Here is a 114626-nt window from a genome sequence, read left to right as displayed (position 1 = left end):
GCGTAGAAGGCGTCCATGTCCACGTGCATGATCGCCGGCGAGCCGGATCGGGCGGTACTCATCCGGCACCGCCCGTCCCAGGGCCCCGACCGGCGTGGCGGTCAGCCCGCCGGCCTGCTCGCGAGCAGGTGCAGTTGGGTGGCCAGGGCGCGGTACTCGGGCTGTTCGGCCGCGGCCCGCTCCAGGTCCAGCAGCGCGTCGAACGAATTCGGGTCGTCGACCAGGACGCCCGGGACCAGGTCGGCGAAGACCCGGATCGCGTGCACGGGACCGGCCTCCAGGCCGGCCTTGGCGACCAGCTCGACGAGGTCGGCGACGGTGAACCGGCGCGGCAGCGGATCGGCCGGGCCGTAGCGCCCCTCGGGGTCGGCGAGCAGGTCGCGGGCCTGGTCGAAGTGCCCGGCGAGGGCACGGGCCAGGACCGCACCGGTGCGGTTGGCCGCGAGCAGGCTGAGCGTGCCGCCGGAGCGCAGGGCGCGGACGATGTGCGCGAGGTCGGCCGAGGGGTCGTCGACCACCTCCAGCACGCCGTGGCACAGCACCACGTCGGCGGCGTCCGGCTCGACCACGTCGAACAGGCCGTGCGTGTCGCCCTGGTAGGCCCGGACCAGGTCGGTGACGCCGGCCTCGGCGGCCCGGCGTTCGAACGCGGCGAGCGCGTCCGGGCTGGGATCGACGACGGTGACCCGGTGGCCGAGTCGGGCAATGGGCACGGCCAGGTTGCCGGTGCCGCCGCCGGCATCGAGCACGTCGAGCACGCTCCGCCCGGCCGCCTCGACCCGTCGGTCCAACGCCTCGCGCAGCACCTGCCACACGACGGCCGTACGCATCGAGCTGCGCCTGCGCGTCTGGTCGGACACGGACACCCTCCTCCGGAACTGGTCGGGTTCCACCTTAGGGCGTTGCCGGGAGTCATCCTGCGCTCCCGGGGCCGGCGTGCCAGAGCTTGCGCGGAGGCTGCTTGGTGGGGCCGCCGGCCGGGCGCAGGTCGGCGTACGGGGAGATCTTGAAGCCGCTCGCGTGCACCAGGACCCGGCGCGTGGCGGGTGCGGGCGCGGGCGCGGCGGGGCCGGCCGCGGCCATCAGTTCGTGTACGGCCGGGATGCCGCCGGTGCTCCACGCGTCGTACAGGCCGCCCAGCTCCCAGCACCCGGTGGCCCGCAGCGACACGCCGCGCGGGCCGGTGCGCCGCAGCACGCCGCGCACCACGAGCAGCCAGGAGTGGAACAGAGTGGCCGCGTACGGGTCCTGGGCGTCCTCGAAGAAGGTGGTGTCCACCGGTCCGGTGGCGTCGTCCAGGGTCAGGAAGATCACCCGGCGGCCGGTGCGGATCGGCGGGGTCTGGGTGGCCACCTTGACGCCGGCCACGAGCAGTTCGGCGCGGTTGCGCCGGTTCAGCAGGTCGCGGGCGCGGGTGATGCCCAGGTCGGCCAGGAACGGCGCGTAGAAGTCGAGCACGTGTTGGCCGGCGTCCAGGCCGAGGATGTCGAGTTCGGCGCGGATCCGCTCGACGGCGGTGAACTCGGGCAGCCCGGTGGGCGGCGGCGTTTCGGTGGCCGGCCAGAGGTCGAGCTCGGCGCCGCCCCGGTGCCGCCCGGCGCGGCCGAGCCGGTCCAGGTCGGCGAGGTGCAGCAGCAGGTCGCGGCGCGTGCTGGGGGCCGGGTGCACGGTGTCGAACGCGCCGACGGTGATCAGTCGTTCGGTGGTCGGGCGGGACGCCCCGGCACGGGCCTTGAAGTCGACCAGGGACGCGTACGGGCGGTGGGCCAGCACGTGGGCCATCTCGTCGGCGCCGATGCCCTTGATCTCGGCCAGCGGGATCCGGAGGCCGGGGGTGCCGTCGGCGCTGGGCTCGACCCGGTACACGTCGTCCGAGCGGTTGACGTCGACGCCCAGGATGGGCACGCCGAACTGGCGCGCGTCGTCCAGGATCAGCCGTTTGGGGTACATCCCCGGGTCGTGGGTGAGCACGCCGGCCAGGAACGCGGCGGTGTGGTGCGCCTTGAGCCACGCGGACTGGTAGGTGGGCACCGCGAATGCGGCGGCGTGCGCCTTGCAGAAGCCGAACGACGCGAAGGCCTCCAGCACATCCCAGATCTTGTCGATCACGGGAGCGGTGTAGCCGCGCGCCGCGGCCCGCTCGTACAGCCAGTCGCGGACCACCGGTTTTCGCTCGTGGCTGCCCAGCGCGCGCCGGGCCGCGTCGCCGCGGGCGAGATCGCAGCCGGTCGCGATGTGGATGATCCGGATCACCTGTTCGTGGAAGACCACGACGCCGCAGGTCTCCGCGAGCGCCTCGCGGAAGTCTTCGTGGATGTAGTACGGCTCGGCCCAGCCCTGACGGGCGGCCAGGAACGGGGTGACCATGTCGCTCTTGACCGGGCCGGGCCGGAACAGCGAGATGTCCACGATGATGTCCTCGAACGTCTCCGGGGCGAACTTGCCGATCAACTCGCGCTGACCGGGCGATTCGATCTGGAAGCAGCCCAGGGTGCGCTTGGAGCGGATCAGCTCGAAGGTCGCGGGATCGTCCCGCGCAACCGCGTCCAGGTCGGGGGCAACGCCGTCGACGCGTTCGATCTCGGCCACCGCGTGGGCCATCGCGGACTGCATCCGCACGCCGAGCACGTCCAGCTTGAGCAGCCCGAGGTGTTCGACGTCCTCCTTGTCGAACTGGCTCATCGGGAAGCCCTGCGCGGAGGTCTCGACGGGAGTGCGGTCCAGCAGGGTGGGGTTGGAGAGCAGTACGCCGCACGGGTGCAGCGCGAGGTGTCGGGGCAGCCCGTCCAGCCGGGCGGCGAGGGCGAACAGGCCGTCCAGGCCGCCGTCCCGGGCGAGTCGGTTGGCGCGCAGTTCGGGCAGGTCGCGCCGGGCCGCGTCGAGGTCGCGGGCCCGGATGTGCGGGAACGCCTTGGCCAGTTCGTCGATCTCGCCGGCGGCCAGGCCGAGCGCGGCGCCGACGCCGCGGATGGCGTGTCGGGCGCGGTAGGTCTCGGTCATCGACACGCACGCGCAGCGCTCGGGGCCGAAGACCTCCATGATCCGCCGGTACACGTCGGTGCGGCGGGCGGACTCCACGTCGACGTCGATGTCGGGCAGGGCGGCACGCCGGTCCGAGACGAACCGCTCCATCAGCAGACCGTGCCGCAGCGGGTTCACCCCGGAGATGCCGAGCAGGTGGTTGACCAGGCTGCCCGCACCGGAGCCGCGGGCCGCACAGCGCACGCCCATCTCCCGGATCAGGTCGACCACGCCGGCCACGGTCAGGAAGTAGGACGGCAGGCCGAGCCGGCCGATCAGCGCGAGTTCGTCGTCCAGGCGGGTGCGCGCCTCGGGTGTGGGGGCGATCCCGCGCAGGCCCAGGCCCGCCTCGCAGCGGGCGCGCAGTTCGGCGGCGGCTCGGCTCGCCGGGACGCCGAGCACCTCCGGCTCGGGATAAAACACGCTGCCGATGCCGAGATCCTCGGCCGGGTCCAGGACCAGGCCGTCGGCGAGCGCGCGGGTGGCGTCGAGCAGTGCGGCGGCGGTGCCGCGGCCGGCCAGGCAGGTGATCTCGGCGGCGACGGCGACCATGTCGAGGGTGGGTTTGAGGTATTCCTCGGAGCCGGTGCGGGTGAGGTGGTGTCGGCCGAGCGGGACCAGTCGGCGGGCCGCGTCGAGCACGTCGGCGACCACCGCGTCGTCCCGGTCGGCGTAGCGCACCGCGTTGGTGAGCACGGCGGGCACCCGGTGGGCGTCGGCCAGGAGCGACATCCGGGCCGCGTGGGCGGCCGAGCGGGCCCGGCCGAGCGACGCCAGGTGGCACACCAGTTCGACGAAGAAGGCGTCCGGGGCCAGCGCGGCCCGGGCACGGGTGAGCAGCCGCTCGGCGCGCGCGCACTCGTCGGCGGCGACCGCCCGCCCGATCTCCGAGTCGGGTCCGGCCAGCACCACCACGGCGCCGTCGGTCGCGGCGAGCGCGTCCCACGTGGTCACCGGGTTGGCCCGGTCGCGCCGGTGCGCGTCGCTGATCAGCCGGCACAGCGCGCCCCAGCCGGCCCGGCCCCGGGCGAGCACGGTGACCCGGGGATGCCCGGGGTCGGTGAACGCGCCGCCGCGCGCGGGGGTGCGTCGACGCCGATTCGCCTCGGCGGCGGCCGGTTCGGCGGGCAGCACCGCGAGCTCGGCGCCCAGGATCGGCCGGATGCCCGCCTCGACACACCCGCGTGCGAACGCGACGGCGCCGTACACCCCGTCCCGGTCGGTCAGCGCGAGCGTGTCCAGGCCGTGTTCGACCGCGCGCTCGATCAGCGTGTGCGGATGCGAGACGCCGTAGCGCATCGAATGCCCGGACGCGACGTGCAGGTGGGCGAACGGACGGTTCGATCGGCTCGGTCGGTTCATGGGTGGTGCGTTCAATCGATAGGAGGGGGTGGGGCCGGGATCGGGGGCAGTGCGAGCAGTCGCACCACCAGGCGGAAGAAGGTCTCCACGTCGCGGATCAGGTCGTCCGCCTCGCGGCCGGTGACCGCGCCGGGCAGTCCCGCCTCGGCGGCGGCACGCTTGCGGGCGCCGGATGCGAAGAAGGCCGCCCACTCGGTCAGCTCGGGCGCCACCTTCGGCAGCAGTTCCCAGGCACTGCGCGGGGCCCGCCTGCGGCGATTCGAGCGCTCGTCGTCGGCCTGCGCCCGGGCGGCGAGCACGGCCGCCGCCACCCGCAATGCGGCCAGGTGGGCGGTGGCGTACCGTTCCGCGGCGTCGCGGTTGACGGCGGCCTCGGTGAGCCCGCGCCGGGCCTGGGTCAGCAGATCGAGCGCCCCGCGCGGGGCGGACGACCAGCGCACCGGCGCCCGTCGGATCGGCGGCGGCTCGGGTATGTGGGCGGACTGGTTCCAACTCGCGCTCGGGCTCGCACTCGCGCTCACACGGTCACCTCCTCAATCGGCGGTCCGCGCCAGCGTCCAGGTCCCGGCGCCGGCGTCCAGGCTGAGGTCGTACACACCCAACGGCGCGCTGCGGCCGGCTCCGGCCTCCACGCGCCACACCTCGCGCTCCCCCGTCGCCACGACGGCGGTCCGCGAGCGCGCGTGCTGCCACCACTCGCCGGTCTCCACCCAGTGACCGAGCACCTCCCGGACCACGTAGAGCCGGTCGTGCCACAGGAACCGCGCGGGGTCCCCACCACTGCGCAGCACCTCCACCGGATCGGTGTGCAGACGCGTCATACAGCTCCTCCTCTGCCGAGGCCGGGAGCCGCGATGCGCTTCCCCACGCACCGCAACCCCAGGCTGCCCATCCGCTTGCCCCGTGCCGTTCGAGTCGAACTTTTTCTCGAACAAAAGTTCGATCTCGTTTGCCAGTAAAGCTCTCTCTCCCACCCACGTCAACGTCATTGCCGCAGTCCCGGGCGAACCGTCGTGTTCGAGTGATGTTCGAGCATGTTCGAGTCGGCCGGCTCGGTCGTCGGGAGCGGTCGCTCCCCACGTGCTTCCACCGTGACAGGCGACACCGACACCATCGCGGGACCAACCGGACGTGCCACCCTTGTCCGGTGCGCCCACGTCTGCCCTCACCGCTGCACGAGCTGTGCGATCCCCGGCTGGCCGCCCTCGGCCTGCGCCTGTCGCTCAAGCGGGACGACCTGATCCACCCCGAGGTGTCGGGCAACAAGTGGCGCAAGCTGAAGTACAACCTGACGGCGGCCCGCGAACAGGGGCAGCACACGCTGTTGACCTTCGGCGGCGCGTACTCCAACCACCTGCGGGCCACCGCCGCGGCCGGTCACGCAATCGGGTCGGCCACGGTGGGCGTGGTGCGCGGCGAGGAGCTCGCCGACCGCCCGCTCAACCCGTCGCTCGCCTTCGCCGTCGAACACGGCATGCGGCTGGTGTTCGTGGACCGCGCGACCTACCGCGCCAAGCACACGCCGCGGGTGCTCGATCGGCTGCTCGCCGCGCACGGGCCCGCCTACGTGCTTCCGGAGGGCGGCAGCAACGAGGCCGCCGTGCGCGGCTGCGCGGAACTGCCCGCCGAACTCGGCGACGACTTCGACGTGGTCTGCGTCGCCGTGGGCACCGGCGGCACGCTGGCCGGCATCGCGGCGGGCCTGCCGCCGGGGCGGCGCGCGATCGGCTTCGCGGCGCTCAAGGGCGGCTTCCTCGCCGACGAGGTGGCCGAGCTCCAGCGGCGCACCTACGGCGCGCCCACCGACAACTGGCACGTGGAGCACGACTTCCACCACGGCGGCTACGCCCGCCGCGGCCCGGAGCTGGACACGTTCCTCGCCGACTTCGCGGCCCGGCACGACTTCGCGCCCGAACCGATCTACGTCGGCAAGATGTTGTTCGGCCTGTTCGCCCTCGCCGAGCGCGGCACGTTCGCCCCGGGCACCCGACTGATCGCGGTGGTCACCGGCTGACGGCGGTCGTCGCGGGCCGATGGCGGTGGTCGCCGGCCGATGGGTCGCCGGCCGATCCGACCTCCGCGGGTCGTCGGCCCGGCTCGACCCGATCTCGGCGGGTCGTCGGCCGCCCCCGTACCGAAGGCGCCGGCTCCGCCGTCCCATCGGCAGAGCCGGCCCCGAACGACCCGCCGCCCCCCGGCCGGCCGGTCGTCCCATCGGGACCGGCGCCCCCCGCGCCGATCCCGATGCCGTCACGCCCCGCCGTTCCCCCCGAACGGCGCTCCCCCGAGACTTCCGTGGGCGCTTCCCCGTGCCGACCACTCTGCCGGTCGGGCCAAGGGGCGAACATCCGTACAGGTACTCAGAACAGGTACTCAGAAGCGGGCCCGGGTATCGCCGCCCATATCCGTGTTCATCACGATTTCCGACCCGGGTCGCATTCGATGAAAAGAAATTTTCCTCGCGCGTACAACCCTCTGCCCGGGTCGCGAGTCTTATCAATCGTGACCCGCTGGGGGGTGGGCCCGTGGACCGTGGGGAGCGGTCGCGGGAAGGTGCGGGGGATCAGGCCCGGGGGGCGGGCCTGATCCCCCTCACCTGCATATACGCTGTTTCACCGTGGCTCGCATCGTGGTTGTCGGCGCAGGTATGGGTGGATTGGCGGTGGCCGCTCGGCTGGCCACGCTTCGGCACGAGGTGACGATCTGCGAACGGTCCTCCTCGACCGGCGGGGCGTCCGGGTCGATCGTCCGGGACGGCTTCACCTTCACCACCGGCCCGGGGCTGCTCACCCTGCCGGCCGTCTACCGCGACCTCTTCCTCAAGACCGGCGCCGCGATCGAGGACGTCGTGGACCTGGTCCCGATCGCCACTCCCACCCGGGAGTCCTTCGCCGCCGCGGGCGGGCCGCGCACCGTCGTCGACATCCCCAACGCTTCCCGGTCCGGGACGCACGACGCGTTCGAGTCCGGCTTCGGGCCCGGGGCGGGCGACGACTGGCAGCGGCTGCTGCACCGTGCCGGCGAGATGTGGGGCATCACCCGCAAGACCTTCTTCGAGGCACCGCTCCTGGCCGACCCGGCCGGGCGGGCCGAACGGCTGCGCAGTGCGGGTGGCCGGGCCGACCTGCGTACCACCGCGCCCTGGCGCTCGCTGCGCTCGCTCGGCCGGGCCCACCTGAGCGACCCCCGGCTGCGTGCCCACCTCGAACGCTTCGCCGTCGAGGCCGGCTGTCACCCCGGCAAGGCGCCCGCGACGCTGGCCACGCTGCCGTACCTGGAGGAGACCTTCGGGGTGTGGTGGGTACGCGGTGGCCTGCACCGGATGACCGAGGCGCTGCACGCACGCTGTGTGCAGCGGAAGGTGAAGGTGCGCACCGACACCGAGGTGAGCACGATCGAACGCGCGGGCGGGCGGGTGTCCGGGGTGCTGCTCGCCGACGGCGGCCGGCTCGATGCCGACATCGTGATCACCGACCTGCCGGTCGATCCCGGGACCGCCGGGCTGCTGCCGGGCCCGGGCCCGAAGGCTCCCGGGGCGGGGCGGGTGCCGGCCTCCTCGGCGACGCTCGAACTGCATCTCGCGCTGCGCGGTCGCACCCCCGGGACGCCGCACCGCACCTACCTGTTCGCGGACGACCCCGGGCGCGAGCCGGACGCGCTGTTCGCCGACCACGCGACGCCGCCGACCGATCCCACGCTGTGCGTACTGGCTCCCGACGACGAGACGACGGCCCCCGAGGGGCACAGCGCGTGGACGGTACAGCTGCGCGTGCCCCGACAGGGCCCGGTGGACTGGGACTCGGCCGCCGTCCGGGACGGCTACTCGGCGACCGTGCTCGACCTGCTGGCCCGCCGCGGTCTGGACGTGCGCGAGCGGGTGCTGTGGTCGATCCTGCGCACCCCCGCCGACCTGGCCGGGCAGACCGGTGCCCCGGGCGGCGCGGTGCCGGGCGCGGGTGCCGACGGTCGGCGCAACGCGCCGCGTCGGGTGCCGAACCGGTCGGCCGTACCGGGCCTGTTCTCGGTCGGCGCGAGCGCCCACCCGGGCGGCGGCCTGACCCGGGTCGGCATGTCCGCGGCACTGGTGGCGGAGCTGATCGGGCGCGCGTAGGGCTGGTCCGGCGGATCCTGGTGGGCCGCGCCGAAGAACGGCCGAAGGACGGCCCGGCGGCCCGGGTCCGATCCGGGGGCGTCCTCAGCGGGCCTTGGCCCGGCGGCCCTTCGGGCGACGGCCGCTGACCGTCCAGCCGTGGTGGAAGCCCTTGCGCACGTAGCGCGTGGTCAGGAACTGGCCGACCGCGAAGCAGAACACGCCGATGCCGACCAGCACCGGGTTCTTGATGCCCACGCCCACGGCCACGCCGACGAAGCCGACGAAGGCGAGCACGCGGTAGCGAAACGGCGCGCCGTGCTGCCACAGCGCCTCGGTCAGCAACCACAGCCCGATCGGCACGAACAGGATGTAGAGCACCACCAGGCCGATCTGCACGGGTCGATCCCTTCGTTACCGGCGCGTTGCCTCACCCTAGAGGGTGAACCGGTCGTCGGGGGTGTGCCGGATCAGCCGGCTCGACCCCATCCCTCGCCCGCAGCCGCGCCCGAGCCGTCGCCCGAGTCCGGGCCCGATCGTTCGTGCAGTCCGAGGTTCTGGTAGATCTCGGTGGTCGCGGTGGACCGGTTGAGGGTGATGAAGTGCAGCCCCGGCGCCCCCTCGGCGAGCAGCCGCTCGGACATCCGGGTCGCGAACTCCACCCCGATCGCGCGCACCGCCGCCCGGTCGTCCCCGGCCGCCTCGACCGCCGCCGCCAGGTCTGCCGGTACCGAGCAGCCGCTCAGCTCGTCCGCCCGCACCAGCGTGGTCGGGCTGGTGACCGGCATCACCTCGGGGATGATCGGGATGTCGCACCCGGCCGCCGCGACCCGGTCGCGCAGCCGCAGGTAGTCCTCGACCCGGAAGAACATCTGGGTGATCGCGTAGTCGGCACCCGCGCGGCACTTGGCCACGAAGTGCCGGATGTCCTCGTCCCAGCCGGTCGAGCGCGGGTGCATCTCCGGGAACGCGGCGACGCCGACGCAGAAGTCACCGGACGCGCGCAGCAGTTCGACCAACTCGACCGCGTACGTGAAGCCGTCCGGGTGGGCGACCCACTCGCCCTTCACATCGCCCGGCGGGTCGCCGCGCAGCGCGAGTACGTTGCGCACGCCCGCGTCGGCGTACTGCCCGATGATGTTGCGCAGCTCGGCGCGCGAGTGCCCGACCGCGGTGAGGTGCCCCACCGGGGTGAGCGTGGTCTCGGTGGCGATCCGCTCGGTGGTGTCCACGGTCAGGCCCCGGCTGGAGCCGCCCGCGCCGTAGGTGACCGAGACGAAGGTCGGCGCCAGCGCCTCGACCCGACGGATGGCGTCCCACAGCGTGCGGGTGCCCTGCTCCGTCCGGGGTGGCATGAACTCGAACGAGAACGACCGGCTGCCGTTCGCGAGCAGATCGCGAATGGCCGGGGTTCGACTGATGCGAGTGGATGCGGCACCGAGAGACATGCAGGCAGGTTATCGGGCGGTCGCGCCCGCGAGAACGACTTCCCACAGGGCGAGACGGCCGGGCTGCTCGGGATGGCCGCGCGGGTCGCAAGTTAGGCTTCCCCGTATTTCCTCATCGTTTCATCGCCCTCGACGGAAGACTCCATGGCTGCCGATTCCTTCCCCGTACACCCCCTGGACCGGGACGGCCTGCGGCAGCGCGTCAATGCCGCGCTCGGCGAGTTCATGGACCGTCAGGCCGAGGTGCTCGCCGAGGTGGGTGAGGGCATGGTCCCGGTCACCGAGGCGCTGAACGACTTCGTGCTCGACGGCGGCAAGCGGCTGCGGCCGGGCTTTTGCTACTGGGGATGGCGTGGCATCGCGGGTCCGACGGCACCGGACGAGGCGATCGTGCGGGCGGCCACCGCGCTGGAACTGCTCCAGGCCAGCGCCCTGATCCACGACGACCTGATGGACAGCAGCGACACCCGGCGCGGCAAGCCCGCCGTGCACCGGCGGTTCGAGGGCCTGCACGGGACGAACGGCTGGGTCGGTTCGGGCGAGTCGTTCGGCTCCGCGGCGGCGATCCTGCTCGGCGACCTGTGTCTGTCCTGGTGTGACGAGATGTTCGGCGCGAGCGGCGTGGACGATCGGGCGCTGCGGGCGGCCAAGCCGTTGTTCGACGTGATGCGCACCGAGGTGATGGCGGGCCAGTACCTCGACGTGCTGGAACAGGCGATGGGCGGCGGCTCGGTCGAGCGCTCACGGCGCGTGATGCGGTTCAAGTCCGCCAAGTACACGATCGAGCGCCCCCTGCACGTGGGTGCCGCGCTGGCCGGCGCCGACGAGGCCGCGCTGGCCGCCTACTCCGCCTACGGGCTGCCGCTCGGTGAGGCGTTCCAGCTGCGTGACGACGTGCTCGGGGTCTTCGGCGATCCCGAACGGACCGGCAAGCCGGCCGGGGACGACCTGCGGGAGGGCAAGCGCACCGTACTGCTCGCGCTCGCCGGCGAGCGGGCCTCGCGCGGCCAGGCCGAGGTGCTGGACACGCTGCTCGGGGATCCCGGACTGAGCGACATCGGCGTCAAGGAACTGCGCGTGGTGATCGAGGACACCGGCGCGCTCGCCGACGTCGAGACGATGATCACCGAGCTGACCGAGCGGGCCCTCGCGGCCCTGGCCGTCGCGCCGATCGCCGAGGACGCGCGCGAAGTGCTGCGCGAGTTGGTCGACGCCGCCACCGTGCGCAGCGTCTAGGGTCGCCGGCGGGTCGGCGACGGTGAACGGCGCGGCCGGCACGGACCGGGGGCGCTCCGACTCGGCCACCCGGCCCGGGGCGGGACGGGGGCCGTGCGTCGGGTCGGCGTGCAGCAGCGCCTGGGGCGGATTGCGGCCGAGCAGGTAGATCCCGCCGATCATCGCGGCGAGCACGAGCAGCGGGAACAGCAGCGCAACGCCGCCGTCCGGCGTCGGGCTCGTACGCCCGGGTCGAGGCACCGGGTGTTCGGCGGCGGCGAGCCGGGGGCCGGGGATCAGCGGCTCCGTCGCGGGGTGCGGCAGGTCGTGGTCGCGGGCATCCTCTGCGGACCCCGGACGGAGGCGAACGTCGGGTGTGTCCATCTCGGCAGTCTGGCCGCTCGCTCCGCCCGGTTCGGCCGGAAAGCGCCGTCCGCGAGGCCAACCACCCGATCGGCCCACCGGCGGCGACACCCGCCTCGTCGCCCGGCGGATCGTGGTCGGCCGCCAGAACACCGCCGTCGACGACCGGGCCCCGACCGACGTGCCCGACCGGCCGGCGCGGGCGTCGTTTCGCCCGAACGGGACGCTCCGACCACGATCGACACCTGCCGAGACCTTGGCCGGCCCGCCCCGGCGGCCGGCGCGCGACACCGCGGTCGCGCGGACCCGACGCCCGGCTTCCGGCCGATCGCCGGAGACCGGTTCAGCGTGCGGCGAGTCGCCGGACGAATTCCGCCGTCGCCTCGGCCGGGTCCGCGGCCTCGGTGATCGCGCGCACGACCACCACCCGCTCCGCGCCCGCGGCCAGCACCTCGTCGAGGTTGCCGAGGTCGATGCCGCCGATCGCGAACCACGGCCGGATCGGGCGCAGCGCGGCGGTGTACCGGACCAGGTCCAGGCCCGGTGCGGGTCGGCCCGGCTTGGTCGGGGTCGGCCAGACCGGTCCGGTGCAGAAGTAGTCCACGCCGGGTTCGACGATCGCCGCGTCCACCTCGGCCTCGGCGTGCGTGGACCGGCCGATCAGCACGTCGCCGCCGACGATCGCGCGCGCCGCCGGGACCGGCAGGTCGTCCTGGCCCAGGTGCAGCACGTCGGGGCCGATCGTGTGCGCGACGTCCGCGCGGTCGTTGACCGCGAGCAGCGTGCCGTGCCGGCGGCAGGCGTCCGCGAAAACCTCCAGGTAGGCGAGTTCGGGGCGGGCCTCCAGGCCCTTCTGCCGCAACTGCACGATGTCCACGCCCGCGCCCAGCACCGCGTCCAGGAACGCGGGCAGGTCGCCCTGGCGCTCCCGGGCGTCGGTGCACAGGTACAGACGGGCGGCGGCCAACCGTTCCTGACGGCTCGTCATCCGCGCGGCCTCAGATCGCCAGGGCCTGGGCGCGGCGACGCACCTCGGTCATCCGGTTCTCCTGCAGTGCCTGCACCGGCGTGCCCGGAAGCGTGTCGTCCGGAGTGAACAGCCACTCCAGCGCCTCCTCGTCGGTGAAGCCGGAGTCCGCGAGCAGGGTCAGCGTGCCGACCAGGCCCTTGACGATGTTGCCGTCCTGGAAGAAGTCGGCGGGCACCTGGAGGGCCCGGTGCTCGCCGCGGCGCACGGCCAGGAACTTGCGCTCCTTGAGCTGCTGGCGGACCTTCAGGATGTCCACGCCGAGGATCTCGGCGATGTCGGGGAGTGTCACCCAGGCGGGGACGAGGGCTTCTGTTTTGGCGTCGATCTCGCTCACCCGGCCAAGTTTAGGTTCCGCACCCGGTCCCGACCGCCGGCGCCCGGCGGTCGGCCGGGCGCCGGGCCGTCACAGCGCGACCGACTTGAGCGGGTTCTCCGGGTCGGCGAACCGCTCCCGGTCCACCGGGGTGCCCAGTTGTACGAGCTTGCGGCCCTGGGCCAGGTCGCGCGGTCGGGCGACGGCGAGCAGCGCCACCAGCCGGTCGCCGGCGAACCAGCCCGCGGTCCACTTGCCGTCCTCGTCCGCGCCCCGGAAGACCAGTTCGTCGCTCGCGCCGTGCCGGCCGACGTACTGGACCATGCGGCCGAACTGGTCGGACCAGAAGTAGGGGACCGGGTCGTACGCCTGGTCGCCGCCGAGCAGGTTGGCCACCAGCACGCGCGGCGCCTGGAGCGCGTTGTCCCAGTGCTCGACGTTCATTCGGGTGCCGTACCGGGCGGAAGGGAAGTCCACGCAGTCGCCGACGGCGTACACCCCGGGCATCGAGGTGGCCAGGTGGTCGTCCACCTCGACGAAGCCGCGCTCGTTGCGGACCACGCCGGAGTCGGCCAGCCACTCGGTGGCCGGGCGCACCCCGATGCCGACCACGATCGCGTCGGCGCGCAGTCGGCGGCCGTCGGTCAGGTGCACCGCGCCCGCCTCCAGGCGGTCCACCCGCGCGTCCAGCAGCAGTTCCACGCCCGCCTCGGCGTACCACGGCACGAACCGCTCGCCGATGGCGTCCGGGAAGGGGCCGGCGAGCGGGGTGTGCAGGGCCTCGACCACGGTGGTCGGGCAACCGGCGGCGGCCGCGGCGGTGGCCACCTCGGCGCCGATCCAGCCCGCACCGACGATCACCACGTGGGCGCCGGGCACGAGTGCGGCGCGCAGTGCGCGGGCGTCGTCGATGGTGCGCAGCACGTGCACGCCGGGTACCTCGGCCGCGCCCGGCAGGTTCAGCACCCGCGAGCCGGTCGCGATCACCAGGCGGTCGAAGGCGATCGGCCCGGCGTCGGTGTCCACCGCGCCCGGGCGCAGTCCGGTCGCGGTCCGGCCGAACAGCACGTCGGTCTCCAGCGCGGCCCAGTCCGCCTCGAAGGACGTGTCGTCGGTCTTGCCGCCGAGCACCTCCTTCGACAGCGGCGGGCGGTCGTATGGCGCGTGCGCCTCGGCCCCGAGCAGGGTGACGCGACCGGTGTACCCCTGGTCCCGCAGCGCCACCACGGTTTGCAGGCCGGCCATGCCGGCACCCACGACGAGCACGTTGTCCATGCAGGGCACCCTATGACGCGGGCCGGCGCCGCCGACGAGCAGGGTCTTGACTCAGTCAAGGACATCTTCGGCGCACCCTCGGGCACCCCCGGGCATCCGAAACCGGTGTCGTAGTGTGGAGAGGTCACGGGAGCCCGGTGAGACCGGGCTGAGAGGGGGGCTGCGAGCCCCCGACCGTCCGAACCTGATCCGGGTCATACCGGCGAAGGGAGTTCCCCTCACCATGTCGAGCCCCACCATGTCCGAGCACCCCACCGACGTCGTCGTGGTCGGCGCGGGCGTCGTCGGACTGTCCGTCGCGTGGCGTGCGCGCACCCGGTACGGCCTCGCCGTCACCGTGGTCGATCCGGCCCCGGGCAGGGGTGCCTCGCACGCCGCGGCCGGCATGCTCACCCCCGTCTCCGAACTCCAGTACGGCGAGGAGAGCCTGCTCCGGCTGAGCATCGAATCGGCCCGGCGCTACCCCGAGTTCGCCGCCGAACTGGCCGAGGCCGCGGACCTGCCCTCGGGCTACCGCGCCTGCGGCACGATCGCGGTCGCGCTGGATGCGGACGACCGGGCCGTGCTCAAGGACCTGCATGCCCACCAGCAGCGGCTGGGCCTGCAGTCGTCCTGGCTGACCAGCCGCGAGTGCCGTCGGCTCGAACCGATGTTGTCCCCGGCGATCACCGGCGGCCTGCACGTCGAGGACGACCACCAGATCGACAACCGCCGACTGGTCGCGGCGCTGCTCGCGGCCTGCGCGCGGGCCGGCGTCGTCTTCGTGCGCGAGAGCGTCGAGCGCGTCCTGGTCGCCGCCGAGCGCGCGTACGGCGTGCGAACGGCCGGCGGACGCGACCTGATCGCCGACCAGGTGTTGCTCGCGGCCGGCTGTCGCTCGGCGCTGATCCCGGGTCTGCCGCCCGAGGTGGTCCCGCCGGTGCGGCCGGTCAAGGGGGAGATCCTGCGGCTGAAGGTGCCGCCGGCGCTGCTTCCGCTGCTGTCCCGCAACGTCCGGGGCGTGGTCAAGGGCGGCAGCATGTACCTGGTCCCGCGGGCGGACGGCGAACTGGTGATCGGTGCGACCGAGCACGAACTCGGCCACGACACCGAGGTGACGGCGGGCGGCGTGTACGAACTCCTGCGCGACGCACACGAACTCGTCCCCGGCATCACCGAACTGCCCTTGGTGGAGACGCTCGCCGGGCTGCGCCCCGGCAGCCCGGACAACGCGCCGATCCTGGGTCGCTCGGCGCTGCCCGGCCTGGTGGTGGCGACCGGCCACTACCGGCACGGCATCCTGCTCACCCCGATCACCGCGGACACCGTGGCCGAGGTCCTCGCGCAGGGCACCACCCCCGAACTCGTCGCGCCCTTCGGGCCCGACCGGTTCGCGACCGCCGCCCGGAAGGTGATGGCATGAACGACATCGAGGTCTCCGTCAACGGCGACCGGCGCCGGGTCGCGACCGGTACCACCGTCGCCGAACTGGTGGCCACGCTGACCACCGCCGCCAAGGGCGTCGCGGTCGCGGTGGACGAGTCGGTGGTGCCGCGCGGGGCGTGGGCCGAGACCGTGCTCGACGCGGGCAGCCGCGTCGAGGTGCTGACCGCCGTCCAGGGAGGTTGAGGGCATGGCCGACGACAAGCTGGTGATCGCCGGCGAGTCCTTCACCTCGCGGCTGATCACCGGGACCGGCGGCGCGCCGAGCCTGGAGATCCTGGAGCAGGCGCTGATCGCGTCGGGCACCGAGATCACCACAGTGGCGATGCGCCGGGTGGACCCCGGGACCGCGGGCTCGGTGCTGGACGTGCTGCGCCGATTGGGCATCCGGGTGTTGCCGAACACCGCCGGGTGCTTCACCTCGGGCGAGGCGGTGCTGACCGCGCGGTTGGCCCGCGAGGCGCTGGAGACCGACTGGATCAAGCTCGAAGTGGTGGCCGACGAACGCACGTTGTTGCCCGACGGGGTCGAACTCGTGGACGCCGCCGAACGGCTGGTCGACGACGGCTTCCGGGTGTTGGCCTACACCAACGACGACCCGGTGCTCGCCCGCCGGCTCGAACAGGTGGGCTGCGCGGCGGTGATGCCGCTCGGTTCGCCGATCGGGTCGGGCCTGGGCATCCGCAACCCGCACAACATCCGGCTGATCACCGAGCAGGCCAAGGTCCCGGTGGTGCTGGACGCGGGTCTGGGCACCGCCTCCGACGCGGCGCTGGCGATGGAGCTGGGCTGCGATGCGGTGATGCTGGCGACGGCGGTCACCCGCGCGCAGTCGCCGCGGTTGATGGCCGAGGCGATGCGGCACGCGGTGGACGGCGGGCGACTGGCGTACCGCGCCGGGCGGATCCCGATGCGCCACCACGCACACGCGTCGTCACCGATGGCCGGCATGCTGGAGGCCGGCCCCGAGCACCCCGCCTTCTGAGCCGTACACAGGCCGGCCGGCGGGGAACCGTGGGGAAGACCGTCGGCGTCCACAAGGCAGTGGACCCTACACTCCAGAACATGGACACGACCTTGAACGATCCGCTCGTCGGGCGGCTGCTCGACGGTCGATACCGGGTCGATGCCCGAGTTGCCGCGGGTGGCATGGCCACGGTGTACCGGGCTCTCGACACCCGACTCGACCGCACCGTCGCCCTCAAGGTGATGCATGCCGGGCTCGCCCAGGACCCCGAGTTCACCCGCCGCTTCATCCTGGAGGCGAAGGCTGCGGCGCGGTTGTCGCATCCCAACGTGGTCAACGTCTTCGACCAGGGCACCGACGGCTCCGTCGCGTACCTGGCGATGGAGTACGTCGAGGGCCGCACGCTGCGCGAGCTGCTCCAGGACCTGGGCAACATGACCCCGCGCGAGGCGTTCGGGGTGTTGGAGCCGATGCTGGCCGCGCTCTCCGCCGCGCACCGGGCGGGGTTCGTGCACCGTGACGTCAAGCCGGAGAACGTGCTGATCTCCGACGACGGCGGGATCAAGCTGGGCGACTTCGGTCTCGCCCGCGCGACCACCACGACCGCCACCGCCGCGACCGGCAAGGTCCTGGTCGGCACGGTCGCCTACCTCGCCCCCGAACAGGTCGAGCGCGGCGAGTCCACGCCACGCTCGGACGTGTACGCGGCGGGCGTGGTGCTCTACGAGATGCTCACCGGCCGGCAGCCGCATCACGGCGCGACCGCGGTCGAGGTGATCTACAAGCACGTGCACGCGGACGTACCGTCGCCCTCGCTGGCGGTGCCGGGTCTGTCGCACTCGCTGGACACGCTGGTGCGCGCGGCCACCGTGCGCGACCCGGAGCACCGGCCGAACGACGCCGAGACGCTGCTCACCCTGGTCCGCCGGACCCGGCACGCGATGCCGGATGCGGAGCTGGACTTCGGCGCGGCGCTGCGACTGCCGCCGCCGCCCGAGCCGATCCACGACAACGCCACGAGCGTGTTCCGGGCCGGCGAGGTCCTGCTGCCGCCGCACCTGGCGCCGCTGGGGCTGAGCGTGGACTCGACCGAGGACGAACAGGCGCGCTACGGCGGCGGGGCGTACGAGTATCCGGCGCAGCACCACGAGTACGCGCCGGCCGCCGAGGCGCCCCCGGCGGGCACCACCGGCGGCGGCTATCCGCAGCAGCCCGGGCTGCCGGGCCGGCGGCGCCGACGCGGGCCCTCGCGCGGGATGATCGTGCTCGCCATCGTGCTGCTGGTCGCCGCGGCGATCGGCGGCGGCGCGTGGTGGTACGGCTCGGGTCGCTACTCCGACGTGCCCGGCGTGCTGAACATGACCCAGGCCGAGGCGGAGAAGCGGCTCAAGGCGGCCGACCTCAAGGTCTCCTACGTCGGTGACGGAGAGTTCAGCGAGACGATCGCCAAGGGCTCGGTCATGTCCACCGACCCGGCTCCCGGCAAGAACGTGCTCAGCGGCTCGACGGTGAAGGTCAAGCTGTCCAAGGGTCCCGAGCGGCACGTGGTGCCCGCGCTGGTGAACCTCAAGCTGGAGGACGCCAAGAAGGCGCTGTCCGACGCGGCGTTGAAGCCGGGCACGGAGACGCGGGTGGCGAGCCCCAAGCCGCCCGGCACCGTGGTGGGCAGCCAACCCGCGGTCGGCGAGCAGCTCCAGCGGGACAGCGTGGTCTCGCTCGTGGTCAGCCGAGGCCCGGACACGGTGGTGCCGGACCTGACCGGGCTGGAGATCAACGAGGCCAAGGCCAGGTTCCTGCCCGCGACCGGGGTGACCGTCGAGGCGGATCCGACCCCGCAGTTCTCGGACACCGTGCCGCCCGGCCGGATCATGTCGTCCACTCCGGGCACCAACGCGACCGTGCCCTTCGGCACCAGGATCACCGTGGTGCTGTCCAAGGGCCCGGACTTGGTCCAGGTTCCGCCGGTGACCGGGATGAACCCGGACGACGCGGGCCGCGCGCTACAGGCCGCCGGACTGCGGGTGAACAACCGGATGATCCCGCTGATCCCGGCCAACGTCGGCAAGCAGGACCCGCCGGCGGGCTCGATGGTCAAGCGCAACAGCGAGGTGTTCATCTCGAACTTCTAGGCACGCGTTCCACTCCGGCGCGGCACATGCGAAGGCCCCACTCCGATTCGCTCGGGTGGGGCCTTCGTACGTGCCGGGGGCGGGGTGTCCGGTGCGGCGGCTCAGGTCAGCGCCGGCCCCTCGCCGCTCTCCTCCTGGTACGAGTAGCGCTGCTCCTGCCACGGGTCACCGATGTTGTGGTAGCCCCGCTCCTCCCAGAAGCCGCGCTTGTCGGCCACCATGTACTCGATCCCGCGCACCCACTTGGGGCCCTTCCAGGCGTACAGGTGCGGCACGATCAACCGGACCGGGAACCCGTGCTCGGCGGTCAGCGGCTCGCCGTTGTGGTGGGTGGCCAGGATGGTCTGATCGTTCGCGAAGTCGAACATCCGCAGGTTCGAACTGAAGCCGTACTCCGCCCACACCATCGCGTGGGTGACCTCGGGGGCGGGCGGGGCGATCTCCATCAACTTGGCGACGGTCAGCCCGCTCCACTCGTTGCCGAGCATGCTGAACTTGGTCACGCAGTGGAAGTCGGCGATCACGGTGTCGTGCGGCAGCGCCGAGAACTCGTCGTAGTTCCAGCAGTGCTTGTCCCCCGAGGCGGTCGCGCCGAAGACGCGAAAGTCCCATATCTCGGGCTTGAACCGCGGGACCGGTCCATAGTGCAGCACGGGCCATCCGCGCTGGATGCGCTGGCCCGGCGGAAGTCGCGGATCGCGGTCCGGAGCCTCGGTCCCACCTTGTGCCGCTTCCGTATGCCCCATACCTCACATGGTCCCAGACGCCCCGGCCAACTCACGACCGCCCCTGTCGCACCCCCCACCGCCGACGGTCACCGTGCGTGTTCCCCGTGCCGCCGAGCGAGAAGGTCGGCGGCGGGACGGGACATGTTCGACATTGCAAGGCAAGGCTGCCCTTCGTGGCGGAAGCGCTACCAAAAGTGACAGGATTCGTGGGAAAACTCCTGCCTCATGCGCGCTCGGAGTTCCCCTGTGTCCCACCCACATCGGAAGGTGCGTCGCGATGCACAGTGACCCGCAGATCATCGAGCTCCTGAACGAACAGCTCACGGCGGAGCTCACCGCGATCAACCAGTACTTCCTGCACGCGAAGATGCAGGAGCACCGCGGCTACATCAAGCTCGCGGCCTGGACCCGCCATGAATCCATCGACGAGATGAAGCACGCGGAGCGGCTGACCGACCGCATCCTGATGCTGGAGGGTCTGCCGAACTACCAGCGGCTGAACGCGCTGCGGATCGGCCAGAACCTGGAGGAGATGTTCCGCGCCGACCTGGCGGTCGAGATGGAGGCCGTCGAGCGGCTGCGGCGCGGCATCCCGTTGATGCGCGAGAAGGGCGACGTGACGTCGGCCAACATCTTCGAGGAGATCCTGGCCGACGAGGAAGAGCACGTCGACTACCTGGAGACGCAGCTCGCCCTGCTCTCCGAGGTCGGCGAGCAGCTCTACATCGCGGGCCTGCTCAAGCAGCCGAACGAGAGCTGACCGGCGACTCGGGACACCCCCGGGACGGACCCGGCGGGACGCTGCGGACACCGCGACCCGGGCCCGGACAACCGGCCGGATTGTGTCACCGATCACCCGGTATTCCCCCCGGCGAGCGCTGAGGTTACCCTTACCTAAGTAACCTCGCCGCTGGGGGGAAATCTCCGTGTACGTCTGCATGTGTTTCGGTGTCACCGACAAACAGGTGAACGACCGGATAGCCGATGGCGCGCGCACCATGCGTGAGATAGCCCAGTCCTGCGGCGGCGCCGGCACCGACTGCGGGCGCTGCGTCAAGAGCATCACCGCGATGTTGCCGCGCGACGAGTCGCGCCGCCGGCGTCGCGAGTTGTGCGGCGAGACCGAGACCTGCGCGACCGCGTGCGCCGGCACCCCTGCCGCCGCCGAGCCGGTCGCCCTGCCGACGCCCACGGTCACCGCCGCGGCCTCGGCCTCGGCCGTGCCGGACAACGTGATCCCGCTGCGCCGGCACAGCGCCGCCTGAGCTTCGAGGCCGAGCCCACCGCCGACCGACCCCCGCCGCGCGATCGGCCCCTCGCCCGGTCCTTGCCTCAGCCCTTCGCCGCCTGCGCGATCGCCGTCGCCGCGCGCACGCACCCGGCCGCGTCCACATCCATGTGCGTGACCAGCCGGATCAGCCGAGACCCGAACGCCGACACCAGCACCCCCTCCGCCCGGCAGCGCTCCACCACCGCGGCCGCGTCCGGCTGCCCCTCGCCCAGCTCGACCAGCACGATGTTGGTCTCCGGGTCGACCACCGCGAAGCCCGCGTCGCGCAGCAGGTCGGCCAACTTCCGCGCATGCTCGTGGTCCTCGGCCAGCCGCTCGATGTGGTGCTCCAGCGCGTACAGCCCGCCCGCCGCCAGGATGCCCGCCTGGCGCAGCCCGCCGCCCATCCGGTGCCGCATCCGGCGCGCCTCGGCCTCGTACTCGGCGGGCAGCAGCACCACCGAGCCGGCCGGCGCCCCCAGTCCCTTGGACAGACACACGCCGAGCGTGTCGAACAGCGCCCCGTAGACCCGCAGCGGCGTGCCGGTGGCCACGTGCGCGTTCCAGATCCGCGCGCCGTCACAGTGCAGCGGCAGGTCGTGCCCGTGCACGAGGTCGCGAATCGCGGTGAGTTGCTCCAGCGGGTAGACCGAGCCGCCACCGCGGTTGTGCGTCTGCTCGACCGCCACCATCCGCGTGCCCACGGTGTACGGGTTGTCCGCCCGGATCAGCCGGGCCAGGTCGGCGACCTCCAGCAGGCCGCGCGGGCTGAGCGTGGTCCGGGTCTGGACGCCGCCGTGCCAGGCCGCCGCGGCGTCCTCGTGCGCGACGATGTGCGCGTCGGCGTCCAGGACCAGTTCACCGCCCGCCGGCACGGACAGCCGCACGGCGAGTTGATTGGCCATCACCCCGGTCGGCGCGAACAGTGCGAACGAGTGCCCGAACAGGTCGGCGACGTACTCCTCCAGCGCCCGCACGGTCGGGTCCTCGGCATACACGTCGTCACCGACCTCGGCGTTCGCCATCGCCGCGCGCATCGCGGGGCCGGGCTTGGTGACGGTGTCGCTGCGCAGGTCGGTGAAGGTCATGTCGGCAGCATTCCAGACGCGCCGAAGGGCGGACCCGGGCAGGGTCCGCCCTTCGGCGATCGGGGCCGACGCCCGGTCAGCTCTTCCGGTACATCTCCGCGACCAGGAACGCGAGGTCGAGCGACTGGCTGCGGTTCAGCCGCGGGTCGCACGCCGTCTCGTAGCGCTGGTGCAGGTCGTCGACGAAGATCTCGTCGCCGCCGCCCACGCACTCGGTGACGTCGTCGCCGGTGAGTTCGACGTGGATGCCGCCCGGGTGGGTACCGAGCGCGCGGTGCACCTCGAAGAAGCCCTTGACCTCGTCCAGCACATCGTCGAAGCGGCGGGTCTTGTGCCCGCTGGACGCCTCGAACGTGTTGCCGTGCATCGGGTCGGAGACCCACACCGGCTGCGCGCCGGCCGCGGCCACCTTCTCCACCAGCGCCGGGAGGTTGTCCCGGACCTTGCCCGCGCCCATCCGCACGATGAAGGTCAACCGGCCCGGATCGCGGTTCGGGTCCAGCTTGTCGATCAGCGCGAGCGCGTCCTCGGGCGTGGTGGTCGGGCCGAGCTTGACGCCGATCGGGTTGCGGATCCGGGACGCGAACTCCACGTGCGCGCCGTCCAGCTGCCGGGTGCGTTCGCCGATCCACACCATGTGGCCGGACACGTCGTACAGGTCGCCGGTGCGCGAGTCCACCCGGGTCAGCGCGTCCTCGTAGTCCAGGATCAGCGCCTCGTGGCTGGCGTAGAACTCCACGGTGCGGAATTCCTCGGGGTCGGTCCCGCACGCGTGCATGAAGCGCATCGCGCCGTCGATCTCGGCCGCGAGCCGCTCGTAGCGCTCGCCCGAGGGCGACAGCGCGACGAAGTCCTGGTTCCAGGCATGCACCTGGCGCAGGTCCGCGTAGCCGCCCGTGGTGAACGCGCGAACCAGGTTCAGCGTCGCGGAGGACGAGTGGTACATGCGCTTGAGCCGCTCGGGGTCCGGCGTGCGCGCGGCCTCGGTGAAGGCCAGCTCGTTGACCGCGTCGCCCCGGTAGGACGGCAGGGTCACCCCGTCGCGCGTCTCCATGCCGCTGGAGCGCGGCTTGGAGTACTGCCCGGCCATCCGACCGACCTTGACCACCGGCACGGAGGCCGCGTAGGTCAGCACGACGGCCATCTGGAGCAGCGTCTTGAGCTTGTTCTTGATCGCGTCGGCGGTGTTGCCGGCAAAGGTCTCCGCGCAGTCGCCACCCTGGAGCAGGAAAGCTTCACCCTTCGCCACCGAAGCGAGCCGACCACGAAGCTGGTCGCACTCACCGGCGAAGACGAGCGGCGGATAGGAACGGAGGTCCGCGAGGGCGGAGCCCAGGGCCTCGTTGTCCGGCCACTCGGGCTGTTGGGCCGCCGGGAGGGTACGCCAGGATTCGATGTCGTTCAGGGTCACCGCTCAAGACTAAGCGGAGTGGCAACCCGTTTGGGTCCACCGCCCGGAGAACGAGACGCCGACTCGGCCCGCCCGATAGACTCCGGCCGTGATCGCGATCGATTTCCATCGGAGTTCCTGGTGGCCCGTCCCTGCGGCGGCCCGCTGACTTCGCGATCACCTTGACGATCCGACGGCCGCCCGGCAGGGCGGCCCTTTGTTTTTCCCGGACCGGGCGGACCTCCTCCCCGGACGAGACGGACAACCGGCGGATCGCCCGGTCGGGAGGGCGTCTCTTCCCGACCGAGGAGCACCCATGCGCACCGCCGACGCCCTGTCCCCGCTGTTCTCCGACGCACCGCCGCCGTTCGCGCTGATCCGCCGCGAGCACTCGTCCGAGGTCGAGCTGCTCACCGGCGAGATCGTCGACGTGCGCGACCTCGCCGACCTCCCGCTGCCCGCCGCCGGCGGCGGCCCCGGCCACGAATTGCTCGCCCTGGTGCCGTACGCGCAGATCCGCGAGCGCGGCTTCGAGTGCCGCGAGGACGGCACTCCGCTGCGCTGCCTGAAGGTCACCGCACAACGGCGCCTGCCGCTGGACGAGGTGCTCGCCGCGCTGCCGCAGGTGCCGGTCGAGCTGCGCGGCGGCGGCTTCGACGTGGACGACGAGACCTACGCCACCATCGTCAAGCGGGTGATCGAGGACGAGATCGGCACCGGCGAGGGCGCCAACTTCGTCATCCGGCGTGACTACCGCGATCACATCGAGGGCTACACGCCGGCCTCGGCGGGCACCCTGCTGCGCCGGCTGCTGACCCGGGAGAGCGGCGCCTACTGGACGTATCTGATCCACACCGGCGACCTCACCCTGGTCGGCGCCAGCCCGGAGCGGCACGTCAGCTCGGTGGGCGGCGAGGTGGTGATGAACCCGATCAGCGGGACCTACCGGCATCCGGCCCAGGGCCCCTCGCGCGAGGGGCTGCTGGCCTTCCTGCGCGACCCCAAGGAGATCGACGAGCTGTTCATGGTCGTCGACGAGGAACTCAAGATGATGAGCGAGGTGTGCGACCTCGGCGGCGCGGTCGAGGGTCCCTTCCTCAAGCCGATGGGCCACCTCACCCACACCGAGTACCTGCTGCGCGGGATCACCTCGCACGACGTCGCCGCGGTGCTGCGCGGCACCATGTTCGCGCCGACCGTGACCGGGAGTCCGCTGGAGAACGCGTGCCGGGTGATCCGCCGGCACGAGCCGACCGGGCGCGGCTACTACTCCGGCGTGCTCGCCCTGATCGGGCGCGACGACCTGGGCCGGCGCACGCTGGACGCGCCGATCCTGATCCGGACCGCGTACATCACGCCCGACGGCGGTCTGCGGGTGCCCGCGGGCGCCACCCTGGTCCGGCACTCCACGCCCGAGGACGAGGTGGCCGAGACGCACGCGAAGGCGGCCGGGGTGCTGGCCGCGCTCGGTGTGGTGCCCGCCGCCGGGCAGGGCACGAGCGCGACGCTCGCCGCCGACCCCGAGGTGGCCGCGCTGTTGGCCGCGCGCAACTCCGCACTCGCCCCGTTCTGGCTCCGGCCGCGGGACGAGAACGCGCTGCGCGCCCCGGAGCTGGCGGGCCGGCAGGTGCTCGTGGTGGACGGCGAGGACACCTTCACCGCGATGCTCGCGCACGTGCTGCGCACGCTCGGGCTGCACGTGGAGGTCCGCAGTTACGACGACGTGACCTCGCGGCGGGTGCGCACCGCCGAACTGGTCGTGCTCGGCCCGGGGCCGGGCGACCCCCGGGACTCGGCGCACCGCAAGATCCGGCTGATGGGCGCACTGCTGCGGACCCGCCTGGACGCGAGCGGGCCGCTGCTCGCGGTCTGCCTGGGACACCAGCTGCTGGCCCGTGAACTGGGCCTGGACCTGATCCGCAAGGCGCGGCCGTATCAGGGCAAGCAGGTCGGCATCGACTTCTTCGGCCGGCCGGAGCAGGTCGGCTTCTACAACGCGTTCGCGGCGGTGCGGCCGGCCGCCGGGGTGCCCAACGTCGATTTCGCCGCGGACCCGGCAAGCGGCCAGGTGCACGCGCTGCGGTCGAGCCGGATGCGGCTCGCGGGTGTGCAGTTCCATCCGGAGTCGGTGCTCACCCACAACGGCCTGGGCATCGTCCGGGAGCTGCTCGCCGGCCTGTGAGGTCCGCTCCCGAAGCTCGGCGGCGCCCGGTCCGAAACGGCCGGGCGCACCGCCGGCCGCGACGCTCGGAACCGGCCCGCCGATCGGCCGGGACCTGCCCCGGCGTCGCACCGGCGTGCGACCATAATCGCGTTGCTCGCCACGGTGCGACGGAGGATGCTCGACCCCGTTCGTTGACCGGTTCCAGTGGAGGGGGTTCCCGTGGGCTCCGATTGTCCGCCGCACGACCCCGTCGACTGGAGCGGTCGCAAACGTTGCCGCAAGTGCGGAGTGACCTTCGGCGGGCCGCGCCCGCTGCCACCGTCACCACCGGAAGCCGATGGCTGATTCGCCGCTCCCGCCGCCGCACTTCCATACGGCGCCGCGCATCCTCTGGGACGAACTGCCCACGGACGCGCGCGCCGCGGTCGAACGGTGTGCGGGACGGGTGCTGGCCGTCGCCACGGTGTGGGCCGGATTCAACTGCGAGTTCGCCGCCATCGTGACCACCGAACGATCCCGCTACTTCGTCAAGGGTGTCCCGCGCGATCACCCGGCGGTCCCGCAACAGCGGGTGGAGGCCCGGGTCGCCCCGCACGTGGGCACCGTGTCGCCGCGGCTGCGCTGGGAGGTGCGGCTGGACGACTGGGTGCTCCTGGGCTTCGACCACATCGTCGGCCGGCATGCCGACTTCGCGCCCGGGACCGCGGATCTGCCGCTGGTCGCGGACGCGCTGCGCCGACTGGGCCGGGTCCCCGTCCGCGATCTGCCGCTCCCGCGGATCGAGGAGCGCTGGCGCTCGCTGTTGACCAGCCGGCAGCTGGAACTCCTGCGCGGCGAGAGCCTGTTGCACACCGATCTGCATCCGCACAACGTGCTGATCGGCGATCGGGGCCTCCGGGCCTACCTGGTCGACTGGGCCCAGCCCGCCCGGGGCCCGGCCTGGATCGAGGTGACGCTCGTGGCCAGCCGGTTGATGGACGAGGGACACACCGCCGAGCAGGCGGCCTCGTGGGCGGACCGGTTCGCCTGCTGGCGGACGGTCTCCGGAGAGGCGATGGAGACCTTCGTGTTCGCCGCCACCAACCAGTGCGCTCGCGGCATCGGCGCCACCCATGCGGCCCCCTGGAACGCCCGCCTGACCGCGCTGGCCGAGGCACGCGCGGCCCGATCGCACCGCCGCGCGTGTTCCTCCCGGCCTGCCCGATCGACCGGCCGATCGACACTAGGGTGAATCGGATCACCCCCCGATCCACTCCGGAGGCACGGATGTCCGAGCTCGACGCAACGCCCAGTCCGAGCAAGTGGGTTGCCGACCAGGCCAGGCTCTACGAGGAGTCCGGCGGCACCAAGGGCATCACCATGCAGGGCTCGCCGTGTCTGCTCCTGGACACCCTGGGCCGCAAGAGCGGCATCTGGCACCGCACCGTGCTGATCTATGGACGCGACGGTGAGGACTACCTCATCGTGGCCTCGCTCGGCGGCTCGGACCATCATCCGCTGTGGTACCTGAACCTGACCGCCAACCCGCAGGTGCGGCTGCGCGTGGAGACCGAGCGGTTCGCCGCGGTCGCCGAGACGCTCTCCCCCGACGAGAAGGCGCGGGTGTGGCCGCACCTGGTCGAGGTGTACCCGCCCTACGAGAGCTACCAGCAGAAGACCGAGCGGGACATCCCGGTGATCCGCCTGCGCCGCGCGGGCGATCGGCACGGCTCCTGAGCAGCGAAACCGGTGGCCGGCCCGCACCCGTATATGGGTGGGGGCCGGCGCGTACCGCCCGGTAGGCTCCGGCCGTTCGCACCGACGGTCGAGCACGCTCCTTCCTACGACGGGTACCCCGCATGCGCCTGCGCCGCTGTCTCGCCTCGACGGCCTTCCTCGTGCTGCTCGGCTCGCCGCTCGCGACCGCCGCGCCGGTTCCCGAACCCTCCGCCGACCGGGCGCCGGCCGAGGTCCAACCGGTCGAACTGACCGGATTGCCGGACCGGATCAGGCCGGCCACCCCCGTCGAGGTCACCGCGAAGCTGCGCAACACGGAGCCGGTCGCGTTGTCCCTGACCCCGATGGTGTCGATCACCGGGGATCGCCGGATCACCCCGGACCAGGCCCGGGTGGAGGTGCTCGACCCGACCCTGGGCACCTGGGTACTCACCCCCCTGGACGCGGACTCGCGGGCGCCGCTGCCGTTTCCCGGCGGGCGCGGCGAGACCTCGGGTCTGCTGGCACCGGGCGCCTCGGTCGAGTTCCGGGTGCGGTTCTCCATCGCGGCGAACGTCCCGGCGCAGTTCGTGAGCGTCGGCGTGGGTCCCGGGCGCGCGGCTCCCTCCACCGACGGCGAGCCGCGTTTCACCAACGGCATCCTTGTCGAGGCGATGCTGCTGGGACCGGACGGCGGCCTGCCCACCCGCCCGCCGAAGCCCGGCGAGAGCCGCGCCCCGTCCGTGCCGGACGCCGGGCCGGACCGGATGGGCGGTAGCGCAAAGGTGTTGCCGACCGAACGACGCGGCGCCGGCGCGACGTTCGCGCTCACCGGCGTGCCCGGCTGGCTGCGGGCGGGTGGTGGCGCCGCCGAGTTCCGGCTCACTCTCTCCAACGACACCGACCGGATCATCCCCGGGGTGCGGCCGGAGTTGATATTCACCACCGGACAGTCACCGATCACACCCGGCCAACTCCTGGTCGAGGTCTACGACACCTACCAACCCGGTTGGAACCCGGTCGAGCTCACGGTGCTCACCGACCCGGCGAACGGCCGCAGCGCTCACCTGTCCGGAGCGCTGGCACCCAAGCCCTGGGACGAGCAACGCCCGTTGCCGCCCGGCGAGTTGGTCACCATCGCGATCCGGGTGTCGATCCCGACCGGCTCCCCGGTGGCGGGCGGCGACCTGGCGGTGCTGGCCGGCGGCGGCCCCCCGGGGCAGGTGCCGGCCCGGCTCGCCTCCCGCAGTGACTTCCAGGTGTTCCACGTGCCCAACCCCGGCGCGCCGACCGGCACGCCCAAGCTGCGGCCCGAACTGCCGCCGACCGCGTCGGACTCGGCGGCCGGACAGCGCAGGGAGGACGACGACGACCCGTTCACCCTCGCCACCATCGCGGTCTGGGTCGCGCTGGCCGGCATCGGCGGGACGGTCGTCTACTTCGCGCGCAAGAACCGCCGGGAGAGCGTCGGGACCGTGCCCGGGCCCGACGCCTGACCCGGCGTCATCCGTGCTCGCGAATCAGCCGAACAACACCTTCGCCTCGTCGTACAGGGCGGCCGGCACGGTCTTGAGCTCGCGGGTCGCCGCCTCCAGCGGCACGGTCACCACGTCGGTACCGCGCAGCGCGACCATCTTGCCCCAGTCGCCCGCGTTGACCGCGTCGATCGCGTGGAAGCCGAACCGGGTGGCCAGCCACCGGTCGAACGCGGTGGGCGTGCCGCCGCGCTGCACGTGGCCGAGCACGGTGGTGCGCGCCTCGTGGCCGGTGCGCTTCTCGATCTCCGAGGCCAGCCAGTCGCCGATGCCGGACAGCTTGACGTGGCCGAACGCGTCCAGCGTGCGGTCCTTGGTGACCATCTGGCCGGCCAGCGGGATCGCGCCCTCGGCGACCACGATGATCGGCGCGTAGTTGGTCCGGAAGCGGCTGTCCACCCAACCGCAGACCTCTTCGACGTCGAAGTTCTGCTCGGGGATCAGGATCACGTTCGCGCCGCCGGCCATCCCGGAGTGGATCGCGATCCAGCCCGCATGCCGGCCCATCACCTCGACGATCAGCACCCGGCGGTGCGACTCGGCGGTGGTGTGCAGTCGGTCGATCGCCTCGGTGGCGATGTTGACCGCGGTGTCGAAACCGAAGGTGTAGTCGGTCGCGTTGAGGTCGTTGTCGATGGTCTTGGGCACACCGACGACCTTGACGTCGTGCTCGTGCAGGCGGGTCGCCACGCCGAGGGTGTCCTCGCCGCCGATCGCCACGAGCGCGTCCACCTCGAACTTGGCCAGGTTCTCCCGGATCCGCTCGATGCCGCGATCGACCTTGATCGGGTTGGTCCGGGACGAGCCCAGGATGGTTCCGCCGCGCGGCAGGATGCCGCGCACGGCCTTGATGTCCAGCGGCATGGTGTCGCCCTCGAGCGGGCCGCGCCAGCCGTCCCGAAAGCCGATGAAGTCGTACCCGTAGTCCTGGACGCCCTTGCGGACGACCGCCCGGATCACCGCGTTCAGGCCCGGGCAGTCGCCGCCGCCGGTCAGTACTCCGACACGCATCGAAATCTCCGATTTCTTCCGTCCGGCACGATTCGCGGCCCACGCTACCGGTGCGAGAAGCCACCTCGACTCTTCCCACCACCCGTTCGAGGTACCCGACTTGATCGGATCGATCGAGGCGGATCCGGGCCCGACGAATGCGCACGCGCCCGGGCCCTGTCCGGCGGACCGGACAGGGCCCGGGCGCCATCCGGATCAGTCGTCCAGACCCTTCTCGATGGCATAGCGCACGAGTTCCACCCGATTGTGCAGTTGCAGCTTGTTCAGGGTGTTCTGTACGTGGTTCTGCACCGTGCGGTGGGACAGGAACAACCGCTGGGCGATCTGCTTGTAGGACAGGCCCTTGGCGACCATCCGCAGCACCTCGGTCTCCCGGTCGGTCAGCCGCGGTGCGGCCGGGCCCCTGTCCGCGTCCTTGCGCGGCGGGTCGGTGGCCATCCGGCGGAACTCGCCGAGCACCAGTCCGGCCAGCCCGGGGGTGAACACCGGATCCCCGACCGCGGTGCGGCCCACCGCGTCGACCAGTTCCTCGCGGCTCGCGGACTTGACCAGGTATCCGGTCGCGCCCGCCTTGACCGCCTCCAGCACGTCCTCCTGCTCGCCGCTGGCGGACAACACCAGGATCCGTACCGACCGGTCGTGCCGGACCAGTTCGCGCGCCACCTCGACGCCCGGCAGCTTGGGCAGGTGCAGGTCCAGGATCACCACGTCCGGCGAGGTGGCCCGGGCCCGGCGTACCGCCTCGGGGCCGTCCCCGGCGGTGGCGACCACGTCGTAGCCCGCCGCCGCGAGGTCGCGGGCCACCGCCTCGCGCCACATCGGATGGTCGTCGACGACCAGGACCTTGAGCGGCGTCGGAGCCGGTTCGGCCGTCGGTGTGGGTGTATTCGTGTCGCTCATCCGCTCCCCTGCCTCGGCACCCGGAACTCCAACTCGGTGCCTTCTCCCGTCACCGACGACCACACCACGCTGCCGCCGAGGTCGCGCACCCGGCCCTCGATCGACTGGGCCACGCCCAACCGGCCCTGGGCCCGGGCCGCCTCCAGCCGCCCGGGGGCCATCCCCGGGCCGTCGTCCCGGACGCTGATCACGATCTCGTCCGGTTCGTCCTCCACCAGGATCCACGCGTTGGCCTGTTCGCCGGCATGCCGACGCACGTTGTCCAGGGCCGCCGCCACCGCCGCGGTCACCTCGCGCGCCGCCGGCGTCGGCAGCAATACCGGCGTGCCCGGCGAGGACACGGTCACCCGGGCACCGGCGAAGGCGCCCAGCAGCACCCGCAGATCCTGTCGGGCCGGGTCGCCGTCCTCGCCGGATCCGGGCAGGTCGGCCGATTCGACCCGGGCGGGCGTCGCCGAGATCAACTGCCGCAGCGCCACCTCCTGCTCGCCGGCCAGCCTGCCCAGGCCGGCCGCGTCACCGCCGATCTCGGCCCCGCGGCGCTGGACCAGGGCGAGCACCTGGAGCACGCTGTCGTGGATGTCCCGGGCCAACCGCTCCCGCTCGCGGGTGGCCGCCTCCAGTTGCAGCGCGCGGGCCAGCGCCTGCTCGCTGACCCGGGCGATCTGCACCACGTAGCCCACCGCACCGCCGGCGAGCAGCAACAGCACGGTGTTGTGCTGGTTGTCGGCGGTGAGCGCGCCGCGTTCGGCCACGTTGGAGGCGCCGATCGCCAGCGCGGCCAGTGCACCGGTCCGCCAGCCGCCCTTGATCGCGCAGGCCAGCACCGGCGCCGAGGCCCAGACGGTGGGCAGCGTCATGGTGCCCTGGGCGACCCGCTCCGGATCGTCCAGCCAGCGGGTGGCCAAGACGCAGCTGACCGCCACGCACACGTCGATGATCAGCAGCGGCGGTGCGCGGAACGTGGGGCTGCGGAAGCCGTACGCGGTCGCCGCCGTCCAGATGGTGAGCAGCGCCATGATGGCCCACCCGCCGACCGGATAGCGGTACTCGTCCGCGACCTGGGCGAAGCGCACGATCGCATAGCCCAGCGCGAGCACCCGAAAGACCGTGAGTGCCCGCCAGAGCGACTGTTCGACCCCCACGTGAACCCCCAGGATGTGCCGAGTGCGCCCGGTCAGGCGGCGGGTCGGCCGGAGCCGCCCGATTCGTCGGTCGGGGTGGGCGCGGCGTCCGGGTCGACGGCGTCCGCCGTCTTGTCGGCCGCCTTGGCCGCCTGCTTGCGGGCCTCGTCCATCCGCTTCTTGGCGTCGGCCGCGTACACGTCGACGTACTCCTGGCCGGACAACTCCATCAGCGCGTACATGATCTCGTCGGTGATCGCGCGCAGGATGAAGCGGTCGTCCTCCATGCCCTCGTAGCGGGAGAAGTCCAGCGGCTCGCCGACCTTGATCCCCACCCGCATCACCTTGGGCACGATCTTGCCGGGCGGCTGGATCTTCTCGGTGTCGATCATCGCCACCGGGATCACCGGCGCGTGCGACTCCAGCGCCAGCCGGGCGATCCCGGTCTTGCCCCGGTACAGCCGGCCGTCCGGCGAGCGGGTGCCCTCGGGATAGATGCCGAACAGGTGCTCCTCGCGCAGCACCTTGAGGCCGGCGTTCAGCGCGGCCTCACTGGCCCGTCCGCCGGTGCGGTCCACGGGGAGTTGGCCCACGCCCTTGAAGAACGCGGCGGTGAGCCGGCCCTTGACGCCGCGTCCGGTGAAGTAGTCCGACTTCGCCAGGAAGGTGATCCGCCGCGGGACCACGACGGGCAGGAAGAACGAGTCCGAGAACGAGAGATGGTTGCTCGCCAGAATCGCCGGGCCCCGGTCCGGGATGTGCTCCTCACCCTCCACCCAGGGGCGGAAGAAGAGCCTCAATATGGGGCCGACGATCATCTTCATCAGCCGGTAGAACAACCCTGACCTCCTCCTCGGGACAGGACGAACCCTAGAGCATCCCTTCCGGCCCGGACCCCGTATGGCCTCGTCGGGCCGACCCGCGCGACCGGCCGCGAGAACGGTCCGCCCGGCTCGCGACCCCGGTCGGGGGCGGGGATCCCGGGGCGGGTGGGACCCGCCTCGCGCCGCTGTACGCATCGCGCACCCCCGTGGGACGATTCCGGAGCGCCCAGGTGTTGGGAGTAGCAGGCGGAACCACTCGCCTGTCGACCCCGTTATGGAACCTGTATCGCCGTCGTCCGCCGGCCACCACACCTTCGTGGCGGCCACCGGTCGGCTCGTCCCGCCAAGCCCGTCACCCGAAGGAGCCCGTTGGTGTCGATCCTGCCCGGTGCCGAGCCCCACCACCACGACGGCGGGCCCGTGGGCGTCCTGCTGTGCCACGGCTTCACCGGCACGCCGCAGTCGCTGCGGCCGTGGGCCCGATACCTCGCCGCGGCCGACCTGTCCGTCTCGCTGCCGCTGCTGCCCGGTCACGGCACCCGCTGGCAGGACATGAACCTGACCACGTGGCAGGACTGGTACGCCACCGTGGACCGCGCGTTCGAGCGGTTGCGCGAGCGCTGCGACACGGTGTTCGTGATGGGTCTGTCGATGGGCGGCGGACTGGCCCTGCGACTGGCCCAGCAGCACGGCGACAAGGTGGCCGGTCTCGTGCTGGTCAACCCCTCCGTGCAGGCCGACGACCCCAAGGTTCGGCTGCTGCCGGTGCTGCGCCACGTCATACCGTCGGTGGCCGGCATCGCGTCGGACATCCGCAAGGAGGGCTCGGTCGAGCTGGCCTACCCGCGCACGCCGGTCAAGGCGGCCTATTCGCTGTCCCGCCTGTGGCGCGTGGTCTCCGCCGACCTGCCGCAGGTCACCCAGCCGGTGCTGCTTCTGCACAGTCCGCACGATCACGTGGTCTCGCCGGCCAACTCCGAGACGGTGCTGGCCCGAATCTCCTCCACGGACGTCACCGACGTCCTGCTGAACGACAGCTATCACGTGGCGACGCTCGATCACGACGCGGAACGGATCTTCGCATCCAGTCTGGAGTTCGTACGCCGGCTCGCGCCGGACGCACGGACCCCGGAGACGGCCGAGAGGGACTGAACGAACGGTGCGCGGACGTGGCAACGGACTCGACGCGGAGTCCTTCAAGCCCCTGACCGACCTCGATCCCGAGGCGGCGGACGTGATGCTGGTCGCCCTGCGGGACGCGGGGGTCGCGGCATACGTCTCGACGTTGGAGCCCCGGGATCCGGACGAGGAACCCGAGCAGATCGAACGCCTGTGGGTGGACGCGGCGGCGACGTCGCGGGCCCGGGCGATCCTGCGCTCGCTGACCGAGCCGTCCTCGCCCCGCTCCCGGGCCAAGGAGGCGGCGGCCGGACCCGCCGACATCCCCAAGGTGGATCCGCTGCGCGCGGAAGGTGCCGATCGGGCGGAACGCGCGGAGCGGGCCGAACCCGAGTCGCCCGCCGAACGGCCGGGCGACGACGAGGTGTGGGCGCAGATCGTCGCGTCCTTCGACAACGACGTGACCGACCCGGTCCCGCGCTGGCCGGTCGCCGAGGACCTGGGCGGCGATCGCCCGGAGCGCGACGAGCCGCCGACCGACGGGTCGTTCAAGGTCGGGGTGCCCGCCGCGGGACCGCGCGACTACTCGCTCGCGCCCCCGGGACCGCCGGTGATAAACGAGTTGGAGGAGGACCCGGAGGAACACTTCGTACCTCCTCCGCCGCCCCCGCTGCCCAAGACCGACGCGGCCACCAAGATCGCCTGGATCGCACTGGTCGGCGGTCCGCTCTACCTGCTCGTGTCGGTGCTGCTCGGTCGCACGGTCGGGCCGTGGACCTCGTTCGCCGCGTTCGCCGCGTTCACCGGCGGATTCGTCGCGCTGGTGGCACGGATGCGGCGAGATCGGGACGAGGACGACCCGGACGACGGCGCGGTGGTCTGACTCGCCGTCATCCGGTCGGCTCACGGCAGGTTTCGACGGGACGTCATGCCGCATTGCGGGTCCGGGTCCGGGTACCTTCCTTGCGTGGACGCGGATAACGAGGGACGCCTGATCGGCGGGCGCTACCTGCTCGCCGAACGACTCGGGCGAGGCGGCATGGGTGCGGTCTGGCGGGCTCGGGACCAGGTCCTGGGCCGCGAGGTCGCGGTGAAGGAGATGTTGCCGCAGCCGGGGGCGGACGACGCCGAGCGAGCCCGGCTGCGCGAGCGCGCGGCCCGGGAGGCCCGCGCCGCCGCCCGGCTGAGCCACCCCTCGGTGGTCCGCGTCTACGACGTGGTCGAAGAGGACGATCGGCCGTGGATCGTCATGGAGTTGGTCCCGTCGCGCTCGCTGGCCGAGGTGATCCGCGGGGACGGCCCGATGACCGCCGATCGGGTCGCCGAGATCGGCCTGACCATGATCGACGCGCTGCGCACCGCGCATGCGGCCGGCATCCTGCACCGCGACGTCAAGCCGGGCAACGTGCTGATCACGCTCGACGACCGGGCCGTGCTCAGCGACTTCGGCATCGCGGTGGTCGAGGGCGACTCGTCGGTCACCCAGTCGGGCGTGGTGCTCGGCGCGCCGGCGTACATCCCGCCGGAACGGGCCAAGGGCCTGAATCCGACGGCGGCTTCGGATCTGTGGTCGCTCGGGGCGACGCTGTACGCGGCGGTCGAGGGCAAGGCCCCGTTCGAGCGCTCGTCGCCGCTGGCCACACTGACCGCGATCGTCAGCGAGGACCCGGCGCCGGCCAAGCACGCCGGTGCGCTCGACCCGGTGTTGCGCGCGCTGTTGGCCCGGGATCCGCAGGAGCGGCCGGACGCGGCGGAGGCCGAGGCCATGCTGCGCGACGCGCTGCGCGAGATCCGGGTGGAGAACGCGGCCACCCGCGCGGTGCCGGTACCGGTGCCGCTGCCGCCCCTGCCCGCGCCCGAGGCGGAGTCCATACCCGCGGCGACACCCCCGGTGCGTTCCGTCGAACCGGACTCCGACGAAATACCCCGGGACGCCGAGGAGATGGCATCGCCCCTCGTCCCGCCACCCCGGAAACCCGCCGAACCGGTCCGGGAGGACCGCCCGGCCCGCACCTTCCCGTGGTTGCCGTGGCCCGCCGCGATCGCCGCGCTGGTGGTCTTCGGAGTCGTGGTCGGCCTGATCCTCTTCCTGATCGCCCCCGGGGACGACAAGAAACCCACCGCGAAGGGCACCGGCAACAGCAACTCGCCTGCCCCGCAAGCCTCTTCTCCGGCCTCGCCGAGCACCGCCGGGACGGCCCCGGCCGCGGGCCAACTCACCCAGCCGCCGCCGAGCACGGGCCAGGCGCAGAACAGCCCGAGCGACCCGCCCGCGCAGACCACGGCGCAGACCCAACCGCCTGCGACCGGCTCGAACGACGCGAACGGCCTGCCGGCGGGCTGGACTTTGTACAAGGGTGACACCACCGGCTACCGGATCGGCCTGCCCCCGGGGTGGACCAAGGTCAACACCGTGGACTCGCAGGAGTTCTTCGCCAACGCGGACCGCACGCTCAAGCTCAACGTGGACACCGTGGCCAGTTCACCGACCGATCCGGTGGAGGACTGGAAGGAGCTGGAACCGCAGGTGCGCGGCAGTTTCAGCAACTACAAGAAGCTGACCATCGAGAAGGCCACCTACCGCGACTACCCCGCCGCGGCCTGGCACTTCACCTACGGCAGCGGCACCAAGCACCACGTGCTCAACCTCGGCTTCACGGTCCCGTCCGGGCGGGGCTACTCGCTGTACATGGACACCCCGGAGGCGGTCTGGAACGACCCGGCCACACAGGAGTTGCTGGCCGGCTTCAAGGCGAGCTTCCAGCCGTGATCCGACCCGGCCGGCCCGGGGTGCTCCGGCTCCGGATGATCCGGGCGACCCTCCCGACCCGCCGTCAGGCGCCGGGCACCCGCAGGGTGGCCAGCACCGGGCGGTGGTCGGAGGCGGCGGTGTAGTCGGCGTCCGTGACGTCGTCGGGCACACCGCACGCGAGCATCTCGATGCCCCGCGACGCGAACACGCCGTCCAGCCGTCGGCCGGGATCCCGACGCGGCGAGGTGAACTCCGAGCCCCAGGGCGCGACCGCGTAACCGTCCTGCATCTCCCCGGCCAGCCGGTCCCACGCCGGACGCCCGGCCGATTCGTTGAAGTCCCCGGCCAGCACCCGGTGTTCGACGCCGAGCCCGGCCAGCCGGCGAAGCACCAGCTCGGCCTGCGCCGACCGCTCCGCGGCGTCCAGGCTCAAGTGTGTGCTGGCCACCGCGAATTCGGCGCCGTCGACCTCGACCACGGCGGCGGCCATGCCACGTTGGTGCAGCCCGGGCGTACGCGGCAACAACACGTCGTGCGCCCGGCGCACCCGCACCCGCAGGTCACCCAGCAGCAACGGACCGGACGCGGTGCCCCCGCCGGTGATCACCACCAGGCCGCACTCGCGGGCGAATCGGGCCACCGAGTGCCGCCAACGCAGGAACCGCGGCGCCTCCTGGACGCAGAGCAGATCGGGTGCGCAGTGGCGGACGATGCGGACGAGGGCTTCCCGGTCGTCGCGCAACGAGCGCACGTTGTACGACATGACCCGGATCTCACCGGTACCGACGGTCACTGGAGCCCCCTTGCCCGGTTCGGACCGGCAGGCCCCAACCACGATCGACCAGCTGTGCAGCCGCCCGTTCCACGAGCGGCGGTTGTCCGTGCGCCCGTCCCACGGGCGGTGGTTGCCTGTGCCCCTGATTCACGGGCGGCGGTTGCCCGTGCACCCGGCCCACAGGCGGTAGTTGTCTGTGCATCCGGCCCACAGGCAGTGGTTGTCCGTTGTCCTTGCACCGTTCCACGAGCGGTGGTTGTCCGCGCGAAGTCGCGGTACGGGTCAGTGCCGGGCCAGGTCCGCCGCGCCGACCAGTCCCGCGTCGCTGCCCAGGGTCGCCACCACGACCTCGGCACCGAGCCGGTGGCCCCGGCGCAGCACACTGCGGTAGGTCTCCAGGGCGGGGACCAGCAGCAGGTCGCCCGCGTCCGAGACGCCGCCGCCGATCACGAACGCGGCGGGGTCCAGCACGGCCGACAGGTCGGCCAGGCCCTGGCCGAGCCACGTACCGAGTTCGCGGAAGGCGGCGAGCGCGACCGGGTCGCCGAGCAGGGCGGCCTGGGTGACGTGCGGGCCCTGGATGCCGGCGGGCGTGCCGTTGCCGAGCGCGAGCAGCTTCTCCGCCGCCTCGGGCATCCCGGCCGCGCGGTCGCGGGCGTAGCGGGTCAGCGCGCTGCCGCTGGCGTACTGCTCCCAGCAGCCGTAGTTGCCGCACGGGCAGGCGATGCCGTTGGGGACCACCCGCATGTGTCCGGGCTCACCCGCTATCCCGCCGCCGCCCCGGTACAGCTCGCCGCCGAACACGATCGCGCCGCCGATGCCGGTGCCGACGGTCACGCACATCACGTTCGTGTGGCCCGCGGCGGCGCCGTAGCGCACCTCGCCCCACGCGGCGGCGTTGGCGTCGTTCTCCACCACGACCGGCAGGCCGATCAGCGCCTCCATGCGATCACGCAGCGGTTCGCCGACCCACGCACCGACGTTGGCCGAGAACAGCACGGTCGACCGGTCCGCGCCGATGAATCCGGCCGCACCGAGCCCGACCGCCTCCACGACGTGGTTCTGCCGCAGGGTGTCGACCACCTCGGCGATCACCTGCGCGGTGCCATCGGCATCCTTGGGGGTGGCGATCTTGAGCCGATCGAGGATCACCCCGTCGGCGTCGACCACGCCCGCGAGGATTTTGGTGCCACCGATGTCGACACCGATCGTGAGTCCCATGTCGTCCCAAGCTCGTTCGCGTGCATTGCCCGCAACGGATCGTACTGGTCCCTTCCCCGGGTCCACCCCACCCGTACGCCCGCAGGTCACCGCGGGGATGCCCGGGCGCCGGGCACCGGACGGGCGGCCGGCGGCGGTGCAGCCCGCACGGACGCCCGTTCGCGGGTGACCGGACGGCGGGTGGCGCCGCAGTGCCCGGTCCTTCTATTCGTCGTCGAGCCGAATCCGCTCGGTCTCCGCCGGCTTCGCGGCCCATCGACGCTCCCGATCGCCCACGAAGGCCCGGTACGCGGACGCCAACTCGGCCCCGGCCGCGGCCAGGTGCGCGGCCACCTCGGGATGCCTGCGCACGACCTGCTCGCGTACCGCGCCGGCCTGCTCCACGAGCGTCTCGGCCAACCTGCGCGCCTCCTCGGCCAACCGCGCCGCGGGTGCCTCGTCCCCCTTGTCGGCCCCACTCAACGATTCGGCGAGCTTGCGCGCCTCCTCCCCGAACCGCGCCCAGGGGTCGGGCCGCTCCGCATCGTCCCGCTCGGTACGCACGTCCTCCGCCGCACGCGCAGCCCCCGCAGGGGGCACCTCGTCCGTAGTGTCCGCCCACGCGTCCGCAGCGTCCTCGGCCGCACCCTTACCCGTCACTCGCTCATCAGGACCCATCCGACGCATTGTCCGCGTTCCTCCGCCCCAACGCGAACAGAACCACCCGCAAACAACCCGAAGCCGGCAGCGAAAGCAGGATCCTCGGTCCACCCACGCACCGCCGCAAGGCGCGGGACCGAACCTCGTGCGGGCTCCCCCGCTCCCCTATACGGGGGTCTCGGCCGGCCGCCGTGCGGCATCGACCGCCGCGGCCTGATCCGGCGCCTCGGCCACGACCGCATCCTCGACGGCCCGACTCGCCCGCCACAATCGCCGCCCGGACACCACCGTGGCCGCCACCAGCAGTGCGTTGCGCAGCCCGAGGGCCAGCACCGCCTGGACCTGTGAGCCCAGCAACTCGCCGAACCAGATCGGGAATTCCAGCAGGGTCAGCGGCATCGCACACAGCAGCAGCACGGCCACCGGACGCTGCGTGGTGTCCGGGCGCAGCAGACACACCGCCGCCAACCCGATCAGCCAGACCAGGTATTGCGGGCTGATCACCCGGCTGGTCACCACGAAGATCAGGAGCGCGCACAGCGCCGCGTCGCACGCCGTCGCGCCGGTGAACCGGCGGGCCCGCACCCGCCACAGCAGCAGCCAGGCGAAACCGAGCACGCCGGCGATCAGGCTGAGCCGGCCGACCGCCGAAACGTACGGGCCGTGGAACTCCAGCGAGCCGTAACTCTCCTGCACCCGGCCGCTCCAGCCGAACCGGGTCGCGATGTGGAAGGGCAGCGCGAACACCGACTCGACCTCGATGCCGCGTTCGCGCTGGTAGCCCAGGAACGCGAAGGCGCCGGGCAGTGCGGCGGCGAAAGCGAGCACCACGACCGCGCCGCCGAGCAGGGTCCACCCGTACACCCGGGCCATCCGGCCGCGCCCGCGCAGCCCGACGAAGATCAGCACCGGCCACACCTTCATCGCCGCCGCGAAACCCGCGAGCAGACCCGCGAGCAGGTTGCGGTCGGTGCGCCGGCTGCCGATCAGCAGCAGTGCGGCCACCGTGGGCGCGGTCACCGCGAGGTCGTAGCGGGCCAGGATCATCGGCCCGAGCAGCGGCACCGCCACCACCCACAGGGCCGCACCGTACGGCGCGGCGCCGCGCGGGATGGTCCGGGCCAGCAGCCACAACACCAGCGCGTCCGCGGCGATCATCACCAGGTAGACCGAGGTCGCGTAGTCGAACGGCAACAACCCGGGCAGCAGCAGCACTCCCGCCGCGCCCGGCGGGTACTGCCAGCGCACGTCGTCCACCGGGAAGGTCCCCGAGCGCAGCACGCCGTACCACTCGCGGTAGATGAACCGTACGTCGCCCGTCACGAACGGCCACGGATTCGGCAGCACCTCCGTGACCATCAGCAGCAACACCAGGCGGGTCGCCGCCCAGACGAACACGATGGTCCACAGGGCACCCGACGGGGTCCGAAACGGGTTCCGGATGCGGTGCGACTGGGGAGGGCTCACCGACGGATCGTATCGAGGTCGACACTTGGATCGGCTCCGTCGGCGGCGCGGCCGGGTCCGCGCGTCGGTCCGGGATCGTTCGACACCGTCTTCCTCCGGGTCGCGCTCGGCTGCTGCGGGATTCCCGATCCCCCGATCTGGGATCCTCGATCGTGATGAAGACCTTGATCGTCACCAACGACTTCCCGCCCCGCCCCGGCGGCATCCAGTCCTTCGTGCACGCCATGGCCCTGCGGCTGCCGGCCGACGGCGTCGTGGTCTACACGTCGTCGTGGAAGGACCGGGCGGAGATGGCCGCGTTCGACGCGGAGCAGCCCTTCCCGGTCGTGCGGGACCGCACGCCGATGCTGGTGCCCACGCCCAGTGCGGTGCGCCGGGCCCGCGAGATCGCGCGCGCCGAGGGCTGTGACACCGCGTGGTTCGGCGCGGCGGCGCCGCTGGGCCTGATGGCGCCGCAGCTGCGCGCGGTCGGCGTCGAGCGGCTGGTGGCCACCACCCACGGACACGAGGCGGGCTGGGCGGTGCTGCCCGGGGCGCGGCAGCTGTTGCGCCGGATCGGCGAGGGGGTGGACACCGTCACCTACCTGGGCGAATACACCCGGGGCAGGATCGCCCCCGCGCTCAGCCCGGCCGCCGCCGCCCGGATGGTGCAACTGCCGCCCGGCGTGGACGAGAAAGTGTTCCGCCCGGACGTGGGCGGAGCCGAGGTGCGCGCCCGGCACGGGCTGGGCGATCGGCCGGTGGTGGTGTGCGTGTCGCGTCTGGTCCCGCGCAAGGGCCAGGACGTCCTGATCCAGGCGCTGCCGCGGATTCGGCGCCGGGTGCCGGATGCGGCGCTGCTGATCGTCGGCGCCGGGCCGTACCGGGACCGGCTGGAGGCGATGGTGGACGAGGTCGGCGTGCGCGATTCGGTGGTGTTCACCGGCGCCGTGCCGTGGGCCGAGTTGCCCGCGCACCACGAGGCCGGCGACGTGTTCGCGATGCCGTGCCGGACCCGGCGCAGGGGGCTGGACGTGGAGGGCCTGGGCATCGTCTACCTGGAGGCATCCGCGGTGGGCCGACCGGTGGTGGCGGGCGACTCGGGCGGTGCGCCGGACGCGGTCCTGGACGGGGAGACCGGGTACGTGGTGAACGGTCGCTCGCCGGCCGCGGTCGCGGACCGGGTGGCGGGCCTGCTGGCCGACCCGGCGCAGGCCGCCCGGATGGGCGCGGCGGGGCGGCGCTGGGTGGAGCGGGAGTGGCGCTGGGACCTGCTGTCGGGGCGGCTGCGCGGGCTGCTGGATCCGGAGTGGGCGAGCTGACGCACGACGTGCCGAAGGCGGCCGGCCCGGGAATCCCCGGACCGGCCGCCTTCGGTGTGGTGAACGCCGGCGCACGACGCCGCTCGGGCTCGGCCCGGGTGCTCAGCCCTCGTAGATCTTCTCGATGTCCTGCTCGAAGTCCCGCAGCACCAGATTGCGCTTGAGCTTGAGGGACGGTGTCACGTGGCCGCTCTCCTCGGTGAAGTTGATGGTCAGCACCCGGAACTTGCGCACGCCCTCGGCCCGCGAGACGGCCTTGTTGCCCTCGTCGATCGCGTCCTGGACGGAGGCCAGCAGGTCCGGGTCGTCCGCGAGGTCGGCGACGGTCGCGTCGGCGGGCTTGCCGTGCTGCTCCTTCCAGGTCGGGAAGGCCTCCGGGTCGATGGTGATCAGCGCGCCGACGAACGGTCGGCGATCGCCGACCACCATGCACTCGCTGATCAGCGGATGGGCCCGGATGCGGTCCTCGATCACGGCCGGTGCGATGTTCTTGCCGCCCGCGGTGACCAGGATCTCCTTCTTGCGCCCGGTCACGGTCAGGAAGCCGTCGTCGTCCAGCACGCCGATGTCGCCGGTGCGGAACCAGCCGTCCTCGAACGCCTCGGCGGTGGCCGCCTCGTTCTTCCAGTAGCCGGTGAACACGTTCGGACCCTTGGCCAGGATCTCGCCGTCCTCGGCGATGCGTACCGCCGAGCCGGGCACCGGTCGCCCGACCGTGCCGATCCGGATCCCGACCGCCGGGTTGACCGTGTGCGCGGCGCAGGTCTCGGTCAGGCCGTAGCCCTCCAGGACGGTGAAGCCGATGCCGCGGAAGAAGTGGCCGAGCCTGGTGCCCAGCGGCGCACCGCCGGAGATCGCGTGGGTGGCCTGGCCGCCCAGCGCCGCGCGCAGCTTGCCGTAGACCAGCTTGTCGAACACCTTGTGCTTGAGCCGAAGGCCCAGGCTGATGCTCGCCGCGTCCATGCCCTCGCTGTAGGCGATCGCCGTGTCGGCGGCCATGTCGAAGATTTTGCCCTTGCCGTCGGCCTGCGCCTTGGCCGAAGCCGCGTTGTAGACCTTCTCGAACACGCGGGGCACCGCCAGCACGAAGGTCGGCTGGAAGGACGCGAGTTCCTTGGTCAGGTCCTTGACGTCCGGACAGTGCCCGACGCGCACGCGGGCCATGATGCAGCCGATCTCCAGGATCCGGCCGAGCACGTGCGCCAGCGGCAGGAACAGCAGGCAGCTCGACTTCTCCGGGATGAACAGCCGGTCCAGGAGGGCGACCACGTTGCCCAGTTCGGCCTGGAAGTTGCCGTGCGTGAGGATGCAGCCCTTGGGCCGCCCGGTGGTCCCGGAGGTGTAGATGACGGTCGCCACCGAGTCGGCGCGCAGGGTCGCGCTGCGTTCCTCGACCACGGCGTCAGCCACGTCGCGCCCGCCGGCGGTGAGCGCGGCCACCGCGGACTCGCCGTCGCCCTCGTCGATCCGCCACACGTGCTTGAGCTCGGGCAGCCGCTCCCGGGCCCGCTCGACCGCGCCCTCGTGCGCCGCGTTCTCCACGATCACCGCACGCGCGCCCGAGTCGGACAGGATCCACTCGAGCTGCTCGGCCGAGGAGGTCTCGTACACCGGCACCGAGATGGCGCCGGCGCACCAGATGGCGAAGTCGAGCAGCGTCCACTCGTAGCGCGTGCGCGACATCAGGCCGATCCGGTCGCCGGGCTCGATGCCCGCCGCGATCAGGCCCTTGGCGACCTCGTACACCTCGGCCAGGAACCGGGTCGAGGTCACATCGGTCCAGCGTCCGCCCACCTTGCGGGCGAGCGCCGCGGCATCCGGTGCCTCCGCGGCGTTGCGCTTGATGAGGTCGGTCAGGTTGCCCTCGGCGGGAACCTCGGCCAGGGCCGGGACGCTGCACTCGCGCACTGATGCTCCTCGTTGCGGTCTCGGCGCCGGGGTTCGGCGCTGCCGTTTGCCGTTGTCTGTGTCTGTGTCTGTCTGTGTGTCGTCTGTCGATGTCGCCGGCGTGTCGTTGACGGGGGCAGACGTTACTGGCAAGTAGGTCCGGGGGACAGAGGTCACGAGGATCCTGTGCCCCGTCTCACGCCACGGACAGCCGCAGGGCCGGATCCACGCCGAACCCGTCCGCGGACCGACGGCCCGTCCGTCCCGATTCGGTGGTCCATGTCGAGAGTATCGATTCGCCGTGAGGCACGGGTGTGACGGAGGCAACCCCGACGCGCCGTCGGTTTCGGTTCCGCGCCGTCAGTACAGTGACGGGCATGCGGGTCCACGTGGTGAGCGACGTCCACGGCGCAGCCGAGGCGCTCGCCCACGCGGGCGACGGCGCCGATGCCCTGGTGTGCCTGGGCGATCTGGTGCTCTTCCTCGACTACCACGACCTCGACCGGGGCATCTTCACCGACCTGTTCGGCGTGGAGAACACCCGCAGGCTGCTCGCGCTGCGCAACGCCCGCCGGTTCACCGAGGCCCGGACGTTCTCCGGGTCGTTGTGGGCGGGCGTGCCGGGCGGTGCCCGCGCGGCGATAGAGCAGGCGGTGCGCCGGCAGTACGCGGCGCTGTTCGCGGCCTTCCCGACGCCGACCTACGTCACCTACGGCAACGTCGACGTGCCCGACCTGTGGCCCGACTACGCGCGTGAAGGGGTCACCGTGCTCGACGGCCAGGTCGTCGAGATCGGCGGCCGGACCTTCGGCTTCGTCGGCGGCGGGCTGCGCACACCGATGCACACGCCGTACGAGATCTCCGACGAGGAGTACGCGGCCAAGGTCGCCGCGGTCGGTCGGGTCGACGTGCTGTGCTGCCACATCCCGCCCGCCGTGCCGGACCTGACCTACGACGTGGTGGCCCGCCGGTTCGAGCGCGGCAGCGAGGCGGTGTTGCGGGCCATCCACGAGACCCAACCCGATCTGGTGCTGTTCGGTCACGTGCACCAGCCGCTGCGGGCGCGGATGCGGATCGGACGCACCGAATGCGTCAACGTGGGGCATTTCCAGGCCACCGGGAAACCGTACGTCCTCAGCTGGTGAGCCGGTGCCGCGTACGCGCAGGTCGGGCACGATAGCCTTCGAGCGGATCGGTTGTACGCAGACATCCGGTGATGTCTGTCCAGGACAGCCATAACAGCTACGCGAGCTTCCGGAGGACTCCTCACGATGGCTGAACGGACCAGCTCGACCATCACGATCGACGCCACGCCGGCCGAGGTCATGGCCGTCATCGCGGGGTTCGAGGGCTATCCCGAGTGGACCGGCGAAGTCAAGGAGACCGAGGTCCTCGAGGTCGACGAGGCGACCGGACGCGCGATGCGCGTGCGGTTCAAGCTCGACGCCGGCGTGATCAGCGACGAGCACGTGCTGGGTTACACGTGGGACGGCGACCGCGAGGTGCGCTGGACCCTGGTGACCAGCCAGATGCTCAAGGCACTCGACGGACGCTACGCGCTGAGCCCGATCAGCGGCGGCACCGACGTCACCTACGAACTCACCGTGGACGTCAAGATCCCGATGCTGGGCATGCTCAAACGCAAGGCGGAAAAGGTCATCATCGACCGCGCCCTGACCGGGCTCAAGAAGCGCGTCGAGAGCTGATCCGGCGGTGACGCGGGTTCTGCTGGTCACCGGTCTTCCGGGGGCCGGACGTACGACCGTCGCGGCGGCGACGGCGGTGGCCTCGGCACGGGCCGGGCGACGCACGCTGCTGCTCGCGGCCGACGGCACGCGGGATGTGGACGCGGTGCTCGATGTGCCGGTGGGCACGGACCCGTTCGACGCGCTGCCGGACCTGACCGTGCAGCGGGTCGCCGCGCGGGCCGAGTTCGAACGCGAGTTCCTGCTGGTCCAGGGCCAGTTGGGCGCGGCGCTCGCGGTGGTCGGGGTGGATCCGCTGGATCCCGAGGAGATCACCGTGCTGCCCGGCGCCGGCGACGTGCTGGCGCTGCGGGCGCTCGCGCGGGCGGTGAACGCGCGGCGCTACGAGTTGATCGTGGTCGATCTGCCCGCCGTCGAGCGCGCGGTGCCGGCGCTGGCGCTGCCGGAGGGGCTGGCGCGTTACCTGGATCGGTTGTTGCCGGTCGAGCGCCAGGCGGCCCGGGCACTGCGACCGGTGCTGGCCGCGGTCGCGGGGGTGCCGATGCCCGAGGACTGGGTGTACGACACGGCTCGGCGGGTGAGCACCGAGTTGGAGGTGCTGCGGTCGCTGGTGAGCGCACCGACGACGACGGTACGCGTGGTGGTCCGGCCCGGCACGGTCGCGCTGGCGGCGGCACGGCGGGCCGCGTCGGCGCTCGCGCTGTACGGCCACCGGATCGAGGACGTCATCGTGAACGGGGTGAGCGCGGCCGACTCGCCCGATCCGGCGGTGCGCTCCCGGGCCGAGGTGGCGCGGGAGACGGTGGACGCGCTGTGCGCACTGTTCCCGCGGGTGCCGCTGGCACAGATCCCGATGCTGCCCGCCGAGCCACTGGGCGCGGCCGAACTCACGGACGTGGCGGCCCACTTCGCACCGGTCGGCCCGGGCGGAACCACCGACGACGAGCACCTGATCGAACGCGACGGCGACCGCCTGTCGCTGCTGCTGCCCCTGCCGGGCACCGACCGCGACGACCTGGACCTGCTGCGCCGCGGCGACGAACTCGTGATAACGGTCGGCCCCAACCGCCGCCTGTTCAAACTCCCGTCGGCACTGCGCCGCTGCGTCATCGAGGGCGCGGGCCTGCGAGACGGCGTCCTCCGCATCCGATTCGTCCCGGACCCGGCGGTATGGATGCGCCCGCCGCGGTAGCGGTCGCGACAACGACACGGGACGGCCCGGAGCGCGCTCGAACGCGCCCCGGGCCGTCGTGATTTGCCCGGGAGTGGGCTCAGCGACTCTTCAACGACGCGACGAGCGCCGCCCAGGCGACCGGCTCGACGGCGAGGTGTCCGACGGCGAGGTCCTTGGAGTCACGGACGCCGACGAAGGCGGTCAAGCCGGCGGTCTCGACGCAATTCCCCTCCCCGCCTTGGCTGTAAGACGACTTGAACCAGCGCGGTGTGGGACGCGAAGCGCTCATGACGACTCCGAGTGCTCATAGGGACTTGATCGAACCGATCAGTGCCGTCCATGCCGCAGGCTCGACTACGAGGTGTCCGACGCCGAGGTTCTTGGAGTCACGGACGCCGATCGAGTCGGTCAGGCCGGCGGTCTCGATGCAATCGCCTTCGCCTCCCTGGCTGTAGGACGACTTGAACCAGCGCGGTGCGGGGTGCGAAGTGCTCATGACAACTCCGTAAGTCGATCTTCGAACCAGATGATGGAACGAGCGGGCGTAAGCGTCTCCGTGCGAAGCAGGTCGAATCTCCGTTCGCAATCCTGGACGGCCTCCGTGTCATTGATCAAGTCTCCGCGCCCATCGTCTCGAAGTATGCGTACTCGCCTCGATCGGGATGGCTGAGAAGCTTCAGAGGTGCGCCGGAGCAGGCATGGAAGTCGGCCGAGTGCGGGAGCAGTTGCACGGTTACGTTCGGAAGCGTGGCGATGCGAAGAATGTGCTCGATCTGTTCGAGAGCGACATCCCGGCTCGGAATCGCCATGAGTCTGCTGAAGGCGCCTTCGTCGATTACCGCCCAGAGCTGGGCCGGATTGGCGCGCATGAGGACATCCTGACGAGCGATTCGCTCCACCACCCGATCCTCGATGGGACGTCGCAAGACATCGAGAGGCGCGGCAGCCTCGAACAATTTCCTCATGTAGCCCGGTGCTTGAAGAAGTCCGGGGATCACGTCGACGTCGAAGGTTCGGATGCGCGTGGCGATCGCTTCGGCGGCGATCAGATCGCGCAGCCACGACGGTGGCGCCTTCGCTTCTTTGATGGCCAGGCTGCCCAGGCGATTCAGCCTTCCCTCGGCTTGGAGGTACTCGTCCAGAACCTCCACGATCGAGAGCTTGGGCAGTCGGTCGGCCGTCTCGTAGAAGCCGATCAAGGACTCCGAACAGGTGGCCTTCGCGGCGAGTTCGGCCTGCGACTTCCCGGCCTTAGCGCGGTGGCGGCGCAACTCGTAGCCGAAGCAGCTCAGGGCCGAGTGGGTGGGATCCAGTTCCTTCGGCTTGGTCACTCGTCACACCCCACGGTTTTTCTTGTCGGCTCGCAGATGCTTCCCACGCTACTTTCGGCCGGGTTGCATGGGAGTCACTTCGCAGCAAATCCACCGGGAAAGAAGCGACTTCAATGGGCATCCTGCAAGGCAAGAGTGGCATGACCATTTCCGTTTATCTGATCAAAGCCGACGGCGAGCGCGAGGTACTCAAGCCGCCGCGCTACTACGAGGCATACGCCGACGACCCGCGTCCGGCCTATCCGGCGAACGACCCGCCGTGCAGGTGCGATTGCTGCACCGCGGAGCGAGCCACGACCACGTGAGCCCCCGACGCACCCGATGCGCTCCTGTACGAGCAGTTCGCGTCGAAGCACACTGATACGAAACAACCGGATGAAAGGAGGCGATCACGTGGGCCCAGGGCCTTCGGAGGACGGTGGCTACTTCTGGACGGTGATCGACGACGAAGAGGTGACGCGACCGTCCACCATCAACGGCATCCGGGCGATTCTGCCGCCGGAGGACCGAGAGCAGTTCGACAAGGAGGTCGGCGAGACCAAGGCCCGCGACCTCGTGGGCGTTCTGGCCCGCTGGGCCTTCAGGGACACCCGGCGCAACGAGCGGATCGAGGAAGGCTTCGCGTGGGCCGAGGCCCGCGCGGAGACGAACGAGCGGCGACTGATCCTGGGCGAGGTCACCGTCGAGGAATTGCACCGGGAGTACGCGGAAGAGGAAAGGCTCCGGAGCGAGGAGTTCGCTGCGGAACGGCGCGCGGCCGAGGGGAGCTCCGATGAGGTACATGGTGACGTACACCCCACGGGCACAGCGGATCCGTGAAGCGCTGCCACGCCACAAGCAGACCGCCCTCGACACCGGCATGGCCACCATCGCCCAGGACCCGTACGGGAGCGGTTCGAGTGCCACGTGGTCCAAGGACCGACGCGAAGCCACGATCGGCGGCGGCCTCTTCGTCGTCTATCGGATCACCGCCGCACAACTGCTCGTCACCGTGGTGGACGTCCTGTCTCCGTAGCACCTCGGCGAGCGTCGACCCCGCCCCGCCCTACCCCTTCCCGTGCAGCTTCTCCCAATCGCGCGCCAGCGCGATGCGTTCGGGGGCGGACGGGTGGGAGGCGAACAGGACTTGCAGGATCGGGTTCGGGGTGACGTTGGAGCGGTTGGCCACGGCCAGGCTGTGCTGCATCCGGATGAAGGCGTCCGGGTCGCGGGTCAGGTCGAGCGCGTGCACGTCGGCGCGGGCCTCCAGGCGCCGGCTGATCAACATCTCGCCGGGACCGGCCAGCGTGCCGATCACCGCGACGACCGCGAGCAGCAGGGCCAGTGAGCGCGGGTCGCCCGCACCGTCCGCGCCCACCCGACGCAGCAGCGGCCCGCACGTCATCAGCAGGCCCAGCGCACACACGCCGGCCGCGAGCGCCGCCGCGCCGATCAGCGTCCCGTGCAGCACGTCGTTGCGCTTGGCGTGGCCCAACTCGTGCGCGGCGATCAGCTCCACCTCGCGCGGGTCCGCGTCCCGCACGGTGGTGTCGTAGACCACGATCCGCCGGGTCGAGCCGAACCCGGACACGTACGCGTTGAGCGAGGTGGTCCGCCGGGACGCGTCCGCGACCAGGACGTCCCGTACCGGCACCCCGTCCCGCTCGGCCAGTTCCATCAGCGACGTGCGCAGTTGCCCCTCCGGCATCGAGTGGAACTTGTTGAACGCGGGTTCCACCACCAGCGGGTACAGGAACGAGATAGCCACCACGAGCAGCGCGCCGGCGCCCGCCGCGATCAGCCAGCCGGCCCGGGGCAACGCGCGGATCAGCGCGTACAGCCCCAGCACGACCAGCAGGAGCAGCCCGGTGGACATCGCGAAGGTCTTGGCCAGGTCCAGCCACCAACTCCCCCACGACTGCACGGACAACCCGTACCGTCGCCGGATCACCTCCGAGCGGGCCGAGAACGGCAGCGTGGCCATCCGCCCGATCAGCGCCAGCGCCAGGCCGCCGAGCAGGATCCGCCACACCCATCCGCCGCCCACCGGTCGGGCCACCGCCTCGATCAGGCGTGCGCCGACGGGCGTCAGCCCGAGCACGAGCGAGACCACCAGCGAAAGCGCCATGGACAGGTACGCGGGTGGCCGGGCGGCCTCGGCCAGCGAGCGGCCCCGGGCGATCTCGGCGGCGGTGAAGTCCCGGGCCGCATCCGGGTGGGTGAAGCCGCCGGGCGGCTCCGCCAGTGGGCGCCACGGAGTGGTCACCACGACCGCCACCAGCAGCACCACGCCCGTGCAGAGCAGGCAGATCAGCAACAACCTCTGGACCGACATGCCCGCCGTGCCCCCGTCATCCGGCCTGCGTCCGCAGGTAGTCGAGCCAGGTCCTGGTGAAGGCGTCGGGATTGGTGCCCAGGACGGACACCATCGCCGACGCGAGCGCCGAAGCCGCGTCCGGCGCGTTGACGCCGGGCGGCCGCTCGGCGCCGACCGTACGGTACAGCTCGACCAGCTTGGCCTGCCCCCACCGCTCGGCGATCAGTTTGCACGCCAGCCAACCCATCTCGTACGCCTGGGGCAGGTCTTCCTGCGTGGTCTCGAAGCTCGGGTCGGCCGGCAGCTGCGTGGGCACCTTGCCCGCCTTCACGTCCCGCCGCAGCTCGGGCGCGGCCGTGCGCATCGTCTGCCCCGATTCGAGGTAGCCGATGTAGTCCGCGAAGCCCTCGGACAGCCAGGTCGGCGTCCAGGCCCGGGTGAACGCCCGGCTCGCCACGTGGGTGATCTCGTGTGCCATCACCACCCGCCGCTCCAGGTCGCCCAGTTCGCGGAAGGCGTCCGGGTTGACGATCACCCGGTCGGCGGCGGCCGCGTCCGAGGCCGCGCCGCGTTCACCGGTGGTCACCGCCGCGATCTTGAGATATTTGCTCGGTTCGGCGCCGAGCAGCCGGGCCATCTGCGCCTGGGTGCCGGGCACCACGACCACCGCCCGCCCCGGCCAGGACTCCCCCCAGACCGCGCTGACCTGGGGTACCGCCTTGTCCGCCGTGTCGGCGAACTCGCGCAGCGCGGCCCGGGTGCCGATGCCGAGCACCGTGCTGTGCGTGCCCTGCACGACGGTGATCGGGCCCAGGTCCCACACCTGGGTGGGGGTGCGCATCCCGGCCGCGGCACCGTCGGTGTCGGCCGCGAGGTACCAGGTGCCCGAGCGCAGCACGAAGGTCAGGTACTGCGGCACCCGGACCGGGGCCACGTCGTGTCCGGTGATCCGGTAGAGCAGATCGACCTGCGCGGTGAAGGTGGGCGCGCCGAGTGCGCTCTTGCGCGCGGCGGAGAGGTCGAACGCGTCGGGGGTGACGATCTCGTACTCCCACCCCGCGAACGGCACCTCGGCGATGTTGTCGAAAACGCCGATCTGGGACTGCCGGAACGCGGCGTCCTGCGGATCGAGGGTGGCACCGAACGCGTCGCGGTCGCGGGAGAGGAACGCGGCCGAGCGCCGCTCCAGGAGTGCGCCGACCGCTATCCGGCGCGCGTTGGCGTGTTGTTCGCCGCCGTCCGCGGACGGCCGGCCGGGACCGGCGAAGACGCCGGCGCGCGGTCGCGAGGGCGCGTCGGTCACCGTGTCCGAGACGAGCCGGGTGACCCCGAGGACGGCCCCGAGCTGGGCGAGTGCGCACAACACGACCAGGACGGGCAGCAGGCTGCGGATCCGGCGCGCGGCCCGATTCGGGTCATCCACGTCGTCGATCGTAACGTGGGCGCGGCGAACGGCCGGCCGAACCGGACCGGGGCCGGCGCCCGACCGGGGCCGCCGATCGGGGCGGGGCCGGTCAGGAGGGTCGGACGACCTTGGCGATCGGCATCGACTTCAGCGGCGCGTAGCGCACGTTGGTTCCCGGCTTGGGTGCGTGGATGATGCGTCCGGCACCGACGTAGATGCCCACATGACCGGCTCCGCCGTAGTAGACGACCAGGTCGCCCGGCTGGATCTCGGCGAGCGGGACCGCCCGCCCCGCACCGGCCTGCCCCTGCGAGGTGCGCGGCAGTGCGACACCGGCCTGCCGCCACGCCCAGCCGGTGAGACCGGAGCAGTCGAACGCGTCGGGCCCGGTGGCGCCCCAGACGTACGGCTTGCCCAGCGCCTTCGTCGCGGCGGCCACGGCGATCGCCGCCCGGCCGCCGATCGACGACTTCGCGGCTTCTACGACGGCCGCCGGTGACCGGACGTCCTCGCGTGCGGCGCGGTCGGGGCCGGTGCCGTCCCGGGCGGGTTCGTCCCCGGCCAGGAACGCCGCGCGGTCCGCCGCGTCCAGTGTGTTCAGCAGTACCCGGGCGCGCGCCAACCTGCTCTCGACCGCGGCCTTGGCCGCCGCGAGCTCCTTGCGCCCGGCCTCCAGGGCGGCGAGCGTGTCGGTGGCCTCGCGGCGCTCCTGCTCCAGCGCACGCCGGGTGGACTGCACGCGCGCCACCGCGTGCCGCTGCCGGTCGGCCAGCCGGTCCAGGGTGGCGGCGCGGGACAGGTACTCGTCCGGACTCTCCGACATCAGCAGCGCGAGCGTGGGGTCGATGCCACCGGCGCGGTAGTGGGCCGCGGCCATCGAACCCATGCCGCCCTGCAATGCCACCAGCTCGGCCTGTGTGTCGGCGATCCGCTCCTGCGCGCGGACCACCCGCTCGCGCAGTCGGGACTGCCGCTCGGCGACGCCGTTGTACTCCTCGGTGGTCACCTCGGCCTGCCGGTACAGCTCGCCGACCTGCTGCCGCACCTGCTCCGCGGTCGGCGCCGGGTCGGCGTGCGCGACGTTCGGCCCGAACGCCACCGCCGTGACGGCGGCGACGGTCAGCACGCTGATCCGGGTATTGCCGGCCCTTTTCGACCTGCGATGGGACGCCACCGGCGGGCTCCTTCTCCGGGCCCGGCTACCCGCCGTCCGGATCGGACGGTCGAGTGCGCGGGCGCTCGACCGGTGACCCTAGCCACCCAAACGCGATCGCTTCAAATCAATCCGCGAATTTCATGGCTTGAGCCATCAATTCAGTGGAAAAGGGTCATGTTTTACGATCGAGCGATCGGCGGGCGCTCATCATTTCGCCGTTTTCGCGTAGCTGCGCACCGGCCGCCGCGAGCATGCCCTCGGCTGCGAACAGCCGCAGCGCGCTCAGGGTTTCCTCGTCCAACTCGGCATGGTCGGGGTGGTCGGCGCGCTCGCCGTACTCCCCGGAGTCGGCATACGAAGAGGAATCGGCATACGAGGAGGCGCCGGATAATTCGGATGATATGTCGGAGTCAATGGATCGAGCGCTGATCAGCGCCGGCCCGATCGAGGCCGGTATCGCGCAGCCGGCGCCGGCGCGCCCGCGGCCTCGGTGCGTACGACAGGCGATGCGCATGTGGCTTCTCCCCTTTCGTCGACTTTCCCTGTCAACGGTAGGGAGCGGCACCGACAAACGGTGCGAACGGCGTCCGTGCCCGCCCTTGGCGCCTGTACTCAGCCGCGGGTGAGTCGGCGCAGCAGCATGGTGGAGGGCACCGGTCGCGCACCGGCCTTGCGCACGCCCTCGGCCACCTCGCGGTCGGTGGAGACCACCACGACCGGGCGGCCCGGCGGCTCGGCCCGGACCAGCCGGCGGATCAGCTCGTCGGCCGTCTCGCCCGGCTTGCTGAACATCACCCGCACCCCGCGAGCGGGAGCCAACAGCACCGGCGCATCCAGTTGTGCGCCGTCGAACACGCAGGTCACCTCGCAGCCGGTCTGCGCGGCGAGCCCGGTCAGACCGCCGACCAGCCGATCACGCTGCTTGTTCAGCGCGAGCGTGGGATAGCCGGTCTTGGTCACGTTGTAGCCGTCGATCACCAGGTGCGCCTGCGGCAGCGCGAGCAGCTGGTCGAGCAGGGCCGGGTCGTCGCCCTCCAACGCGCGCTGGGCGATGTCCTTTATCCCGGACGCGCCCGGCACCACCGCGTCCACCATGTCGGCGGGCCGGATGCCCACCGGCGGCAGTGCGAGTTCGCGGCGCAGCCCCTGGGCGGCCTCCAGGACGGTGTCCAGGAGCAGCCGGACCCGGGTGTCCTCCATGCTGCGTCCCTCACGGGCGGCCCGGCGGCTGGCCTCCAGGGCCGATTCGACCTCGGCGACCCGACCGCGCAGCCGACGGGCCTCCTTCTCCGCGGCGGCGATCGCGGCCTGCGCCTCGACCCGCACCGCGTCCAGCTCGGAGCGGGCCCGGCGGGCCTCCTTCTCCTCGTGCTTGGCGCTGCCCTGGAGCCCGCGCACCTGGCGGCGCAGGTGGTCGGCCTCCTTGCGGGCCGTCTCCAGCTCCGCGCGCAGCCGTTCGTGCTCGGTCTTGGAGGCCGCGCGCAGTACGCCGACCTCGCGCTCCAGGCGGGACAACGTCTCGGCGGCCTCGGCCTCGGCGCGGTCGGCGGCGGCCTCCTTCGCCGCGTCGCCGGCGGTCTCGATCAGTCGGACCCAGCCGCGCGGACGCAGCAGGTATGCGGCGGCGGCCACGTCGAGCGGGTCGGCCGCGGCGGGCACCTTGCCGGCTTCGAGCGCCTCGGAGATCTCCGGCAGGCCCTTGCGGAAGCGCTCCGCTATGCGCTGCCGGAACACCGGATCGTTCTCCAGCGCGGCGGCCAGCGGTGTCGCGGCGAACTTGGCCCGGCGCTGGTGGGTGAAGCGGGCGAACCGGCGGAGCGGGCCGGGCACCTCGTCCGCGGTCATCGTGCCGAGCGCGTCGGCGGCCACCGAGATCACCCGCACCCGAACCGCCTCGGGCAGCGGCCCGGACAAGGCCTCGGGCTCGGCGGGCGGCGGATCCTCCCGCTCCGGGTCGGCCTGGGCACCAACCCCCGGGGCGGCAACAGGCTCGGCGGCGTCCGAAGCGGGCGCCGGCGCCGACTCGGCTTCCGGCTCGGCGGGGGCTTCGCATTCCGCGGCGGCATCGGATTCCGCGACCGCGGCCCGGGACTCCGCCTCGATCTCCGCACCCGCCGGCCCGGCCGGGTGCGCGTGGGCCGCCTGATCGGTCGGACCGGGGCCGTCCGGCTCCGGGTCGGCCGCGTGATCGACGGGAGCCTCGGGCTCGTCGAGAGCGCCGGGCAGGTCGGTCCCCGCCTCGGTCCGGGACGGCGGGTCGGGGTCGGGCTCGGCAGCCGGCACCGCCTCGGCGGCTTCGGCGGCGTGCGCAGGCGTGACCGCGTCCGCGCGGGTATCCGGTCCGCTCACTGCTCCTCCGGTCCTTCCCGTTCCCTTGAGGCCCCTCCCCGCGTCACCGTTGCCGGGACGCCGACGCCTTGATCATGGCGCGTTCCGGACCGGGGACGGCCACGCCGGGCCGCCCCGATGCCGAAACGATGCACAGTCCCATTGTCGCCGCACGGTCTCGGCACTCAGCTCGCGTCGGGTCGCGCCACAAGTTCGACGGAGTCGGTCGCGTTGCACCAGCGGCACCGCACCGACTCGATCTCGTCGGAAACGATCTCCCGCTCCTCGACCCGGGCGACGCCCGCGAGGTCGAGGTGGGTGAACTCGACCGCCTTGGTGGTCCGCGTCACGTCGAACCGGGTCAGGTTGCCGCAGAGCGAGCAACGCCACCGGGTGTCCTCGGTGGGGGCCTGGATCGACATGCGTGTTCCCTTCCTGTTTCGCGTTTGCGAGCCTTTTCCGGATCGCGAGTGGGTCCGCGTACACCCATGATGCCGGGCGGCGAGAGGTACCTGGGCGCGGCCGTGTCGGGCCGGAAACGTACCGTCCGGTACATGAGCAGCACCGCGCACCGGGATTGCCGGTCACGAGGTTCGGCGAATCAGGGCTTGCCGGCGGCCGACTCGCCGCGGCGTTCCCGCCCGCCGGACAGTATCGCCCCGGGCCACGAGTTGCGAACCATGCCCGGGTCACGAGCGATTCGTGACGAGGTGGAACGACAGGTGTTCACGGTCGTCGATCTGGAGACGACCGGCCTGGATCCGCTGGAGGCGCGGATCACCGAGATCGCCGCGGTCCGGGTGCGCGGATCGGACCGGTTGGGCGAGTTCGCGACCCTGGTCGCGCCCGGTGTGCCGATCCCCGAGTTCATCACCGACCTGACCGGGATATCCGACGACCTGGTGGCCGATGCGCCGCCGCTGCACCTGGTGCTGCCGGCGTTCACCCGCTTCGCCGAGGACGCCATCCTGGTCGCCCACAACGCCCCCTTCGACGTGGGGTTTCTGCGTGCGGCGAGCCTCGCGTGCGGTCGGCCCTGGCCCGACCTCCAGGTGGTGGACACGCTCGCGTTGGCCCGCGCGCTGCTGCCCCCGGGGACGGTGCCGAACATGCGCCTGGGCACCCTCGCACGGTACTTCGAAGCGCCCACCGATCCGACCCACCGGGCCCTGGCCGACGCCCGGGCCACCGCACACGTCCTACGCGCGTTCATCGGCCGGATGCACGAGAGCGGACGGCACGAGTTGGCCGACCTGCTCGCCCTCGGCCGACCGCCGGCACCCAGGGTCTGTCCGGGGCAAACCACTCCGATCGGGTGACGTCCGGGTGTGCGACCGCGCGGTCCTTCCTCCCGCTGCGGCTGCCCGCGCGGGTCACGCGCCGACTAAGCTCGGGCATCTTGTCGTCGAGAGCCGGAGGACTACCCCGTGATCACCGCGATCGTGCAGGTCAAGACGCGTGTGGACCAGACCCCGGAAATCGCGGAGGCGATCGCCGCGATCGAGGGCGTGAGCGAGGTCTACTCGGTGACCGGTGAGTTCGACCTGATCGCCATGGTGCGCGTCCGCGCCCACGACGACTTGGCCGACGTCATCCCGGGCCGCCTCAACAAGGTCCCCGGCGTGGAAGCCACCACGACCCACATCGCCTTCCGCACCTACTCCCACCACGACCTCGAAGCCGCCTTCGCCATCGGCCTGGAGTAACCCCTCAGCCCTGCCGGACCTCCACCACCCCGGCAGGGCCACCCCTCCACCAAGGCACTCGAGAACACCCCCCAGCCACACCGGGCCCAAGCACCACCGCAACGCCCCACTCCGGCAACCCAATTCAGCCCGCCCGGCGCTTGAGCCCCCCGCCGAACGGCCCCAAGCAACACAGCAACACCCAAACAACCAACCTCAGCCCATCCGCCGTCCGAGAACACCCCCGGCACGGCCATCAGGGCCCACGCACCACCGCAACACCCTCACCCGGGCAACCCAACTCAGCCCGTCCGGCGCTTGAGGACACCCCGACCGGCAAGGCCGAAAACCCTACGCCGCAGGCAATTCGCGTACGCCCCGCGGATCCGCGTCCGGAACGCACCGGCCCCCATCGACCGTGTAGCTCCACACCGCCCCGCGCTCCACCAACTCCCGCACCGCCGCCGCAAAGCGGTCCAGGTGCTCCACGGGCGTCCCCACTCCGAAGCTGACCCGGATCGCGTTGAGGTTCTGCTCACCCTCGGGCGCGTCCGGGGAGCCACACTCGGTCGGCTGATCGGCCCGCCCGCCCAACAGGTGCCGCACCAGCGGATGAGCGCAGAACAACCCGTCCCGCACCCCGATCCCGTACTCCGCCGACAACACCGCAGCGAACCGCGAACTGTTCCACCCCTCGACCACGAACGAGAGCACCCCCACCCGCGCCGACTCCGGCCCGAACAGCTCCAGCGTCCGCACCGCCGGAATCTGCGCCAACTTCGCCCGAAGGCGCGCCAGCAGCGCCTCCTCGCGCGCGACCAGTGCCGCCGGCCCCGCCTCGGTGATCGCCCGGCACGCGGACGCCAACGCATAGGCACCGATCACGTTCGGCGACCCCGCCTCGTGCCGAGCCGCACCGCCGTGCCACTCCACGTGGTCCCGGCTGACCGTCTTGCTCGCCCCGCCCCCGGCCAGGTACGGCTCGGCCGCGTCCAGCCAGTCGCCCCGCCCCGCCAACACGCCCGAGCCGAACGGCGCGTACAGCTTGTGCGCCGACAGCGCGATCCAGTCCACGTCCAGGTCGGCCACCGACACCGGGTGATGCGGCGCCAGTTGCGCCGCGTCCAGCACGATCCGCGCGCCGTGCCGATGCGCGACCTCGGCCAGCTCGGCGACCGGGAAGAGCTCGCCGGTCACGTTCGAGGCGCCGGTCACGCACACCAGCCGAGGCCCGTCGCCGGACCCGGCGAGTGCGGCCTCCAGCGTCGCGACCGCCTGCTCCGGCGATCCGGGCGCGGCCAGTTGGGTCACCCCCGCGTGCCGCCGCCACGGCAACAGCGCCGCGTGGTGTTCGGTCTCGAAGACGAACACCCGGGTGCCGCGCGGCAGTACGGACGCGAGCAGGTTGAGCGAGTCGGTGGTCCCGCGGGTGAACAGCAGCGTGTCGTCGGCCCGCAGCCCCAGGAAGCTCGCGACCGTGGCCCGGCTCTGCTCGTACAGGTCGGTGGACAGCTGGGACAGGTAACCGGCGCCCCGATGCACGCTGCCGTAATAGGGCAGATACGCGGACACGTCGTCCCACACCCGCTGCAGACACGGCGCACTCGCCCCGTAGTCGAGCGCGGCGTATTCGACCTCCCCGCCGGTCACCAGCGGAACGAGCACGTCCCGCCCGACCACGGGCAGCGGGGCGGCGATGGCGACGTCACAGTCGAGGGCGGCGGTGGAAGCGGTGTCGATGGTCATGGCGAAACTCCTCGGCAGGCACGGAACATCGACGCGGATGTCGATTGATCGACATCGAAACGCACCGGATGATCCGCTGGTGAAATGTGGTCTCGTAAGCCGCGGCAAGGGGCGGCCCGGGGTGACGCGCGAGAACTCAGCGCGTACGGAATAGGGCAATTCGCCCGTTTCGAGAAAGAGATTTCACGCCATCACATGCTCCCCAGGTACAGGACCCCCGGGTCACATGGAGCATCGACTGCCGTCATGCAAGGGGTCCGCGCTTGCCAGGACGCCTTACGACGCCTGACCGTGTCATCACCCGGGGCACCCCACCGCGGAGCGAGGGTTGCCGGACAGCAAGCCGGGGCTTTCCACTGTCACTCGTGACCTGAGCAGAATTATTACCGGATGGAACGTCACGCGCAACGACCACCCCACCGTTCCCACATCCTGGACGGCCCGACCGGCACAACCGGCACGACGGGCCCGACCGGCACGGGCAAGCGCGCAACCAGCCGCAACCGACACACGCGGCACCCCGCCGCGCGGGTCGAGCACGACGGCCCGACCCGCCCGGCGCAAGAGCCCGCTACCCCCGCGCGAACGAACGCGTCGTGGCGACCCACCGATCGAGCGCGGCCTGCGCGGCCCCGGAGTCGATGGCGTCCGCGGCCCGATCGATCCCGGCCGCCAACTGCTGGGTCAGCGACCCTTCACCCGAGCCCAGCGCGGCCAGCGCCGCGGCCGAGTTCAACAGCACCGCATCCCGCACGGCGCCCTTCTCCCCCGCGAGGAGCCTGCGGGCGACCTCCGCATTGAACGCCGCGTCACCACCGCGCAGCGACTCGATCCCATTCAGCGCGATCCCCAGGTCGCGCGGGTCCACCCGGTCCTCGCGCACGTCGCCGTCCCGCACGATCCACACCTGCGACGTGGTGGTGACGGTCAACTCGTCCAGCCCGTCGTCGCCGCGGAACACCAGCGCGGTCGCCCCGCGGTCGGCCAGCACACCGGCCACGATCGGCGCCATCCGCAGGTCCGCGACCCCGATCGCGTGGAACCGCACCCGGGCCGGATTGGTCAACGGCCCGAGGAAGTTGAACGTGGTCGGCACGCCCAACTCACGGCGCGCCTGCGCGGCATGCCGCAGCGACGGGTGGAAGCGCTGCGCGAAGCACAGCGTGATGCCCGCCTCCTCGGCCGTGCGGGCCACCTGCTCCGGGGTCAGATCCAGCACCACGCCGAGCGCTTCGAGCACATCCGCGGCCCCGCTCGCCGAGGAGGCCGCCCGGTTGCCGTGCTTGACCACCGTCTCGCCCGTCCCCGCGACCACGATCGCGGACATCGTCGAGATGTTCACGGTCCGGGCCAGGTCCCCACCGGTGCCGACGATGTCGACGGTACGGCCGGGCACATCGATGGTCGACGCGTGCGCGTACATCGCCTGCACCAGACCCGAGACCTCGTCCACCGTCTCGCCCTTGGCGCGCAGCGCGATCACGAACCCGGCCACCTGCACCGGCGTCGCCTCGCCGGTCATGATGTGGTCCATCGCCCACGCGGTCGCATCGGCAGGCAGGTCGTCGCCCCGCATGAGCGCCGCCAGGAGGTCCCGCCAGGAACGGGCCGCCGGGTTGCCGCCGCTCTTGTTCGTAGAGGTCGAGGCGCCCATGGTCCGCTCCCGCTGTGTCATCGGATAAGTCCGCGACAGCGTACCCACCGCGCCCGTCCCGGCCGGGCGGTCATCCGGGATGCGGTCAGGCCGGCTGGCGTCCCGCGATCCGGCCCCGCATCAGGTCGGCGGCGGCATCCGCGAGCGTGCGCGGGTCCAGCGGGTGGGCGACCACCGCGTCCGCGCGACACCACGTGGCCAGCCACGCGTCCTGCGGCCGGCCGACCAGGGTCAGCACCGGCGGGCAGTTGTAGATCTCGTCCTTGAGCTGACGGCACACGCCCATGCCGCCGGCGGGGGCGGTCTCCCCGTCCAGGATCACCAGATCGATGCCGCCCTTGTCCATCGCCTCGATCACGGCGGGCTCGGTGGCGCATTCCAGGTATTCCACGAACGGCACGTCGACGGCGGGCCTGCGCCCGAGCGCGAGGGTGACCTTCCGACGGGTGTTGCGGTCGTCGCTGTACACGAGGACGGTCATGGTCTCGCCGCGCGTCATGTCCACCTGCCTGTGTCTGGGCTGCGTGTCTTCGGGGCTGCGCATGTTCAGGGCTGCGTATGCAAGTACGGGGCAACACTCGGATCGCCCCGGATGTTAGCGCTTTTCCGCAGCAAAATGTGTGCCTCGTCACGCCCCGGTCCGTCTCGACCGCCCATCGACCGGCGGGCCGGCGCCGCAGGAGCGCCCCGCGCTCACTCGCGCGCGAGCACCTCGTAGCCCTCGGCGTTCCCGCCCAGCCGCTGGGCCAGGCCCGCCATCCGGGTCCGCTCCCGGGCCGGCTCCAGGCCGGTGAGCACCTGCTGACGGGAGATCAGCACCCGCATCGGTCGCTCGTCGGGGGCCGGCGCCACCACCCTCCAGCCGTCCGGCGTCAGAATCCGGGCCGCCTCGTCGGCCGCCGCCAGGTCCGGCAGCGTGAGCACGTGCCTCATCACGAACACACCGGTCTCCACCGCCACTCCGGCCGCCCGCATCTCCGCGACCACCGCCGAATCGGCCCGAGCCGGATCGAAGCACGAACCGACGACGGTGAGCGTGCCGTCGTCGACGAGCACGGGAACAGGCTCCGGTCGCCGGCGGCGGAGGAAACGTTCGAGGATCATGCCGCGACGCTACTCGGCCGCTTCGGCCGACCGCGGTTCGGGACCCGAGGCCACTCGCACAGCCGAGTCGGCGTCCTCCGTTCGGGCAGAGTCACCCGGAAGAGTGCTCTTCGGCACGGATTTTCCGGCGGCTTCGAGGCCCGGTTCCGCACCGCCGCCGGCCTCGGCCGCCTCGCGCGCCAGTCGCTCCTCGCGCGCCTTGCGGCCCGCCTCGATCAGTTCGAGCCGGTCCAGCCGGCGGTCCTCCCGGACGGCCTCGCGCTCCGATGCCCGAGCCCACTGCACGAACAGCACCAGGAAGACCAACAGTCCGATGATGTCGCCGCTGCCCCACAGGATTCCGCCCGCGGTGCCCTGGTCCGAGAGCGGACTCGCGCCCCAGTCCCGACCGAGGTCGTTGTACCAGTCACCGGCCAGGACATTGGACGAGCTCATGATCGCGATGCCCAGCCACGCGTGGAACGGCAGCGTCGCGAACACCGCGAGCAAGCGCATCGGATGACTCGCCCGCGGCATCGGATCCAGACCCAGCAGTGGCCAGAACCACATGCAGCCGATGATCACGAAGTGCACGTGATTCATGTCGTGCATGAAGGTGTTTCGCAAGGTCAGCTCGTACCAGGGGGTGAAGTACAGGGCGAACGGATTGAGCACGAAGAGGAAACCGGCGAACGCCGGGAAGGTGACCACCTTCGCGTATCTGCTGTGCAGCAGGGCGTTGAGTCGATTGCGCCACTTGGCCGGCAGCGTGCGCAGAGCGAGTGTGATCGGTGCGCCGAGCGCCAGGAAGATCGGCGTGATCATCGCCAGCACCATGTGTTGCACCATGTGCACGCTCAGCAACACGGTGTCGTACGCGGCCAGCGCGGACTCGGTCGCCAGCAGGAACGTGCCCAGCCCCAGACCCAGGAAGGAAAAGCTCCGCCACCGCGACCACGAGTCGCCGCGGGCCCTGAGCTTGTGCACCCCGTACAGATAGAGGCCGCCGAAGAGCATCGCGACCAGAATCGGGATCGGCTCGAACACCCACCCGGTCAGGAGCCGAATGGGGGTCAGTTCCGGCGGTACGTTCCCAGGGGTCGCGTGTGCCAGAAACATCCCGGCATCGCCTGTAGAGCCACTCACGGAACCAGAGCCTAACCCCGACACGTTCTACAAGGGTTACCCCCCGAAGTGTGGGCAGATCCGGCGACCGCAATAATGGCCGCCGTGGCGACAGCAACTTCACTAGAAACCGGGCCCCCCTCACACGGGACACACGGGACACTCAACCGTCCCAACTTGGTCAGCATCGGCACGATCGTCTGGTTGGCGTCCGAGCTGATGTTCTTCGCGGCTCTGTTCGCGATGTATTTCACGATCCGCTCCGTCACCGGGGCGGACGCTTGGCGTGAGCACGCCGGTGAGCTGAACATCCCGTTCTCGACGGGCAACACGACGATCCTCGTGCTGTCCTCGCTCACCTGCCAGCTCGGCGTCTTCGCGGCCGAACGCGGTGACGTCAAGAAGCTCAGAATGTGGTTCGTCATCACCTTCGTGATGGGCGCCGTCTTCGTCGGCGGCCAGGTGATGGAGTACACCGCCCTGGTCAAGGACGGAACGACGCTTTCGTCGTCGGCTTACGGTTCGGTCTTCTACCTGACCACCGGCTTCCACGGCATGCACGTGACAGGTGGCCTGATCGCCTTCCTGTTGGTCCTCGGACGCACCTATGCGGCCCGACGGTTCACACACGAGCAGGCCACGGCCGCAATCGTCGTCTCGTACTACTGGCACTTCGTCGACGTGGTCTGGATCGGTCTGTTCTTCACGATCTACGTCATCAGGTAGACGTCCCGACACTCACTACGCAGACGACATTGGACCGGGGTTTTCCGTGAAAAAGCTCTCCGCGCGGCGACGCCACCCCTTGGCGGCGATCGTCGTACTCATCTTCGCGCTCGCGGCTACCGGGGGGCTGTACGCCGCGTTCGCGCCTGCCAAGAAGGCGGAGGCCGACGACTCCGCCTCCATCGCGGTCGAGGCGGGCAAGAAGCTCTACCTGAGCGGATGTTCGACGTGCCATGGGCTCGACGCCCAGGGTTCCACCGACGGTCCCTCCCTGATCGGCGTCGGCGCGGCCGCCGTCGACTTCCAGGTGTCGACGGGTCGAATGCCGCTTCAGCAGCCCGGCGCGCAGGCGCCGCGCAAGCCCGAGGTCTACACCCCGGCGCAGATCCAACAGCTGTCCGCGTACGTGGCCTCCCTCGGCGTCGGGCCCAAGATCCCGACGGCGAACATGTACGCGCCCGACGGCGACATCGTCAACGGCGCCGAGCTGTTCCGCACGAACTGCTCGCAGTGCCACAACTTCTCCGGTGAGGGCGGCGCCCTGACCGAGGGCAAGTACGCCCCGCCGCTGAAGGACGTGGACCCGAAGCACATCTACGAGGCCATGCTCTCCGGCCCGCAGAACATGCCTTCGTTCCCGGACAGCACGATGCCCGAGCAGCAGAAGAAGGACATCGTCACGTACGTCCACGAGACGACCAAGAAGGAGCCGAACCCCGGCGGCCTGGGTCTCGGCCGCCTCGGCCCGGTCTCCGAAGGCCTGTTCGGCTGGATCATCGCGCTCGGTCTGCTCATCGGATGCGCGATCTGGATTGCCGCCCGGACCCCCAAGGCCAGGACCAAATGAGTAGCCAGGACAAGTCTGAAGTGCCTGAAGAGCACCTGCCCGAGGTACACACCTCGGCACATGTTCCGGCGGAAGGCGACCCGTTCGCCGACCCCGGCCTGCCGGCTCACGAGCCGCGCGTCACCGACATCGACGAGAAGGCCGCCAAGCGCGCCGAACGTCAGGTCGCGTTCCTGTTCGTGATCTCGATGTTGTCCACGATCGGTTTCATCTGGGCGTACGTCGGCATCGACAAGCACCGCATCATCGACATCTTCTTCTTCGGGAAGATCGGTGCCCAGAACCTCGCGCTCGGCGGCTTCCTCGGCCTCGCGCTGTTCTGCATCGGCGCCGGCGCGATCCACTGGGCGCGCACGCTGATGACGGACGAGGAGATCGTCCAGGAGCGGCACGAGCTGGCCTCGGACCCCGAGGTCCGCGAGTACGCGATCCGCGAGTTCGCCCAGGGTGCCGCGGACTCGGTGATCGGTCGCCGGCCGCTGATCCGGCGCACGATGATCGGCGCGATGGCCCTGGTGCCACTGTCCGGCGTGGTGCTGCTGCGCGACCTCGGTCCGATGCCGGGCACCAAGCTGCGGCACACCGAGTGGAAGCCGGGCGTGGAGCTCATCAACGAGGCGACCGGCCTGCCGATCAAGCCGGACGACATCGTCAAGGGCTCGCTGACCATGGTGCTGCCCGACGGCCTGGTCGAGAAGTACGGCCCGGCCGGCGAGAAGGAGGAACTCTCGCACGGCTGGTTGGAGAAGGCGGGCATGTCCGCGGTCCTGGTCGTCCGGCTGGAGCCGGAGGACATCAAGTCCAAGAAGGAACTGGACTGGAGTCACGAGGGCATCGTGGCGTACTCGAAGATCTGCACCCACGTGGGTTGCCCGATCGGCCTGTACGAGCAGCAGACGCACCACCTGCTGTGTCCGTGTCACCAGTCCACCTTCGACCTGGCGGACGACGGCAAGGTCGTGTTCGGCCCGGCCGCGCGCTCGCTGCCGCAGCTGAAGATCCATGTGAACGAGGCGGGTAACCTCGCCGCGACACAGGACTTCGCCGAACCGGTCGGCGCGAGCTTCTGGGAGCGTGGCTGATGTCGAGCGAACAACCCAAGGGCGGGGCGAACAAGAGCACCCCGATTCCCGACAACGCGGCCGTTCGCGCGGCCGACGCGCTGGACGGCCGGCTGGGCATCTACGGCGCGGCGAAGAAGAACCTGCGCAAGGTCTTTCCGGACCACTGGTCCTTCATGCTCGGTGAAGTGGCGCTGTACAGCTTCATCATCCTGCTGCTGACCGGTGTCTTCCTGACGCTGTTCTTCAAGCCGAGCATGCAGGAGGTCGTCTACGACGGCTCCTACGTACCGCTCCAGGGCATCCACATGTCCCAGGCGTACGCGTCGACGCTGGACATCAGCTTCGACATCCGCGGTGGCCTGGCGATGCGTCAGATCCACCACTGGGCCGCGCTGATCTTCGTCTCGTCGCTGTTCGTGCACATGTTCCGGATCTTCTTCACCGGAGCGTTCCGCAAGCCGCGCGAGATGAACTGGCTGTTCGGCTTCCTGCTGCTGGTGCTGGCCATGGTGAACGGCTTCACCGGCTACTCGCTCCCGGACGACCTGCTCTCCGGTACCGGTCTGCGGATCGCCGAGGGTGTGGTCCTGGCCATCCCGCTGGTCGGCACGTACCTGCAGTTCTTCCTGTTCGGCGGGGAGTTCCCGGGCGAGGACATCGTGCCCCGCCTGTTCACGATCCACGTGCTGCTGGTCCCGGCGATCATGGTCGGTCTGGTCACCGTGCACCTGATCCTGGTCTTCTACCAGAAGCACACCCAGTTCCCCGGCCCGGGCAAGACCGAGAAGAACGTCGTCGGCCTGCCGCTGCTGCCGGTCTACGCGGCCAAGGCCGGTGGCTTCTTCTTCATCGTGTTCGGCATCACCGCCGCCCTCGGCGGCATGGTGCAGATCAACCCGATCTGGGCCTACGGTCCCTACAACCCGGGTCAGATCACCGCGGGTTCCCAACCGGACTGGTACATCGGGTTCCTCGAAGGTTCCCTGCGCATCATGCCGAACTGGGAATGGAACATCTGGGGCCACACGCTCAGCTTCAACGTGCTGATCCCGTCCCTGATCGTGCCGGGCGTGCTGTTCACGTTCCTCGCGATGTACCCGTGGGTCGAAGGCTGGATCACCGGTGACAAGCGTGAGCACCACCTGCTGGACCGCCCGCGCAACATGCCGGTCCGCACCGGCCTGGGCGTCGCCTGGATCGTGGCCTACGGCGTGCTGTGGGTCTGCGGTGGCAACGACATCATCGCGACGCACTTCCACCTGTCGATCAACACGATCACCTGGGTCGGCCGCTTCGCGTTCTTCATCGCGCCCGTGCTGGCCTACCTGGCCACGGTGCGGATCTGCAAGGGTCTGCAGCGGCGCGACCGGGACAAGGTCCTGCACGGTCGCGAGACCGGCGTGATCAAGAAGCTCCCGCACGGCGAGTTCATCGAGATCCACGAACCGCTGGACGCCGGGGTGCGACACACCCTCACCGCCCACGAGCAGCCGAAGCCGTACGAGCTGGAGCCGGCCGAGGACGAGAACGGCGTGGCCCGCAAGGTCACGCGTGCGCAGAAGCTGCGTTCGAGGATGTCGCACTGGTACTTCGCCGAGCCGATCGAGAAGCCGACGGCCGAGGAGTACAAGGAACTGACCAGCGGACACGGTCACCACTGACGCGACCGGGGCCGGGCTGCTGACGCCACATCGGCACGACCCGTAGGACGCGCAGGAACGACGAAGGGCCCCACCGGATCTTCCCCCGGTGGGGCCCTTCGCGTTGCGCCCCGCAGACGGCCGTACAGCGCTTTTGCGTCGGCGGCGGCCGGCGGTCTCAGAGCGGCCGGGCGGTGGACGGGCCGGCCGCGCTGTGGGTCAGCCACTGCGCCCAGTCCAGATTCCACTCGCCGTAGCCGTTGCCGATCGGCTCCATGGTCTTGGAATCCCCCGTGTTCACCACGGTGACCACGTCGCCGACCTTGACCTGGTCGTAGAACCACTTGGCGTTCTGGTCGCTCATCCCGACGCAGCCGTGGCTCACGTTCTCGCTGCCCTGCGCGCCCACCGACCACGGCGCGGCGTGCAGGAATTCGCCGCTCCAGGTGACCCGGGTGGCCCACGAGACGTCCAGCCGGTAGCCGTCGCTGCTGTCCGCCGAGATGCCCACGGTGGTGCCGTCCATCAGCACGTGCGGAGCCTTGCCGAGCACCACCTTGGTGCCCGAGCGGGTGGTGAAGCCGGGCTTGCCGGTGGTCACCGGCACGGTCTTGATGTCGGTGCCGTTGCGCCTGACCGTCATCGTGTGCGCCGCGGCATCCACGGTCGCGACCACGGAGTCGCCGACCTCGAAGCCGACCGCCGCGCCCGGGCCGCCGAACACGCCGTTGCCGAAGTCGACGCCGAGCAGGCTGGTGGTGACCGAGACCCTGGTGCCCACCGGCCAGTAGTCCCTGGGCCGATAGCGCACGGTCTTGTCGTCCACCCAGCCCCAGGCACCCTCGACCGGCGTGGAGGCGGACACCTGGAGTCGCTTCTCCACCTCGGCGCGCTGCGCGGCATCGGTGACCGGCTTCTGCAGCGTGACGGAGATCGGCATGCCGACGCCCACCGTGCTGTCGGCTTCCGGCAACACCGAGTCCACCCGCCGCTCGGCGTCCGGCGCGAGCGTGGTGAACGTCTCGGTGCGGGTCGCGGTCAGCCCGAACGCGTCGACCGCCAGCGCGGTCAACCGGTAGGTGGTGCTGTACGCCAGCGGTTCGGAGTTCGACCACGACGCGTCACCGGCCGCGTTGCCGCCGGCCACCGGCTTCCCGTCGGGGCCGGTCAGGCTCACCGCGTACAGCCGCCCCTCGCTCGCGGTGACGGTGATCGGCCTGCCCGGCTGCGCGGGTCGGTCCGGGCGCACGTCCACCGTGAGCCGGGCCACGCTTTCGGCGGGCCGCTCGATCTCGGCGCCCCGCTGCTTCTCCCAGGTCCCGCATCCGGTGACGAAGGCGAGCGGCAGCGCCGGTGTGAGCGCCCAACAGATCCAGCGGAGGCGAACAGTCCTGTCCCGATTCACTCTCGACCTCCAGCCGTGCTCAACGAACGCGGTCTGCCCGTGCTCGTCGAGCACGGGCGGCGCGGAGTTGTTGCATCGAGAGTGGCCGGGAGCATCCCGCTTTATTCATACAAACGCACAAACCGCCCGATCGCGTGATGCCGACCACCGGTCGGATCGCGCGATCGGGCGGTTCGCCCTACCGTGTGAAACTTCGTGCGGGGAACCTCGTGCGGGAACCTCTTGCCTGGAGCCTCAGCCGGCCGGAGTGCCGGTCGCCCCGGCGGCCAGCGCGCTGCCCTTGACCCAGGTCGCCCAGTCGACGTTCCAGCCGCCGAGTCCGTTGCCGGGCTTGACGGTCTTGTCGGTGCTGTTGACCACCTCGACCGGGTCACCCTGGGTGACCAGATCGAAGAAGGTCTTGGCGTTCGAGGCGCTCAGCCCGATGCAGCCGTGGCTGTCGTTCTGCCGACCGAACTTGCCCTCGTTCCAGGGCGCGCCGTGCGCATACGTGCCGGACGCGGTCAGGTGCACCGCGTGGCGGACGTTCTTCATGTTGTAGGCGGTGCCCAGGCCGACGGTCTCGGAGTCCATCGTGATGCCGTCCACCTTGTCCAGGACGACCATCGTGCCGCCCCAGGTCGGGTAGTTGGGGCCGCCGGCCGAGATCGGCAGGTCCTCGACCTGGGCCCCGTCCTTGGTGACCACCATGTGCTTGGACTTGAGGTCGGCGGTGGCCACCATCGAGCGGCCGATGGTGAACTTGATGTCCTTGGTCTGCTTGCCGTAGACGCCCGGCGCCGCCTTCGCGCCGGTCAGGTTCGCCTTGAGGTTGACCTTCGTGCCACTCGCCCAGTACTTCTCCGGGCGGTAGTCGATCCGGTCGCTGCCGTCGAGGTCCTTGAGCCAGGACCAGGAGCCCTGCACCGCGGGCTCGGAGACCACCTTGAGGTTGCGCTCGATCGCGGCCTTGTCCTTGATCGGCTCGTTGAACTTGAGCGAGATGATCGCGCCGACACCCCACGTGCTGTCCGGCTCGATGTTGAAGTCGGCCACGAACGTGTCGTCGGCGGCCTTGGTGTTGAACTTGCTCTGCGCGGTGACCTCGGCGCCGTCGGCGTTCGCGGCCTTGGCCGCCACCGTGTAGGCACCGCCGTTGGCCAGCGGTGCGGCCGGCTTCCAGCCGATGCCGTCCGGGCTGATCTGCCCGTCCACCGTCTTGCCCTTGGCGTCGGTGACCACGACCGAGGTGAGCTTGCCGCCGGTCGCGTCGACCTTGAGGACGCCGTCCGTCTCCACGCTCTTGCTGCCGTCGGCGGGCGTGATCGCGATGGTGGCGGGTGCGGCCGCCGCCTTCTTGTTCGGACCACTGCCGGCACCGCCGGAGTTGCCTCCGGAGCCCCCAGGGCCGGTCTTGCCGCCGTCGGACGAGCAGCCTGCGATGAATATGAGCGGCGCCACCATGAGTCCCGCGAAGAGGCGTATGCCGCCGCCCGCTGCCCCCGTGCGCGATGCTCCGTGTATCCGGGGCACGCGTGTTCCTCCCTCGTCCTGGAACTCCCTTGCGTCCATTTGACGCACCGACCCCCGGTCCGGGTTGCCACAACCGGCGAACGGTCACACACCGGTGACAAACGAGGGTCGTCGAGGAGTCCTCTGTAGATATCACACAAGGCCGACCACCCATTCGGGTGATCGGCCTTGTGGCGAAACCGTATTGCGAAGGTTGCGAATCGGTAGCGCTAGTAGCGCTGGTCCGCACCCCGGTAGAACTCGAAGACCCAGCCCCAGACGCCGATCGCGACGATCGGCGCGGCGAACATCGCCAGCCACCAGCCGAAGATGACGCCCAGGAACAGCAGGGCCGAACCGACCCCCAGCATCAGCGGCTGCCAGCTGTGCGGGGCGAAGAAGCCCAGCTCGCCGGCGTCGTCGGCGATCTCGCCCTCTTCGTTGTCCTGCGCGAGCAGGTCCATCCGACGCGCGGTGAAGATCAGGTAGAACCCGATCATCAGCGACAGACCGAAGGTCAGCGCCAGCGCGGTGGTGCCGGTCGGGTCCTCGGAAAGCACCCAGTAGATGATCGTCACCGGCAGCAGGAACACGGCCAGGACGGCGAACAGGACACCGTTGAACTTCACTTCTCGGCTCCCTTCGCCAGCTCGGGCGATGCCTCGGAACGCTCGTCGGTGAGGTACTCCAGCGCGGCGATCTCCGGGTGGTGGAGGTCGAACGCGGGGGCCTCGGAACGGATCCGCGGAATGCTCGTGAAGTTGTGCCGAGGCGGCGGGCAGGAGGTCGCCCACTCCAGCGAACGGCCGTAGCCCCACGGGTCGTCCACGGTGATCTTCTTGCCGTACTTGTGCGTCTTCCAGATGTTGTAGAAGAACGGCAGGATCGACAGACCCAGCAGGAACGAGCCCAGGGTCGAGATCGTGTTCAGCGTGGTGAAGCCTTCCGAGTCCAGGTAGTCCGCGTACCGGCGGGCCATGCCCTCGGCACCCAGCCAGTGCTGCACCAGGAACGTGGTGTGGAAGCCGATGAACAGCGTCCAGAAGGTGATCTTGCCCAGCCGCTCGTCGAGCATCTTGCCGGTGAACTTGGGCCACCAGAAGTGGAAGCCCGCGAACATCGCGAACACCACGGTGCCGAACACCACGTAGTGGAAGTGCGCCACCACGAAGTAGGTGTCGGAGACGTGGAAGTCCAGCGGCGGCGAGGCCAGGATGACGCCGGTGAGGCCACCGAACGCGAAGGTCACCAGGAAGCCGACGGTCCACAACATCGGTGTCTCGAAGGACAACGAGCCGCGCCACATGGTGCCGATCCAGTTGAAGAACTTCACGCCGGTCGGTACGGCGATCAGGAACGTCATGAAGGAGAAGAACGGCAACATGACCGCGCCGGTCGGGAACATGTGGTGCGCCCACACGGTGACCGACAGGCCCGCGATCGAGATGGTCGCGGCGATCAGGCTCTTGTAACCGAACATCGGCTTGCGCGAGAAGACCGGGATGATCTCCGACACGATGCCGAAGAACGGCAACGCGATGATGTACACCTCGGGATGGCCGAAGAACCAGAACAGGTGCTGCCACAGGATCGGTCCGCCGTTGGCCGGATCGAAGATGTGCGTACCGAACTTGCGGTCCGCCTCCAGCGCGAACAGCGCCGCGGCCAGGACCGGGAACGCCATCAGGACCAGGACCGAGGTCAGCAGCACGTTCCAGCAGAAGATCGACATCCGGAACATGGTCAGACCGGGCGCGCGCATGCAGATGATCGTGGTGATGAAGTTGACGGCGCCGAGGATGGTGCCGAAGCCCGACATCGCCAGACCCATGATCCACATGTCGCCGCCGATGCCCGGCGAGCGGACCGAGTCGGACAGCGGCGCGTACGCGAACCAGCCGAAGTCGGCGGCACCCTGGGGGGTGATGAAGCCGGCCACCGCGATGATCGAGCCGAACAGGTAGAGCCAGTAGGCGAACATGTTCAGGCGCGGGAACGCGACGTCGGGCGCGCCGATCTGCAGCGGCATGATCCAGTTCGTGAAGCCCGCGAACAGCGGCGTCGCGAACATCAGCAGCATGATCGTGCCGTGCATCGTGAACGACTGGTTGAACTGCTCGTTCGACATGAACTGCGTACCGGGGCGGGCCAGCTCCGCGCGCATGAGCAGCGCGAGCACACCACCGATGCAGAAGAAGACGAAGGAGGTGATCAGGTACATCGACCCGATCGTCTTGTGGTCCGTGGTCGTCATCCACTTGATGACGATGTTCCCGGGCTCCTTGCGGCGGACCGGCGGGGGCCCGTCCGGGGCCACGGTCTGTGGCTCACTGAGGATTGTCACTCGTCACTTCTTCCCGTGCGCTTCAACGGGGGCCGGCTCGTTGATCTTGCTGCGCAGCTCGCCGGTCTGGCCCTTCGCGGCCAGCTCCTTCAGGTGCTGGACGTATTCGGCCTTGTCCACGATCTTCACGTTGAAGAGCATGCGCGAGTGGTCCACACCGCACAGTTCGGCGCACTTGCCGCCGTACGTGCCCTTCTTCGTCGGGACGACCTCGAACTTGTTCGTTCGGCCCGGGATGATGTCCTTCTTGTACAGGAAGTTCGGGACCCAGAACGAGTGGATGACGTCCGGCGAGGTCAGGTCGAACCGGACGGACTCCTTCACGGGCAGGTAGAGCGTCGGCGGCTTGCCGGGCGTGCCCTGCTCGTAGACGTCGACCGTGCCGTCGGCCGGGTCGCCCTTGTAGTTGAAGGACCAGCTCCACTGCACGCCGACCACGTTGATCACGTTGTCGGGGTTCTTGGAGAGTTCTTCGAGCTTGGTCTCGTCACGCGCGGTGAAGTAGAAGAAGACCGCGATCATGATGCCGGGGATGACCGTGTACAGAACCTCGATGGGGAGGTTGTACCGCGTCTGCGGCGGGATCTCGATCTTGGTGCGCGACCGGCGGTGGAACGCGACGCTCCACAGGATGAGCCCCCACACCACGGCCCCGACGATCAGCGCTGCAATCCAGGCGCCCTGCCAGAGCGACAGGACTCGCGGACCCTGCTCGGTGACAGGGTTGGGCAGGCCGAGTCTCGGCAGGTCCTTGGAATCAACGGAGCAGCCGGTGGCGGTCGCAATGACGAGGCCCAGAGCCAGCAGCTGCGGCACCCTGCGCCGCATCCAGCGCCGCGGCGAGCGGTCGGAGCCGTAGGGACTCACGTAGCGCCTTCCCGAATGTCTCGCCCGCGCGCGAGTCAAGGTGGGGAACTTTTCTTCCCTGGCGACCCGTTGCGCGGACAGGTATGGATGTTTCTGCGGGCCAAACCCTACTCCAGCCCTATTCGGGTCGCGCGCGGAGGTCTGGTGTGGCGGGCCGGGTAGATGTACCGGTGCGTCCGTTCGGGCGAACGGCCCGAACGAGCCCGGGATTCCGGTATTGGCTACCGTCCGACCCATGGCGTATTTCGACGCGGCCTCCACCGAACCACTGCACCCGGCTGCGAAAGCGGCCTTCCTGAGCACCCTCGACGAAGGCTGGGCCGATCCGGCACGCGGCTATTACGACGGTCGACGAGCCCGAATGCTGCTCGACGCCGCGCGGGAGACCGTGGCTTCCGTGGTGGGCGCCCGATCCGATGAAGTGTCATTCACCACATCCGGGACACAGGCGGTCCAGTTGGGCATGCTCGGCGTGCTCGCCGGCCGCCGCCGGGTGGGCACGCATCTGGTCGTCGGCGCGGTCGAACACTCTTGTGTACTGCACACCGCGGATGCCCACGCGGCTCGTTCGGAGCAGCGCGGAACGGTCGCGGAAATCACCCGGACGGGGGTGGACCGTACGGGCCGACTCGACCTGTCGGCGTTCGCCTCGGCACTTCGTTCGGATACCGCACTCGCGTGCGTGCAAAGCGCCAACCACGAGGTCGGCACGGTGCAGCCGATCGCCGAGGTGGTGACGGCGTGTCAGGAGGCGGGCGTGCCCCTGCTCGTGGACGCCGCGCAGTCGGTGGGCCGGATGTCGGTGCCGGACGGCTGGTCGGTGTTGACCGCGAGTGCGCACAAGTGGGGCGGTCCGGCGGGGGTCGGCCTGCTCGTGGTGCGCAAGGGCACCCGCTACGCGTCGGCGCTGCCCTACGACGAGCGCGAGGCGCGTCGGGTGCCCGGCTTCGAGAACGTGCCGGCGATCGTCGCGGCGGCGGTCGCGCTGGGCGCGGTGAGCACCGAGTCGGCCGACGAGGATCGGCGGTTGTCCGCGCTGGTCGATCGCATCCGCACCCGCGTTCGGGAGACCGTGCCCGATGTCGAGGTGGTCGGCGATCCGCTCCACCGACTCCCGCACATCGTCACGTTCTCCTGTCTGTACGTCGACGGCGAGGCCCTGTTGACCGAGTTGGACAAGGCGGGCTTCGCGGTGTCGTCGGGTTCCTCGTGCACGTCCTCGACACTGACCCCCAGCCATGTCCTGGAGGCGATGGGCGTGTTGTCCCACGGCAACATCCGCGTGTCGCTGCCGCGGGGCACGGCCGAGGCCGAGGTGGACCGCTTCCTGGCCCTCCTCCCGGGCCTGGTCGCCCGGCTCCGCGCGGTGGTCGCGCACACCCCCGCGTCCACGCCGACGGCGACCGAGACCGGCGTGATCGTCGACGCCCTCGGCCGCCGCTGCCCGATCCCGGTGATCGAATTGGCCAAACGCATCCTCGACGTCGAGGACGGCACGCTGGTCACAGTGCTCTCCGACGACGAAGCCTCGGCCCTCGACATCCCCGCATGGTGCGACATGACCGGCCACGAATTCATCCGCACCGACCCCCACCCCCGGGGCCACGCCTACGTGGTCCGCCGCCGAACCTGACCCCCGACCGCCGTCCGGACCAAGCCCACCCAGCCCACCCGGCACCCGGCACCCGAGCCAAGCAGCCCAGCCGGCACTAGCGACCACCCAGCCCGGCCGGCACTCGCGACCACCCAGCCCGGCCGGCGCTTGAGCCACTCAGCCCGGCCGGCGCTTGAGGCCACTCAGCCCGGCCGGCGCTTGAGGCCAAGCAGCCCCGCCGGCGCATGAGGCCACCCAGCCCCGCCGGCGCTTGAGGCGAACCAGCCCGGCCGGCGCATGAGGCCACCCAGCCCCGCCGGCGCTTGAGGCGAACCAGCCCGGCCGGCGCATGAGGCCACCCAGCCCCGCCGGCGCTTGAGGCGAACCAGCCCGGCCGGCGCATGAGGCCACCCAGCCCCGCCGGCGCTTGAGGCGAACCAGCCCGGCCGGCGCATGAGGCCACCCAGCCCCGCCCGGCGAAGCCACCGGCGGCCCGAGGTCAGGTCGGGATGTGCGCCGCAACCTCGGAGGCCGCCTCGTCCCCGTACGCGCGCGCAAACCGCCCCAGGAACGAGGTCCGCCGCAGCGAATACTCTTGCGTCCCGACCGTCTCGATGACCAGCGTCGCCAGCATGTTGCCGACCTGCGCCGACCGCTCCAGCGACAGCCCCCACGAGATCCCGGACAGGAATCCGGCCCGGAACCCGTCGCCCACACCCGTCGGATCGACCTTGGCGTCCTCCGCGGGGCACGGCACGACGATGGCCTCCGCGCCCTCCTGCTCGACCTTGACCCCGCTCGGGCCCAGCGTGGTGACCCGCACGCCGACCTTCTTCAGGATGTCCGCCTCGGACCAGCCGGTCTTCTGCACGATCAGCGCGCTCTCGTACTCGTTGGTGAGCAGATACGCGGCGCCGTCGATGAGCCGACGGATGTCCTCGCCCTCCATCCGGGCGAGCTGTTGCGAGGGGTCGGCCGCGAACGGGTAGCCGCGATCGCGGCACTCGTCGCTGTGCCGCAACATCGCCTCGGGGTCGTTCGCACCGATCACGACCAGGTCCAGGCCGCCGATCCGGTCGGCCACCGGCCGCAGTTCGATCTCGCGGGCCTCGCTCATCGCGCCGGTATAGAAGGACGCGATCTGGTTGTGCTCCTCGTCCGTCGTGCAGACGAACCGAGCGGTGTGGTGGGTCGGCGAGATGTGCACGGACTCGGTGTCCACGTGGTGCCGATCCAACCACGAGCGATAGTCGACGAAGTCCGCCCCGGCGGCGCCGACCAGGATCGGCGACAGCCCCAGGCACCCCATCCCGAAGCAGATGTTCGGCGCGACACCGCCACGCCGGATGTCCAGCTTGTCGACGAGGAATGACAACGAGACCACGTGCAGCTTGTCCGAGACGAGCTGGTCGGAGAACCGACCGGGGAATGTCATGAGGTGGTCGGTGGCGATCGACCCGGTCACGGCAATGCGCATGGCGCGTGTCTCCTATGTGGAGGACGGGGAGAGGGGCGTACGGGAGGTACGAGAAGGGGAAAACTCGCACACGTTATCCCACCTCGGTCGCGTCCCCCTCGAAAACTACCGGTCGGTAGACCGTGCCGTCACGCTCCGTGCGACTTACGCTGAAGATCCCCGGTACAAGGAGTCGTGAAATGTCCCCGATGCCCGTGATGCCGTCCCAGGCCGAGCCCGAGACGCTCGAAGACCTGCGCGGTGACTGCCGTCACATCGACGCGTCGTGGACCACCCCTGGCCCGGAGCGCATGCCCACCAAGGCCGCGCCCGCCGGTTCGCACGCCCCCGCCACCGACGTTCCCGCGCACGGCGCGACGCTGGTGGCCGGCATGTCCGAATACGGCGACTGACCACCGCCCGGGGGAACCGAGCCGGCTCGACCCGCGTCGAATCGTCATGCGTACCCACGGTGAGCACGACGAAGGAATTCGACCCGAACCCACCGCACGCCGGCGGCCGTTGGTCGTCGGGCTCGCGATCGTCGCGGTGCTCGGCATCGGCGGCGGCACCTGGGCGGTGCTCGGCGACGACGGGTCGTCCCGTGGCGAGACCGCCGACCCGGCCGGCTCCGCGGCGACCGGGCCTGCCGCACCCTCCGCCGACCCCGCGCAGGGCCGACCGAGTGCACCCGCCTCCGCCAACGGCGCGGGCCCGGACACCTCGACGTCGTCCCCGAACCTGTCGCCGGGCACCCCGCACACCTATTACCCGGCCCAGCAGAACACCCGGTTCAGCCGCTACACGGTGGCCCCGGACGGCCGCACGCTGACCGCTTGGCTGTGGGGCGGTCAGTGCGAGACCAACCGCCTCCTGGTCGCGAGCGAGTCGGCGACGCAGGTCGCCATCCGTGTGGAGGTCACCCGCACCGGCGACGTGTGCACGGAAATGGCCGTGGAGAACAAAGCTGACGTGACGCTTCCCACACCCCTGGGCACCCGCACGCTCGTCGACGCCGAGACCGGCGCCCGCATCACACCGGGCGGCAACCCCTTCTCGGCCGGCTGAGATCGGCCGACACCGGCCGACCGAGCCCGCGCACGACGACGCCGCGCCGACCCTTTCGGGTCGACGCGGCGGCGGGGTTCAGCGGGGTGCGAGGCGGCGAATCAGTGGAACGAGTCGCCACACGCGCAGGAGCCGGCCGCGTTCGGGTTGTCGATCGTGAAGCCCTGCTTCTCGATGGTGTCCACGAAGTCGATCGTGGCGCCGCTCAGATACGGCGAGCTCATCCGGTCCGTGACGACCGAGACACCGTTGAAGTCGGCCACGACGTCGCCGTCGAGCGAACGCTCGTCGAAGAACAGCTGGTACCGCATGCCGGAACAACCGCCGGGCTGGACGGCCACGCGCAGCGCGAGATCGTCGCGACCCTCTTGCTCCAGCAGAGTCTTGACCTTGGCCGCCGCCTCATCGCTGAGGAGGATGCCACCGGTCTTGGTGGTCTCGTCCTGGACAGTCATCTGCAAGCTCCCACGTGGTGGTTCGTCAGTCGTACGCCACTTCCACCCTCGGCAACCGACGGTGGCTCGGCCCTATTCCCACATCATGCTTCGGGCCCTCGCGTTTTACTCATGGTCGCACACCCCCACTCTCGTCAGCCTGACACGAACAGGATAGGATTATTAGTGTCAATTAGACGAGAAGAGGTGCGCGCCGTGACCGCGACACACGATCTGGACCTGCCGCCCGGGGTGCAGCCGACGCCGCTCGCGCTGCTGATGCTCGGGCGCGCCGCCGACCCGCGCAGCGAACGGGGCGTCGAGTGTCCCGGCGACCTGCCCTCGCCCTCCGACCCGGACCTGGTGGCCCGGGCCCGGGCGGCGAAGGAGCGGCTCGGCGACAAGGTGTTCATCCTGGGGCACCACTACCAGCGCGACGAGGTGATCGAATTCGCCGACGTGACCGGCGACTCCTTCAAGCTCGCGCGCGAGGCGGCGGCCCGTCCGGACGCGCCGTACATCGTCTTCTGCGGTGTGCACTTCATGGCCGAGAGCGCCGACATCCTGACCTCCGACGAGCAGCAGGTGATCCTGCCGGACCTGGCCGCGGGCTGCTCGATGGCCGACATGGCCACCTCGGAGCAGGTCGAGGAGTGCTGGGACGTGCTCGCCGACGCGGGCATCGCCGACGTCACCGTGCCGGTGTCGTACATGAACTCGTCCGCCGACATCAAGGCGTTCACCGGCCGCAACGGCGGCACGATATGCACGTCCTCCAATGCCAAGCGGGCCCTGGACTGGGCCTTCGAGCAGGGCGAGAAGGTGCTTTTCCTGCCCGACCAGCACCTGGGCCGCAACACCGCGGTGCTGGAGATGGGGCTGAGCCTGGACGACTGCGTGCTGTACAACCCGCACAAGCCGGGCGGCGGCCTCACCCGTGAGCAGCTGCGCGCGGCGAAGATGATCCTGTGGCGCGGACACTGCTCGGTGCACGGGCGGTTCGACCTGAGCTCCGTCGAGGAGGTGCGCGCCCGGATCCCCGGGGTCAATGTGCTCGTGCACCCGGAGTGCCGGCACGAGGTGGTCACCGCGGCCGACTACGTCGGCTCGACCGAATACATCATCAACACGCTGGACGCGGCCGAGCCGGGTTCGGCGTGGGCGATCGGCACCGAGCTCAACCTGGTCCGCCGGGTGGCCGCGGCGCATCCCGACAAGCAGGTCGTCTTCCTGGACAAGACGGTGTGCTTCTGCTCGACCATGAACCGGATCGACCTGCCGCACCTGGTGTGGACGCTGGAGTCGCTGGTCGAGGGCAACGTGGTCAACCGGATCCGGGTGGACGCGGAGACCGAGAAGTTCGCCAAGGTCGCGCTCGACCGCATGCTGGCCCTGCCGTAGACGCCGGCCGGCGCCGCCGTGACGCGTGAGCGGGCGGTGTGCCCCGGGAAGCTTCCCGGGGCACACCGCCCACACGCAGCACGGAGGAGCGGTCGTCGCGTCAGCCCGGGATCAGGCCGTCCGCGCTCAGCATCTTCCTGACCTCGTCCACATGTGCGTCCTCGGCCGGCAACAGCAGGTCGGAGGGCACGATCTCGTCATCCGGCACCGCGGTGCCGACCTCGCGGACCTTGGACAGGAGCGCAGTCAACGCCGCGCGGAAGGCGGCGTCGTCGCCACTCTCCAGCGCGACCTGAAGCTCGTCGTCGAACCGGTTGAGCACATCCAGGTGCTCCGCCGCGACGTCGAGCTGGCCCTCACCCACGATCCGCACGATCATGTGCCGTCTCCCTGCTTGTCGAAACGCGGCCGGGGCTGTCCGGGGCCGATCGCCGGCGGCGGGGTGCCACCGGAGAGCTCGGCCTTCATCCGCTCCAGCTCCAGTTCCACGTCCGACGTGCTGGACAAACGCTCCAGCTCCGCGGTGATGTCGTCCTTCGCCATCCCGGTCGGGTCGTCGAGCGCACCGGAGGCGAGCAGCTCGTCGATCGCGCCCGCCCGGGCCTGCATCTGCGCGGTCTTGTCCTCGGCCCGCTGGATCGCGAGCCCGACGTCGCCCATCTCCTCGGAGATGCCGGCGACCGCGCCGCCGATCCGCGCCTGGGCCTCGGCGGCCGTGTAGGTCGCCTTGATCGTCTCCTTGCGGGTACGGAACGCGTCCACCTTGGCCTGCAGTCGCTGCGAGGCCAGGACGAGCTTCTCCTCCTCCGCCTGGAGGTTCTGGTGTTGGGTACCGAGGTCCGAGATCTGCTGCTGCACACCCGAGCGGCGCATGAGCGCCTCGCGGGCCAGATCCTCGCGACCGAGCGCCAGCGCCTTGCGGCCCTGGTCCTCGAGCTTGCCCGACTGCTGCTGCAGACCGGTCATCTGCAATTCGAGCCGCTTGCGGGAGGTCGCCACATCGGCCACGCCCCGGCGCACCTTCTGCAACAGCTCAAGTTGCTTCTGGTACGAGTAGTCGAGCATCTCGCGTGGATCCTCGGCCTTGTCGAGGGCCTTGTTGGCCTTCGCACGGAAGATCATCGCCATTCGCTTCATTACACCGCTCATGGGCCTCGCGTGCCCCCTTCGTAGGCAACCCGTGCTGCTCCCTGAAGCCTAAATGCCCAAGCGACCTTGTGGCAGCAGGGCTTTGCCTCACTTGACGTGTTCCCGCCCGTGAGAGTTCCGCATCCATCTCGGACCGGATCCGGGGAGCCTTGAAATGTCGGCCGGCTCCAACACGTAGGCTTTGAGCGTGTTCCGACGACGTTCCCACGCAGAGCCCGAGACCGCCGAGCAGTCCCTGGAGCGTCTCCAGGGTTCGCAGGCCGTCCGGGACCCCCAGGCCCCGAAGGGCCGGCCCACGCCCAAGCGCAGCGACGCCCAGGCCAACCGCAGGACCAAGGTGTCCGTCGCCAAGGACCCCAAGCAGGCGCGCAAGCAGGCGCGGATGCGGATGCGCGAGGAGCGCGAGGCGCAGCGCCAGGCGCTGCTGACCGGCGACGAGCGGGCGCTGCCGGCTCGGGATCGGGGACCGCTGCGCCGGTTCGCCCGCGACTACGTCGACGCGCGCTACACGGTCGGCGAGTTCTTCCTGCCCTCGGCCGTGATCATCCTGATCCTGAGCATCCTGCCCAGCCTCGCGGTGAAGAACTTCTCGCTCTTCCTGTGGATCGCGGTGATCCTGCTGATCATCCTCGACTCCATCCGGGTCAACCTGGGCTTGAAGAAGGCCCTGCGGGCGAAGTTCCCCAAGGAGAACCTCAAGGGCGTCACGCCCTACGCACTGATGCGCAGTCTCCAGCTCCGTCGGCTGCGGCTGCCCAAGCCGCAGGTCAAACGAGGCGAGAAGGTCACATGACCACGATCACCGGGCTGACCGGCGACCTGCACACCCAGGTCCGTCGCGAATTGGTGGCCCGCCAGTTGGCCGAACACATGACGCGACTGCGCGACCGGGGGCCGCTGCGGGTCCTGGACGTCGGCTGCGGACCGGCCTCGCCCGGCATACTGCTCGCCCGCGCCGGACACGTCGTCACGTCGGTGAACACCGACACCGACGTGCTCACCCAGTTGCACGAGGACCTGGTCCACGAGGGCGCCGACGTCCAGGGCCGGATGCGCCTGGTCGAGGGTGACGGCGCCGAGGCCGGTCGGCACTTCCCGCCGGGCAGCTTCGACCTGGCCATCTGCCACGACGTGCTGGAGGCCCAGCCCGAACCGGACGGCATGCTCGCCGCGCTGGCCCGGATGATGACCCAGGGCGGTCTGATCTCGGTCACCTCGCGCAATGCCGGCTCGTTGGCGATGCGCGCGGGCGCCGCGGCCCAGTGGACCGCGACGCTCAAGGGCCTGTCCGCGACCACGTACCCCAACCCGGCCGGCGGCACGTTGCGGGCGGACACCGTCGAGGGCCTGTGCACGGTGCTCGCGGACCTGGGCGCGCCGGTGCTGGACTGGTACGGAGTGGGCGTCTTCAGCGGTCTCCAGCCGGACGACGCCGAGCCGCCGCGCGGCCAGAAGGCCTGGACGAACCTGCTCGCCTGCGAGGAGGACGCGTCGCGCCGCGACCCGTATCGGTCGATCGCGCCGATCCTGCACCTGGTCGGCGAGAAGACCGTGCGCTGAGCAACGGTCCTCGCCGGTGACGGTGCCCCGGGCCGACCGGTGGCGCCCGGGATCGGTGGGAGTGTTGTGGGCGGTGGTGCCGCAGTGGCCGCGTGGGGGCCCGACATAGGGTGTTCGCATGGAATTCCGACACCTCGGCCGCAGCGGTCTCGAAATCAGCGAGATCGCCTACGGCAACTGGCTCACCCACGGCTCCCAGGTGGAAGAGGACGCGGCGCTCGCCTGTGTGCGGGCCGCGCTCGACTGCGGGATCACCACGTTCGACACCGCCGACGTGTACGCGGAGACGCGCGCGGAATCGGTGCTGGGACGGGCACTGAAGGGCGAGCGCCGCGAGGGCCTGGAGATCTTCACCAAGGTCTACTGGCCCACCGGCCCCGGTCGCAACGACCGGGGTCTGTCGCGCAAGCACATCCTGGAGTCGATCGACGGTTCGCTGTCCCGACTCGGCACCGACTACGTCGACCTCTACCAGGCGCACCGCTTCGACTACGCGACGCCGCTGGAAGAGACCATGTCGGCCTTCGCCGACGTGGTCCGCTCGGGCAAGGCGCTGTACATCGGCGTCTCCGAGTGGAACGCCGAGCAGATTCGCGCGGGCGCCGAACTCGCCCGCGAGCTGCGGGTGCCGCTGATCTCCAACCAGCCGCAGTACTCGATGTTGTGGCGGGTGATCGAGGCCGAGGTGGTGCCGACCTCCGAGGAGCTGGGACTGGGCCAGATCGTCTGGTCGCCGATCGCGCAGGGCGTGCTCACCGGCAAGTACCTGCCGGGCCGACCGCCGCCGGCCGGATCGCGCGCCACCGACGACAAGGGCGGCCAGGACTTCGTGTCCCGGATGCTCACCGACGACGTGCTCACCCGGGTGCAGCAGTTGCGCCCGCTGGCCGACGAGGCCGGGCTCTCGCTCGCCCAGCTCGCCGTCGCATGGGTGCTGCAGAACCCGAACGTGTCCGCGGCGATCATCGGCGCGTCCCGGCCGGAGCAGGTGCACGAGAACGTCAAGGCGGCCGGCGTCACGCTCGACGAGGGGCTGCTGACCAAGATCGACGTGATCCTGGACCCGGTGGTCAGCCGGGACCCGGCGCTCACCCTGAGCCCGACGACGCGCCCGTAGCGCTCGCTCGGGATGACGAGAGGCGCGGCCTTCGCCGGACCCGGCCCGGCCGCGCCTCTCGCCCGCTCGGTCGCGGGAGGGGTCAGCCCTCGGCGGCGCGCAGGCTCATGTGCTCGTACACCACGGCATCGTCCTCCAGCAGGCTCACCTGTTCGATGCCGGCCGCGAGCAGGTCCTTCCAGGTCTCGCCGAGCCAGCTCTCCGCGTCCGACTGGTTCGTGAAGTCCTCCGCCTGCGGTCCGTCGACCGGGGCACCGTCCGCGTCCTCATACCGCCACACCCACGACATGTCGGGCTCCTCACCTCGGGATCTCGGACCGTCAAAAGACCTGCACAGTAGATCAAGCCCGACCACCTCATAGCCAGGAGCACGACGACACCCATGGAGCTGACGCTGCTCGGCACGGCCGGTCCCAAGGGCTGGCCCCAGCCGTTCTGCACCTGTGCCTCCTGTCTGGGGTGCACCGGTCCGGTGGTGCGCGGGCCCGCCTGCGTGCTGCTCGACGGCACGCTGTTGCTCGACTGCGGGCCCGAGCCCGCGCACGCGGCCGCACGGGCCGGACACCCGTTGACCGGGGTGCGGCGACTGCTCCTGAGCGGTCCGGCCGAGTCCGCGCCGCTGGCCTGGCTGCCCGCGGCCGGGCTGGTCGAGGTGGTCGCGCCGTCCGGGCCGCCGGCCTGGCTGCCCGCGCCCCCGGCGGGCGGACCGCACTGGCGACAGGTGGCCGAGGAGGACACGTTCGACCTGGACGGGCACCGCATACGGGTGCTGCCCGGCGGTACCCCCGGGCGCGTCGCATACGAGGTGACCGGCACCGACGGAACCCGGCTGCTGTACGCGCCGCCCTCCGCGCTGCCGCCCGAGGCGGAGGCGACCCGGGCCTGGACGCGCGAGGGCGGGCACTACGACGTGGTGCTTTTGGACGTGGTCTCGTGGCCGGAGCGACTGGCCACGCTGCGCCGCGACGGTGCGGTCACCGAGGACACCGATGTGCTGGCGATACACCTGTCGCACGAGTCGCCGCCGGGCGAGGAACTGCACCGTCGGCTGGCCGCGTGGGGGGCCCGCGCGGTGCCCGACGGCGGCCTGGTCCGGGTCGGCGCGGACGCCTCGCCCGCGCCGCGGCCGCATCGCACGCTGGTCCTGGGCGGCGCCCGCTCGGGCAAGTCGGCGGAGGCCGAACGGCGCCTGGCGGCCTGCCCGGACGTGCTCTACGTGGCCACCGGCGGCACCCGCGAGGGCGATTCCGAATGGGCCGAGCGGATCGCGCTGCACCGCGACCGGCGCCCGGACACCTGGGACACCGCCGAGACGGTCGAGCTGACCCGGCTGCTCGCCGAGGCCCGACAACCGCTCCTGGTGGACTGCCTGTCGTTGTGGCTGACCGCGGTGATGGACGCGCACGGCGCGTGGGACGACGCCCGGTGGGCGGCGGGGGCGCGCGAGGCGGTACGGGCCGACATCACCGCATTGGCCGCCGCCTGGCGGGCCTGCCTGGTCCCGGTGGTCGGCGTCAGCAACGAGGTCGGCAGCGGCGTGGTGCCCCCGACCCCGGCCGGCCGCCGCTTCCGCGACGAGCTCGGCCGACTCAACGCCACCATCGCCGGCGAATCCGACGAGGTGCTGCTGGTCGTCGCCGGCCAGGTCCTCACCCTGCGCAGCCTCCCCCGCCGGGCAAGGCACGCGGCGTCGTAGCCGCCGGGCACTCCCGAGACCGACCCGGAGGCCCGGTCGGCTCCCCCGCCGGGTGCGTCCGCGGTCTGCGCACGCATCGGGCGGTGCGTGCCGAGCGGCCGGAGCGGGCGGACCCGACCCGGAACCGCCGAGCCGGGACCACGGCGCCGGACCCGTCGCCGCCCGCCCGACCGCACAACTACCCTGACCGGGTGACAATCGACCTCGACTCCCTGGCCGCACAGGTGGAGCGCCCCGACGACGACGCCCGTGCCCGCGTGCGCGAACACCTCATCGCCGTGACGGGCGCGCCGAACGCCTACGGCCGACTCGAAGATCTCGCGATCTGGTTCGCCTCGGTCCAGGGCGGCAAGACCACCGCGCCCATCGGTGCGCCCCGCGTGGTGCTGTTCGCCGCCGACCACGGCGTCGCCGCCCACGACGTGTCGGTCCGCCGTCCGGGCTGGACCGCGCGCGAGGTCCTGGCCACCCTCGACGGCACCTCGGCCGCGGCCACCTTCGCGGCGGCGGTCGGCGCGCCGGTCCGGATCGTCGACATCGCCGTCGACGCCGAACCCGACGCGTTCCCCGAACACGTCTCGCGGGACCGGATCCGCCGCGCGTCCGCGCCCGTGGACACCGCCGACGCGCTCGCCCCCGGCGAGGCCGAGCGGGCGTTCGGGATCGGCATGGCCACCGCCGACGCGGAGATCGACTCCGGCGCCGACATGCTGCTGCTCGGCTCGCTGGGCGCTGCCGCGACCACGCCGGCGGCCGTCCTGATCGGGGCGTTGACCGGCATGGACGCGGCGGCCGTGATCGGTCGCGGCTCCGGCATCGACGACGCGACCTGGATCCGTAAGTGCGCCACGATCCGCGACGCGCTGCGCCGGGCCCGGCCGGTGCTGGGCGACCCGATGCGCCTGCTCGGCGTCTCCGGTGGGGCCGACTTCGCGGCGATGACCGGATTCCTGCTCCAGTGCTCGATCCGGCGTACCCCCGTGCTGCTGGACGACGTGGCCACCGCCGCGTCCGCGCTGGTCGCGCAGCGCATCTCGTACCGCTCCCCCGACTGGTGGCTGGCCGGCCACGTCACCCCCGAGCCGGGGCACGTCAAGGCGCTGGACCGGCTGGCCCTGGAACCGGTCCTGGACTACCGGGTCAGGGGCGGCGAGGCGGTCGGCGCACTGCTCGCGCTGCCGGTGCTGCGCGCCGCGGTCGACCTGGTGGCCCGGGTGCACCCCGCCCCGTGAGCGGGGGTACCACCTCGGCCGGTCTGCGCCTGGCGTTCGGCATCCTGTCGGTGATCCCGGTCCGGGTCGATCGGGTGGACCGCCCGGTGGCCGGCCGGGCGATGGCCTGCGCACCGCTGGTCGGCCTGGTCCTGGGCGGCCTGGCGGCCGGTGTGCTGGCGCTCGCCGCGCGGGCCGGCACCGGCGCGTTCACCGCCGCGGCACTCGCGATCGGCACCCTGGCGCTGCTCACCCGCGGGCTGCACCTGGACGGCCTGGCCGACACCGCCGACGGCCTCGGCTCGGCCAAGCCCGCACCGGACGCGCTGCGGATCATGAAGGCGTCCGACATCGGCCCGTTCGGTGTCCTGAGCCTGTTGTTCCTGGTGTCGATCGAGATCGGTGCGCTGGTCCGGCTCCAGCAGCACGGCTCGGCCCCGGCTGCGGCGGGCCTGGCGCTGGCCGTGGTGACCGGCCGCACCGCGCTGTCGCTCGCCTGCGGCCCGGGGGTGCCCTCGGCCCGGCCGGACGGGCTCGGCGCGATGGTCGCCGGCACCGTCGGGCGCGGTGTGCTCCTGGCCTGGTCGCTGGTCCTGCTCGCGGCCGCCGGGCTGTACGGCGTGGTCCAGGGTCCCGCCGAAGGACTGCGCGCACTCGGCGCGGCAGCCGCCGGACTCGCCGCCGGCGCCCTGCTGTTGCGGCACACCGTCCGCCGATTCGGCGGGATCACCGGCGACGTGCTGGGGGCCGTCGTGGAGATCTCGGGGTGCGTCGCGCTGCTGGTCGTGTCCACTGGCTGAGACGTTTGCCGGGAAGGCGTGAAATGCTGACCGTGAACGTATCTTCCATACGGCTCGTCACCGCTCGACGAGGCATCCCGAGCAAGGATCGCCGCGTCGGTGCCCCACCGATCGTGCGGGCATTCAGCACCCCCGAGAGATGAGAGACAGGACACTCGTGACCACACTGAGTATCGGCTCCACCGCGGCCCTTTCCCTGCGCGCCGACGTTCTCGTGATCGGCGCCGTCAAGGGCGAGGACGGCGCCGTCGTCGCCGAGGGCAGCGAAAGCATCGCCGCGGCGTTCGACGGCCGACTCACCGACACCCTGTCCGCGCTCGACGCCACGGGCGCCGAGGGCGAACTACACCGCGTCCCGACCTTCGGCGCGGCCAAGGCCCCGCTCGTGCTGGTGATCGGCCTCGGCGAGCGGCCCGCCGACGGCTTCACGCACGAGACGCTGCGGCGGGCCGGCGGCACCGTGGCCCGGGCGCTCGCGGGCGTCAAGAAGGCGGGCGTGGCCCTGCCCCTGGCCGGTGCGGAGGCGGTGGGTGCGTTCGGGGAGGGCGTACTGCTCGGCGCGTACTCGTTCGAGACCTACCGGGAGAAGTCGCGCGAGGGCCGCAAGGACGCGGTCCAGGACGTGGTGCTGCTCGGCATCAAGGGCCGGGACAAGGCCGCCAAGGCCGCCGTGGAGCGCGCCGCGATCACCGCGCAGAGCGTGAACCAGGCCCGCGACCTGGTCAACACCCCGCCGAACGACCTGAACCCGAAGGACTTCGCCGCGATCGCGGTGGACACCGGCAAGAACGCCGGCTTCAAGGTCGAGGTGCTCGACGACAAGGCGCTCGCCAAGGGCGGCTTCGGCGGCATCCTGGGCGTCGGCCAGGGCTCGGCCAACAAGCCGCGCCTGGTCCGGCTGGGCTACACGCACCCCAAGGCCAAGCGCACCATCGCGCTGGTCGGCAAGGGCATCACCTACGACTCGGGCGGCATCTCGCTCAAGCCGGCCGGTGCCAACGAGACGATGAAGATGGACATGGGCGGCGCGGCGGCCGTCCTGGGCGCGGTCGCGGCCGTGGCCCGGCTGGGCCTGGAGGTCAACGTGACCGGCTGGCTCGCGCTGGCCGAGAACATGCCCTCCGGCACCGCGACCCGTCCCGGCGACGTGCTGCGGATGTACGGCGGCCGCACGGTCGAGGTGCTCAACACCGACGCCGAGGGCCGGCTGGTCCTGGCCGACGCGATCACGCGGGCGTGCGAGGAGTCGCCGCAGATGCTGATCGACGTCGCGACGCTGACCGGCGCGATGATGGTCGCCCTGGGCAACGACATGTACGGGATCATGGCCAACGACGACACCTTCCGCGACGCGGTGTACGACGCCGCGACGCGGGCGGGCGAGCAGGCCTGGCCGATGCCGCTGCCGGCGGACATGCGCAAGCAGATGGACTCGCCGATCGCGGACCTGAAGAACATGGGCAACTCGCGGATGGGCGGCGGCCTGCTCGCCGGCATCTTCCTCCAGGAGTTCGTGGCCGACGGCGTCAGCTGGGCGCACCTGGACATCGCCGGCCCGGCGTTCCACGAGGGCGAGGCCGGCGGCTACCGGCCCAAGGGCGGCACCGGTGTGGCCGTGCGCTCGCTGCTCCAGGTCGCGCAGGACGTGGCGGACAACCGGATCTGATCCGCGGACCGGTGCCGCGGCCGGGAACCGGGGCGGTTCCGACCCGATTCCCGGTATCCGCCGGCACCGTTCGGTCCGGCTCGGCCGGGGCGCCTGGGCGCTCCGGCCGAGCCGGCGGTCGCACCCGGGTCGGTCGCAATCCGCACGACCCGGTCGCCCGGGTCCCCTTCGACCGCGGTGCATCAGGAGCCGTCGGCGGACTGCCGGCGGGTCCACTCGCGCATGCGCTTGGGGTAGCCCACCAGGGCCGCCTCGTACACCGGGATGCCCAGCTTGCGCGCGAGCGTGCGCGCGGCACCGGGATCGGCGACCCGACGGCGGGTCCACTCGCCGGTGTCGGCGATGAACACCACCGTCGTCCCGCTCAGGGTGGTCACCGGTTCGATGTAGGCCTCGACTCCGTTGCGGCTGCGCGCGAACTCGCTCAGGTGCGCCGCCGCGGCGGCGGCCTGCCTGCGATCGGGCGCATCCGCGCCGGCACCGCGTTTGCGTCGGAACAACCCCACGGGGATTTCCTTCCTGTCATACGCGCATGTCATCCGCGTCGGTCCGCCGCGCGGAGGTCGTGATCGTGTCGGAACAACGAGTCGCAACGGCACGTTGTGCCCCCGATCCGCCATTTCGGCGCGGCCCTTGTGGGACAGGCAACACCGGGGCGGAGTGCTCGGTCGCTCCCGACAAGTGGGAGGATGTTGTACCGGCACTTGAGACCTTCCACAAGAAGGGGGTGCTACCCGCCGCGTCCCGCGGGGGTGGGCATCGCAATCACAGGAGGACGTGACGTGGCGAACGACGCCGGAGCCGTTTTCGATGTAGTCATTCTCGGAGGCGGGAGCGGCGGCTATGCGTGCGCCCTTCGCGCGGCCGAACTCGGTATGCGGGTCGTCCTCATCGAAAAGGGCAAGCTCGGCGGCACGTGTCTGCACAACGGCTGCATCCCGACCAAGGCGCTGCTCCACGCGGGCGAGGTCGCGGACCAGACCCGTGAGAGCGAGCAGTTCGGCGTCAAGTCGACGTTCGACGGCATCGACATCTCGGCCGTGCACGCATACAAGGACGGCGTCATCTCGCGCCTGTTCAAGGGTCTGACCGGACTGATCAACAGCCGGAAGATCACCGTCGTCGAAGGCGCCGGCAAGCTCGTGTCGCCGACCGCGGTCGAGGTGAACGGGCAGCGCTACGAGGGTCGACACGTGGTGCTCGCGACCGGCTCCGTGCCCAAGTCGCTCCCCGGCCTGGAGATCGACGGCAACCGGGTGATCAACAGCGACCACGCGCTCGTGCTCGACCGGGTCCCGCAGTCCGCGGTGGTCCTGGGCGGCGGCGTGATCGGCGTCGAGTTCGCCAGTGCCTGGAAGTCCTTCGGTGTGGACGTGACCATCGTCGAGGCGCTGCCGCACCTGGTGGCCCTGGAGGACGAGGCGTCCAGCAAGCTTTTGGAGCGCGCCTTCCGCCGGCGCGGGATCAAGTTCGAGCTCGGTGCGCGCTTCGCCGGTGTCGAGTACACCGACGCGGGCGTCCGGGTCTCGCTGGAGAACGGCAAGCAGATCGAGGCCGAGCTGCTGCTCGTCGCCGTCGGTCGCGGCCCGGTCTCGGCGGGACTGGGCTACGAGGAGGCCGGCGTCGCGATGGACCGCGGCTACGTCCTGGTCGACGAGTACTGCGCCACCAACGTGCCGACGATCTCGGCCGTTGGCGACCTCATCCCCACCCTCCAGCTCGCCCACGTCGGTTTCGCCGAGGGCATCCTGGTCGCCGAGCGGATCGCCGGGCTGAACCCGGTGCCGATCGACTACGCGGGCGTGCCGCGCGTGACCTACTGCGACCCGGAGGTGGCCTCGGTCGGCCTCACCGAGGCGCAGGCGGTCGAGCGCTACGGCTCGGACAAGCTCGCCACGATCAGCTACAGCCTCGGCGGCAACGGCAAGAGCCAGATCCTCAAGACGACCGGCCAGGTCAAGGTCGTCTCGGTCAAGGACGGCCCGGTCGTCGGCATCCACATGGTCGGCGCCCGCATGGGTGAACTGACCTCGGAGGCCCAGCTGATCTACAACTGGGAGGCCCTGCCGGCCGAGGTCGCCCAGCTCATCCACCCGCACCCGACGCAGTCCGAGGCGCTTGGCGAGGCCCACCTCGCGTTGGCGGGCAAGCCGCTGCACGTCCACGACTGACGACGCGCCCCCAATCGCGCCCCGTCATCCAAGACACACGCCTTGAAGCGTTGAGAAGGAGTCATTGACCCATGCCGGTCTCCGTAACACTGCCCGCGCTCGGCGAGAGCGTGCAGGAGGGCACCATCACCCGCTGGCTCAAGCAGGAGGGTGAGCGCGTCGAGCTGGACGAGCCCCTGCTCGAGGTCTCGACCGACAAGGTCGACACCGAGATCCCCTCCCCCGCCGCCGGCATTCTGGTGTCCATCAAGGCCCAGGAAGACGACACGGTCGACGTCGGCGCCGAACTGGCCGTGATCGACGACGGCACCGGTGCCGAGGCGCCGGCCACGGCCGGCTCGCCGGCGCAGGAGACTGCCGCTCAGGCCGCCCCGGCCGAGCCCGCACAGGCGGAGCCCGCACAGGCGGAGCCCGCGCAGGCCCAGGCCGCTCAGGCCGCCCCCGCCGAGCCGGCCGCGCCCGCCGCGGCTCCGGCCGCCCCCGCCGGCGACGTGCAGGGCACCCCGGTGCTGCTGCCCGCGCTCGGCGAGAGCGTGCAGGAAGGCACCATCACCCGCTGGCTCAAGCAGGAGGGTGACACGGTCGAGGCCGACGAGCCGCTCCTGGAGGTCTCGACCGACAAGGTCGACACCGAGATCCCGGCGCCGATCGGTGGCGTGCTGCTGAAGATCAGCGTCGCCGAGGACGAGACGGTGGAGGTCGGCGCCGAGCTGGCCGTCATCGGCGCGCCCGGTTCCGCACCGGCCGCGGCGCCCGCTCCGGCTGCCGCCGCTCCGGCGCAGCAGGCTCCGGCGCAGCAGGCACCGGCTCCGGCGGCTCCCGCACCGGCTCCGCAGGCTCCGGCGGCTCCGGCCCCGGCACCTGCCCCCAAGCCCGCTCCGGCGCCCGCTCCGGCCCCGGCACCGGCCGCGCAGCAGCCCGCACCGGCCGCGCAGCAGCCCGCTTCGGCCGCTCCGCAGCTCACCCCGCCGGCCGAGGCGGACGGCGCGTACGTCACGCCGCTCGTGCGCAAGCTGGCCGCCGAGCACAACGTGGACCTGGGCTCGATCGCGGGCACCGGCATCGGTGGCCGGATCCGCAAGCAGGACGTCCTGGAGACGGCCCGCAAGCAGCAGGCGGCCCAGGCCGCCGCCGCGGCATCGGCTCCGGCCGCCGCCCCGGCCGCGTCCACCGCCAAGGCCCCGGCCGCGGTCGAGCCGTCGCCGCTGCGCGGTCGTACCGAGAAGCTCTCGCGCATGCGCACGGTGATCGCCAAGCGCATGGTCGAGTCGCTGCAGACCTCGGCCCAGCTGACCACGGTCGTGGAGGTGGACGTCACCAACATCGCCCGCCTGCGCGACCGGGCCAAGAACGACTTCGTGGCGCGCGAGGGCGTCAAGCTGTCGTTCATGCCGTTCTTCGCGAAGGCGGCCGTCGAGGCGCTCAAGATCCACCCGGTCCTGAACGCGTCGATGGACCTGGCCGCGGGCACCGTGACCTACCACGACGCCGAGCACCTGGTGATCGCGGTGGACACCGACCGCGGCCTGATGGTCCCGGTCATCCACAACGCGGGCGATCTGAACATCGCGGGCCTCTCGCGCAAGATCTCCGACCTGGCCGAGCGCACCCGCACCAACAAGGTGAGCCCGGACGAGCTGGCCGGCGGCACGTTCACGCTGACCAACACCGGTTCGCGCGGCGCGCTGTTCGACACGCCGATCTTCCCGCAGCCGCAGGTCGCGATGCTCGGCACGGGCGCGGTCGTCAAGCGCCCGGTCGTGGTCAACGACCCGACGCTCGGCGAGGTCATCGCGGTCCGTTCGATGGTGTACCTGGCCCTGTCCTACGACCACCGCCTGGTGGACGGCGCGGACGCGGCCCGCTTCCTGCAGACGGTGAAGACCCGCCTGGAGGAAGGCGCCTTCGAAGGCGACCTCGGCCTGTAGGACATGCCGCGGCGGACCCGTTCCGCAACGGTGGGCACGTCCCGAAGGCGGTCCGGACATCTCGTCCGGGCCGCCTTCGGCATGTCCGGGGTCCGGTGGGAAAGGATGGCGGCATGCGCATCGCCGTCACCGGTTCGTCCGGCCTCGTGGGTTCCGCTCTCGTCCGCTCGCTGGCCGCCGACGGCCACGAGGTGGTCCGGCTGGTCCGCCGGTCTCCCGGCGGACCGGACGAGGTCCGCTGGGACCCGCACGCGGGCACCGTGGACACCGCCGCCCTCGGCCCGGTGGACGCGGCGGTGCACCTGGCCGGCGCGGGCATCGGTGACAAGCGCTGGACGGCCGCGTACAGGCGCGAACTGCGCGACAGCCGGGTCCTGGGCACCGCGGCCCTCTCGCGCGCGCTGGCGGCCCTCGAACCGGCGCCGCGGGTACTGCTGTCCGGTTCCGCGATGGGGTTCTACGGCGACACCGGCGACCGTGAGGTGGACGAGTCCGCCCCGCCCGGCCGCGGCTTCCTGGCCGACCTGTGCACCGAGTGGGAGGCCGCCACCGCACCCGCCCTGGAGGCCGGCATCCGGGTCGCGCACCTGCGCACCGGCCTGGTGCTGGACCGCTCCGGCGGCACGCTGCGCCGAATGATCCCGCTGGTCAAGGCCGGTGTGGGCGGCCGGCTCGGGTCGGGCCGGCAATACTGGAGCTTCATCTCGCTCGCCGACGAGGTGTCCGCGATCCGGCACGCCCTGGACCACCCCGACCTCGCCGGCCCGATCAACCTGACCGCACCGCACCCGGTCACCAACGCCGAGGCGACCAAGGCCCTGGGCAAGGCCCTGCACCGCCCCACCGTCCTGCCCGTCCCCGCCTTCGCCCTGCGCGCCGTCCTCGGCGACTTCGGCAACGAGATCCTCACCGGCCAACGCGTACTCCCCCGGGCCCTCCTCACCTCGGGCTTCACCTTCGAACACCCCACCATCGAATCCGCCCTCACCGCCGCCCTGGCCCATTGACCCGACGCCCACCCCACCCCAACCCCGGGCGCCGACCACGACGCGACCCGGGCCCATGAAGCGTTGCCCGGGCTCGGGGGGTGCGGCTCGCGGTGCCGGGTGCGCCGGGGTCCGGGGGGTTCGTGATCGGCTTTTTTTGGGCCAACTCCCGTGCGTGACAGGGCGATTACGGCAATTTCCCTGGGTATGACCTGTAGGCGACGAAACCGACTCCGCGGCGCCTGCGGCCGTGGGCAGGGGGACGGGAGGACGACCGTGGTCGACGTGCGTCGAACCGAGGTGATCGTGGTGGGGGCCGGTCTGGCCGGCCTGAGCGCGGCACGGAGCGTGGCTGCGGCGGGGGTTCCGGTGACCGTTCTGGAGGCTGCGGAGCGACCCGGAGGGCGGGTGCGCACCGATCTCGTGGACGGGTTCCGGGTCGATCACGGCTTCCAGTCGCTGACCACCTCGTGGCCCCAGGTGAGCCGGCAACTGGACGTCTCCGCCCTCGGGTTGCGCCCGTTCCAGGCCGGTGTACTGCTTCACGACGACGGCCGCATCCATCGGGTCGGCGACGTCCGCCGGGTGCGGGACGCGATCGGCGGGCTGCGCAACGGCAGCGGCACCGAGCGGGCGCGGGTGGCCGCGTTGCTCGCCCGGACCGCGTCCGCTCCGGTGGCCCGGGTGATGAGCGCTCCGGAGCTGGCCGTCGCCGACGCGCCGACGATGCGCGCGCTGCCGCCCGAGTTGGCCCGTCGTACGCTGCGCCCGCTGCTGGCCATGCTGTTGCACGATCCCGCGCTGTGTTCGTCCAGCCGGTTCGCCGAGTTGATGCTGCGTTCGTTCCTGCGCGGCCGGGTGGCGCTGCCCGCCCGCGGCATGGCGGCCGTGCCGGCGCAGCTCGCGGCCGGGCTGCCGGCCGGGGTGGTGCGCCACGGCGTGCGGGTGTTGTCCGTCTCGGCCGACCGGGTACTCACCGACGTGGCGGGCGAGATCCGCGCCGGCGCGGTGATCGTGGCCACCGATCCGACCACGGCGGTGGCGCTGCTGCCGGGCCTGCGGATGCCCGCGTTCCACCCGGTGACCACGCTGTACCACGTGGCCCGCGGTGCCCCCCGGCCCGACGCGTCACTGCTCCTGGATGCCGAACCCCGCAGCCCGTTCACCCACACCACGGTGGTCAGCCAGGTCGCGCCCACCTACGCGCCGGACCGCCGGGCCCTGATCGCCACGACCGTCCTGGGCCACGACGGCACGGAGCCGGCCAAGCTCGAACTGCGGGTCCGCGAACGGCTGGCCGTCGTGTACGACACGCCCACCACCGAGTGGGCGCACCTGACCACCTGTCACATCGCCCGCGCCGTCCCCGTGGTCGAACCCGGCCACAACTTCCGCCGCCCGGTCCGCCTGATCGGCGGCCTGTACGTCTGCGGCGACCATCGCGACTCCAGCTCCATCCAGGGCGCCCTGGCCTCCGGCCGCCGAGCCGCCCGCTCCGCCCTCGCCGACCTGGGCGTCCTGGCGGCCTAGGACCGGCCCCAACGCGCCCACCCGAGGCCCCAATTCCGCGGCATCCGAGCCTTGGGCAGCGGGTGGGCGGGCGCCGACGGCGCGAGCCGACCGGGACGCACCCGCAGCTCGCGCTCGAGCGTTCCGCACGAACCCTCAGGCCGTGTGGACAAAGCACCCCGACCGCGCCTCGAACTCCCGCACCGCCGGCACATCCCGATACGGCGCCAACCGATGCGTGAACTCGCGCACGTAGTCCACCGCCCGCGACGAGCGCAGGCCCTCCGCCTGCTCCGTCGCCTCCGCCTCGATCCGGCACGCCTGTTCGACCTCGCCCAACTCCAACAACGCGGTGGCCAGGATCGTCTGGCAGAACAGCCGGCTGCGGGTGTACTCGCCACCGCGCAACAGCAGCGACCGCTCGGCATACTCGCGGGCCTTGTCGTAGTCCTCCAAGTCCCGGTAGCAGTGCGCGTGATCGTCGGTCAGCTGCGCCTCGTTCATGAACGCGACCCACTCCGGCTCCTCGTCCCCCGGGGCGACGCACTCCAACGCCTGCTCCGCACGCAGCAGCGCCGCACCGCAGGCCCGCGCGTCCCCGAGCAGCCCGTGCCCGCGCGCCTCGACCGCGTGGAACAACGCCCGGACCCGGGGCGTGGCCACCGCCGAGGCGCCCTGCTGGGCCACGCGCGCCAGTTGCACCGCCTCGCGCCCGTGGCCGAGGTAGACCGCCTGTCGGCTCATCGTGGACAGCACGAACCCGCCCAGCGCCCGATCCCCGGACGCCTGGGCCAACCGCAGCGCCTGGACGAAGTAGCGCTGCGCCATCCCGTGCACGCCCACGTCGTACGCCATCCAGCCGACCAGCCGGGTGAGCGTGGCCGCCGCGCCGAACAGCGCGCTGCCGGTGCGCGAGTCGTACGTCCCGCGCAGTATCGCGGTCACCTCCGTGTCGAGGTAGCGCACCAGCGCCTGTCTGCCGTGCCCGCCGCCGAACGAGTTGTCCAACCGCCGGAACGCCTCGCCGACCGCGCGCACCGCGGCCACGTCGCCGAGCCCGACCCGATCGCCGTCCTGCCGGGCGGGCCGCTCGTCGCCGGCGCCGATCAGCCAGTCCCGGCTGGGCACCACCAGCGCCCCGGGCGTGAACGCGGCCTCCACCAGCGCCGATCGCTGCGCCGAGTCGGCCTGCCACATGCCCGTGACGATCTCGACCGCCTCGGGCGGCCCCGACGCGTATTCGAGCCCGGCGTAGTCCGGCCGGCACCCGGCCATGCCCAGATCCTCGGCGCTGAGCTTGCGGCCGAGTCGCTGGGTGAAGACCTCGGCCAGCAGTATCGGGACGATCCCGCGCGGATGTTGGCCACGCAGCCAGCGCGCCACGGAGGTCTTGTCGTACCGGAGATCGATGCCCTGTTCCGCACCGAGTTGGTCAACGCGTCGGGCCAGACCGGCATGTGAAAAGCCGGCTTCCTCGACAAGCGCCGCCAGCCGGTGATTGGGGCGCCGCTCGACCCTGGCTGCCATGGAGATGAACGCCTCCCGCTGGTGCGGTGGTTCGGTGTGGGTGGGTGATCGCGCGAGAATCTAGCGATTTCTGGAGCGCTACAACCCGAACGCTCGCAACAATGACCCTTTCGAGTTACCGGGCCGAGTCCGGCCAATCGGGTGGCGAATCCGGCCCGACGGCGGTCCGTGGTGGCCGAGTTCGGCAGAACCTGCCGAACCCTCGGGACCGATCCGATGCGGCGTCACCACCGGTGCGTCGCTTGCGGTGCGCGGAACCGTGGTGGAACATGCGCGAGTCAGTTCACCCGATGGGGTGATCAACACCCACGTGGCGGAACCCGAACCGCACCGCACGGCCGACCCGCCCGACCCCGCGGCCTCGCCCCGACTCGAAGGAAACGCACGCGTGACCCGGCAGCCCGACGACACCGCTCGTGGGATCGTGATCCCCCTGGCCGTGGTCGCGCTCGTGTGCCTGCTGCTCACCAGCGGGGTCTTCCTGTTCTCCGGCTCGGACGACGACAAGAGTCGCCATCGCTCACTCCCGAACGACCTGAACCTGCCGCTGCCCGCACCCGCGTACCCGCTGCCCGGCATCGGCTCGGCAAGCCCGGGGGCGACCACGTCGACGACCGCGAGCCCGAGCAGGTCGGCCGGCCGCTCCCCCTCCGCCTCGGCGAGCGCGACCGCGACCGCGACGAGTACCGGGCCCACGGCGCCCCGCACCACCGCGCCGCCCGCTCCGACCACGCCGCCCGCCCCGCCTCCGCCGGCCACCACCGGGCCCAAGGACATCTCCGTCGACGCCACGGTGACCGACTCCGGCTGGGGCGCCGACGGCACGGTGGTCATCACCAACCGCACCGCGCGCCCGCTCCCGGCCTGGGACCTCACCCTCACCACGTCCGGCCGGGGGAACGGCTTCACCATGCTCTGGGGCGAGGGCATGCGCACCAGCACCGATCGCGGCATCGCGACCGCGCGCGGCAACGGCCCACTGGCCCCCGGAGCCAGTGCGGTGATCGAGTTCGGGCTGTACGGCCGGGTCGAGTCGATCGGCTGCACCTTCACCGGCGTCACCTGCACCGTCCGCGGGCTCGACGCCGGCCATCGGTGACGTTCGCCCCCGTCGTACGCTGGTCGGCGTGACCAGCTTCTTGCGATTCGTGCACTTGGGCCTCGGCGCCGCCGCCGTTCCGTACGAGGCCGCCTGGGAGGAGCAGCGCCGCGTCCACGAGCAGGTGGTGAGCGGCGAATCCCCGGATACCTGCCTGCTCTTGGAACACCCCGCGGTCTACACCGCGGGCCGCCGTACGGACCCCTCCGAGCGCCCGATGGACGGCACCCCCGTGGTGGACGTGGACCGGGGCGGCAAGATCACCTGGCACGGCCCCGGGCAGCTCGTCGGCTACCCGATCGTGCGGCTGCCCGAGCCGGTCGACGTGGTCGCGCACGTGCGCCGGATGGAGGAGGCGCTGATCCGGGTCTGCGCCGACCTGGGCCTGGCGACCACCCGGATCGAGGGTCGCAGCGGTGTCTGGGTCCTGGGCGACGCGGTGCCGCCGAGCCCGGCCCCGGTCGGCGGGCTCGATCTGCGGCTGGACAGCCGCCTGGCGGCCGGCCCCGACCCGCGCCTGCACCCGGAGTTCGACCCGCGCCTGGCCGGCCCGGAGTACGCGCCTTCCAACGCGGGCCAGCGCGGCGACGACCGCAAGCTCGCGGCGATCGGCGTCCGGGTCTCGCGCAAGGTGACCATGCACGGCTTCGCGATCAACTGCGACGCGGACATGACGTACTACGACCGGATCGTGCCGTGCGGCATCAAGGACGCCGGCGTCACCTCGCTGAGCCGCGAACTCGGCCGCGAGGTAACGGTCGCCGAGGTACTGCCGCTGGCCGAGAAGCACCTGGCCGAGGTGTTCGCGCACGTGCCCGTGTGAGGCGTGGATCGTGCTCCGCGTGACGCCCGCCGCGCGCTCGGTGTGACGCGGAGTCCCTCAGCCGCGTGACGCACGCCTCGTACCGAATCCGGCATCCGGGGAATCCACCCGGGTTCGTCCCGGTTGCCACCGGATGGGCCGTCCGGAGGCCCGAATCCCTCGGCGTACTCTGGACGTACCGCCCCACCACGGCCCGGACCATCCAGTCGGGCCCACCGCAGTCTGTCCCGCCCCGCAGGCTGCCCCGAGCAAAGGGAGTCGCGCGTGTCCGCTGTCGCACCCGACGGCCGCAAGCTGCTTCGCCTGGAAGTCCGCAACGCCGAGACTCCCATCGAGCGCAAGCCTTCGTGGATCAAGACCCGGGCGAAGATGGGCCCCGAGTACACCGAGCTCAAGCAACTCGTGAAGCGCGAGGGGCTGCACACGGTGTGCGAGGAGGCCGGTTGTCCCAACATCTACGAATGCTGGGAAGACCGCGAGGCGACCTTCCTGATCGGCGGCGACCAGTGCACCCGGCGCTGCGACTTCTGCCAGATCGACACCGGCAAGCCGGCCGAGCTCGACCGTGACGAGCCGCGCCGCGTCGCGGAGTCGGTCCAGGCGATGGGCCTGAAGTACGCGACCGTCACCGGTGTCGCCCGCGACGACCTGCCCGACGGCGGTGCGTGGCTGTACGCGGAGACGGTCCGCCAGATCAAGCAGCTGAACCCGGGCACCGGCGTGGAACTGCTGATCCCGGACTTCACCGCGCAGCCGGACCAGCTGGCCGAGGTGTTCTCCTCCCGTCCCGAGGTGCTCGCGCACAACATCGAGACGGTGCCGCGGATCTTCAAGCGCATCCGCCCGGGCTTCCGGTACGAGCGCTCGCTCGACGTGATCACCCAGGCCCGGGCGGACGGCCTGGTCACCAAGTCCAACCTGATCCTGGGCATGGGCGAGGAACGCGCCGAGATCAGCCAGGCCATGCAGGACCTGTACGACGCCGGCTGCGAGCTGCTGACCATCACGCAATACCTGCGGCCGAGCGTGCGGCACCACCCCGTCGAGCGCTGGGTGCGCCCGGAGGAGTTCGTCGAGCTGAACGAGGAGGCCGAGGAGATCGGCTTCGCGGGCGTGCTCTCCGGCCCCCTGGTCCGCTCCTCGTACCGCGCGGGCCGGCTGTACCGCCAGGCGCTCGAAGTGCGCGACTCCCGCTCCGCTTCGGGCGAAGGTATGCAGACTTTCACGTCGGTTTGACCCGGACGTCATCATTTGGTAACACATTGTTGCGAGAGTCGACCTCAGTGCGGTGAGCCTTCGCACCCGAAACAGGTAGGGGGAACGACGTTCATGCACGACACGCAGCAGGGCAACGCCTCGGTGCTGCGAGACGCGTTCGATCGCGGCTTCGCAGTCCGCAGGGCGACCGTGGGCCGGGTCTTCCGGGCCGTCGAGACCGTGCTGATGTTCGAGGGCGGTCAGCGCACCGCGCGCCGCAACGCGTGGGCGGCCGTATGTGCCGACCGCAACCGTGCCCGCGCCCGCGCCGAGGCCTCCGACATCCTGGCCCGGCTCGCCCCGGTCAACCCGGCCCCGGGCACCGGCTCGCACTGACGCGCGTTGCCGCACGTTGCGCCGTACGGCCGTGCGCCGGAGGTTCGCCTCCGGTCGGACGGCCGTATCGCTGCGCCGCTCGCATGAAGGTTCGGACAAGCTGTCGGCAGGCATTGTCCGGGGTGCACGACACGCCAGTATCCTTTTCACATGGCGAGCAAGGAACCATCCGAGAAGAGCGGCCGGCTGAAGCAGATCCGGCTCGCCTACCAGCAGACGAAGAAGGCCGATCCCTGGGTCGGCTTGATTGTGGCGGCCTGGGGCCTGGGCGTATTCGCAGTACTCCTGGCCATCGGCTTCTGGTGGGGACATCCGATCTACCTGGGCATCTTCGGTGCCCTCGTGGGTCTGCTCGCGGCGGCCTTCATCTTCGGGCGACGGGCCGAGAAGTCGGTGCTCGGCCAGATGGAGGGCCAGCCCGGCGCCGCGTTGGCGGTCATGCAGTCACTCAAGCGTGGCTGGGTCGTGACCCCCACCGTGGCCATCACCCGCCAGCAGGATGTCGTCCACCGCGCCGTGGGTCGCCCCGGCATCATCCTGGTGGGCGAGGGCCAGCCCGGTCGCGTCGCGCGACTGCTGGCCGATGAGAAGAAGCGTATGTCCCGCCTGGTGGCGAGCACGACGGTGCACACGATCATCGTCGGCAACGACGAGGGTCAGGTCCCGCTGCTCAAGCTGCAACGGCACATCATGAAGCTGACGCCGACCATGGCCAAGCCCGAGGTCGCGGTGGTCAACGACCGCCTGCGCGCGGTCGGCGACCTGATGAAGAACATGCCGGTGCCCAAGGGCCCGATGCCGAAGGGCGCGCGCATGCCGCGCGGCCCGCGCGGCTGACCCTTCGCGGCCGGACCCACCACGCGACACGACAGCACCACCCGTCCCCACCCGATCACGAGAGCGGCGGCGATCCGATATCGGATCGCCGCCGCTCTTTCCGCTGTCGTGGCGTTTTCGCTGTCCTGCCTTGCTGCGCAGGCGCTCGCCGCGGAGGTGCCGCGCGGTGTCGCGGGTCGTTGCGCCCGCGCCCGCCGTGTTACGAACTACGCACGCACCACGGCGGTGCCGACCGCCTTGTCGTGGAACCCGCGCCCGTCCCGGTCGTAGATCGCCGGCGGGATCACCAGGCACAGCAGGAACGTGCGCACCACGACCGCGAGCGGCAACAGCGTGTCGCGAGTGACCGAGACCACCCGGATGCCCATGATGCGCTTGCCGAAGGTCCAGCCGATCGTGCTCACCAGGAGCAGGTTCTCGGCGGCGAACAGGGCGAGGGTGCCCCAGCTCGTCCCGGTGTCGTTGAGGTCGCCGCCGCCCAGGAAGGACAGCGCAATGACGTAGCAGATGCCCCAGTCGATGAGCAGGGCGATCAGCCTGCGCCCGGTCGGCGCCAGTGAATTGGGCCCGTCCTCGGGCAGCCCGAGACGCTTGCCGCGGTAGCCGAAGTCTTCGCCCGCCGTCCCGGGGGCCTGGTTCCGCGATGCGGTCGTGTTCTCGTCCACCCCTCCAAAGTAGACGAGCCGGGCCGATTCGCCCGCCCCGGGGTGCGCGTGGTCGGGTTGATCATGGGCATGCATCCAGGCAAGACGGGCTAGACCGTACGGGTGTGTGCGTAACATCCCGGAAACACGAGGGACACCGACGGGAAACCGCTCCCGCCTACCTTCGAGGCCTAGTGGCCACCGGGGAGGAGGCCGCTCCCCGCGAACGCAACTACCCGCGCCTGGCGCCGGGTCGAGGAGGATTGATGTTCAACAACGCCGAAGAGGTGTCGCGATACATCGCCGACAACGACGTCAAGTTCATCGACGTTCGTTTTTGCGACCTGCCTGGCGTGATGCAGCACTTCACGGTCCCGGCGAAGACGTTCGACCCGACCGAGACGCTGGCATTCGACGGATCCTCGATCCGCGGCTTCCAGGCGATCCACGAGTCGGACATGGCGCTTCGCCCCGACCTGTCCACGGCGCGGCTCGACCCGTTCCGCAAGGACAAGACGCTCAACATCAACTTCTTCATCCACGACCCGCTGACGGATGAGGAGTACAGCCGCGACCCGCGCAACGTCGCGAAGAAGGCCGAGCGCTACCTCGCCGGCACCGGCATCGCCGACACGGCGTACTTCGGCCCCGAGGCCGAGTTCTACGTGTTCGACAGCGTGCGCTTCGCGACCGGCGCGAACGAGTCCTTCTACCACATCGATTCCGAGGCGGGCGCCTGGAACACCGGTGCGGAGGAGAACAACCGCGGCTACAAGGTCCGCTACAAGGGCGGCTACTTCCCGACCCCGCCGGTCGACCACTTCGCCGACCTGCGCGCGGAGATCTCCCTGGAGCTGGAGGCCGCGGGTCTGGAGATCGAGCGCCAGCACCACGAGGTGGGCACCGCCGGCCAGGCCGAGATCAACTACAAGTTCAACACGCTGCTGGCCGCGGCCGACGACCTGATGCTGTTCAAGTACATCGTCAAGAACGTCGCGTGGCGCAACGGCAAGACCGCGACCTTCATGCCGAAGCCGATCTTCGGTGACAACGGCTCGGGCATGCACTGCCACATGTCGCTGTGGACCGACGGCTCGCCGCTGTTCTACGACGAGCAGGGCTACGCGGGTCTGTCCGACACCGCCCGCTACTTCATCGGCGGCCTGCTCAAGCACGCCCCGTCGCTGCTCGCCTTCACCAACCCGACGGTCAACTCGTACCACCGTCTGGTCCCGGGCTTCGAGGCGCCGGTCAACCTGGTCTACTCGCAGCGCAACCGCTCGGCCTGCATCCGCATCCCGATCACGGGCAGCAACCCGAAGGCCAAGCGCGTCGAGTTCCGCGTCCCGGACCCGTCGGCCAACCCGTACCTGGCCTTCGCCGCCCAGCTGATGGCCGGCCTCGACGGCATCAAGAACAAGATCGAGCCGCTCGAGCCGGTCGACAAGGACCTGTACGAACTGGCCCCGGACGAGCACCAGGCCGTCCCCCAGGTCCCCGGCACCCTCGCCGAGGTCCTCGACGCCCTCGAAGCCGACCACGAGTACCTCCTCGAAGGCGGCGTGTTCACCCAGGACCTGATCGACACCTGGATCGAATACAAGCGCACCAAGGAAATCGACCCGGTCCGCCTGCGCCCCCACCCGCACGAGTTCGAGCTCTACTTCGACATTTAAGCCGAAGCACCGCTGACCTGCGGGTTCACCCCTTAAGCGGCCCGAGAGGGTACAACAAGGGCACTCCCCCGAAGGACAAGGCCGTCGACCGCTGCTTCCAGAGCGCGGTCGACGGCCTTCTTCGTGCGCTCCCCGCCCGTTCGGCGGCCGACCGACCACACTCGCTCCACATTCCACACTTCCACACCCCCGCCACAACGGCCCTGCCCCGCATTCGATTGCGGGAGCAGGGCCGTTTCGTTGTCGCAAACCTGCACGTCGGATACCCCCATGAGGTATTTTCGCCTCAACCTCTGGCGCTTCGATACCCCCGTAGGGTATGTTCCTGATCGCTTGATACCCCCCACGTGTATCTACGGAGTGATCACCATGTCCCAATCGCAGGCGGCACCCAACCCACGGCGTTGGTCGGCGCTCGCGCTGATCGCGCTTGCTCAGTTCATGGTCATCATGGACACGTCGATCATCGGCGTGGCGTTGCCCGAGATGCGTACCGATCTCGGCTTCTCGCAGGAGAACCTGTCCTGGGTCTTCAATGCCTACGTGGTCGCCTTCGGCGGTCTGCTCCTGCTCGGCGGGCGGCTGTCCGACCTGTTCGGCGCCAAGCGCATGTTCAGTGCCGGCTGGGCCGTCCTGGGCGCCGGTTCACTCGCCGCCGGCCTCGCCGACGAGGTCTGGGTCGAACTCGCCGGGCGCGCCGTGCAGGGTGTCGGCGCCGCGCTCATCGCGCCCTCGGCCCTGACCCTGTTGATGATGCTCTTCGGCGGCAACCCCAAGGAGCTCACCAAGGCCTTCGCGCTGTACGGCGCCGCGGCCCCCGCCGGCGGTACGGCCGGCGTCTTCCTCGGCGGCCTGATCACCGAATACGCCAGCTGGCCGTGGGTCTTCTACATCAACATCCCGGTCGCGATCCTGGCCCTCGTCGCCACCCCGGCGCTGATGCCCGACGCCCCCGCCCGCCGCGGCGGCATCGACATCCTCGGTGCGATCACCGTCACCGCCGGCCTCGGCACCGTCGTGTACGCCGTCGTCCGCGCCCCGGAGACCGGTTGGACCTCGGCCGAGACGCTCCTCGTGCTCGCCGCCGGCATCGCGCTCACCGCCCTGTTCCTGCTGCTCCAGGGCAAGCGGGCCGAGCCGCTGATGCCGCTGCGCATCCTGCGTACCCCGGGCCTCGCCGGTGCCAACCTCGCCCAGTTGCTGATGGCGGGCGCCTGGATCCCGATGTGGTTCTTCCTCAACCTCTACCTTCAGCAGGTCCTCGGCCTGGGCGCCTTCGCCTCCGGCTCCGCGCTACTGCCGATGACCGTCGCAATCATGGTGATGATGATCGTGCTCGCTCCGCGGCTGATCGCCCGTTTCGGCCCGGCCCCGCTCGTGGTCGCCGGTCTCGCCGCGCTCGCCGGCGGCATGCTGTGGCTGTCCTTCGTCCGCGCCGACGGCAACTACTGGGTCGACGTCCTGCCCGCGTCCCTGCTCGCCGCCGCCGGCATGGCCCTCGCCTTCATCCCCTCCCTCGGCACGGCCATCTCCAGCGCGCGTCCCGAGGAGGGCGGCCTCGCCTCCGGCATCGTCAACACCAGCTACCAGATCGGCTCCGCGCTCGGCCTGGCCGCCATGACCGCCGTCGCCGCCGCACACGGCGCCCGGGAGGTCGGCAACCCCGCCGCCCTCACCGACGGCTTCTCCGCGGCCTTCCTCGGCGCCGCCGCGATCGCCGCCGCCGGCGCCCTGATCGCCGCCGCCACCCTGCGCAAGCCGGCACCCACCGCCGCCGCACCGGCCACCTCCGCCGACGACTCCCCCGCGCCCCTCTCGACCCACTGACCACGCCTCGGCCCAATGACCCCGGCCGATCCCACCAACCCCACCGGAACCGAAGTCGACACGGAACCGAAAACAACACCCAACCGAGGCCGACACCGAACCGAAGCCGACACCCACCCGAAGCCGACACCGAATCGAATCCGACACCCGAATCGAGGACGGCCCCCAAGCCGCAGACCACACCCTGAACCGAGACAACACCGGAATCGCCAACCACACCCGAACCGCCGACAACACGCCGAGCGCCGCCCCCCACACCCCCGGAGGGCGGCGCTCGCACATCCGCCCCACCCGCGATCGCGAGACCCCGCCGTCATCCCCAGGCGCCCCACCCGGCACGAAACCCCACCCCGACAACCCGTGCACCATCCGACGAGAAGTCCGATTCCTCCCCCCGGAGAAGGAGAAGATCACCCTTCGATGGCCCTACAGGGTGATCGGCGAAAGGACGGGCTCTGGCAGACTTGACCCATGGGGGGCAATCCGAGCCGAGAGACCATGCCGCCGTCGGGGCGACGGGTGACCGACGAAGCCGGACGGACAACCATGCAGTCAATCCCCACGAAGGCCCATCCGCAGTCTCGATTGCGTGCCTATCTGAGCACGCCGCGTCGGCCGCGATTCGTGGTCGAACTCGCGTTGATCGCGTTGAGTTACTGGGTCTACTCACTCATCCGCAACGCGGTGCCCGAGCGGGAGCATCTCGCCGTGGACCGCGCCAGGCAACTGCTGGATCTCGAACGTACGCTGCACATCGACATCGAACACAGCGTCAACCACGCCGTCAACGGCGTCACATGGTTGATCGTGTCGATGAACTACTACTACGCGACGCTGCACTTCGTGGTGACCATCGGCGTCCTGGTGTGGCTCTTCCACCGGCATCCGGGCCGCTACCGAGCCGTGCGCACGGTGCTGTTCCTGACCACCGGCGTGGCGTTGTTCGGATACTTCTTCTTCGCACTGGCCCCACCCCGGCTGCTGCCGGGCGCGGGCTACATCGACACCGTCCTGGTCCACCACACGTGGGGCTCGATGGCATCCGGGGACATGAAGAACGTCTCCAACCAGTACGCCGCGATGCCGTCGATGCACATCGGCTGGTCGACGTGGTGCGCGATGGCGATCGTGATGTTCGCGCGGCCGACGTGGGTCAAGGTGCTCGGGGTGATGTACCCGATCGCGACCCTGTTCGTGATCGTGGCGACCGGCAACCACTTCGTGCTCGACGCGGTCGGCGGCTGGATCACCCTCGCCGCGGCCTTCGGCCTGCAGTGCGTGCTGAACGGGCGCTCCGCGTACCGCTTCCCGCAGTACCCGACGGACGATCCGCGCGCGGCAATGGAGCCCGGTGGTGGACCCGCCGAGCCCGCGCCCGAGCCCGAGCGCGCGCACGCGGGTGTGGGCGGCCGGGGCGGGCCCGACGACGATGACGACGACGCCCGGCCCGAGCAGCCTCAGCGCGAGCCCGTCGAAGTCTCGTCCTCGCCGTAGAACACCCGCTCCACCACGACCCGGGCGAGCCGGGTCACCCGGCGGTACTCCTCGATCAGGCTGCCGGTCTCGTCCGACGGGTGGCCGAGCAGCCGGGCCACCCCGCCCAGCTCGCGCACATCGGTCGGAAAGCTGTCCGAGGACCGGCCGCGCACGATCATCACCGCGTTGCGCACCCGGGTGGCCTCGACCCACGCGTCGTCCAGGATCTGGGCGTCGTGTCCGTCGAGCAGTCCCGCGTCCCGGGCCGCCGCGAGGCCCTGTCGGGTCCCGGTCACCCGCAGCGCGGGCACGGCGTGCGCGTGCCGCAGCTGCAACAGCTGGACCACCCATTCCACGTCGGCCAACCCGCCGCGCCCGAGCTTGGTGTGCGTGGTCGGGTCGGCGCCGCGCGGCAGTCGCTCGGACTCGATCCGGGCCTTCATCCGGCGGATCTCGCGCACCTGGGCGTCGTCGATCCCGCCCCACGGGTGCCGCAGCGGATCGACCATCGCCAGGAACCGCCCACCCAGGTCGGCGTCCCCGGAGGTGAAGTCGGCGCGCAGCAGCGCCTGGCTCTCCCACAGCTTGGACCAGCGCTCGTAGTAGGCCCGGTAGGACGCCAAGGTGCGTACCAGCGGGCCCTGTCGCCCCTCGGGCCGCAGGTCGGCATCGATCAACAGCGGCGGGTCCGTGGACGGGATCTGCAACAGCCGGCTCACCTCGTGGCACACGCTGTGTGCGGCCCTGGTCGCGGCCTCCTCCTGCGCGCCCTCGATCGGTTCGTGTACGAACATCACGTCCGCGTCACTGCCGTAGCCCTGCTCGTAGCCGCCGAACCGGCCCATCGCGATGATCGCGATCCGGGTCGGGATCGGCCCCATGGTGCGCTCGCACGCGTCTATCGCGGCCCGGAGCGCGCCGGTCAGCGTCGCCGCGTTGACATCGGTGAGCGCCTTGCCGATGGCATCCACGTCCAGCCGGCCCAACACGTCGGCCGCGACGATCCGGAACAACTCGCGGCGACGCACGCTGCGCGCCGCCTGCACCGCGCTCTCCGGCCCCGGCGCGCGCCCCACCGCGGCCAGGATCTCGGTCTCCAGCGCCGCCCGTGAGCGCGGCCGCAGCCCGTCCACGTCGCCGAGTATGGCCACCGCCTCGGGCGCCCGCAGCAGCAGATCCGGCGCCAACCGCCCGGACGCGAGCACCCGGGCCATGTACTCGGCCGCCGCGCCCGACGAACCCGCCCCTGAGTCGCGGAGCAGCCGCAGGTACCAGTGCGTGTTGCCGAGCGCGTCGGAGACCTGCCGGAAGGCGAGCAGCCCGGCGTCGGGATCCGCCGAGTCGGCGAACCAGCTCAGCATCACCGGCAGCAGCGTGCGCTGGATCGAGGCGCGCCGGCTGACCCCGGACGCGAGCGCCTCCAGGTGGCGCAGCGCGGCGGCCGGGTCGGCGTACCCCAGGGCCTCGAAGCGGGCCCGCGCGGCCTCCGGGGTCAGCCGCTGCTCGCCCGCCTTGAGCCGGGCGACCGCGTCCAGGAGCGGCCGGTAGAACAACTTCTCGTGCAGTCGGCGGACCTCCACCGTCTGCTGCTTCCATGCCTTCTCCAACTCGCCCACCGGGTTGGCGCGCATGCCCATCGAGCGGCCGATCCGGCGCAGTTCGCCCGGGTCGGTCGGCATCAGGTGGGTGCGGCGCAGCCGGAAGAGCTGGATCCGGTGCTCCAGCGTGCGCAGGAAGCGGTATGCGGCGTCCAGCGCGGCACCGTCGTCGCGGCCCACGTAGCCGGCCGCGGACAGCGCGGCGAGCGCGTCCAGGGTGGCGCCGCAGCGCAGCGCCGGATCGGACTTGCCGTGCACCAACTGGAGGAGTTGGACCGCGAATTCGATGTCGCGCAGGCCGCCGGGGCCGAGCTTGACCTCGCGCTCCACCTCGCGTGCGGGGATGCTGTCCACGACGCGGCGGCGCATCGCCTGCACGTCGGCGACGAAGTTCTCCCGGCGGGCGGCGGTCCACACCAGCGGGGACACGCTGTCCAGGTACCTGCGGCCCAGCGCCGCGTCGCCGGCCACCGGTCGGGCCTTGAGCAGGGCCTGGAACTCCCAGGTCTTGGCCCAGCGTTCGTAGTAGGCGAGGTGGCTGGCCAGGGTGCGGGTGAGCGGGCCGTTGCGGCCTTCCGGGCGCAAGTTGGCGTCCACCTCCCAGATCGAGCCCTCGATCGTGGTCGCCGAGCAGGCCCGCATCAGCGCGCCGGCCAGCCGGTTGGCGGCGGCGACCGCGATGCCCTCGGGCACGCCGGGGGGCGCCTCGGCGACGAAGACCACGTCCACGTCGCTGATGTAGTTGAGTTCGCGTCCGCCGCACTTGCCCATGCCGATCACCGCGAGCCGGCACTGCTCGGCCTCGACCGGGTGTTCGCGCCGGACCAGGTCGAGCGCGGCGTCCAGGGTGGCGCCGGCCAGGTCGGCGAGTTCGGTGGCCACGGTCGGCTCGTCGGCGCTGCCGCACACGTCGCGGGCGGCGATCGAGAGCAGGCAGCGCCGGTAGCCGATGCGCAGCGCGTCCAGGGCCGGGTCGCCGCGCAGGCCGGCGGTGGCGGTGGTGAGCACGGCGTGGAAGTAGGCCGGCGTGGGCCGGGCGTCCTGCACGTCGTAGGTGACCAGGGTGCGCCAGTCGTCGGGGTGGCGCGCCAAGTGGTCGCCCAGGGCCGCGCTCACGCCCAGGACGCCCAGTATCCGGTCCCGGAAGGGCTTCGCCGAGGCGAGGGTGGACAGCAGGACCGAGCGGTCGGCGGCGGCCTCGGCGAGCCGGACCAGGCCGAGCAGCGCGAGGTCGGGGTCGGCGGTGGCGGCGAGCGCGTCCAGGAAGAGCGAGTCGTCCCCGGCGCCGAGCAGTGCCGGGTCGCGCAGGTGGCGCGCGGCGGCCGCGATGTCGGTGAAGCCGAGCCGGACCAGGCGCCCGTCGGTGGCCGCCGGTTCACGAGGCTGATCCGCAGAGGTCACCGGCCGAGCGTATCCGGTCAAACGGCTGATCGATCAAGAACGGAACTGGGAATGTGGACGCGCCGCACGGGGCTCGCCGAGCCCCCCGACCGCGGCGAACTCGAATGCGGCGCGCCCTTGCCCGGTGGCGGACGACGATTCCACTCTGCGAGCCGTCCGTCCCACGGCCCGAAGAGGCCTCCGTAGCAACGAGCCGCCATACGCCACCGTACGGAACGTCACCCTACGTTAGCGTAGGTGCCATGCGCAACGGTGTTCCCTCGGAGAGGGTTCAATCAGACGACGAACCGGAACGGCCCGCTCGCCCCGGCCGCCGTACCCTCAGCCGAGAGGACTGGGCTCGGGCCGCCCTGGAGGCGATGCGAGAGGGCGGCCTGGGTGCGGTCGCGGTGGAACCCCTCGCGGAGAGCCTCGGCACCACCAAGGGCAGTTTCTACTGGCACTTCAAGGATCGCGACTCGCTCATCCAGGCCGCCCTGGAGCGCTGGATGGCCGAGTCCGAGGAACTGATGGCCGCGGCCGAACGCATCGAGGATCCGGCGGAGCGCGGCCGCCGGCTCACCGAGTACGCGTTCACCGCACCCAGTGGTGCGGACATCACCACCACGCTGCTGATCCACGCCCAGCACCCGGTGGTGGGCCCGATCCTGGAGCAGGTCACCCGCCGCCGCCTGGAGTTCGGCGCCCGCCTCACCGAGGAACTCGGCCTGCCCGCCGACGCCGCCTACCGGCACGCGCTGACCGCGCTGACGATGACCGTCGGCATCGCGTTGATCCGCCGGGGTGCGCCGCAACTGCTGCCCCAGGGCGAGGACAAGGACGCCTACGTCCGCTACATCCTGGAACTGCTCGGCCCGCCGATGACGTGAGCACCCGCGCGCTGCCCGACGACGAACGGCCCGACCCCACGCCGGGGTCGGGCCGTTCGCGTCGCGCTCACCCGCGGGCGACGGTGCGCTCAGAGCACCGGCAGGTAGCGCTTCAGTTCGAAGGGGGTCACCTGCTGGCGGTACTCCTCCCACTCGTGCCGCTTGTTGCGCAGGAAGAACTCGAAGACGTGCTCGCCGAGGATCTCCGGCAGCAGTTCGCTGCGCTCCATCAGCGCGATCGCCTCGGCGAGGTTCTGCGGCAGCGGTGCGATGCCCAGTGCGCGGCGCTCGGCGTCGGTCAGCGCCCACACGTCGTCCTCGGCGCCGGCGGGCAGTTCGTAGCCCTCCTCGACGCCCTTGAGCCCGGCGCCGAGCAGCACGGCGTAGGCCAGGTAGGGGTTGCACGCCGAGTCGATCTGGCGCACCTCGATCCGGGTGGACTGCCCCTTGGTGGGCTTGTACATCGGCACCCGCACCAGCGCGGAGCGGTTGTTGTGCCCCCAACAGATGTACGAGGGGGCCTCGCCGCCCATGCCCGCGGTGCGCGCCGACGCGCCCCACAGCCGCTTGTACGAGTTGACCCACTGGTTCGTGATCGCGGCCATCTCGCCCGCGTGCATGAGCAGTCCCGCGATGAACGAGCGGCCGACCTTGGAGAGCTGGTACTCGGCGCCGGCCTCGTAGAAGGCGTTGCGGTCGCCCTCGAACAGGGACAGGTGGGTGTGCATGCCCGAGCCCGGGTGCTCGGAGAACGGCTTGGGCATGAAGGACGCGTGCACGCCCTGCTCCAGCGCGACCTCCTTGACCACCAGGCGGAAGGTCATGATGTTGTCCGCCGTGCTCAGCGCGTCCGCGTAGCGCAGGTCGATCTCCTGCTGGCCCGGCGCACCCTCGTGATGGCTGAACTCGACCGAGATGCCCATGTTCTCGAGCATCGTGATCGCCTGTCGGCGGAAGTCCTGGCCGACCGGCTGCGGGGTGTGGTCGAAGTAGCCGCTGTGGTCCACCGGGGTCGGCGGGCGCCCGTCGACCGGCTTCTCCTTGAACAGGAAGAACTCGATCTCGGGGTGCGTGTAGAAGGTGAAGCCCTTCTCCGACGCCCGCTCCAGGGTGCGCTTGAGCACGAAGCGCGGGTCCGCGAAGGACGGCGAGCCGTCGGGCATCAGGATGTCGCAGAACATCCGCGCGGTACCGGGCGCCTCGGCCCGCCACGGCAGAATCTGGAACGTGGCCGGATCCGGCTTCGCCAACATGTCGGATTCGTGTACCCGCGCGAATCCCTCGATCGCCGAGCCGTCGAACCCGATGCCTTCCGCGAAGGCCTGTTCCAGCTCGGCCGGAGCCACCGCGACCGACTTCAGGAAGCCGAGCACATCGGTGAACCACAGCCGCACGAACCGGATGTCGCGCTCCTCCAGGGTGCGGAGCACGAACTCCTGCTGCTTATCCATAATTCCCTATCCTTGCAGGTCGGACGGCCTGTGAGCGATCGGCAGGGGCACTGCGGGGCACACGAGTATCCCGCTTCAGGGTTTCGGGCACATTACGTACCCTTTGCGTTGCACTCCTGCTCGCACACGGGTACCGCCGTGCTCGCGTGACTCCCGTGGTCCTGTACCCCGAGAACCGCTCCATGGGCGACCTGCGGGATACCTTCTTCGCGCGGCGTCGCACCCTCCGGGGATCCCGTCGGGCGAGCCGTCGGGGCCCGGTGGTGAACTGTGCCCAGGGTATCGCCCGAGTGCTGTGCCGCCGAGCCCCGGGCCTGCTCGAACAAACGCCTTTCGCCCGCCGTTCGCCTGCGGTTTTCCGGCCGGCCGAACAACCGCCATCGCATCCGGGACCGGGTCCGCGCGGCGCGCCGTCGACACCCGCCCCACTATTCGTCACTTTGACGCCAAGGGTCGGGTACATTGAGTCGGGTGACCCGGATTCGCATCGCCCTCAGCCAGATCGACCCCACGGTCGGCGATCTCCACGGCAACGCAGAACTGATCCTCGGCCGCACCCGGCAGGCCGCCGACCGCGGCGCGTCGCTCGTGGCGTTCCCGGAGATGGCGCTCACCGGTTACCCCGTCGAGGACCTGGCCCTGCGCGCGTCCTTCGTCGAGGCCTCCCGACTCGCACTGGAGGCGCTCGCGGCCCGGCTGGCCGCCGAGGGGCTGGGCGAGATCGCGGTCGTGACGGGCTATCTGGACCGGTGCGCGGTGTCCACGCCGCGGCTGGGCCGCCCGGCCGGGGCCCCGCAGAACGCGGTCGCGGTGCTGCACGGCGGCCGGATCGTGGCCCGCTCGGCCAAGCACCACCTGCCCAACTACGGCGTCTTCGACGAGTACCGCTACTTCGTCCCGGGCGATGGACTCCTGGTCACCCGGATCGGCGGGATCGACATCGCGATCGCGGTCTGCGAGGACCTGTGGCAGGAGGGCGGCCCGGTGGCCGCCGCACGCGCCGCGCGGGTCGGCCTGCTGCTGTCGATCAACGCGTCGCCGTACGAGGCCAGCAAGGACGACTCGCGCCTGGAGTTGGTCCGCCGCCGCGCCCGCGAGGCCGATTGCACCCTCGCCTACGTCAATGCCTTCGGCGGTCAGGACGAACTCGTCTTCGACGGCGACTCGCTGATCGTGGACGCCGAGGGACGGGTGCTCTCGCGCGCCGCGCAGTTCCGCGAGGAGTTGCTGATCGCCGACCTGGACCTGCCCGAGCGCACCGTCGACGACAGCGTGTACAGCGGGGGCGACGTGGTGGCCGACGGCCTGACCATCCGGCAGGTGATCGTCACCGAGCACGCCGCGCCGGTGCCCGCCCCCGCGGCCGAGCCCTCGATCGCACCCGCCCTGTCGGACGACGCGGAGATCTACGGCGCGCTGGTCCTGGGGCTGCGCGACTACGTGGTCAAGAACGGCTTCGGTTCGGTGCTGCTGGGCCTGTCCGGCGGGATCGACTCGGCCCTGGTCGCGGCGATCGCGGCGGACGCGGTGGGCGGCGCGAACGTGTACGGCATCTCGATGCCGAGCCGCTACTCCTCCGAACACTCCAAGGACGACGCGGCCGACACCGCCGAGCGGATCGGGCTGAATTACCGCCAGGTGCCGATCGCGCCGATGGTGGACGCCTACCTGGGTGCGCTCGGACTGACCGGCCTGGCCGAGGAGAACCTCCAGGCCCGAGTGCGTGGCACCACCTTGATGGGCCTGTCCAACCAGGAGGGCCATCTGGTCCTGGCCACCGGCAACAAGAGCGAGCTGGCCTGCGGCTACTCCACGCTCTACGGCGACGCGGTGGGTGGTTTCGCGCCGATCAAGGACGTGCCCAAGACCGTGGTGTGGCGGCTGGCGCGCTGGCGCAACGCGGAGGCCGAGCGGCGCGGCGAGGTGGCGCCGATCCCGGTCAACTCGATCACCAAGCCGCCGAGCGCCGAACTGCGCCCGGGCCAGGTCGACGCCGACTCGCTGCCGCCGTACGAACTGCTCGACGACATCCTGGACGACTACGTCGAGCGCGACATCGGTCGCGACGCGATCGTGGCCGCGGGCTTCGAGCCGGCGATGGTGGACCGCATCCTCCGACTGGTGGACACCGCCGAGTACAAGCGTCGGCAGTACCCGCCGGGTACCAAGATCTCGCTCAAGGCGTTCGGCCGGGACCGGCGACTGCCGATCACCAACCGATGGCGCGAGAGCGGCTGAACGCGCGCTCGCACATCCACCCGAGGGCGCGAGGGCGCGAACAAGCGCGGGCATGCGCGAGGTGTAGAGGCGTACAAGGGCACGCGAAGGGGCCCGACCGATGCGGTCGGGCCCCTTCGCGTTTCGGCTCAGCGCAGTCGCAGGTCCGCCAGGACCGGCATGTGGTCGCTCGGCGTGCTGCCCAGCACGCGGGCATCCGCGGCGGCCATCCCGCGGTACATGATGTGGTCGATCGCGGCCATCGGGAACGACTCGGGCCAGGTGAAGCCCATTCCGGTGCCCGCCGCGTCCTGCGCGTCCCGCAGGTATCCGGTGATCGGCCGGAGCGCGCGATCGTCGGTGGTCCCGTTCAGGTCGCCGGCCAGCACCACGTGCGGCGCCGTCTCGACCGCGAGCGACCGGGCCAGTGCGCCGATCGTGCGGTTGCGGTCGCCGACCGTGAAGCCGCTCGGACCGAAGCGCACCGACGCCAGGTGCACGGCGTAGAACGCGACGTCGCCCTTGGGCGTCTTGATCGTCGTGCGCAGCGCGCGGGTGAAGCCCATCCCGACGTCGACCGCCTCGGCCTTGTTCATCGGGAAGCCGGCCGTGGTCCACACCGCGACCGTGCCCTCGTGCTGCACGTTCGGGTACCGGTCCTTGAGCACCGCGTTGTACAGCTTCCAGGCGCCCTCGGGCAGTTCCTCCAGCGCGATCACGTCCGCGTTCGCGCCCAGCAGCGAGCGGGCGGTGCCGGCCGGGTCCGGGTTGCCCGCGTTCACGTTGAGGCTGACCACCCGCAGGTCGTGCGGGCCGCCGCCGCGGCCGGGCAGGAAGAATCCGCCGAACATGGTCACCCAGACCAGGATCGGCAACATGGTCGCGGCGACCGCGGTCCACGAGCGACGGATCGCCGCGCAGACCAGCAGCACCGGGACGATCAGACCGGCCCAGGGCAGGAAGGTCTCCACGAAGCTGCCCCAGTTGCCCGGCGTGTTGGGCACCAGCCGGTGGAACGCGAGCGGGAGGGTGGCCAGAACCGCGAACACCGCGATCACCCGGCCGCGACGCCACGGCGGGGTGCGCCAGATACGGACCGCGTCCTCTCGGATTCGCTGCCACGACCATCGTGACCCGAGCCGCGGACTCCCGTCGCCGGCCGGTTGCGGCTCGGCTCCGGTGTCCGTCGTGGTGGGCCACGTCATGCTGCCTCCTGAAGTCCCGGGTTCGCGTCCCGGCTGCGT

The 114626-nt window shown here is 71.3% G+C and carries 106 protein-coding genes and 2 riboswitches (1 of these 108 only partly in view); of the genes, 54 read left to right on the top strand and 52 right to left on the bottom strand.

Going from position 1 to position 114626, the window contains the following annotated elements:
* The 5 genes in view from dinB to ACZOOI_RS21535 are tightly spaced (at most 52 nt apart) and all read right to left on the bottom strand, a layout consistent with a single transcriptional unit that may run on beyond the window.
* On the bottom strand, positions 1–62 hold the 5' end (the start) of the coding sequence (gene dinB, locus ACZOOI_RS21555) for a DNA polymerase IV (RefSeq protein WP_465277370.1). The gene continues 1147 nt to the left of window position 1, outside the view; 62 of the gene's 1209 nt are visible here — the first part of the coding sequence; the start codon lies at positions 60–62; its stop codon lies off the left edge, out of view.
* Positions 63–101: 39 nt separating this feature from the next.
* Positions 102–860: a methyltransferase domain-containing protein gene (locus tag ACZOOI_RS21550; RefSeq protein WP_465277369.1), complete on the bottom strand. Its 759-nt coding sequence runs from the start codon at positions 858–860 to the stop codon at positions 102–104.
* 52 nt (positions 861–912) lie between these two features.
* Positions 913–4383 (bottom strand): DNA polymerase III subunit alpha, encoded by a 3471-nt coding sequence (locus ACZOOI_RS21545; RefSeq protein ID WP_465277368.1) that lies wholly within the window; start codon positions 4381–4383, stop codon positions 913–915.
* Positions 4384–4394: 11 nt separating this feature from the next.
* Positions 4395–4904: an SAV_6107 family HEPN domain-containing protein gene (locus ACZOOI_RS21540; RefSeq protein ID WP_465277367.1), complete on the bottom strand. Its 510-nt coding sequence runs from the start codon at positions 4902–4904 to the stop codon at positions 4395–4397.
* 12 nt (positions 4905–4916) lie between these two features.
* Positions 4917–5204 (bottom strand): DUF6504 family protein, encoded by a 288-nt coding sequence (locus tag ACZOOI_RS21535; protein WP_355534641.1) that lies wholly within the window; start codon positions 5202–5204, stop codon positions 4917–4919.
* A 326-nt stretch (positions 5205–5530) separates the two neighbouring features.
* Here ACZOOI_RS21535 and ACZOOI_RS21530 point away from each other — a divergent pair, with 326 nt between their 5' ends.
* Positions 5531–6397 (top strand): 1-aminocyclopropane-1-carboxylate deaminase/D-cysteine desulfhydrase, encoded by an 867-nt coding sequence (locus ACZOOI_RS21530; protein WP_465277366.1) that lies wholly within the window; start codon positions 5531–5533, stop codon positions 6395–6397.
* A 603-nt stretch (positions 6398–7000) separates the two neighbouring features.
* Positions 7001–8494: a phytoene desaturase family protein gene (locus ACZOOI_RS21525; RefSeq protein ID WP_465277365.1), complete on the top strand. Its 1494-nt coding sequence runs from the start codon at positions 7001–7003 to the stop codon at positions 8492–8494.
* 84 nt (positions 8495–8578) lie between these two features.
* Here the strand turns inward: ACZOOI_RS21525 and ACZOOI_RS21520 are convergent, their stop codons facing one another.
* Both ACZOOI_RS21520 and metF read right to left on the bottom strand, forming a co-directional pair.
* Positions 8579–8872, bottom strand: coding sequence for a hypothetical protein (locus ACZOOI_RS21520; RefSeq protein ID WP_391582650.1), 294 nt, complete (start codon positions 8870–8872; stop codon positions 8579–8581).
* 71 nt (positions 8873–8943) lie between these two features.
* Positions 8944–9921, bottom strand: coding sequence for a methylenetetrahydrofolate reductase [NAD(P)H] (gene metF, locus ACZOOI_RS21515; protein WP_465277364.1), 978 nt, complete (start codon positions 9919–9921; stop codon positions 8944–8946).
* A gap of 144 nt (positions 9922–10065) precedes the next feature.
* On the opposite strand from metF, the gene ACZOOI_RS21510 reads away from it, so the two are divergent.
* Complete coding sequence (locus ACZOOI_RS21510) at positions 10066–11157, top strand: polyprenyl synthetase family protein (RefSeq protein ID WP_465277363.1); 1092 nt, start codon at positions 10066–10068, stop codon at positions 11155–11157.
* A gap of 685 nt (positions 11158–11842) precedes the next feature.
* Here the strand turns inward: ACZOOI_RS21510 and thiE are convergent.
* The 3 genes from thiE to ACZOOI_RS21495 form a co-directional block, all read right to left on the bottom strand.
* The gene (gene thiE / locus ACZOOI_RS21505; protein ID WP_465277362.1) at positions 11843–12487 is read right to left on the bottom strand and encodes a thiamine phosphate synthase; all 645 of its coding nucleotides are present in this window, start codon (positions 12485–12487) and stop codon (positions 11843–11845) included.
* A 10-nt stretch (positions 12488–12497) separates the two neighbouring features.
* Positions 12498–12863 carry an Rv2175c family DNA-binding protein gene (locus ACZOOI_RS21500; protein WP_396005604.1) on the bottom strand — a complete coding sequence of 122 codons (366 nt, stop codon included), beginning with the start codon at positions 12861–12863 and terminating at the stop codon, positions 12498–12500.
* A 69-nt stretch (positions 12864–12932) separates the two neighbouring features.
* Positions 12933–14117 carry an NAD(P)/FAD-dependent oxidoreductase gene (locus tag ACZOOI_RS21495; protein WP_465277361.1) on the bottom strand — a complete coding sequence of 395 codons (1185 nt, stop codon included), beginning with the start codon at positions 14115–14117 and terminating at the stop codon, positions 12933–12935.
* Positions 14118–14233: 116 nt separating this feature from the next.
* A riboswitch (TPP riboswitch) is annotated at positions 14234–14345 on the top strand.
* A gap of 10 nt (positions 14346–14355) precedes the next feature.
* Between ACZOOI_RS21495 and thiO the strand changes: the two genes are divergently transcribed.
* From thiO to pknB, 4 genes are all read left to right on the top strand, one after another.
* Positions 14356–15519 carry a glycine oxidase ThiO gene (gene thiO / locus ACZOOI_RS21490; protein WP_465281252.1) on the top strand — a complete coding sequence of 388 codons (1164 nt, stop codon included), beginning with the start codon at positions 14356–14358 and terminating at the stop codon, positions 15517–15519.
* Positions 15516–15725, top strand: a complete 210-nt coding sequence (gene thiS / locus ACZOOI_RS21485; protein WP_391582656.1) for a sulfur carrier protein ThiS — start codon at positions 15516–15518, stop codon at positions 15723–15725. The genes thiO and thiS overlap by 4 nt, the downstream gene beginning before the upstream one ends.
* Positions 15726–15729: 4 nt before the next feature.
* Entirely contained in the window at positions 15730–16524 is a 795-nt protein-coding gene (locus ACZOOI_RS21480; protein ID WP_465277360.1) for a thiazole synthase, read from the top strand.
* Positions 16525–16604: 80 nt separating this feature from the next.
* Positions 16605–18635, top strand: coding sequence for a Stk1 family PASTA domain-containing Ser/Thr kinase (gene pknB, locus ACZOOI_RS21475; protein ID WP_465277359.1), 2031 nt, complete (start codon positions 16605–16607; stop codon positions 18633–18635).
* Positions 18636–18736: 101 nt separating this feature from the next.
* Here pknB and ACZOOI_RS21470 read toward each other — a convergent pair whose 3' ends face one another.
* On the bottom strand, positions 18737–19381 hold the full coding sequence (locus ACZOOI_RS21470) for a sulfite oxidase-like oxidoreductase (protein ID WP_465277358.1): 645 nt from the start codon (positions 19379–19381) through the stop codon (positions 18737–18739).
* A gap of 259 nt (positions 19382–19640) precedes the next feature.
* Here ACZOOI_RS21470 and bfr point away from each other — a divergent pair, with 259 nt between their 5' ends.
* The gene (gene bfr, locus ACZOOI_RS21465) at positions 19641–20123 is read left to right on the top strand and encodes a bacterioferritin (protein WP_396005597.1); all 483 of its coding nucleotides are present in this window, start codon (positions 19641–19643) and stop codon (positions 20121–20123) included.
* Positions 20124–20301: 178 nt separating this feature from the next.
* Positions 20302–20628 carry a (2Fe-2S)-binding protein gene (locus ACZOOI_RS21460; protein WP_465281251.1) on the top strand — a complete coding sequence of 109 codons (327 nt, stop codon included), beginning with the start codon at positions 20302–20304 and terminating at the stop codon, positions 20626–20628.
* 67 nt (positions 20629–20695) lie between these two features.
* Here ACZOOI_RS21460 and ACZOOI_RS21455 read toward each other — a convergent pair whose 3' ends face one another.
* Entirely contained in the window at positions 20696–21721 is a 1026-nt protein-coding gene (locus ACZOOI_RS21455; RefSeq protein WP_465277357.1) for a threonine aldolase family protein, read from the bottom strand.
* A 76-nt stretch (positions 21722–21797) separates the two neighbouring features.
* Positions 21798–23132 carry a class II 3-deoxy-7-phosphoheptulonate synthase gene (locus ACZOOI_RS21450; RefSeq protein WP_391582661.1) on the bottom strand — a complete coding sequence of 445 codons (1335 nt, stop codon included), beginning with the start codon at positions 23130–23132 and terminating at the stop codon, positions 21798–21800.
* 295 nt (positions 23133–23427) lie between these two features.
* Between ACZOOI_RS21450 and ACZOOI_RS21445 the strand changes: the two genes are divergently transcribed.
* The 4 genes from ACZOOI_RS21445 (at position 23428) to ACZOOI_RS21430 (ending at position 28466) form a co-directional block, all read left to right on the top strand.
* On the top strand, positions 23428–25293 hold the full coding sequence (locus ACZOOI_RS21445) for an anthranilate synthase family protein (RefSeq protein ID WP_465277356.1): 1866 nt from the start codon (positions 23428–23430) through the stop codon (positions 25291–25293).
* A gap of 319 nt (positions 25294–25612) precedes the next feature.
* Positions 25613–26506, top strand: a complete 894-nt coding sequence (locus tag ACZOOI_RS21440; protein ID WP_465277355.1) for a phosphotransferase family protein — start codon at positions 25613–25615, stop codon at positions 26504–26506.
* 35 nt (positions 26507–26541) lie between these two features.
* Positions 26542–26991 (top strand): nitroreductase family deazaflavin-dependent oxidoreductase, encoded by a 450-nt coding sequence (locus ACZOOI_RS21435; RefSeq protein ID WP_465277354.1) that lies wholly within the window; start codon positions 26542–26544, stop codon positions 26989–26991.
* A gap of 122 nt (positions 26992–27113) precedes the next feature.
* Positions 27114–28466, top strand: coding sequence for a hypothetical protein (locus ACZOOI_RS21430; RefSeq protein WP_465277353.1), 1353 nt, complete (start codon positions 27114–27116; stop codon positions 28464–28466).
* A 24-nt stretch (positions 28467–28490) separates the two neighbouring features.
* Here ACZOOI_RS21430 and ACZOOI_RS21425 read toward each other — a convergent pair whose 3' ends face one another.
* From ACZOOI_RS21425 to ACZOOI_RS21410, 4 genes are all read right to left on the bottom strand, one after another.
* On the bottom strand, positions 28491–29516 hold the full coding sequence (locus ACZOOI_RS21425; RefSeq protein ID WP_465277352.1) for a 6-phosphofructokinase: 1026 nt from the start codon (positions 29514–29516) through the stop codon (positions 28491–28493).
* A gap of 195 nt (positions 29517–29711) precedes the next feature.
* Entirely contained in the window at positions 29712–30416 is a 705-nt protein-coding gene (locus tag ACZOOI_RS21420; protein ID WP_465277351.1) for a response regulator, read from the bottom strand.
* A complete protein-coding gene (gene macS / locus ACZOOI_RS21415; protein WP_465277350.1) occupies positions 30413–31561 on the bottom strand; it encodes a MacS family sensor histidine kinase in 1149 nt (382 codons plus the stop codon). Before macS ends, ACZOOI_RS21420 begins: the two co-directional genes overlap by 4 nt.
* 32 nt (positions 31562–31593) lie before the next feature.
* Entirely contained in the window at positions 31594–32379 is a 786-nt protein-coding gene (locus ACZOOI_RS21410; protein WP_465277349.1) for a lysophospholipid acyltransferase family protein, read from the bottom strand.
* 357 nt (positions 32380–32736) lie between these two features.
* Here ACZOOI_RS21410 and ACZOOI_RS21405 point away from each other — a divergent pair, with 357 nt between their 5' ends.
* The 3 genes from ACZOOI_RS21405 (at position 32737) to ACZOOI_RS21395 (ending at position 36253) form a co-directional block, all read left to right on the top strand.
* Positions 32737–33516, top strand: coding sequence for an alpha/beta hydrolase (locus ACZOOI_RS21405; protein WP_465277348.1), 780 nt, complete (start codon positions 32737–32739; stop codon positions 33514–33516).
* A gap of 7 nt (positions 33517–33523) precedes the next feature.
* Positions 33524–34366 carry a hypothetical protein gene (locus tag ACZOOI_RS21400; protein WP_465277347.1) on the top strand — a complete coding sequence of 281 codons (843 nt, stop codon included), beginning with the start codon at positions 33524–33526 and terminating at the stop codon, positions 34364–34366.
* 84 nt (positions 34367–34450) lie between these two features.
* Positions 34451–36253, top strand: coding sequence for a serine/threonine-protein kinase (locus ACZOOI_RS21395; RefSeq protein ID WP_465277346.1), 1803 nt, complete (start codon positions 34451–34453; stop codon positions 36251–36253).
* Positions 36254–36317: 64 nt separating this feature from the next.
* Here ACZOOI_RS21395 and ACZOOI_RS21390 read toward each other — a convergent pair whose 3' ends face one another.
* From ACZOOI_RS21390 to ACZOOI_RS21375, 4 genes are all read right to left on the bottom strand, one after another.
* Positions 36318–37028: an endonuclease/exonuclease/phosphatase family protein gene (locus ACZOOI_RS21390; RefSeq protein ID WP_465277345.1), complete on the bottom strand. Its 711-nt coding sequence runs from the start codon at positions 37026–37028 to the stop codon at positions 36318–36320.
* 264 nt (positions 37029–37292) lie between these two features.
* Positions 37293–38231: an ROK family glucokinase gene (locus ACZOOI_RS21385; protein WP_465277344.1), complete on the bottom strand. Its 939-nt coding sequence runs from the start codon at positions 38229–38231 to the stop codon at positions 37293–37295.
* A gap of 204 nt (positions 38232–38435) precedes the next feature.
* Positions 38436–38888, bottom strand: a complete 453-nt coding sequence (locus tag ACZOOI_RS21380) for a DUF5304 family protein (protein WP_465277343.1) — start codon at positions 38886–38888, stop codon at positions 38436–38438.
* Positions 38889–39035: 147 nt separating this feature from the next.
* On the bottom strand, positions 39036–40337 hold the full coding sequence (locus tag ACZOOI_RS21375) for a glycosyltransferase 87 family protein (RefSeq protein ID WP_465277342.1): 1302 nt from the start codon (positions 40335–40337) through the stop codon (positions 39036–39038).
* Between the two features lie 152 nt (positions 40338–40489).
* On the opposite strand from ACZOOI_RS21375, the gene ACZOOI_RS21370 reads away from it, so the two are divergent.
* Positions 40490–41638 carry a glycosyltransferase family 4 protein gene (locus ACZOOI_RS21370; protein WP_465277341.1) on the top strand — a complete coding sequence of 383 codons (1149 nt, stop codon included), beginning with the start codon at positions 40490–40492 and terminating at the stop codon, positions 41636–41638.
* A gap of 102 nt (positions 41639–41740) precedes the next feature.
* Here the strand turns inward: ACZOOI_RS21370 and ACZOOI_RS21365 are convergent, their stop codons facing one another.
* The gene (locus ACZOOI_RS21365; protein WP_465277340.1) at positions 41741–43546 is read right to left on the bottom strand and encodes an AMP-dependent synthetase/ligase; all 1806 of its coding nucleotides are present in this window, start codon (positions 43544–43546) and stop codon (positions 41741–41743) included.
* A 356-nt stretch (positions 43547–43902) separates the two neighbouring features.
* On the opposite strand from ACZOOI_RS21365, the gene ACZOOI_RS21360 reads away from it, so the two are divergent.
* The 3 genes from ACZOOI_RS21360 to ACZOOI_RS21350 all read left to right on the top strand — a co-directional run bounded on the left by ACZOOI_RS21360 (position 43903) and on the right by ACZOOI_RS21350 (position 46423).
* Positions 43903–44670 (top strand): metallophosphoesterase family protein, encoded by a 768-nt coding sequence (locus ACZOOI_RS21360; protein WP_465277339.1) that lies wholly within the window; start codon positions 43903–43905, stop codon positions 44668–44670.
* Positions 44671–44796: 126 nt separating this feature from the next.
* Positions 44797–45231, top strand: coding sequence for an SRPBCC family protein (locus tag ACZOOI_RS21355; protein ID WP_391582680.1), 435 nt, complete (start codon positions 44797–44799; stop codon positions 45229–45231).
* Between the two features lie 7 nt (positions 45232–45238).
* Positions 45239–46423, top strand: coding sequence for an ArsA family ATPase (locus ACZOOI_RS21350; RefSeq protein ID WP_465277338.1), 1185 nt, complete (start codon positions 45239–45241; stop codon positions 46421–46423).
* Between the two features lie 79 nt (positions 46424–46502).
* Here the strand turns inward: ACZOOI_RS21350 and ACZOOI_RS21345 are convergent, their stop codons facing one another.
* From ACZOOI_RS21345 to ACZOOI_RS21335, 3 genes are all read right to left on the bottom strand, one after another.
* Positions 46503–46694 (bottom strand): DUF397 domain-containing protein, encoded by a 192-nt coding sequence (locus ACZOOI_RS21345; protein WP_465277337.1) that lies wholly within the window; start codon positions 46692–46694, stop codon positions 46503–46505.
* 15 nt (positions 46695–46709) lie between these two features.
* Complete coding sequence (locus ACZOOI_RS21340; RefSeq protein ID WP_465277336.1) at positions 46710–46901, bottom strand: DUF397 domain-containing protein; 192 nt, start codon at positions 46899–46901, stop codon at positions 46710–46712.
* A 115-nt stretch (positions 46902–47016) separates the two neighbouring features.
* Positions 47017–47736 carry a helix-turn-helix domain-containing protein gene (locus ACZOOI_RS21335; RefSeq protein WP_465277335.1) on the bottom strand — a complete coding sequence of 240 codons (720 nt, stop codon included), beginning with the start codon at positions 47734–47736 and terminating at the stop codon, positions 47017–47019.
* Positions 47737–47876: 140 nt separating this feature from the next.
* On the opposite strand from ACZOOI_RS21335, the gene ACZOOI_RS21330 reads away from it, so the two are divergent.
* The 3 genes from ACZOOI_RS21330 (at position 47877) to ACZOOI_RS21320 (ending at position 48751) form a co-directional block, all read left to right on the top strand.
* Positions 47877–48041, top strand: a complete 165-nt coding sequence (locus ACZOOI_RS21330; RefSeq protein ID WP_465277334.1) for a hypothetical protein — start codon at positions 47877–47879, stop codon at positions 48039–48041.
* A gap of 88 nt (positions 48042–48129) precedes the next feature.
* On the top strand, positions 48130–48555 hold the full coding sequence (locus tag ACZOOI_RS21325) for a hypothetical protein (protein WP_465277333.1): 426 nt from the start codon (positions 48130–48132) through the stop codon (positions 48553–48555).
* Positions 48518–48751 carry a hypothetical protein gene (locus tag ACZOOI_RS21320; RefSeq protein WP_465277332.1) on the top strand — a complete coding sequence of 78 codons (234 nt, stop codon included), beginning with the start codon at positions 48518–48520 and terminating at the stop codon, positions 48749–48751. Before ACZOOI_RS21325 ends, ACZOOI_RS21320 begins: the two co-directional genes overlap by 38 nt.
* A 30-nt stretch (positions 48752–48781) precedes the next feature.
* Here ACZOOI_RS21320 and ACZOOI_RS21315 read toward each other — a convergent pair whose 3' ends face one another.
* From ACZOOI_RS21315 to ACZOOI_RS21290, 6 genes are all read right to left on the bottom strand, one after another.
* Complete coding sequence (locus ACZOOI_RS21315) at positions 48782–50050, bottom strand: M48 family metallopeptidase (protein WP_465277331.1); 1269 nt, start codon at positions 50048–50050, stop codon at positions 48782–48784.
* Positions 50051–50066: 16 nt separating this feature from the next.
* Positions 50067–51455 carry a hypothetical protein gene (locus ACZOOI_RS21310; protein ID WP_465277330.1) on the bottom strand — a complete coding sequence of 463 codons (1389 nt, stop codon included), beginning with the start codon at positions 51453–51455 and terminating at the stop codon, positions 50067–50069.
* A 91-nt stretch (positions 51456–51546) separates the two neighbouring features.
* The gene (locus ACZOOI_RS21305) at positions 51547–52611 is read right to left on the bottom strand and encodes a C40 family peptidase (protein WP_465277329.1); all 1065 of its coding nucleotides are present in this window, start codon (positions 52609–52611) and stop codon (positions 51547–51549) included.
* A 154-nt stretch (positions 52612–52765) separates the two neighbouring features.
* On the bottom strand, positions 52766–53107 hold the full coding sequence (locus ACZOOI_RS21300; protein ID WP_465277328.1) for a hypothetical protein: 342 nt from the start codon (positions 53105–53107) through the stop codon (positions 52766–52768).
* Between the two features lie 98 nt (positions 53108–53205).
* Positions 53206–54507, bottom strand: a complete 1302-nt coding sequence (locus tag ACZOOI_RS21295) for an NYN domain-containing protein (RefSeq protein WP_465281250.1) — start codon at positions 54505–54507, stop codon at positions 53206–53208.
* Positions 54508–55106: 599 nt separating this feature from the next.
* A complete protein-coding gene (locus tag ACZOOI_RS21290; protein ID WP_020552989.1) occupies positions 55107–55343 on the bottom strand; it encodes a hypothetical protein in 237 nt (78 codons plus the stop codon).
* A 300-nt stretch (positions 55344–55643) separates the two neighbouring features.
* Here ACZOOI_RS21290 and ACZOOI_RS21285 point away from each other — a divergent pair, with 300 nt between their 5' ends.
* Together ACZOOI_RS21285 and ACZOOI_RS21280 are read left to right on the top strand one after the other, a co-directional pair.
* On the top strand, positions 55644–56240 hold the full coding sequence (locus ACZOOI_RS21285) for an exonuclease domain-containing protein (protein ID WP_465277327.1): 597 nt from the start codon (positions 55644–55646) through the stop codon (positions 56238–56240).
* Between the two features lie 108 nt (positions 56241–56348).
* Positions 56349–56627, top strand: a complete 279-nt coding sequence (locus tag ACZOOI_RS21280) for an Lrp/AsnC ligand binding domain-containing protein (RefSeq protein ID WP_360304948.1) — start codon at positions 56349–56351, stop codon at positions 56625–56627.
* 330 nt (positions 56628–56957) lie between these two features.
* Here the strand turns inward: ACZOOI_RS21280 and ACZOOI_RS21275 are convergent, their stop codons facing one another.
* From ACZOOI_RS21275 to ACZOOI_RS21255, 5 genes are all read right to left on the bottom strand, one after another.
* A complete protein-coding gene (locus tag ACZOOI_RS21275; RefSeq protein ID WP_465277326.1) occupies positions 56958–58352 on the bottom strand; it encodes an aminotransferase class V-fold PLP-dependent enzyme in 1395 nt (464 codons plus the stop codon).
* A 254-nt stretch (positions 58353–58606) separates the two neighbouring features.
* A riboswitch (SAM riboswitch) is annotated at positions 58607–58723 on the bottom strand.
* Between the two features lie 200 nt (positions 58724–58923).
* On the bottom strand, positions 58924–60006 hold the full coding sequence (gene trpD, locus ACZOOI_RS21270) for an anthranilate phosphoribosyltransferase (protein WP_396005735.1): 1083 nt from the start codon (positions 60004–60006) through the stop codon (positions 58924–58926).
* 85 nt (positions 60007–60091) lie between these two features.
* The gene (locus ACZOOI_RS21265) at positions 60092–60505 is read right to left on the bottom strand and encodes a response regulator (RefSeq protein ID WP_465281249.1); all 414 of its coding nucleotides are present in this window, start codon (positions 60503–60505) and stop codon (positions 60092–60094) included.
* 194 nt (positions 60506–60699) lie between these two features.
* Entirely contained in the window at positions 60700–61110 is a 411-nt protein-coding gene (locus ACZOOI_RS21260) for a hypothetical protein (protein WP_465277325.1), read from the bottom strand.
* Positions 61111–61119: 9 nt separating this feature from the next.
* Complete coding sequence (locus ACZOOI_RS21255; RefSeq protein WP_465277324.1) at positions 61120–62235, bottom strand: cytochrome c oxidase assembly protein; 1116 nt, start codon at positions 62233–62235, stop codon at positions 61120–61122.
* A 75-nt stretch (positions 62236–62310) separates the two neighbouring features.
* Between ACZOOI_RS21255 and ctaE the strand changes: the two genes are divergently transcribed.
* From ctaE to qcrB, 4 genes are read left to right on the top strand one after another with little or no spacing between them, the layout of a single operon-like run.
* Positions 62311–62940 (top strand): aa3-type cytochrome oxidase subunit III, encoded by a 630-nt coding sequence (ctaE, locus tag ACZOOI_RS21250; RefSeq protein WP_391582692.1) that lies wholly within the window; start codon positions 62311–62313, stop codon positions 62938–62940.
* 46 nt (positions 62941–62986) lie between these two features.
* Entirely contained in the window at positions 62987–63787 is an 801-nt protein-coding gene (gene qcrC, locus ACZOOI_RS21245; protein ID WP_355542237.1) for a cytochrome bc1 complex diheme cytochrome c subunit, read from the top strand.
* Positions 63784–64869, top strand: a complete 1086-nt coding sequence (qcrA, locus tag ACZOOI_RS21240; protein WP_465277323.1) for a cytochrome bc1 complex Rieske iron-sulfur subunit — start codon at positions 63784–63786, stop codon at positions 64867–64869. The genes qcrC and qcrA overlap by 4 nt, the downstream gene beginning before the upstream one ends.
* Positions 64869–66512 (top strand): cytochrome bc1 complex cytochrome b subunit, encoded by a 1644-nt coding sequence (qcrB, locus tag ACZOOI_RS21235; protein WP_465277322.1) that lies wholly within the window; start codon positions 64869–64871, stop codon positions 66510–66512. Before qcrA ends, qcrB begins: the two co-directional genes overlap by 1 nt.
* A gap of 157 nt (positions 66513–66669) precedes the next feature.
* Here the strand turns inward: qcrB and ACZOOI_RS21230 are convergent, their stop codons facing one another.
* From ACZOOI_RS21230 to ctaC, 5 genes are all read right to left on the bottom strand, one after another.
* On the bottom strand, positions 66670–67896 hold the full coding sequence (locus ACZOOI_RS21230; RefSeq protein WP_465277321.1) for a L,D-transpeptidase: 1227 nt from the start codon (positions 67894–67896) through the stop codon (positions 66670–66672).
* A gap of 234 nt (positions 67897–68130) precedes the next feature.
* Positions 68131–69408, bottom strand: a complete 1278-nt coding sequence (locus ACZOOI_RS21225; protein WP_465277320.1) for a L,D-transpeptidase — start codon at positions 69406–69408, stop codon at positions 68131–68133.
* Positions 69409–69617: 209 nt separating this feature from the next.
* Entirely contained in the window at positions 69618–70016 is a 399-nt protein-coding gene (locus tag ACZOOI_RS21220; protein ID WP_465277319.1) for a cytochrome c oxidase subunit 4, read from the bottom strand.
* Positions 70013–71731, bottom strand: coding sequence for an aa3-type cytochrome oxidase subunit I (ctaD, locus tag ACZOOI_RS21215; protein WP_465277318.1), 1719 nt, complete (start codon positions 71729–71731; stop codon positions 70013–70015). The genes ACZOOI_RS21220 and ctaD overlap by 4 nt, the downstream gene beginning before the upstream one ends.
* 3 nt (positions 71732–71734) lie before the next feature.
* On the bottom strand, positions 71735–72598 hold the full coding sequence (ctaC, locus tag ACZOOI_RS21210; RefSeq protein ID WP_360304925.1) for an aa3-type cytochrome oxidase subunit II: 864 nt from the start codon (positions 72596–72598) through the stop codon (positions 71735–71737).
* A 235-nt stretch (positions 72599–72833) separates the two neighbouring features.
* Here ctaC and ACZOOI_RS21205 point away from each other — a divergent pair, with 235 nt between their 5' ends.
* Positions 72834–74231 carry an aminotransferase class V-fold PLP-dependent enzyme gene (locus ACZOOI_RS21205; protein ID WP_465277317.1) on the top strand — a complete coding sequence of 466 codons (1398 nt, stop codon included), beginning with the start codon at positions 72834–72836 and terminating at the stop codon, positions 74229–74231.
* 460 nt (positions 74232–74691) lie between these two features.
* On the opposite strand, the gene ACZOOI_RS21200 is transcribed toward ACZOOI_RS21205, so the two are convergent.
* Positions 74692–75669, bottom strand: a complete 978-nt coding sequence (locus ACZOOI_RS21200) for a carbohydrate kinase family protein (protein ID WP_465277316.1) — start codon at positions 75667–75669, stop codon at positions 74692–74694.
* Positions 75670–75848: 179 nt separating this feature from the next.
* Here ACZOOI_RS21200 and ACZOOI_RS21195 point away from each other — a divergent pair, with 179 nt between their 5' ends.
* Together ACZOOI_RS21195 and ACZOOI_RS21190 are read left to right on the top strand one after the other, a co-directional pair.
* Positions 75849–76061, top strand: coding sequence for a hypothetical protein (locus ACZOOI_RS21195; RefSeq protein ID WP_465277315.1), 213 nt, complete (start codon positions 75849–75851; stop codon positions 76059–76061).
* 46 nt (positions 76062–76107) lie between these two features.
* The gene (locus ACZOOI_RS21190) at positions 76108–76716 is read left to right on the top strand and encodes a hypothetical protein (protein ID WP_465277314.1); all 609 of its coding nucleotides are present in this window, start codon (positions 76108–76110) and stop codon (positions 76714–76716) included.
* Positions 76717–76817: 101 nt separating this feature from the next.
* Here ACZOOI_RS21190 and ACZOOI_RS21185 read toward each other — a convergent pair whose 3' ends face one another.
* Complete coding sequence (locus ACZOOI_RS21185) at positions 76818–77171, bottom strand: HesB/IscA family protein (RefSeq protein ID WP_020553010.1); 354 nt, start codon at positions 77169–77171, stop codon at positions 76818–76820.
* 195 nt (positions 77172–77366) lie between these two features.
* On the opposite strand from ACZOOI_RS21185, the gene nadA reads away from it, so the two are divergent.
* Entirely contained in the window at positions 77367–78551 is a 1185-nt protein-coding gene (nadA, locus tag ACZOOI_RS21180) for a quinolinate synthase NadA (RefSeq protein WP_465277313.1), read from the top strand.
* Positions 78552–78651: 100 nt separating this feature from the next.
* Here nadA and pspAA read toward each other — a convergent pair whose 3' ends face one another.
* Both pspAA and ACZOOI_RS21170 read right to left on the bottom strand, forming a co-directional pair.
* On the bottom strand, positions 78652–78930 hold the full coding sequence (gene pspAA / locus ACZOOI_RS21175) for a PspA-associated protein PspAA (protein ID WP_465277312.1): 279 nt from the start codon (positions 78928–78930) through the stop codon (positions 78652–78654).
* On the bottom strand, positions 78927–79700 hold the full coding sequence (locus ACZOOI_RS21170) for a PspA/IM30 family protein (RefSeq protein ID WP_079026675.1): 774 nt from the start codon (positions 79698–79700) through the stop codon (positions 78927–78929). Before ACZOOI_RS21170 ends, pspAA begins: the two co-directional genes overlap by 4 nt.
* Positions 79701–79887: 187 nt before the next feature.
* Here ACZOOI_RS21170 and ACZOOI_RS21165 point away from each other — a divergent pair, with 187 nt between their 5' ends.
* The 3 genes from ACZOOI_RS21165 (at position 79888) to ACZOOI_RS21155 (ending at position 82377) form a co-directional block, all read left to right on the top strand.
* The gene (locus tag ACZOOI_RS21165; RefSeq protein WP_465277311.1) at positions 79888–80493 is read left to right on the top strand and encodes a DUF3043 domain-containing protein; all 606 of its coding nucleotides are present in this window, start codon (positions 79888–79890) and stop codon (positions 80491–80493) included.
* Complete coding sequence (locus ACZOOI_RS21160; RefSeq protein WP_465277310.1) at positions 80490–81260, top strand: class I SAM-dependent methyltransferase; 771 nt, start codon at positions 80490–80492, stop codon at positions 81258–81260. The genes ACZOOI_RS21165 and ACZOOI_RS21160 overlap by 4 nt, the downstream gene beginning before the upstream one ends.
* 118 nt (positions 81261–81378) lie before the next feature.
* Positions 81379–82377: an aldo/keto reductase family protein gene (locus tag ACZOOI_RS21155; RefSeq protein ID WP_391582706.1), complete on the top strand. Its 999-nt coding sequence runs from the start codon at positions 81379–81381 to the stop codon at positions 82375–82377.
* An 82-nt stretch (positions 82378–82459) separates the two neighbouring features.
* Here the strand turns inward: ACZOOI_RS21155 and ACZOOI_RS21150 are convergent, their stop codons facing one another.
* The gene (locus ACZOOI_RS21150; protein WP_355542286.1) at positions 82460–82666 is read right to left on the bottom strand and encodes a hypothetical protein; all 207 of its coding nucleotides are present in this window, start codon (positions 82664–82666) and stop codon (positions 82460–82462) included.
* A gap of 93 nt (positions 82667–82759) precedes the next feature.
* On the opposite strand from ACZOOI_RS21150, the gene ACZOOI_RS21145 reads away from it, so the two are divergent.
* The 4 genes from ACZOOI_RS21145 (at position 82760) to ACZOOI_RS21130 (ending at position 87750) form a co-directional block, all read left to right on the top strand.
* Complete coding sequence (locus ACZOOI_RS21145; RefSeq protein WP_465277309.1) at positions 82760–84073, top strand: bifunctional adenosylcobinamide kinase/adenosylcobinamide-phosphate guanylyltransferase; 1314 nt, start codon at positions 82760–82762, stop codon at positions 84071–84073.
* A gap of 191 nt (positions 84074–84264) precedes the next feature.
* Positions 84265–85305, top strand: a complete 1041-nt coding sequence (locus tag ACZOOI_RS21140) for a nicotinate-nucleotide--dimethylbenzimidazole phosphoribosyltransferase (protein ID WP_465277308.1) — start codon at positions 84265–84267, stop codon at positions 85303–85305.
* Positions 85302–86084, top strand: a complete 783-nt coding sequence (locus tag ACZOOI_RS21135; protein ID WP_465277307.1) for an adenosylcobinamide-GDP ribazoletransferase — start codon at positions 85302–85304, stop codon at positions 86082–86084. The genes ACZOOI_RS21140 and ACZOOI_RS21135 overlap by 4 nt, the downstream gene beginning before the upstream one ends.
* Before the next feature lie 157 nt (positions 86085–86241).
* Complete coding sequence (locus ACZOOI_RS21130) at positions 86242–87750, top strand: leucyl aminopeptidase (protein WP_465277306.1); 1509 nt, start codon at positions 86242–86244, stop codon at positions 87748–87750.
* 182 nt (positions 87751–87932) lie between these two features.
* On the opposite strand, the gene ACZOOI_RS21125 is transcribed toward ACZOOI_RS21130, so the two are convergent.
* Complete coding sequence (locus ACZOOI_RS21125) at positions 87933–88256, bottom strand: hypothetical protein (protein WP_391582712.1); 324 nt, start codon at positions 88254–88256, stop codon at positions 87933–87935.
* A gap of 276 nt (positions 88257–88532) precedes the next feature.
* Here ACZOOI_RS21125 and lpdA point away from each other — a divergent pair, with 276 nt between their 5' ends.
* The 4 genes from lpdA (at position 88533) to ACZOOI_RS21105 (ending at position 94365) form a co-directional block, all read left to right on the top strand.
* The gene (gene lpdA, locus ACZOOI_RS21120) at positions 88533–89921 is read left to right on the top strand and encodes a dihydrolipoyl dehydrogenase (RefSeq protein ID WP_465277305.1); all 1389 of its coding nucleotides are present in this window, start codon (positions 88533–88535) and stop codon (positions 89919–89921) included.
* A gap of 71 nt (positions 89922–89992) precedes the next feature.
* On the top strand, positions 89993–91849 hold the full coding sequence (gene sucB / locus ACZOOI_RS21115; RefSeq protein WP_465277304.1) for a 2-oxoglutarate dehydrogenase, E2 component, dihydrolipoamide succinyltransferase: 1857 nt from the start codon (positions 89993–89995) through the stop codon (positions 91847–91849).
* Positions 91850–91962: 113 nt separating this feature from the next.
* A complete protein-coding gene (locus ACZOOI_RS21110; RefSeq protein ID WP_465277303.1) occupies positions 91963–92856 on the top strand; it encodes a TIGR01777 family oxidoreductase in 894 nt (297 codons plus the stop codon).
* Positions 92857–93120: 264 nt separating this feature from the next.
* Entirely contained in the window at positions 93121–94365 is a 1245-nt protein-coding gene (locus ACZOOI_RS21105) for an NAD(P)/FAD-dependent oxidoreductase (RefSeq protein WP_465277302.1), read from the top strand.
* A 135-nt stretch (positions 94366–94500) separates the two neighbouring features.
* Here ACZOOI_RS21105 and ACZOOI_RS21100 read toward each other — a convergent pair whose 3' ends face one another.
* Positions 94501–95871: a tetratricopeptide repeat protein gene (locus ACZOOI_RS21100; RefSeq protein WP_465277301.1), complete on the bottom strand. Its 1371-nt coding sequence runs from the start codon at positions 95869–95871 to the stop codon at positions 94501–94503.
* A gap of 388 nt (positions 95872–96259) precedes the next feature.
* On the opposite strand from ACZOOI_RS21100, the gene ACZOOI_RS21095 reads away from it, so the two are divergent.
* The 5 genes from ACZOOI_RS21095 to ACZOOI_RS21075 all read left to right on the top strand — a co-directional run bounded on the left by ACZOOI_RS21095 (position 96260) and on the right by ACZOOI_RS21075 (position 100223).
* On the top strand, positions 96260–96970 hold the full coding sequence (locus ACZOOI_RS21095) for a hypothetical protein (protein WP_465277300.1): 711 nt from the start codon (positions 96260–96262) through the stop codon (positions 96968–96970).
* Positions 96971–96998: 28 nt separating this feature from the next.
* A complete protein-coding gene (gene lipB / locus ACZOOI_RS21090) occupies positions 96999–97793 on the top strand; it encodes a lipoyl(octanoyl) transferase LipB (protein WP_465277299.1) in 795 nt (264 codons plus the stop codon).
* 264 nt (positions 97794–98057) lie between these two features.
* Positions 98058–99029: a lipoyl synthase gene (lipA, locus tag ACZOOI_RS21085; RefSeq protein WP_465277298.1), complete on the top strand. Its 972-nt coding sequence runs from the start codon at positions 98058–98060 to the stop codon at positions 99027–99029.
* A gap of 93 nt (positions 99030–99122) precedes the next feature.
* Positions 99123–99386, top strand: coding sequence for an SCO2195 family GlnR-regulated protein (locus ACZOOI_RS21080; RefSeq protein WP_465277297.1), 264 nt, complete (start codon positions 99123–99125; stop codon positions 99384–99386).
* A 150-nt stretch (positions 99387–99536) separates the two neighbouring features.
* Positions 99537–100223, top strand: a complete 687-nt coding sequence (locus tag ACZOOI_RS21075) for a DUF4191 domain-containing protein (RefSeq protein ID WP_465277296.1) — start codon at positions 99537–99539, stop codon at positions 100221–100223.
* Positions 100224–100429: 206 nt separating this feature from the next.
* On the opposite strand, the gene ACZOOI_RS21070 is transcribed toward ACZOOI_RS21075, so the two are convergent.
* Positions 100430–100888 (bottom strand): RDD family protein, encoded by a 459-nt coding sequence (locus tag ACZOOI_RS21070; RefSeq protein WP_465277295.1) that lies wholly within the window; start codon positions 100886–100888, stop codon positions 100430–100432.
* A 245-nt stretch (positions 100889–101133) separates the two neighbouring features.
* Between ACZOOI_RS21070 and glnA the strand changes: the two genes are divergently transcribed.
* From glnA to ACZOOI_RS21055, 3 genes are all read left to right on the top strand, one after another.
* A complete protein-coding gene (gene glnA, locus ACZOOI_RS21065) occupies positions 101134–102543 on the top strand; it encodes a type I glutamate--ammonia ligase (protein ID WP_465277294.1) in 1410 nt (469 codons plus the stop codon).
* A 369-nt stretch (positions 102544–102912) separates the two neighbouring features.
* A complete protein-coding gene (locus ACZOOI_RS21060; protein WP_465277293.1) occupies positions 102913–104370 on the top strand; it encodes an MFS transporter in 1458 nt (485 codons plus the stop codon).
* A gap of 546 nt (positions 104371–104916) precedes the next feature.
* Positions 104917–105864, top strand: coding sequence for a phosphatase PAP2 family protein (locus ACZOOI_RS21055; protein ID WP_465277292.1), 948 nt, complete (start codon positions 104917–104919; stop codon positions 105862–105864).
* On the opposite strand, the gene ACZOOI_RS21050 is transcribed toward ACZOOI_RS21055, so the two are convergent.
* On the bottom strand, positions 105828–108845 hold the full coding sequence (locus ACZOOI_RS21050; protein ID WP_465277291.1) for a bifunctional [glutamine synthetase] adenylyltransferase/[glutamine synthetase]-adenylyl-L-tyrosine phosphorylase: 3018 nt from the start codon (positions 108843–108845) through the stop codon (positions 105828–105830). The genes ACZOOI_RS21055 and ACZOOI_RS21050 overlap by 37 nt on opposite strands.
* A 104-nt stretch (positions 108846–108949) precedes the next feature.
* On the opposite strand from ACZOOI_RS21050, the gene ACZOOI_RS21045 reads away from it, so the two are divergent.
* Positions 108950–109714: a TetR/AcrR family transcriptional regulator gene (locus ACZOOI_RS21045; protein WP_396005535.1), complete on the top strand. Its 765-nt coding sequence runs from the start codon at positions 108950–108952 to the stop codon at positions 109712–109714.
* An 89-nt stretch (positions 109715–109803) separates the two neighbouring features.
* Here the strand turns inward: ACZOOI_RS21045 and ACZOOI_RS21040 are convergent, their stop codons facing one another.
* Positions 109804–111165, bottom strand: coding sequence for a glutamine synthetase family protein (locus ACZOOI_RS21040; RefSeq protein WP_465277290.1), 1362 nt, complete (start codon positions 111163–111165; stop codon positions 109804–109806).
* 471 nt (positions 111166–111636) lie between these two features.
* Here ACZOOI_RS21040 and ACZOOI_RS21035 point away from each other — a divergent pair, with 471 nt between their 5' ends.
* The gene (locus ACZOOI_RS21035) at positions 111637–113403 is read left to right on the top strand and encodes an NAD+ synthase (RefSeq protein WP_465277289.1); all 1767 of its coding nucleotides are present in this window, start codon (positions 111637–111639) and stop codon (positions 113401–113403) included.
* Between the two features lie 128 nt (positions 113404–113531).
* Here the strand turns inward: ACZOOI_RS21035 and ACZOOI_RS21030 are convergent, their stop codons facing one another.
* Positions 113532–114587 (bottom strand): endonuclease/exonuclease/phosphatase family protein, encoded by a 1056-nt coding sequence (locus ACZOOI_RS21030; RefSeq protein WP_465277288.1) that lies wholly within the window; start codon positions 114585–114587, stop codon positions 113532–113534.
* Positions 114588–114626 lie beyond the last annotated feature (39 nt).

This window comes from Embleya sp. L77, from assembly GCF_055557415.1.
The sequence above is the reverse complement of the archived record's forward strand: the minus strand, read 5'-3'. Positions and strand labels throughout refer to the sequence as shown.

Bases quoted from the DNA above. Each gene is read 5' to 3' on its own strand.
- ACZOOI_RS21040 (WP_465277290.1), bottom strand. From the start codon at position 111,165: ATGGATAAGCAGCAGGAGTTCGTGCTCCGCACCCTGGAGGAGCGCGAC.
- ACZOOI_RS21265 (WP_465281249.1), bottom strand. From the start codon at position 60,505: ATGACGCGCGGCGAGACCATGACCGTCCTCGTGTACAGCGACGACCGC.
- ACZOOI_RS21170 (WP_079026675.1), bottom strand. From the start codon at position 79,700: ATGAGCGGTGTAATGAAGCGAATGGCGATGATCTTCCGTGCGAAGGCC.
- ACZOOI_RS21445 (WP_465277356.1), top strand. From the start codon at position 23,428: ATGCGCACCGCCGACGCCCTGTCCCCGCTGTTCTCCGACGCACCGCCG.
- ACZOOI_RS21275 (WP_465277326.1), bottom strand. From the start codon at position 58,352: ATGACCATCGACACCGCTTCCACCGCCGCCCTCGACTGTGACGTCGCC.
- ACZOOI_RS21455 (WP_465277357.1), bottom strand. From the start codon at position 21,721: ATGACCTTCACCGACCTGCGCAGCGACACCGTCACCAAGCCCGGCCCC.
- ACZOOI_RS21535 (WP_355534641.1), bottom strand. From the start codon at position 5,204: ATGACGCGTCTGCACACCGATCCGGTGGAGGTGCTGCGCAGTGGTGGG.
- ACZOOI_RS21320 (WP_465277332.1), top strand. From the start codon at position 48,518: ATGGTGACGTACACCCCACGGGCACAGCGGATCCGTGAAGCGCTGCCA.
- ACZOOI_RS21435 (WP_465277354.1), top strand. From the start codon at position 26,542: ATGTCCGAGCTCGACGCAACGCCCAGTCCGAGCAAGTGGGTTGCCGAC.
- ACZOOI_RS21160 (WP_465277310.1), top strand. From the start codon at position 80,490: ATGACCACGATCACCGGGCTGACCGGCGACCTGCACACCCAGGTCCGT.
- thiO (WP_465281252.1), top strand. From the start codon at position 14,356: ATGTCCGAGCACCCCACCGACGTCGTCGTGGTCGGCGCGGGCGTCGTC.
- ACZOOI_RS21440 (WP_465277355.1), top strand. From the start codon at position 25,613: ATGGCTGATTCGCCGCTCCCGCCGCCGCACTTCCATACGGCGCCGCGC.
- ACZOOI_RS21155 (WP_391582706.1), top strand. From the start codon at position 81,379: ATGGAATTCCGACACCTCGGCCGCAGCGGTCTCGAAATCAGCGAGATC.
- ACZOOI_RS21425 (WP_465277352.1), bottom strand. From the start codon at position 29,516: ATGCGTGTCGGAGTACTGACCGGCGGCGGCGACTGCCCGGGCCTGAAC.
- ACZOOI_RS21290 (WP_020552989.1), bottom strand. From the start codon at position 55,343: ATGTCGATCCAGGCCCCCACCGAGGACACCCGGTGGCGTTGCTCGCTC.
- ACZOOI_RS21150 (WP_355542286.1), bottom strand. From the start codon at position 82,666: ATGTCGTGGGTGTGGCGGTATGAGGACGCGGACGGTGCCCCGGTCGAC.
- ACZOOI_RS21460 (WP_465281251.1), top strand. From the start codon at position 20,302: ATGTGTTTCGGTGTCACCGACAAACAGGTGAACGACCGGATAGCCGAT.
- ACZOOI_RS21190 (WP_465277314.1), top strand. From the start codon at position 76,108: ATGCGTACCCACGGTGAGCACGACGAAGGAATTCGACCCGAACCCACC.
- ACZOOI_RS21145 (WP_465277309.1), top strand. From the start codon at position 82,760: ATGGAGCTGACGCTGCTCGGCACGGCCGGTCCCAAGGGCTGGCCCCAG.
- ACZOOI_RS21110 (WP_465277303.1), top strand. From the start codon at position 91,963: ATGCGCATCGCCGTCACCGGTTCGTCCGGCCTCGTGGGTTCCGCTCTC.
- ACZOOI_RS21185 (WP_020553010.1), bottom strand. From the start codon at position 77,171: ATGACTGTCCAGGACGAGACCACCAAGACCGGTGGCATCCTCCTCAGC.
- thiS (WP_391582656.1), top strand. From the start codon at position 15,516: ATGAACGACATCGAGGTCTCCGTCAACGGCGACCGGCGCCGGGTCGCG.
- ACZOOI_RS21055 (WP_465277292.1), top strand. From the start codon at position 104,917: ATGCAGTCAATCCCCACGAAGGCCCATCCGCAGTCTCGATTGCGTGCC.
- ACZOOI_RS21100 (WP_465277301.1), bottom strand. From the start codon at position 95,871: ATGGCAGCCAGGGTCGAGCGGCGCCCCAATCACCGGCTGGCGGCGCTT.
- ACZOOI_RS21080 (WP_465277297.1), top strand. From the start codon at position 99,123: ATGCACGACACGCAGCAGGGCAACGCCTCGGTGCTGCGAGACGCGTTC.
- sucB (WP_465277304.1), top strand. From the start codon at position 89,993: ATGCCGGTCTCCGTAACACTGCCCGCGCTCGGCGAGAGCGTGCAGGAG.
- ACZOOI_RS21430 (WP_465277353.1), top strand. From the start codon at position 27,114: ATGCGCCTGCGCCGCTGTCTCGCCTCGACGGCCTTCCTCGTGCTGCTC.
- ACZOOI_RS21340 (WP_465277336.1), bottom strand. From the start codon at position 46,901: ATGAGCACTTCGCACCCCGCACCGCGCTGGTTCAAGTCGTCCTACAGC.
- ACZOOI_RS21045 (WP_396005535.1), top strand. From the start codon at position 108,950: ATGCGGCGCGCCCTTGCCCGGTGGCGGACGACGATTCCACTCTGCGAG.
- pspAA (WP_465277312.1), bottom strand. From the start codon at position 78,930: ATGATCGTGCGGATCGTGGGTGAGGGCCAGCTCGACGTCGCGGCGGAG.
- ACZOOI_RS21480 (WP_465277360.1), top strand. From the start codon at position 15,730: ATGGCCGACGACAAGCTGGTGATCGCCGGCGAGTCCTTCACCTCGCGG.
- ACZOOI_RS21355 (WP_391582680.1), top strand. From the start codon at position 44,797: ATGGCTGAACGGACCAGCTCGACCATCACGATCGACGCCACGCCGGCC.
- ACZOOI_RS21060 (WP_465277293.1), top strand. From the start codon at position 102,913: ATGTCCCAATCGCAGGCGGCACCCAACCCACGGCGTTGGTCGGCGCTC.
- ACZOOI_RS21380 (WP_465277343.1), bottom strand. From the start codon at position 38,888: ATGGGTCCTGATGAGCGAGTGACGGGTAAGGGTGCGGCCGAGGACGCT.
- bfr (WP_396005597.1), top strand. From the start codon at position 19,641: ATGCACAGTGACCCGCAGATCATCGAGCTCCTGAACGAACAGCTCACG.
- ACZOOI_RS21360 (WP_465277339.1), top strand. From the start codon at position 43,903: ATGCGGGTCCACGTGGTGAGCGACGTCCACGGCGCAGCCGAGGCGCTC.
- ACZOOI_RS21315 (WP_465277331.1), bottom strand. From the start codon at position 50,050: ATGTCGGTCCAGAGGTTGTTGCTGATCTGCCTGCTCTGCACGGGCGTG.
- trpD (WP_396005735.1), bottom strand. From the start codon at position 60,006: ATGGGCGCCTCGACCTCTACGAACAAGAGCGGCGGCAACCCGGCGGCC.
- qcrB (WP_465277322.1), top strand. From the start codon at position 64,869: ATGTCGAGCGAACAACCCAAGGGCGGGGCGAACAAGAGCACCCCGATT.
- ACZOOI_RS21495 (WP_465277361.1), bottom strand. From the start codon at position 14,117: ATGGACAACGTGCTCGTCGTGGGTGCCGGCATGGCCGGCCTGCAAACC.
- ACZOOI_RS21545 (WP_465277368.1), bottom strand. From the start codon at position 4,383: ATGAACCGACCGAGCCGATCGAACCGTCCGTTCGCCCACCTGCACGTC.
- pknB (WP_465277359.1), top strand. From the start codon at position 16,605: ATGGACACGACCTTGAACGATCCGCTCGTCGGGCGGCTGCTCGACGGT.
- ACZOOI_RS21470 (WP_465277358.1), bottom strand. From the start codon at position 19,381: ATGGGGCATACGGAAGCGGCACAAGGTGGGACCGAGGCTCCGGACCGC.
- metF (WP_465277364.1), bottom strand. From the start codon at position 9,921: ATGTCTCTCGGTGCCGCATCCACTCGCATCAGTCGAACCCCGGCCATT.
- ACZOOI_RS21510 (WP_465277363.1), top strand. From the start codon at position 10,066: ATGGCTGCCGATTCCTTCCCCGTACACCCCCTGGACCGGGACGGCCTG.
- ACZOOI_RS21030 (WP_465277288.1), bottom strand. From the start codon at position 114,587: ATGACGTGGCCCACCACGACGGACACCGGAGCCGAGCCGCAACCGGCC.
- ACZOOI_RS21205 (WP_465277317.1), top strand. From the start codon at position 72,834: ATGGCGTATTTCGACGCGGCCTCCACCGAACCACTGCACCCGGCTGCG.
- ACZOOI_RS21330 (WP_465277334.1), top strand. From the start codon at position 47,877: ATGACCATTTCCGTTTATCTGATCAAAGCCGACGGCGAGCGCGAGGTA.
- glnA (WP_465277294.1), top strand. From the start codon at position 101,134: ATGTTCAACAACGCCGAAGAGGTGTCGCGATACATCGCCGACAACGAC.
- ACZOOI_RS21420 (WP_465277351.1), bottom strand. From the start codon at position 30,416: ATGAGCGACACGAATACACCCACACCGACGGCCGAACCGGCTCCGACG.
- ACZOOI_RS21345 (WP_465277337.1), bottom strand. From the start codon at position 46,694: ATGAGCGCTTCGCGTCCCACACCGCGCTGGTTCAAGTCGTCTTACAGC.
- ACZOOI_RS21260 (WP_465277325.1), bottom strand. From the start codon at position 61,110: ATGATCCTCGAACGTTTCCTCCGCCGCCGGCGACCGGAGCCTGTTCCC.
- thiE (WP_465277362.1), bottom strand. From the start codon at position 12,487: ATGACGAGCCGTCAGGAACGGTTGGCCGCCGCCCGTCTGTACCTGTGC.
- ACZOOI_RS21385 (WP_465277344.1), bottom strand. From the start codon at position 38,231: ATGGGACTCACGATCGGTGTCGACATCGGTGGCACCAAAATCCTCGCG.
- ACZOOI_RS21075 (WP_465277296.1), top strand. From the start codon at position 99,537: ATGGCGAGCAAGGAACCATCCGAGAAGAGCGGCCGGCTGAAGCAGATC.
- qcrA (WP_465277323.1), top strand. From the start codon at position 63,784: ATGAGTAGCCAGGACAAGTCTGAAGTGCCTGAAGAGCACCTGCCCGAG.
- ACZOOI_RS21200 (WP_465277316.1), bottom strand. From the start codon at position 75,669: ATGCGCATTGCCGTGACCGGGTCGATCGCCACCGACCACCTCATGACA.
- ACZOOI_RS21195 (WP_465277315.1), top strand. From the start codon at position 75,849: ATGTCCCCGATGCCCGTGATGCCGTCCCAGGCCGAGCCCGAGACGCTC.
- ACZOOI_RS21300 (WP_465277328.1), bottom strand. From the start codon at position 53,107: ATGCGCATCGCCTGTCGTACGCACCGAGGCCGCGGGCGCGCCGGCGCC.
- ctaE (WP_391582692.1), top strand. From the start codon at position 62,311: ATGGCCGCCGTGGCGACAGCAACTTCACTAGAAACCGGGCCCCCCTCA.